The 105,113-nt window shown below is 45.6% G+C and carries 88 protein-coding genes, 1 tRNA gene and 1 rRNA gene; 76 read left to right on the forward strand and 14 right to left on the reverse strand.

Annotated elements, in window-relative coordinates:
- Positions 1–84: 84 nt before the first annotated feature.
- Positions 85–630 (reverse strand): helix-turn-helix domain-containing protein, encoded by a 546-nt coding sequence (locus KQI39_RS07245; RefSeq protein WP_216417512.1) that lies wholly within the window; start codon positions 628–630, stop codon positions 85–87.
- A 613-nt stretch (positions 631–1,243) separates the two neighbouring features.
- Between KQI39_RS07245 and KQI39_RS07250 the strand changes: the two genes are divergently transcribed.
- The 15 genes from KQI39_RS07250 to KQI39_RS07320 all read left to right on the forward strand — a co-directional run bounded on the left by KQI39_RS07250 (position 1,244) and on the right by KQI39_RS07320 (position 19,256).
- On the forward strand, positions 1,244–1,438 hold the full coding sequence (locus tag KQI39_RS07250) for a hypothetical protein (RefSeq protein WP_216392336.1): 195 nt from the start codon (positions 1,244–1,246) through the stop codon (positions 1,436–1,438).
- A 233-nt stretch (positions 1,439–1,671) separates the two neighbouring features.
- The gene (locus KQI39_RS07255) at positions 1,672–2,895 is read left to right on the forward strand and encodes a site-specific integrase (protein WP_216417514.1); all 1,224 of its coding nucleotides are present in this window, start codon (positions 1,672–1,674) and stop codon (positions 2,893–2,895) included.
- Positions 2,896–3,182: 287 nt separating this feature from the next.
- A complete protein-coding gene (clpB, locus tag KQI39_RS07260) occupies positions 3,183–5,765 on the forward strand; it encodes an ATP-dependent chaperone ClpB (RefSeq protein ID WP_216417516.1) in 2,583 nt (860 codons plus the stop codon).
- 341 nt (positions 5,766–6,106) lie between these two features.
- The gene (locus KQI39_RS07265; protein WP_216417518.1) at positions 6,107–6,874 is read left to right on the forward strand and encodes an ABC transporter permease; all 768 of its coding nucleotides are present in this window, start codon (positions 6,107–6,109) and stop codon (positions 6,872–6,874) included.
- A gap of 19 nt (positions 6,875–6,893) precedes the next feature.
- Complete coding sequence (locus KQI39_RS07270; RefSeq protein ID WP_216417520.1) at positions 6,894–7,913, forward strand: taurine ABC transporter substrate-binding protein; 1,020 nt, start codon at positions 6,894–6,896, stop codon at positions 7,911–7,913.
- 2 nt (positions 7,914–7,915) lie between these two features.
- A complete protein-coding gene (locus KQI39_RS07275) occupies positions 7,916–8,743 on the forward strand; it encodes an ABC transporter ATP-binding protein (protein WP_216417522.1) in 828 nt (275 codons plus the stop codon).
- A gap of 15 nt (positions 8,744–8,758) precedes the next feature.
- Entirely contained in the window at positions 8,759–10,792 is a 2,034-nt protein-coding gene (locus KQI39_RS07280; protein WP_216417524.1) for an alkaline phosphatase family protein, read from the forward strand.
- 151 nt (positions 10,793–10,943) lie between these two features.
- Positions 10,944–11,117: a DUF4250 domain-containing protein gene (locus tag KQI39_RS07285; protein WP_148444842.1), complete on the forward strand. Its 174-nt coding sequence runs from the start codon at positions 10,944–10,946 to the stop codon at positions 11,115–11,117.
- 26 nt (positions 11,118–11,143) lie between these two features.
- Positions 11,144–11,425: a nucleotidyltransferase family protein gene (locus KQI39_RS07290; RefSeq protein ID WP_173762549.1), complete on the forward strand. Its 282-nt coding sequence runs from the start codon at positions 11,144–11,146 to the stop codon at positions 11,423–11,425.
- Positions 11,397–11,804, forward strand: coding sequence for an HI0074 family nucleotidyltransferase substrate-binding subunit (locus KQI39_RS07295; RefSeq protein ID WP_148444840.1), 408 nt, complete (start codon positions 11,397–11,399; stop codon positions 11,802–11,804). The genes KQI39_RS07290 and KQI39_RS07295 overlap by 29 nt, the downstream gene beginning before the upstream one ends.
- Positions 11,805–12,075: 271 nt before the next feature.
- The gene (locus KQI39_RS07300; RefSeq protein WP_253293105.1) at positions 12,076–12,615 is read left to right on the forward strand and encodes a MarR family winged helix-turn-helix transcriptional regulator; all 540 of its coding nucleotides are present in this window, start codon (positions 12,076–12,078) and stop codon (positions 12,613–12,615) included.
- A complete protein-coding gene (locus KQI39_RS07305) occupies positions 12,608–14,770 on the forward strand; it encodes an ABC transporter ATP-binding protein (protein ID WP_216417526.1) in 2,163 nt (720 codons plus the stop codon). The genes KQI39_RS07300 and KQI39_RS07305 overlap by 8 nt, the downstream gene beginning before the upstream one ends.
- Complete coding sequence (locus tag KQI39_RS07310) at positions 14,767–16,605, forward strand: ABC transporter ATP-binding protein (RefSeq protein ID WP_216417528.1); 1,839 nt, start codon at positions 14,767–14,769, stop codon at positions 16,603–16,605. The genes KQI39_RS07305 and KQI39_RS07310 overlap by 4 nt, the downstream gene beginning before the upstream one ends.
- Positions 16,606–16,794: 189 nt before the next feature.
- Positions 16,795–17,115 carry a putative heavy metal-binding protein gene (locus tag KQI39_RS07315; protein ID WP_216417530.1) on the forward strand — a complete coding sequence of 107 codons (321 nt, stop codon included), beginning with the start codon at positions 16,795–16,797 and terminating at the stop codon, positions 17,113–17,115.
- A gap of 5 nt (positions 17,116–17,120) precedes the next feature.
- Positions 17,121–19,256, forward strand: a complete 2,136-nt coding sequence (locus KQI39_RS07320; RefSeq protein WP_216417532.1) for a HelD family protein — start codon at positions 17,121–17,123, stop codon at positions 19,254–19,256.
- A 107-nt stretch (positions 19,257–19,363) separates the two neighbouring features.
- On the opposite strand, the gene KQI39_RS07325 is transcribed toward KQI39_RS07320, so the two are convergent.
- Both KQI39_RS07325 and KQI39_RS07330 read right to left on the reverse strand, forming a co-directional pair.
- Complete coding sequence (locus KQI39_RS07325) at positions 19,364–20,494, reverse strand: pyridoxal-phosphate-dependent aminotransferase family protein (RefSeq protein ID WP_216417533.1); 1,131 nt, start codon at positions 20,492–20,494, stop codon at positions 19,364–19,366.
- 28 nt (positions 20,495–20,522) lie between these two features.
- Positions 20,523–21,080: an ECF transporter S component gene (locus KQI39_RS07330; RefSeq protein ID WP_216417534.1), complete on the reverse strand. Its 558-nt coding sequence runs from the start codon at positions 21,078–21,080 to the stop codon at positions 20,523–20,525.
- Positions 21,081–21,481: 401 nt separating this feature from the next.
- On the opposite strand from KQI39_RS07330, the gene KQI39_RS07335 reads away from it, so the two are divergent.
- From KQI39_RS07335 to KQI39_RS07350, 4 genes are all read left to right on the forward strand, one after another.
- Entirely contained in the window at positions 21,482–22,621 is a 1,140-nt protein-coding gene (locus KQI39_RS07335) for a hypothetical protein (protein WP_216417536.1), read from the forward strand.
- A 180-nt stretch (positions 22,622–22,801) separates the two neighbouring features.
- Positions 22,802–23,575: a class I SAM-dependent DNA methyltransferase gene (locus tag KQI39_RS07340; RefSeq protein WP_148444834.1), complete on the forward strand. Its 774-nt coding sequence runs from the start codon at positions 22,802–22,804 to the stop codon at positions 23,573–23,575.
- An 18-nt stretch (positions 23,576–23,593) separates the two neighbouring features.
- On the forward strand, positions 23,594–24,475 hold the full coding sequence (hslO, locus tag KQI39_RS07345) for an Hsp33 family molecular chaperone HslO (protein WP_148444833.1): 882 nt from the start codon (positions 23,594–23,596) through the stop codon (positions 24,473–24,475).
- Positions 24,476–24,494: 19 nt separating this feature from the next.
- Positions 24,495–26,444 (forward strand): NAD(+) synthase, encoded by a 1,950-nt coding sequence (locus tag KQI39_RS07350; protein ID WP_216417538.1) that lies wholly within the window; start codon positions 24,495–24,497, stop codon positions 26,442–26,444.
- A gap of 23 nt (positions 26,445–26,467) precedes the next feature.
- Here the strand turns inward: KQI39_RS07350 and KQI39_RS07355 are convergent, their stop codons facing one another.
- Positions 26,468–26,905 (reverse strand): FMN-binding protein, encoded by a 438-nt coding sequence (locus KQI39_RS07355; protein WP_216417540.1) that lies wholly within the window; start codon positions 26,903–26,905, stop codon positions 26,468–26,470.
- Between the two features lie 129 nt (positions 26,906–27,034).
- Here KQI39_RS07355 and KQI39_RS07360 point away from each other — a divergent pair, with 129 nt between their 5' ends.
- Together KQI39_RS07360 and addA are read left to right on the forward strand one after the other, a co-directional pair.
- Positions 27,035–30,364, forward strand: coding sequence for a PD-(D/E)XK nuclease family protein (locus KQI39_RS07360; protein ID WP_216417542.1), 3,330 nt, complete (start codon positions 27,035–27,037; stop codon positions 30,362–30,364).
- Positions 30,365–34,087: a helicase-exonuclease AddAB subunit AddA gene (gene addA / locus KQI39_RS07365; RefSeq protein WP_216417544.1), complete on the forward strand. Its 3,723-nt coding sequence runs from the start codon at positions 30,365–30,367 to the stop codon at positions 34,085–34,087.
- 120 nt (positions 34,088–34,207) lie between these two features.
- On the opposite strand, the gene KQI39_RS07370 is transcribed toward addA, so the two are convergent.
- Complete coding sequence (locus KQI39_RS07370; RefSeq protein WP_216417546.1) at positions 34,208–35,668, reverse strand: RsmF rRNA methyltransferase first C-terminal domain-containing protein; 1,461 nt, start codon at positions 35,666–35,668, stop codon at positions 34,208–34,210.
- 223 nt (positions 35,669–35,891) lie between these two features.
- On the opposite strand from KQI39_RS07370, the gene KQI39_RS07375 reads away from it, so the two are divergent.
- The 10 genes from KQI39_RS07375 to KQI39_RS07420 all read left to right on the forward strand — a co-directional run bounded on the left by KQI39_RS07375 (position 35,892) and on the right by KQI39_RS07420 (position 44,291).
- Positions 35,892–36,209: a PadR family transcriptional regulator gene (locus tag KQI39_RS07375; protein WP_015527209.1), complete on the forward strand. Its 318-nt coding sequence runs from the start codon at positions 35,892–35,894 to the stop codon at positions 36,207–36,209.
- Positions 36,210–36,211: 2 nt separating this feature from the next.
- The gene (locus tag KQI39_RS07380; RefSeq protein WP_118062757.1) at positions 36,212–36,979 is read left to right on the forward strand and encodes a DUF1700 domain-containing protein; all 768 of its coding nucleotides are present in this window, start codon (positions 36,212–36,214) and stop codon (positions 36,977–36,979) included.
- Positions 36,976–37,887 carry a DUF4097 family beta strand repeat-containing protein gene (locus KQI39_RS07385; RefSeq protein ID WP_216417548.1) on the forward strand — a complete coding sequence of 304 codons (912 nt, stop codon included), beginning with the start codon at positions 36,976–36,978 and terminating at the stop codon, positions 37,885–37,887. The genes KQI39_RS07380 and KQI39_RS07385 overlap by 4 nt, the downstream gene beginning before the upstream one ends.
- Positions 37,888–37,900: 13 nt before the next feature.
- Positions 37,901–38,083, forward strand: a complete 183-nt coding sequence (locus KQI39_RS07390; protein ID WP_216417550.1) for a PspC domain-containing protein — start codon at positions 37,901–37,903, stop codon at positions 38,081–38,083.
- Between the two features lie 97 nt (positions 38,084–38,180).
- On the forward strand, positions 38,181–38,372 hold the full coding sequence (locus KQI39_RS07395; RefSeq protein WP_015527205.1) for a small, acid-soluble spore protein, alpha/beta type: 192 nt from the start codon (positions 38,181–38,183) through the stop codon (positions 38,370–38,372).
- A 163-nt stretch (positions 38,373–38,535) separates the two neighbouring features.
- The gene (locus KQI39_RS07400) at positions 38,536–39,591 is read left to right on the forward strand and encodes a DUF308 domain-containing protein (RefSeq protein ID WP_216417552.1); all 1,056 of its coding nucleotides are present in this window, start codon (positions 38,536–38,538) and stop codon (positions 39,589–39,591) included.
- Positions 39,592–39,634: 43 nt separating this feature from the next.
- Positions 39,635–40,462: an arginase family protein gene (locus KQI39_RS07405; RefSeq protein ID WP_216417554.1), complete on the forward strand. Its 828-nt coding sequence runs from the start codon at positions 39,635–39,637 to the stop codon at positions 40,460–40,462.
- A complete protein-coding gene (locus KQI39_RS07410) occupies positions 40,459–41,223 on the forward strand; it encodes a prolipoprotein diacylglyceryl transferase (protein WP_174095841.1) in 765 nt (254 codons plus the stop codon). Before KQI39_RS07405 ends, KQI39_RS07410 begins: the two co-directional genes overlap by 4 nt.
- 67 nt (positions 41,224–41,290) lie before the next feature.
- A complete protein-coding gene (locus tag KQI39_RS07415) occupies positions 41,291–43,039 on the forward strand; it encodes a S8 family peptidase (protein ID WP_216417556.1) in 1,749 nt (582 codons plus the stop codon).
- Positions 43,040–43,202: 163 nt separating this feature from the next.
- Positions 43,203–44,291, forward strand: a complete 1,089-nt coding sequence (locus KQI39_RS07420) for a class II aldolase/adducin family protein (RefSeq protein WP_022426599.1) — start codon at positions 43,203–43,205, stop codon at positions 44,289–44,291.
- A gap of 150 nt (positions 44,292–44,441) precedes the next feature.
- Here the strand turns inward: KQI39_RS07420 and KQI39_RS07425 are convergent, their stop codons facing one another.
- Positions 44,442–45,668 carry a 6-phosphofructokinase gene (locus KQI39_RS07425; RefSeq protein ID WP_216417558.1) on the reverse strand — a complete coding sequence of 409 codons (1,227 nt, stop codon included), beginning with the start codon at positions 45,666–45,668 and terminating at the stop codon, positions 44,442–44,444.
- Positions 45,669–45,823: 155 nt separating this feature from the next.
- Between KQI39_RS07425 and KQI39_RS07430 the strand changes: the two genes are divergently transcribed.
- From KQI39_RS07430 to KQI39_RS07510, 17 genes are all read left to right on the forward strand, one after another.
- On the forward strand, positions 45,824–46,054 hold the full coding sequence (locus KQI39_RS07430; protein WP_110103223.1) for an HPr family phosphocarrier protein: 231 nt from the start codon (positions 45,824–45,826) through the stop codon (positions 46,052–46,054).
- A gap of 210 nt (positions 46,055–46,264) precedes the next feature.
- Positions 46,265–46,543, forward strand: a complete 279-nt coding sequence (locus KQI39_RS07435; RefSeq protein WP_015527197.1) for an autorepressor SdpR family transcription factor — start codon at positions 46,265–46,267, stop codon at positions 46,541–46,543.
- A complete protein-coding gene (locus KQI39_RS07440) occupies positions 46,530–47,189 on the forward strand; it encodes an SdpI family protein (protein WP_330653987.1) in 660 nt (219 codons plus the stop codon). Before KQI39_RS07435 ends, KQI39_RS07440 begins: the two co-directional genes overlap by 14 nt.
- A gap of 155 nt (positions 47,190–47,344) precedes the next feature.
- Positions 47,345–47,776 (forward strand): hypothetical protein, encoded by a 432-nt coding sequence (locus tag KQI39_RS07445; protein WP_216417560.1) that lies wholly within the window; start codon positions 47,345–47,347, stop codon positions 47,774–47,776.
- Positions 47,777–47,810: 34 nt separating this feature from the next.
- Positions 47,811–49,097: a vWA domain-containing protein gene (locus KQI39_RS07450; RefSeq protein WP_330653989.1), complete on the forward strand. Its 1,287-nt coding sequence runs from the start codon at positions 47,811–47,813 to the stop codon at positions 49,095–49,097.
- Complete coding sequence (locus tag KQI39_RS07455; protein WP_216417565.1) at positions 49,094–50,614, forward strand: ATP-binding protein; 1,521 nt, start codon at positions 49,094–49,096, stop codon at positions 50,612–50,614. Before KQI39_RS07450 ends, KQI39_RS07455 begins: the two co-directional genes overlap by 4 nt.
- 124 nt (positions 50,615–50,738) lie before the next feature.
- Positions 50,739–51,611 (forward strand): phosphoribosylaminoimidazolesuccinocarboxamide synthase, encoded by an 873-nt coding sequence (locus KQI39_RS07460; protein ID WP_021977093.1) that lies wholly within the window; start codon positions 50,739–50,741, stop codon positions 51,609–51,611.
- A 177-nt stretch (positions 51,612–51,788) separates the two neighbouring features.
- Positions 51,789–52,607 (forward strand): class B sortase, encoded by an 819-nt coding sequence (gene srtB, locus KQI39_RS07465; protein WP_216417566.1) that lies wholly within the window; start codon positions 51,789–51,791, stop codon positions 52,605–52,607.
- Between the two features lie 42 nt (positions 52,608–52,649).
- Positions 52,650–53,372 (forward strand): NAD-dependent protein deacylase, encoded by a 723-nt coding sequence (locus KQI39_RS07470; protein ID WP_216417568.1) that lies wholly within the window; start codon positions 52,650–52,652, stop codon positions 53,370–53,372.
- 103 nt (positions 53,373–53,475) lie between these two features.
- Entirely contained in the window at positions 53,476–53,670 is a 195-nt protein-coding gene (locus tag KQI39_RS07475; protein ID WP_021977096.1) for a DUF951 domain-containing protein, read from the forward strand.
- Positions 53,671–53,785: 115 nt separating this feature from the next.
- Entirely contained in the window at positions 53,786–54,073 is a 288-nt protein-coding gene (gene rpsF, locus KQI39_RS07480) for a 30S ribosomal protein S6 (RefSeq protein WP_021977097.1), read from the forward strand.
- Positions 54,074–54,153: 80 nt separating this feature from the next.
- Positions 54,154–54,612, forward strand: a complete 459-nt coding sequence (locus tag KQI39_RS07485) for a single-stranded DNA-binding protein (protein WP_216417570.1) — start codon at positions 54,154–54,156, stop codon at positions 54,610–54,612.
- 48 nt (positions 54,613–54,660) lie between these two features.
- A complete protein-coding gene (rpsR, locus tag KQI39_RS07490) occupies positions 54,661–54,924 on the forward strand; it encodes a 30S ribosomal protein S18 (protein ID WP_021651398.1) in 264 nt (87 codons plus the stop codon).
- A gap of 246 nt (positions 54,925–55,170) precedes the next feature.
- A complete protein-coding gene (locus tag KQI39_RS07495; protein ID WP_216417572.1) occupies positions 55,171–57,219 on the forward strand; it encodes a DHH family phosphoesterase in 2,049 nt (682 codons plus the stop codon).
- A 2-nt stretch (positions 57,220–57,221) separates the two neighbouring features.
- Positions 57,222–57,668 (forward strand): 50S ribosomal protein L9, encoded by a 447-nt coding sequence (gene rplI / locus KQI39_RS07500; protein WP_216417574.1) that lies wholly within the window; start codon positions 57,222–57,224, stop codon positions 57,666–57,668.
- A gap of 3 nt (positions 57,669–57,671) precedes the next feature.
- Positions 57,672–59,000, forward strand: coding sequence for a replicative DNA helicase (gene dnaB / locus KQI39_RS07505; protein ID WP_015527183.1), 1,329 nt, complete (start codon positions 57,672–57,674; stop codon positions 58,998–59,000).
- A 273-nt stretch (positions 59,001–59,273) separates the two neighbouring features.
- Positions 59,274–59,852, forward strand: a complete 579-nt coding sequence (locus KQI39_RS07510; RefSeq protein WP_148444818.1) for a MerR family transcriptional regulator — start codon at positions 59,274–59,276, stop codon at positions 59,850–59,852.
- A gap of 46 nt (positions 59,853–59,898) precedes the next feature.
- Here KQI39_RS07510 and KQI39_RS07515 read toward each other — a convergent pair whose 3' ends face one another.
- On the reverse strand, positions 59,899–60,069 hold the full coding sequence (locus KQI39_RS07515; RefSeq protein WP_148444817.1) for a DUF362 domain-containing protein: 171 nt from the start codon (positions 60,067–60,069) through the stop codon (positions 59,899–59,901).
- A 250-nt stretch (positions 60,070–60,319) separates the two neighbouring features.
- Here KQI39_RS07515 and KQI39_RS07520 point away from each other — a divergent pair, with 250 nt between their 5' ends.
- Positions 60,320–60,520: a DUF1858 domain-containing protein gene (locus tag KQI39_RS07520; protein ID WP_015527179.1), complete on the forward strand. Its 201-nt coding sequence runs from the start codon at positions 60,320–60,322 to the stop codon at positions 60,518–60,520.
- A 100-nt stretch (positions 60,521–60,620) separates the two neighbouring features.
- On the opposite strand, the gene KQI39_RS07525 is transcribed toward KQI39_RS07520, so the two are convergent.
- Positions 60,621–61,382, reverse strand: coding sequence for an adaptor protein MecA (locus KQI39_RS07525; RefSeq protein ID WP_174095835.1), 762 nt, complete (start codon positions 61,380–61,382; stop codon positions 60,621–60,623).
- 368 nt (positions 61,383–61,750) lie between these two features.
- On the opposite strand from KQI39_RS07525, the gene KQI39_RS07530 reads away from it, so the two are divergent.
- The 10 genes from KQI39_RS07530 (at position 61,751) to KQI39_RS07575 (ending at position 72,437) form a co-directional block, all read left to right on the forward strand.
- Positions 61,751–62,020, forward strand: a complete 270-nt coding sequence (locus KQI39_RS07530; RefSeq protein ID WP_180215135.1) for a hypothetical protein — start codon at positions 61,751–61,753, stop codon at positions 62,018–62,020.
- A 191-nt stretch (positions 62,021–62,211) separates the two neighbouring features.
- Positions 62,212–63,861 (forward strand): glycosyl hydrolase family 18 protein, encoded by a 1,650-nt coding sequence (locus KQI39_RS07535; RefSeq protein ID WP_216417576.1) that lies wholly within the window; start codon positions 62,212–62,214, stop codon positions 63,859–63,861.
- 83 nt (positions 63,862–63,944) lie between these two features.
- Positions 63,945–64,664, forward strand: a complete 720-nt coding sequence (locus KQI39_RS07540; protein ID WP_244092676.1) for an N-acetylmuramoyl-L-alanine amidase — start codon at positions 63,945–63,947, stop codon at positions 64,662–64,664.
- A 69-nt stretch (positions 64,665–64,733) separates the two neighbouring features.
- Complete coding sequence (locus KQI39_RS07545; RefSeq protein ID WP_216417577.1) at positions 64,734–66,728, forward strand: hypothetical protein; 1,995 nt, start codon at positions 64,734–64,736, stop codon at positions 66,726–66,728.
- Positions 66,718–67,428 (forward strand): glycosyltransferase family 2 protein, encoded by a 711-nt coding sequence (locus tag KQI39_RS07550; protein ID WP_216417579.1) that lies wholly within the window; start codon positions 66,718–66,720, stop codon positions 67,426–67,428. The genes KQI39_RS07545 and KQI39_RS07550 overlap by 11 nt, the downstream gene beginning before the upstream one ends.
- 18 nt (positions 67,429–67,446) lie before the next feature.
- Positions 67,447–69,705 carry a DUF2298 domain-containing protein gene (locus KQI39_RS07555; protein WP_216417581.1) on the forward strand — a complete coding sequence of 753 codons (2,259 nt, stop codon included), beginning with the start codon at positions 67,447–67,449 and terminating at the stop codon, positions 69,703–69,705.
- 150 nt (positions 69,706–69,855) lie between these two features.
- A complete protein-coding gene (locus KQI39_RS07560) occupies positions 69,856–70,437 on the forward strand; it encodes an HD domain-containing protein (RefSeq protein ID WP_173762518.1) in 582 nt (193 codons plus the stop codon).
- Positions 70,438–70,448: 11 nt separating this feature from the next.
- The gene (locus KQI39_RS07565) at positions 70,449–71,513 is read left to right on the forward strand and encodes an L-threonylcarbamoyladenylate synthase (protein WP_173771756.1); all 1,065 of its coding nucleotides are present in this window, start codon (positions 70,449–70,451) and stop codon (positions 71,511–71,513) included.
- Positions 71,510–71,938, forward strand: a complete 429-nt coding sequence (gene rpiB, locus KQI39_RS07570; RefSeq protein WP_216417583.1) for a ribose 5-phosphate isomerase B — start codon at positions 71,510–71,512, stop codon at positions 71,936–71,938. The genes KQI39_RS07565 and rpiB overlap by 4 nt, the downstream gene beginning before the upstream one ends.
- A 4-nt stretch (positions 71,939–71,942) precedes the next feature.
- The gene (locus KQI39_RS07575; protein ID WP_173771760.1) at positions 71,943–72,437 is read left to right on the forward strand and encodes a deoxycytidylate deaminase; all 495 of its coding nucleotides are present in this window, start codon (positions 71,943–71,945) and stop codon (positions 72,435–72,437) included.
- An 84-nt stretch (positions 72,438–72,521) separates the two neighbouring features.
- Here the strand turns inward: KQI39_RS07575 and KQI39_RS07580 are convergent, their stop codons facing one another.
- Both KQI39_RS07580 and KQI39_RS07585 read right to left on the reverse strand, forming a co-directional pair.
- A complete protein-coding gene (locus KQI39_RS07580; protein WP_216417586.1) occupies positions 72,522–75,194 on the reverse strand; it encodes a sensor histidine kinase in 2,673 nt (890 codons plus the stop codon).
- Between the two features lie 43 nt (positions 75,195–75,237).
- Positions 75,238–75,939 (reverse strand): response regulator transcription factor, encoded by a 702-nt coding sequence (locus KQI39_RS07585; RefSeq protein ID WP_195567034.1) that lies wholly within the window; start codon positions 75,937–75,939, stop codon positions 75,238–75,240.
- 245 nt (positions 75,940–76,184) lie between these two features.
- Between KQI39_RS07585 and KQI39_RS07590 the strand changes: the two genes are divergently transcribed.
- The gene (locus KQI39_RS07590) at positions 76,185–77,087 is read left to right on the forward strand and encodes a radical SAM protein (protein WP_334300792.1); all 903 of its coding nucleotides are present in this window, start codon (positions 76,185–76,187) and stop codon (positions 77,085–77,087) included.
- A gap of 261 nt (positions 77,088–77,348) precedes the next feature.
- Here KQI39_RS07590 and KQI39_RS07595 read toward each other — a convergent pair whose 3' ends face one another.
- Entirely contained in the window at positions 77,349–78,788 is a 1,440-nt protein-coding gene (locus KQI39_RS07595) for a TrkH family potassium uptake protein (protein ID WP_216417588.1), read from the reverse strand.
- 12 nt (positions 78,789–78,800) lie between these two features.
- A complete protein-coding gene (trkA, locus tag KQI39_RS07600; RefSeq protein ID WP_216417590.1) occupies positions 78,801–80,159 on the reverse strand; it encodes a Trk system potassium transporter TrkA in 1,359 nt (452 codons plus the stop codon).
- A gap of 244 nt (positions 80,160–80,403) precedes the next feature.
- Between trkA and KQI39_RS17330 the strand changes: the two genes are divergently transcribed.
- Genes KQI39_RS17330 through KQI39_RS07615 form a run of 3 tightly spaced genes read left to right on the forward strand, consistent with a single transcriptional unit; the run spans position 80,404 to position 81,679 of the window.
- The gene (locus KQI39_RS17330; protein ID WP_253293106.1) at positions 80,404–80,775 is read left to right on the forward strand and encodes a spore coat associated protein CotJA; all 372 of its coding nucleotides are present in this window, start codon (positions 80,404–80,406) and stop codon (positions 80,773–80,775) included.
- Entirely contained in the window at positions 80,775–81,053 is a 279-nt protein-coding gene (locus tag KQI39_RS07610) for a spore coat protein CotJB (RefSeq protein ID WP_173763201.1), read from the forward strand. The genes KQI39_RS17330 and KQI39_RS07610 overlap by 1 nt, the downstream gene beginning before the upstream one ends.
- Positions 81,054–81,055: 2 nt before the next feature.
- Positions 81,056–81,679, forward strand: a complete 624-nt coding sequence (locus KQI39_RS07615; RefSeq protein ID WP_216417592.1) for a manganese catalase family protein — start codon at positions 81,056–81,058, stop codon at positions 81,677–81,679.
- A 134-nt stretch (positions 81,680–81,813) separates the two neighbouring features.
- Here the strand turns inward: KQI39_RS07615 and KQI39_RS07620 are convergent, their stop codons facing one another.
- Positions 81,814–86,055 carry a 2-hydroxyacyl-CoA dehydratase gene (locus KQI39_RS07620; protein ID WP_216417594.1) on the reverse strand — a complete coding sequence of 1,414 codons (4,242 nt, stop codon included), beginning with the start codon at positions 86,053–86,055 and terminating at the stop codon, positions 81,814–81,816.
- 300 nt (positions 86,056–86,355) lie between these two features.
- Between KQI39_RS07620 and tgt the strand changes: the two genes are divergently transcribed.
- The 10 genes from tgt to KQI39_RS07670 all read left to right on the forward strand — a co-directional run bounded on the left by tgt (position 86,356) and on the right by KQI39_RS07670 (position 99,054).
- A complete protein-coding gene (tgt, locus tag KQI39_RS07625; protein WP_173771771.1) occupies positions 86,356–87,507 on the forward strand; it encodes a tRNA guanosine(34) transglycosylase Tgt in 1,152 nt (383 codons plus the stop codon).
- A 178-nt stretch (positions 87,508–87,685) separates the two neighbouring features.
- Positions 87,686–88,000, forward strand: coding sequence for a preprotein translocase subunit YajC (gene yajC, locus KQI39_RS07630; protein ID WP_015527154.1), 315 nt, complete (start codon positions 87,686–87,688; stop codon positions 87,998–88,000).
- Between the two features lie 587 nt (positions 88,001–88,587).
- Entirely contained in the window at positions 88,588–89,946 is a 1,359-nt protein-coding gene (locus KQI39_RS07635) for an SPFH domain-containing protein (RefSeq protein ID WP_178004312.1), read from the forward strand.
- A gap of 84 nt (positions 89,947–90,030) precedes the next feature.
- A complete protein-coding gene (locus tag KQI39_RS07640; protein WP_178004314.1) occupies positions 90,031–91,116 on the forward strand; it encodes a hypothetical protein in 1,086 nt (361 codons plus the stop codon).
- A 13-nt stretch (positions 91,117–91,129) separates the two neighbouring features.
- Positions 91,130–91,930, forward strand: a complete 801-nt coding sequence (locus tag KQI39_RS07645) for a TPM domain-containing protein (protein WP_178004316.1) — start codon at positions 91,130–91,132, stop codon at positions 91,928–91,930.
- Between the two features lie 266 nt (positions 91,931–92,196).
- Positions 92,197–93,282 carry a 3-isopropylmalate dehydrogenase gene (leuB, locus tag KQI39_RS07650; RefSeq protein WP_216417596.1) on the forward strand — a complete coding sequence of 362 codons (1,086 nt, stop codon included), beginning with the start codon at positions 92,197–92,199 and terminating at the stop codon, positions 93,280–93,282.
- Between the two features lie 162 nt (positions 93,283–93,444).
- Positions 93,445–95,118 carry a dihydroxy-acid dehydratase gene (gene ilvD, locus KQI39_RS07655; RefSeq protein ID WP_216417598.1) on the forward strand — a complete coding sequence of 558 codons (1,674 nt, stop codon included), beginning with the start codon at positions 93,445–93,447 and terminating at the stop codon, positions 95,116–95,118.
- 15 nt (positions 95,119–95,133) lie between these two features.
- Positions 95,134–96,816, forward strand: coding sequence for a biosynthetic-type acetolactate synthase large subunit (gene ilvB, locus KQI39_RS07660; protein WP_195567042.1), 1,683 nt, complete (start codon positions 95,134–95,136; stop codon positions 96,814–96,816).
- Positions 96,809–97,891, forward strand: a complete 1,083-nt coding sequence (gene serC / locus KQI39_RS07665) for a 3-phosphoserine/phosphohydroxythreonine transaminase (protein WP_148444797.1) — start codon at positions 96,809–96,811, stop codon at positions 97,889–97,891. The genes ilvB and serC overlap by 8 nt, the downstream gene beginning before the upstream one ends.
- Positions 97,891–99,054: a phosphoglycerate dehydrogenase gene (locus KQI39_RS07670; RefSeq protein ID WP_173763117.1), complete on the forward strand. Its 1,164-nt coding sequence runs from the start codon at positions 97,891–97,893 to the stop codon at positions 99,052–99,054. The genes serC and KQI39_RS07670 overlap by 1 nt, the downstream gene beginning before the upstream one ends.
- A 750-nt stretch (positions 99,055–99,804) precedes the next feature.
- Here the strand turns inward: KQI39_RS07670 and KQI39_RS07675 are convergent.
- Entirely contained in the window at positions 99,805–100,776 is a 972-nt protein-coding gene (locus KQI39_RS07675) for a carbohydrate kinase family protein (RefSeq protein ID WP_216417600.1), read from the reverse strand.
- Positions 100,777–100,991: 215 nt separating this feature from the next.
- On the opposite strand from KQI39_RS07675, the gene glgB reads away from it, so the two are divergent.
- The 3 genes from glgB to KQI39_RS07690 all read left to right on the forward strand — a co-directional run.
- Positions 100,992–103,250, forward strand: coding sequence for a 1,4-alpha-glucan branching enzyme (glgB, locus tag KQI39_RS07680; RefSeq protein WP_216417602.1), 2,259 nt, complete (start codon positions 100,992–100,994; stop codon positions 103,248–103,250).
- A 112-nt stretch (positions 103,251–103,362) separates the two neighbouring features.
- Positions 103,363–103,435: transfer RNA gene (locus KQI39_RS07685), tRNA-Thr, on the forward strand.
- Between the two features lie 1,296 nt (positions 103,436–104,731).
- Positions 104,732–105,113, forward strand: a 16S ribosomal RNA gene (locus KQI39_RS07690); the annotation flags it as partial.

Raw genomic sequence — 105,113 nt, forward strand, 5'->3', positions numbered from 1 at the left:
TATTGGTTTACAGTGCTTTTTCTTTTGCAGAAGAGGAAAAATGCGGTGAATTTAAGTTTTGCTAAGTTTCACTCAGTTCTGCTTTTACGAACGCCATTTTTTCTTAGGTTCATATTTCCCACATCCATCACAGGTTTGAGGCCAGTTGATTTTCCATTCAAAATATTCATCTCTGGTAATCACACCGGATTTTAGTTCATCCATTCGAACCACCCATTCTTTCAGAAAATCATTCAGAACCCCATAATCAAACCACATACAGACAGGAGCATGAGCAGGCCAGCTATCGTTGTTATGGTAGTAAACGGAAGTGTCTGCTACTTCATTGCATTTTTCACCAGGAAATTTCCGAGGGAGAAACAGATGCAATGCAGACGGATTAAATTCATCCAGCCAGAAAAGCAGTTCCATCATTTCAGGAGCATCCCGTCCAGCAGTGTCGTAGAGAGTATACGGGTTGACATCAAGTGCCTTTGCCATCTTATCGACCAGATCTTTTTTCGGGACACGAACGCCTTTTTCATATTGTACAATTCTATGCTGATCGGTCAGGCCGATCTTCTCTGATAGTTCTTTTTGTGTCATTTTCCGGAATGTCCGGATTTTTTTCAATTTCAGATTAAAATTCATAAAGCCACCTCTGCATTAGTCCTGATAAAATCCATTGAATATAGGAAAATCAAGAAATGAATAACTATTTGTCCATATTATAACATAAATTAACAGAAAATCAATAAAAAAGAGTACAAAAAAGCACTTAAAATGTGCGAAGTGGTATTGACATTGACAGTAATGGGGAATATAATGGCATTAAATCAAATAGGCACAAAAATGTATACCTACAAAAAGCGCAACTTTTGATTACTGAACCTTGAAAATTAAATGAGCTGTATAGGTGCCTTTCGGGGCTTAAAGGATAACACAGGTTTCCACCGCTGTACCAGAGAGTAGTATGTGGAAACCGAAGATACTCCGGCAACGGCTGGTAGGCTTGAGAAGAAGCTGCCAGCATTCAGAAAGATTTCTGATAGAGGTCAACTTCCCTTAGGATGCCGATAAATGTGCAGTGGCACATTTTCGGTAGTAACGTTGACACCGCCTATACGAATGGAAGCCAACACGCCGAACAGAATGGAAAATCATTGTAAGTAGTCCAATTCAAAATAAAATGTACTGACAACGGGCATAACCGCTGTCTGGGAGGTGATGTAGAAGAATACGGAGGAAAGGAGGTATGTGCATCATGAGGAAAACAACAGAATATAATGCGGAGAATCGTCTGACTGTAGACATTGAAGGCTTAATGGCAATGTTATCCTGCGGAGAAGTAACTGCAAAAAAAATTGCAGACTACGCAGAAGCAAAAGTGATTGTTGGAAGACGTGTTCTCTATAACGTGGATAAGATAAAAAAATATCTTGATGCAATGGCAGTGTAATGAAAGATAAAAGGATAAAATACAACAACTTTCCTTCGGAATGAAAATGAAAAAGGGGCAAAATATTCCTGTAAAAACAGCAAATAAAAAATTAGCATTTTGCAGGAATTTACCCTTGGAAATCTTAAAATATTATGTTAATCTGTGAGCAGATATCAGACAGAAAATGACTGATACGACAGGACAAAAATCATTCCGAATAACAAAGAAATGAAGTGAAAGGAATGATTGATATGGCAAGAAAAGATAATAAAGGCAGAAACTTAAAGACAGGTGAATACCAGCGTCCGGATGGACGTTATGAGTACCGCTACAAGGATGAGATTACCGGAAAACGTAATTCTGTTTATGCGGCAGATCTGGCAAGTCTGCGAGAGATGGAAAAGAAAATCAATAAGGATATGGACGATCAGCTTATCACAGACGCATCTGTTAAGAAGCTGACAGTAAATACTTTGTTTGAACGATACATGGCAACGAAAAATATCCGGGAAAGAACGAAAAAGAATTATACCAATATGTGGGATTACCGGGTACGCAATACGCTGGGAAATATTCGTGTCGTGGATTTTAAGACATCCCATGTAAGGACTTTCTTTTCCAAACTGTCAGATGAGGGACTGGCACACAGCACAATCAAAGGATTTTATGGTCTGCTGAATCCCAGTTTTGAGATGGCAGTGGAAGATGGAATTATACGTAAGAATCCGGTAACAGGAACACTTGGAGATTATGGGGCTCCGGCAAAGGAGAAAGAAGCTCTGACGCTTGCACAGCAGGAAAAACTTCTGAAGTTCGTAGAGCAAAGCAAAGTGTACAAGCCACATCTTCCAATGATGCAGGTCATGTTTGGAGCCTGCTTGCGAGTGAGCGAGACAATTGGTTTAACCTGGTCCGATGTGGATATGAAGAACAGGGAAATCCATGTAGGTGGTCAGCTTGTATATTATGAAGGCGATGAAGGATATTGTTTCCATGATTCAGAAACCAAAACGGATGCAGGTATCAGAGATATTCCTATGACACAGATGGTATATGATGCGTTCCGTAAGCAGAAAGAATTGAATCTGATGCTTGGGTTACAAAGTAAAGTGGAGATTGGTGGACGCAGTGGATTTATATTCAATACTAAACATGGACGTCCGATCATGCCAGCGGGAGTGAATAGTTTTCTCAAAAACATTGTCAATGCCTATAATAAGAAAGAAACTATATTGGCAGAAAAAGAGAACAGAGAACCAGAGCTAATGCCTCATATTTCTTCTCATATTCTCCGGCATACAGGATGTACCAGATTGGGTGAGAACAATGTCAATCCAAAGGTTATGCAGTATGTGATGGGCCATTCAGATGCACAGATCACCATGAATGTCTATAATCATATTGCAGAGAAGTCTCATGTGGAGAACGAGATGTCCAAAATGAACCTGCCAGAAACCGTACCTGCTGTGGTATAAACCATAGTCGTTGTCGTAAAATGTGGTAAGAAAATCAGGCGAATATATTTTTCCAAAGATTTGTCGTAAAAATGTGGTCAAATCAAGAAAATTGAGTGCGAAAGCAAGTGAAAAACCTCTGTGGAGCCTATAAAATCAAGGCTTCACAAATTCTTCACAAAAAATTAGCACTCACCTCTTGACAGTGCTAACAAATAGTGTTATATTTCTCCTAGAACAAGAAAAAACCACAGCATTTCCGATATGAGAGTATTGGAAGTGCTTTTCATAGAATAGGAGGAAAGCCTATGAATATCAGTAAATTTACACAGAAATCCATGCAGGCTGTCCAGGATCTTGAGAAGGTTGCTTATGAATATGGCAATCAGGAGATCGAGGAGGAACACCTTCTGTATGCTTTGCTGACACAGGAGGACAGCCTGATTCTCAAACTGATCGAGAAGATGGAGATCCAGAAGGAATATTTTATTGACACAGTGAAGAAAGCATTGGATGCTAAGGTTAAAGTTTCCGGTGGACAGCTTCACTTTGGTCAGTATCTGAACAAAGCGCTGGTCAGTGCTGAGGATGAAGCGAAGGCTATGGGAGATGAGTATGTCTCTGTTGAGCATCTGTTTCTTTCCATGCTGAGTAATCCAAGCCCGAGCATGAAGAAGATATTCAATGAGTTTGGAATCACCAGAGAGCGTTTTCTCCAGGCATTGTCTACAGTCAGAGGAAACCAGAGAGTTGTCAGTGACAACCCGGAGGCAACTTATGATACGCTGAATAAATACGGCGAGGATCTTGTGGAGAAAGCTAAGAATCAGAAGCTGGACCCGGTGATCGGCCGTGATGCGGAGATCCGGAATATTATCCGTATCCTTTCCCGTAAGACCAAGAACAATCCGGTTCTCATCGGTGAGCCTGGTGTTGGTAAGACGGCAGCCATTGAGGGACTGGCACAGCGTATTGTAGCCGGAGATGTACCGGAAGGCCTGAAGAACAAGAAGATTTTTGCTCTGGATATGGGCGCACTGGTTGCAGGTGCCAAGTACCGTGGTGAGTTTGAGGAACGTCTGAAAGCAGTTCTTGAGGAAGTGAAGAAGAGTGAGGGTGAGATCATCCTGTTTATCGATGAACTTCATCTGATCGTCGGTGCCGGTAAGACAGACGGTGCCATGGATGCTGGAAACATGCTGAAACCTATGCTTGCCAGAGGTGAGCTTCATTGTATCGGTGCTACAACTCTGGATGAGTACCGTCAGTATATTGAAAAAGATGCGGCACTTGCCCGTCGTTTCCAGCCGGTTATGGTAGATGAGCCGACCGTAGAAGATACCATTTCTATCCTTCGTGGATTGAAAGAGAGATATGAAGTATTCCACGGCGTTAAAATCACAGACAGCGCCCTGGTTGCAGCTGCCACACTTTCACACAGATACATTACAGACCGTTTTCTTCCGGATAAAGCCATCGACCTTGTTGATGAGGCATGTGCGCTGATCAAGACAGAACTGGATTCCATGCCGACAGAGCTGGATGAGCAGAGACGTAAGATCATGCAGCTGGAGATTGAGGAATCTGCCCTGAAAAAAGAGACAGATAACTTAAGCAAAGAGCGTCTGGCAGAACTGCAGAAGGAACTGGCAGAAATGAGAGATGCTTTTAATACCCAGAAAGCACAGTGGGACAATGAAAAACATTCCGTAGAGAAGCTTCAGAAATTACGTGAGCAGATCGAGGATATCAATAAACAGATCCAGAAGGCGAAACAGAACTACGATCTGGAGAAAGCAGCAGAGCTGCAGTACGGCGAGCTGCCGAAGCTTCAGCAGCAGCTGGAGATTGAGGAGAAACAGGTTAAAGAGAGTGACAGAAGCCTGGTACATGAGGCTGTTACAGATGATGAGATCGCCCGTATCATTTCCAGATGGACCGGTATTCCGGTAACCAAGCTGACGGAAGGTGAGAGAACCAAACTTCTCGGTCTTGAAGATGAGCTTCATAAACGTGTAGTAGGACAGGATGAAGGTGTACGACTTGTAACAGATGCGATCCTCCGTTCCAAAGCAGGAATCAAAGATCCGACCAAGCCCATCGGTTCCTTCCTGTTCCTTGGACCAACCGGTGTTGGTAAAACAGAGCTTGCCAAAACTCTGGCTGCCACACTGTTTGATGATGAGCAGAATATGGTCCGTATCGATATGAGTGAGTACATGGAGAAATATTCCGTGTCCCGTCTGATCGGAGCGCCTCCAGGATATGTCGGATATGAGGAAGGCGGTCAGCTGACAGAGGCTGTTCGAAGAAAACCGTACAGTGTTGTTCTTTTCGATGAGATCGAGAAGGCTCACCCGGATGTATTCAATGTGCTTCTGCAGGTACTGGATGATGGACGTATCACAGATTCTCAGGGACGTACTGTTGACTTCAAGAATACCATTCTGATCATGACTTCCAACATTGGTTCTCCGTATCTTCTTGACGGTATCGACGAGAAAGGAGATATCAAACCGGAAGCACAGGAGCAGGTTATGGGAGATCTCCGTGGACATTTCCGTCCGGAGTTTCTGAACCGTCTGGATGAGATCATCATGTTCAAGCCACTGACCAAGAATAACATTGGCAAGATCGTTGATCTGATGGTAAAGGAACTCAGTGACCGTCTGGCTGACCAGGAACTTTCCCTGGAGCTTACAGATGCTGCCAAACAGATGGTAGTGGACAACGGTTATGATCCGGTTTACGGTGCGCGTCCGCTGAAACGTTATCTCCAGAATTACGTGGAGACACTGACAGCTAAGAAGATCCTTTCCGGTGATGTACATGCCGGAGATACCATTGTGCTGGATGTGAAAGACGGAGAGTTTACTGTCAGCACAAAATAAAAATAACTCCATAAAATTAAGATAGATTGACCGTGAAAAGAACTGTCGGTTCTGATGAAAAATCCGTTTCAGGATGAAGATCAGGATCGGGCAGTTCTTTTTTTATGTAAAAATGGATAGTAATGGATGTAAAATGCCTGAAAATTAGGATGTAGTCTGAATGAGTACGATTTCACAAAATCCTGAAAAACTCTGAAAAAGAGGCAGATTTTACATGAAAAATCCTGGAAAACAGTTCCGAACAGTCTGAAAACTGATAACGATTTCTGAATCCTTTATTGAGGAAAAATATATGGGAAACTATAATCGGAGACAGATCAGAGAAAAGGATGTGAAAAGCAATGAAGAAGAATTACATGAAAGTTTCAGTGTTTTCCGTAGCAGCAGTACTGGGAGTGTGGATTGTGGGAAGTGCGCTGAACTGTTTTAATCCTACTTTTATTCCATCGGTAAAAGATGTGCTGGATGCTTTCCGAAATCTGTGGGAAAACGGCTATAAAGGCTATCCCCTTATGTACCATATAGCTGCAAGCATGAGACGACTTGGAATTGCGATGCTGCTGGTGTTTATCGTAGGAACAGCTCTTGGGATCACATGTGGAATGAACCGTAAGATCCTTGCAGCAGTAGATCCTTTTATCCAGTTTTATCGGGCACTGCCGCCGTTGGCTTATAATACGCTGATCGTACTTTGGATGGGAATCGGCGATGGCTCCAAGATCATGCTTCTGTTTCTCAGCGGATTTGCTCCATTATTTATTCAGATCGTGTTTGGAGTTCAGAAGGTGCCGCAGGACCGGATCAATGGAGCAAGATCCCTGGGAGCAGGAAATTTCGTGATCTTCCGGGATGTGATCCTTCCATCCGTTCTGCCGGATATCCTTACCGGACTTCGTACAGCGGTAGGTGTTTCCTATGCAACACTGGTGGCTGCGGAGATGATCGCTTCTGCATCAGGACTTGCGTGGATGGTTCTGGATGCCAGCAAATATATTCAGTATGCAACGGTCTATGCGGGGATTTTTATTATGGGAGGAATCGCACTGCTGATTGACGGTGGGCTTAAACTTCTGATACGAAAAGCAATGCCGTGGCAGGAAACAGTATAAAAACAGAGGAGAAAAAATTATGAAAGCAAAAAGAATTTTGACAGCAGCTGCAACTGTGGCACTGGTTATAACATCTGTATTTGCAGGAGGAAATCTTACAGAAGTACAGGCAAAAGATAACGATACACCGAAAAAGATCACCCTGGGATACTGGGAGTCTCCAAACGGAGAGCTGCTTACAAAAGAAAAAGGAAGCCTGGAGGCTGCTTTTCCGGATACGGATGTTAAATGGGTGGAATTTCAGTCAGGTACAGATATCCTGACGGCGATGCAGTCCGGTTCCATTGATTTTGCTACGATCGGAACCCCGCCGGCGGCACTGGGACTTGCAAAGGATTATCCGTTTAAGATTTTTTATCTTCACGATATTATCGGCGAAAGTGAAGGGCTGGTAGTAAAGAAAGACAGTGGGATCAGTTCTGTGAAAGACCTGAAAGGAAAGAAAATCGCGACAACGTTTGCAAGTACCTCACATTTTTCACTGCTGAGTGCACTGGAGGCAGAGGGAGTAAGTGAAACAGATGTAACTTTATATGATATGTCAGCACCGGATATGTATGCATCCTGGCAGAGGGGAGAAATCGACGGAGTATATGTGTGGGAACCGGTGAAATCCCAGCTCATTGATGACGGAGGTGTTGAGATCGTTTCCTCGGAGGAGATGGCGGAAAAAGGTGCATTGACTGCGGAGGTGGGAATTGTAAGCAATTCTTTTTATGAAAAATATCCGGATGTGGTGAAAAAGTATATCGATATTCTGGATGAATCCGTAAAGAGTTACCGGGATGACGGAAAAGGTGCTGCAAAGCTTATGGCCGGCGGATTAAATCTGTCAGAAGAAGAAACCCGGACGACCATGGATGAGATCATTGTAAAAGATAAAAGCGAACAGGAAGCGTATCTTGGAAAAAATGGAGAACTGGCCGGAGTACTGAAAAAAACAGCGGATTTTCTGTATGATCAGAAAAGTCTGGATAAGAAAGCAGATGCGAAGGTTTTTGAACAGGGAATTTTATCAGAATTATACGAGGAAAAATAGATATGACAGTAGAACCGTTTGGAAGAAAAAAAGTAAAAATGACTCTGGAACATGTAGGACTTGATTTTAAACAGAATAAATGCTTGTTTCATGCACTGGATGATGTAAATCTGAAAGTGTATGATCGGGATTTCATATGCCTCCTGGGACCTTCCGGATGTGGAAAAAGTTCTCTGCTTAATGTAATGGCAGGCTATCGGCAGCCGAGTGAAGGCAAGGTGCTGCTTGGGGGAGAATCATTCCTGAAACCTTCGGCAAAAGTTGGCGTTGTATTTCAGCATGCAAATCTGTTTCCATGGCTTTCCGTATATAAAAATGTAGAGTTTGGCCTGAAACAGAAAGGTATGGACCGAAGACAGAGAAAAGATCAGGTGGAACATTATCAGGAGATTGTAGGTCTTGCCGAGGCAAAAGATAAATTGCCCCATCAGCTCTCAGGTGGTATGCAGCAGAGAGCTGCCATTGCAAGAACGCTGGCAACAGAGCCGGAGTTTGTTTTGCTGGATGAGCCGTTCAGTGCCCTTGATGCGCTGACAAGGGAAAAAATGCAGGAGCATATACGGAAAATATGGGAGGAAACAGGAAGCACGTTTCTGTTTATCACCCATGATGTGGATGAGGCATTGCTGCTCGGAAAGCGCCTGGTCGTAATGCAGGGAAATCCGGGACGGATCGTTTCAGATTATAAAAATCCTTTGAACAAATATGAAAATATAGATTATGAGCAGTTGAGACAGACAAAGGAATACTGGAAGATTCGCCAGAATCTGATCGGACAGATCCAGAATGACGAAGAGAAAAAAGCAGAAAAACTGATTCAATTCGGCTAGAAAGAAGGCATAAAAATGAGCAGGGATAAAAAGGTACTGGTGCTTGGAATCGACGGAATGGATTCCAGGATCACAAAGAAATTTCTGGATGAGGGAAAACTTCCAAATATAAAAAAATACCTTGAGAGGGGAGCTGCAAGAACAAGACTGGATATGCTGGGAGCAATCCCGACGATCACTCCGCCCTGCTGGACAACACTGGCAACCGGAGCTTATCCGGGAACCCACGGAATCACCTGTTACTGGAGACAGTCTCCGGATTCTCTGGATGCTGTAGTCTATAATATGGACTCCAGATTCTGCAAGGCAGAGCAACTGTGGAATGTAACTGCGAAAGAAGGAAAAAAGACACTGGTATGGCACTGGCCGGGTTCTTCATGGCCGCCGTTCCTGAAAAGTGAAAATCTCCATGTGGTAGATGGAACCCAGCCAGGTTCCGTAAATATGGGAATTGCCCAGATGGACTGGGAGAAGGTGGTGATCGCATCTACAAGAATAAAAAAAGCGGAGTATCTTCCAAAGGTGGAGCGAAAACAGGGCGTTGGATGTGTGATCGATGATCTTTCCGCACTGCAGGCCGGTGATGAAGACGATGAGATGATGGAACTGTGGTGGGGCGATGAAGCACGGGAAGGAAAAGAAATCCGTACATATGTCCATGACCTGGATGATACGGAGATGATGATCGGGGCAAAGGTTGCCTATGATATGGTATCTTCGCCTGTTGTACCGGCAGAAGGGTGGAAGCAGGCACCTGAGAATGCGTTGGAATTTACAGTTCTTCTCTGCAAGGGAGAAATAAAAAGACCGGCGCTGATCCTGAAAGGAGAAGCCGGAATATATGACAGAGTGCAGATCTACGAGAGCAAAGCAGCAGAAAGATTTCTTGTGGAACTGAAGGTCGGAGAAATGAAGAGTGGGATCGTGGACGATGCGGTAAAGAATGGAAGAATAAAAAAAGCCTGCCGTTCCTGGAAACTTCTTACACTTACTCCGGATGGAGCCAGGGTAAAACTGTGGGTCAGCAATGCACTGGATGTGGAAAATGATACGTTATGGCAACCCAAAAGTCTGTACAAAAATGTGACAGAGAATGTTGGACCGGTACCGCCGGTCAGCCTGATCGGTGGCGAGGATGAAGAACTGGCGGAAGAAATCTTTCTGCCCTCCTGGGAAATTTATAATAAGTGGCAGGCAGACAGCTTAAAGTATCTGATCGACAGGGAGGATTATAAGATTATTTTTTCCCATCTTCATAATGTGGATTGTGCTGGACATCAGTTCTGGCATCTGGCAAAAACTCTGGAACCATGGAAACATACTGATGAAAAGTTCTATCAGAAACTGATCGAGAAAGTTTATGAACAGACAGATGAGTATCTGGGGGAATTTTATGAATATCTGGACAATGGCTGGGATATTTTTATTGTGTCGGATCATGGACTTCTGGTGGGCGAGAATGTTCCACCGATCCTGGGCGAATATGGAGGACTGAATCTGGGGGTAATGGAAGAGCTTGGATATACTGTGAGAAAGAAGGATGCGGACGGAAATCCGGTGGATGAGATCGACTGGGAGAAGACCAGAGCGATTCAGATACGAAGCAATTATATTTATATCAATCTGAAAGGAAGAGATAAATACGGAATTGTAGAGGAGAAGGACAAGTATGATCTGGAGGAACAGATCATTTCGGATCTCTATTCTTACAGGGATCAGGCAACTGGAAAGCGTGTGGTGGGAATTGCCATGCGAAATAAGGACAGTGTTGTGCTGGGACTTGGCGGTGCAGAGTGCGGCGATATTGTTTTTACGATCAATGAAGGTTTTAACCGGCTTCATGGAGATGGATTATCGACTGCCGAAGGATATGCACAGACGTCAGTTACTCCTGTTTTTCTGGCAGCAGGGGAGGATATTAAAGAAGGAACGATCACGGACAGAGTGATCCGGCAGGTGGATGTGGCGCCTACCATTGCGGAAATCCTCGGAGTGCGAAAGCCCGAACAGTGCGAGGGCGCGCCAGTTTATCAAATATTAAAGAAATAAAAGATCCTGAAGAGATTTTTCGTCCTGGCTCTTGACAAAAGGAAAATTTGGTAAGATAGTAAATCTGATGCTTCATAAGTGGCGGCTTTCAGGCTGTCAGAAAATAATAAAATGATTTATAAATATCAGATAAAAAGGATGGAAACAGATTATGATACCAAAGGACCCGGTAATGCTTTTAAGTTACGTAAATACACAGCTGAGGGATTTTTACAGATCCCTGGACGCTTTCTGCGAGGACAGAGGGCTTGACAGAAAAGAACTGGAAGATAAGCTCGATATGATCGATTATGCTTATGATCCGGCTGTGAATCAGTTTGTATAAAAAATCAGGAACAGGAAAAGGTGACGATGATATTAGAAGAAGTTTTTCAGAAGATAACAGAGATATGCAGGAGAAATGGAGCTTCAAGGGTAATTCTTTTCGGTTCCAGAGCTAAGGGGACTGCGAGGGATAGAAGTGATATAGATATTGCTGTATGCGGGGTTTCTGATATGGAAAAACTTCAGGAAGAGATCGAGGATATCCCGACTTTATATACGATAGATCTGGTAGATCTGGACACCTGTGAAAATCAGTTGCTGTTGGAGGATATAGAGCAGTATGGACGAAAAATTTACGAAGAGGTATGAATCTTTTAAAAATTCTCTTGCTTCATTAACTGAGGCGAGACAACGTGATATGGAAGATTCCTTTGTATTAAGTGGTACAAGTGCGAAATTCAGCATTACCTTTGATCTTGCCTGGAAAGTAATGAAAGATATTCTGGTTCAGTATTATGCGATCACCGGTTTTGTTGCAGGATCACCAAGAGAAGTTTTGAGAGAGTCGTTTAAGGCAGAGCTGATCCAGGGCGATGAATGGATGGATATGCTGAAAGTCCGTAATCAGCTGGCACATGATTATGACGGAGTTATTGTGAAAAAATACTGTCATATCATAGTTGACGAATACATTGGAAAATTTGAAGAATTTCAGAGAAAAGTGGATTCATTGTTTTACAATATATAGAGAACAGAAAGAAGCACCCGTTTCGGATAGTACAATTCCGAAGCGGGTATTTTTATGCGAAAAATAGGAAAAACAGAAGAAAATAAATTAGCTTGGCAAATCAATTGACAGATTTTAATTGGTGATAAAAGAAACTATAAATCTTAAAAAAGTGTAAAATTCACAAAAACCAGTTGCATTTTTTGTGCATATGTATATCATATATAGTTAGCCGACTAATCAAAAAAGATACTTCTGCCTGAAAGATAAGAAATAAAAAGCAGAAGTTCTGATGGAGGAAGGGAGTGACAGCGTGTTTTGTGAGGAGGACGATGAGAAAGAGAAGCAGAGCAGTTTTTTATCTCTGTTTATGAAGGTGGACCGTCACTTTATGACGAAATGTTTTGGACAGATGCAGGAACTTGGCATTTATCCGGGACAGATCCCGGTTCTGGGACTTGTTGCCAAGAAGGATGGCTTAAGTCAGAGGGAGCTGGCAAAGATCCTGCATATCAAGCCGCCTACGGTAAATGTATCGATACAGAGACTGGAGAAAGCAGGTTTTCTTTATAAGAAACCGGATGAAAAGGACCAGCGTGTGACCAGGATCTACATGACAGAAAAGGGAAAGGAAATCAAGGCAAAAGCACTGGAACGGATCCATAAAAATGAGGCTGTGATGATGGAAGGCTTCAGTGAGGCGGAACAGTGCCTGCTTCGGAGATTTCTGGAGCAGATCCTTGTAAATATCGAAAAGATCCAGCCGGAGGAAGCCATAGAAAAGCTTCAGCCGGAGGACATGACAGAAAGGAAGGAACAGAAACGTGATTAAACTGATGAAATATCTGAAACGATCTGCAGGTTATATCGTACTCATCATTGCGCTTCTTTTTCTTCAGGCATACTGTGATCTGTCTCTGCCGAATTACACATCAAATATCATTAATGTGGGAATTCAGCAGAATGGTATTGAAGACAGTGTTCCTGAGAAGATCAGAAAGACGTCCATGGACAGTCTGAAGCTGTTTATGGAAGAGGATGATGCGAAAACTGTGGATGGATTTTATGAGGAAGAGGGAGATGATCTGGTATTAAAGGATAAAATCTCCAAAGAAGACAGAGAAGAACTCAACGATATCTTCGGCAAACCGATGGTGATTGTTTCTACTCTGACGTCCGACAGTGAGGAATCAAAGGCAGCTCTTGCAAAAATGGGAATCCCGGAAGGGACTGATCCACTGGCGGCTCTTTCTCAGATGCCTGCAGAGGCTCTGGCTGCTGTGAAGGAGCAGGTCGGAGAAAAGATCGACAAGATGCAGGAATCCATCATCACACAGGCAGGTGTTTCCTATGTTCGTGCAGAATATGAAGCTATGGGTGAAGATGTGGATGCCATACAGATGGATTACATGAAAGCAACAGGTATCCGCATGGTGCTGATGGCACTGGTCACTATGATGGCTGCAGTATGTGTGGTATTTCTTTCGTCCAGAGTTGCTGCATCTATGGGACATGATCTCCGTGGACTGGTTTATAACAAAGTCATAGGTTTTTCCAGCAGAGAGTATCATAAGTTTTCAACAGCATCCCTGATCACACGATGCACGAACGATATCCAGCAGATCCAGCAGGTAATGGCTATGATGTTCCGTATCGTGCTTTACGCGCCGATCCTTGGAATCGGTGGTGTGATCCGCGTGCTTCAGAGAGATTCCTCCATGACATGGATCCTTGGGGTGGCCATTGTACTGATCATGGCATTTATGGCAATGCTGTTCAGGATCGCAATGCCAAAATTTACAGCCCTGCAGACCATGGTAGATAAGCTCAACCTGGTAACAAGAGAAATCCTTACCGGTATTCCGGTTATCCGTGCATTCAGCCGTGAAAAACATGAGGAGGAGCGTTTTGAGGATGCAAATATCACTCTGACGAAGACAAACCTCTTTGTAAACCGTTGTATGACATTTATGATGCCGGTGATGATGCTGATCATGAACGCAGTTTCCGTACTAACCATCTACAGCGGTTCTTATGCGGTAGACAGCGGAAGCATGCAGGTTGGTGATGTTATGGCATTTATCCAGTATGCAATGCAGATCATCATGTCATTTTTGATGATCACAGCAATGTCTATCATGCTGCCGAGAGCAAATGTATCTGCACGCCGTATCAACGAGGTACTTGAGACAGAAGTCAGTGTCCAGGATCCGGAGGATCCGGTACAGCCTTCCCAGGATGTGAAGGGGACTGTAGAATTTGATCATGTAAGCTTCGCATATCCGGAGGCAGGAGAGAATGTTATCACAGACATTTCCTTCAAGGCAGAAAAAGGTGAGACAGTAGCGATCATCGGAAGTACAGGAAGCGGTAAGAGTACACTGATCAATCTGATTCCACGTTTCTATGATGCAACAGAAGGATCTGTGAAAGTGGATGGTGTGGATGTCCGGGAAATGACACAGAAGGATGTCCGTGACAGGATCGGTTACGTTCCGCAGAAGGGTATACTTTTCTCAGGAACCATTGATTCCAATATCCGCTACGGTAAGACAGAAATCTCAGAAGACGCGGTGAAAAAAGCAGCAGAGGTTGCACAGGCTACGGAGTTTATCGACACAAAACCGGAGGGCTATGGATCTCCGATCGCACAGGGCGGAAGCAATGTTTCCGGTGGTCAGAAGCAGAGACTTTCCATTGCCAGAGCAATCGCAAAAGATCCGGAGATTTTTATCTTTGATGACAGTTTTTCCGCACTGGATTTCAAAACAGACAGTACACTTCGAAAAGCACTGAAAGAACATACAAAAGAAGCAACAACCATTATCGTGGCACAGCGTATCAGTACGATCCTTAATGCAGATAAGATCATTGTACTGGACGATGGACATATGGCAGGAATCGGAAGCCATAAGGAGCTGATGAAGTCCTGTGAGGTATATCGCCAGATTGCCATGAGTCAGTTATCAGAGGAGGAATTGGCATGAGTCAGCAGAGAAGAAGAGGCCCTATGGGCGGACGCGGAATGCAGCCAACAGAGAAGGCCAAGGACTTCAAAGGTTCCATGAAAAAGCTCTTTGGCTATATGGGCAGATATAAATTCCGTTTTATCCTGATGTTTATCTTTGCAGTGGCAGGTACAGCGTTTAATATTGCAGGCCCGAAGATACTTGGAAAAGCTACCACAGAGCTGTTCAATGGTCTGGTTGCCAAGGTAAACGGTACAGGCGGTATTGATTTCAGTAAGATCGGAATGATCCTTCTGTGGACTTTGGGACTGTATGTGGCAAGTGCATGCTTTTCCCTGATCCAGGGTTTTGTCATGACGGGGATTTCTAATGATGTCACTTATAATCTCCGAAAAGATATCTCAAAGAAGATCAACCGTCTGCCAATGAATTATTTCGAGAGCCGGACAAACGGTGAGATCCTTTCCAGGGTGACAAACGATGTGGATACCCTGCAGATGAGTATCAACCAGAGTATGACCCAGCTGATCACATCCGTAACCACATTGATCGGTGTATTTATCATGATGCTTTCCATCAATGTGTGGATGACTCTGGCAGCACTTCTGATCCTGCCGATTTCCATGTTTATCATCAACAAGGTGATGAAACATTCACAGAAATATTTCCAGGCACAGCAGGAGTATCTTGGAAAAGTAAACGGCCAGGTAGAGGAGAACTTCGGTGGTCATGATGTAGTAAGAGTGTTCAATAAAGAACAGGACGTGCTCAAAGAATTTGAGCGTGATAATCAGAAGCTTTATGAGTCTGCATGGAAATCCCAGTTCTTTTCCGGAATGATGATGCCGATCATGCAGTTTGTAGGAAACCTTGGCTATGTGATGGTGGCACTTCTTGGAGGCGTTTTTGCCATCAGGGGAACCATTGAGGTTGGAGATATTCAGTCCTTTTTCCAGTACATCCGTAACTTTACACAGCCGATCCAGCAGATCGCACAGGTTACAAACCTTCTGCAGTCTTCCGCGGCAGCTTCTGAGCGGGTATTTGAATTTCTTGAGGAGTCGGAGGAAGAACTTCAGCCGGAGAATCCGGATTCTATTGAGGGACTGGAAGGAAATGTACAGTTTGAGCATGTAAAATTCGGCTACAACCCGGATAAGATCATTGTAAATGATTTTTCCGCGGATGTGCATGACGGTCAGAAGATCGCTATCGTAGGACCGACCGGTGCCGGAAAGACAACCATGGTCAAACTTCTGATGCGTTTCTATGATGTAAACGGCGGAAGTATCAAGGTTGACGGTCATGATGTCCGTAATTTCAACCGCAGTAATCTCCGTGAGATGTTTGGAATGGTACTGCAGGATACCTGGCTGTTCTCCGGAACCATTATGGAAAATATCCGGTACGGAAGACTGGATGCAACCGATGAAGAGGTGATCGCAGCTGCAAAAGCGGCTCACATCCATAACTTTATCATGCAGCAGCCTGGCGGCTATCAGATGGTTCTGGATGAGGAAACCAGCAACGTTTCCCAGGGCCAGAAACAGCTGCTTACCATTGCAAGGGCAATCCTGGCGGACAATAAGATCCTGATCCTGGATGAGGCCACATCTTCCGTAGATACCAGAACCGAGATGCAGATCCAGAAGGCCATGGATAACCTGATGAAAGGCAGAACCAGTTTTGTCATTGCCCACAGGCTTTCCACCATTAAGGATGCTGATCTGATCCTGGTTATGAAAGACGGAGATATCATTGAGCAGGGCAATCATGAAGAACTGCTGGCACGAAAAGGATTCTATGCGGATCTTTATAACAGTCAGTTCGAGAAAAAAGAGGCACAGGCGTAAAGCCAACAGTAAGATAAATTGTTATTATAGAAAAAGAGCGAAGCGGATCTGGAATGTCCGCTTCGCTTTTTTACTCTATACATCCGTTCCGCTTTCAGGTATAATTCTGTAATAAGAACTCCGGAGCATGTTTTTCAAAAAGACTTCCGGAGTATCCATAAAAAATGAAAGAAACGGGAGGATTTTACCATGATTATAACAACAACACCATCGGTAGAGGGAAGAGCAATCCGTGAATATAAAGGAATCGCATTCGGAGAAGTGATCTCCGGAGTAAATTTTATTAAGGATCTTGGCGCAGGTCTTCGGAATTTTTTTGGCGGAAGAAGTGCCGGATATGAGGAAGAACTTCAGAAAGCCAGGGAAGAGGCGCTGAAAGAGCTGGAGCAGCGTGCAGCAGCAATGGGTGCCAATGCAGTGATTGGCGTAGATATTGATTATGAGGTGCTTGGCGCAGATAATGGCATGCTGATGGTTACAGCAAGCGGAACAGCGGTAGTGGTGGATTAAGGCGTATGGCAGCAGTAAAAAACGGACGGGAATATCTTACACATGTGACAGAAACTCTGCGTCACCGGATCACTCAGCTGGATGATTCCATAGAAGCAGGCCAGAAAGAAATCGAGGGAATGCACGAGTACTACTGGGAAAACTATACAGAGATGGACCAGTACGGATATGAAAACTTTGATAACCAGCAGGCGCTTCTCCATGAGATCAATGCAAGCAATGAGAAGATCGAGCTGCGCCGCAGATTCCGGAAAATGATGGATTCTCCATTCTTTGGAAGAGTAGATTTCTGTTATGAGGGCGACGATGAGCCGGAGATCTTTTATATCGGAATTGCAAACCTTGCGGAGGAAAACGGTGGTCTTCCGCTGATCTATGACTGGAGGGCACCGGTGTCCGGACTGTTCTATGATTTTGACAAAGGACCGGCGTCCTATCAGGCACCTCTTGGGGAAATCCATGGAGACATTGCAGCTAAGTGGCAGTACAAGATCCGTGGTGGAAAAATGATCTATGAGTTTGAAAGTGATGTGAAGATCGATGATGAGATCCTGAAGGCAGAGCTTGGAAGCAACGGAGATGTACAGCTGAAAAACATTATCCGCACCATTCAGAAAGAGCAGAATGCCATTATCCGAAACACTTCGGATCGGATCATGGTGATCCAGGGAGCAGCAGGAAGCGGCAAGACATCCATTGCCCTGCACAGGATCGCCTATCTTCTTTATCATGACCGGAAGAATCTGAAATCGTCTTCTGTGCTGGTACTTTCACCCAATGGAGTCTTCTCGGATTATATTTCTCATATTCTGCCGGAACTTGGGGAAGAGAATATCCGGGAGATGAGCTTTGATCTTTTTGCCTATAAGAGACTGAAAAATACAGTGTCAGACTGTGAAGACCGTTACGATCTGATCGAGCGTCAGATCGCAGGATTGTGCGATGAGAAACTTCTGAAAGAAAAACAGTCCCGGGATTTCCTGGACCGCATGGAAGGCTATCTGGTAGAACTGGAAGACAGCCTTATGAATTTCCGGGATGTGGAACATCGTGGTGTAGTCAAAAAAGAACAGGAGATCATCGAGCTTTTTTACTTTAAATTTATGGATATCCCGCTGCTTTCCAGAATGGATGCAGTGGCGGAGTATTTCATTGACGAGGTGGAAACGCTGAAGGGATTTGACCTTCCGGAGGAAGAACGGGATGCTGTGAAGAGCCGTTTTTACCGGATGTATGAGACGAGAGACCTTTATGTTCTGTACAATCGTTTTCTGAGACAGGAAGGATTTCCGGCGCTTCCTCAGGTACAGTACGAAAAAAGAAAGCTTCGCTATGAGGATGTGTATCCGGTCCTGTATCTGAAGTACCGGTTGGAAACACAACAGGAGGACAGCGGTGTCCGCCATCTGATCGTGGATGAGATGCAGGATTATTCCAGGATCCAGTATCTGATCATCCAGAAACTTTTCAAATGCAAGATGACGATTCTCGGAGACAGGGAACAGACCATGGACGGAGATCAGCAGGATGTACTCACATTTCTTCCGAAGATTTTTGGAAAAGATATCCGCAGGATTGTGATGAACAAGAGCTACCGAAATACCATTGAGATCGCTTCTTATGCAAATCAGCTTGCCGGGATCACGGAAGTGGAGCTTTTTGAGCGTCATGGAAAACCGGTGGAGGAAAAAGAATTTCCGGGACTTATCGAGGCATTGGAGTGCGTGGTGAAGGAACTGAAATTGGAGAAGCAGGCAGTGACGGAAGTGGATGCAGACAGAATGGACATGGTAGATGCGGAGACAGACGGAGAGGAAGGCCAGGAAGAACTTTATTATGAGACAGTAGCGGTGATAACAAGAACTGCAGATGAGGCAAGAGAGGCGTATTATATCCTTCAGAAAAAACTGGAAGCTGAAGGGTTTGATACAAAGGAGCGACTGTCGCTGCTTCACAGAGATAGTACAAACTTCAAAAAAGGCCTTACGGTTACCACGTTTTATATGGCAAAAGGACTGGAATTTGACCAGGTATTTTCGGTATTTCCGGGGGCAGACCGAAGTCCCATCGTGCAGAGAGCAAGGTATATTGCGGCAACCAGAGCGCTTCATGAATTGTATATGTATGAAATAACAGAATAGAAAGTAACAGAAAACGCTGTAAAGGGAAATCGTGGTGCAAGAGTCCTTTTACAGCGTTTTTTTGATGATTTTTTTGATAAAGAATCAAAAGATATAATAGAGCTGTTTTATTTCATGTTTTCACAGAAGATCTCTTCCATAGATCCGGTAAGTGCAACACCCAGTTTTCGTAAGGTTCCGTCCAGAGCATGGAAAACTTCACGTACATTGTAGAAAGTTGCATTGTTTCCCATGTGGCCGATGCGGATAACTTTGCCTGCGAGAACGTCGAAGGAACCTGCAAGCATGATGTTGTAGTCTTTTTTGACTCCGTCCAGGATCGCAGCGGCGGTGGTGCCTTCCGGAACTTCAAAAACAGTTACCGTGCTGGAATAGCCACTGTGGAGGTAAAGATTCAGGCCGGCTCCGGTAATCGCTTTTCGGGAAGCCTGGGCGATTTTTGCATGGCGCGTAAGGATTCCAGGGTCATCGGCAATGTTGTCAATGGCAGCGCGAAGTCCGTAGATGTCACTGATCGGCATGGTATATGGGAACCATTTTTCTTCATAATAATGTGCGAAGGTTGTGAGATTTGCGTAGAAAGAAGCGATCGGAGTTTTTCGTTGGCGCATTGCTTTCTTGGCATCATCGCTGACTACAACAAAAGTCAGTCCAGGAGGTGCGGATACCACTTTCTGTGATCCGCCGCACATGATATCAATCTGACATGCATCAATGTTCAGTGGTTCGCCGAAAGAAGCAGAGACAGAATCTACAACGGTAAGGATTCCATATTTTTTAAGAAGGGGACAGATGGCAGCGACATCGTTGAGCATACCACTTGGAGTATCGCCGTGGACTACGGTTGCATATTTGTAGTTATGGTTATCTGCAAGAAAATTTTCCAGTTCCTTCACATCGAGGGTATTCCGGTAATCTCGGGTATAAAGTTCCGGTTTGCCTCCATACATGGAAACAAAATCAGCAAAGCCTTTTCCATAGATACCATTGTCGAGAACGAGAACCTTATCTCCAGGCTCAGTCATGGAAGCGATGGCAGCCTCCAGACCAAGAATACCCTCACCACTTAAGATGAGGGTTTCATTGGAGGTGTGGAGAAGAGAACTGATCTTCTCGCAGGTTTCTTTATAAAATTCGACAAAATCTTCGTCCAGATCCGGGTTGGTGCATTCCAGGCTTCTTGCCAGACGGACGTTTTCTGCGACCTGTGTAGGTCCCGGTGTCATGATCTTATACATAAACTCACCTCTTGTTTTCTTTGGTTATTTATTTTTTTAATCCGGTTTTTTTTGCTGCAAGGTTTAATGGTGTGATCACTACGAGAACGATAACTGCTGCAACTCCGATCTGTACCAGGTTTCCAGGAATAGAAGATACCGGTGCCAGCGGGTTTCCATAGATGATAACTTCTGCGATGTAGTAGCCGACAACCTTGATCACGCAGGCTGCGGCGATGGCGATCACATACCATTTCATGTTCTGATGTTTGTGGTCTTCTGTGATCTTACCTACGGTGAATCCCATAATGCCTACAATGATAAGAGTAAATGGTGCCCAAAGTGTCCAACCGGAGAGAAGGTCGAACAAGCCCATTCCGATTCCGCCTGCGATGGCTCCGGTTTTCTTTCCAAATAAAATGGCACCGATGAAGAGCGGTACATTTCCAAGGTGAATCAGTCCGCCGTTGGCTGCAATTGGAAGCTTGACATTAATAAATGCTGTGAAGATATAAGTCAGTGCAACAAATACGGCTGTGATGGTGAGAAACTGAACAGATGAAAGCTCCTGATCAGTTCCCTGAGATGTCTGAACTGCTTTTTCCATAGTTATGAATCCTTTCCCGAAAACATCTTTATATAGATGTCCTCTTTTCATATGTTTTTGGTTGGATATACTTTACAACATGAGTGTATACGAATAAAGATACAATTATCGAAAAAAAAAGAGGGACAGATTAAAAGAAAACAGAAATTCCGTATCGGAGACGTAAAACCGGAAATACAGAATCTGATATGGAATGGAATAAGATAGGCACATCTGGGGAGATTATAATATAGGAAAAAGTCTGTACGGAGCAGGATATTTGTTTACAGGATATTCATAAAGTACAGGGAGAAATCAATTGACAAAGTTGTAATAAAATCGTAAAATGTAGCAAAGAGTGTGTTCAGGAGTGAATATTCCGGACACACTTTGTGACTGATGATGATTATGAGGAGGATACTATGAAGAATAAAAAATTTATCGCACTTTTAGCTATGACTGTTGCTCTCTCTGGTGTCATGACTGCATGTAGTTTCGGAGGTGGAAAAGAGGACAGCGTGGTTGTGGAGTCTACTCCTACTCCTACACCTGCGAAGAAAGCGACAGCTACACCAACTGTTGCGGCAGATGCACAGAACACAACCTACACATCCAAGGATAAATCCGTAGCGATTAAGCTTCCGGATGCAACCTGGGCTAATAAATCCGATGAGACAGATATGTTAAGCTTTGAGTCTCCGGATCAGGGTAAGATTCTGATCCTTCACGGTTCTGGTGCAGATCTGGAGTCTGCGGTAATCCCGAATTCACAGGATATGGCCGTTTCCATGACACAGGCAGAGAACATGGTCAATGGAACTGATTTTGAGATCCAGGATTATAAGTCAGACCAGAAAGATGGAATCAATATCTATTCCTACACCGTAAAATACAAAGATACAACCAAGAGTGATGGTTATGTATATGCCATCAATAAATATTTTGTAAATGACAGCGAGTACTACAGCATTGTGGCTTCTGTTAAAACAGAGGATGCTCTGAAGAAGGTACAGGAGTCTGTGGACAGCTTTGCAATCCTCGGAGATTCCACGCTGAAGAGTGCGGCAAGTGGTTCCGCAGCCAAGACTGCAGGTACAGGCGATGCAGCAGCTTCTTCTGACGGAAGTGCATCTTCTGATGGTACTGCAGCAGATGGAACTTCTTCTGACGGAACAGCAGCTTCCGATGCAAGCACCTCTTCTGATGGAAGTGCAGCAGCGGACGGATCATCCACAGATGGAAGCAGCACAGCAGATGGAATAACGTCTGACGGTTCTTCTGACGGAAGTACATCTTCCGATGGAAGTTCTTCAGGGGCTATCGTAAATGGTGGATTTACAGATGAGCAGCTTGGCAACACAGATGAGACAAGAACTATTTACAGAAACTCCGATGGTAAACCACGTGTTATCGTTCCGGACGGAAACGGTGCATGGATGGATAACGAAGGAAACCGTTTCACCTTCTCTTCTCAGTATGACTGTGATGTATATGAAGAGGATGGAACAAGTTTCTACTGGCATGGAGAGGCAGCAGATGTATACTATATGCCTGTACAGTAAAGCCTGAATCAGTCCCAATAGTATTCGGTTAAATAAGAGTTCCGGGATCACAGCTTATGTGGCTGCGGTCCCGGATTTTTTGTACCATATTATGTCAGAGGCGTATACTTATGCAGGAAGACATGATATAATGTGAACGCTGCGGGCGATGAAACGCCCGGAAAATATTTGGAGGTTTTTATGGAAGCATACAGCGATTTTGCCAGAGTTTATGATATCTTCATGGACAATGTGGAATATGAAAAATGGGCGGAATATCTGATCGGAAGTCTTAAGGAATACGGAATTGAAGAGGGGATCGTGCTGGAACTTGGCTGCGGGACCGGAGTGATGACGGAACTTCTGGCAGAGTCCGGTTATGATATGATCGGCGTGGATAATTCCGAGGAAATGCTGGGCGAGGCCATGGAAAAAAGGGCAGAGTCCGGCCATGAGATCCTTTACCTGGAGCAGGATATGCGGGAATTTGAACTTTATGGAACGGTACGTGCTATCGTTAGCGTCTGTGACTGTATGAATTATATTACAGAGGAAGAAGATCTGCTTACCGTATTTAAGCTGGTGAATAATTATCTTGATCCGGATGGAATTTTTATATTTGATATGAACACCCCGTATAAATACCGGGAAATGCTTGGAAATACTACCATTGCGGAGAACCGGGAAGAGGGAAGCTTTATCTGGGAAAATGAATTTGACGAGGAGACAGGGATCAACGTTTATGACCTGACTCTGTTTCTTCCAAGAGAAGACGGTCTTTATGAGAGAGACGAGGAAATCCATTACCAGAAGGCCTACGAGCCGGAAAAAATCCGGGAACTGCTTGAAAAGGCGGGATTGATTCCGCTGGCAGTTTATGATGCATATACCAAGGATGCACCGAAGCCAGACAGTGGAAGACTGACTTTTGTGGCAAGAGAACATGGCAAAGGAATTTCGGCAGAAGAGAAATAAAGGAGGAAATTTTTTTATATGAGTGATTATATTGTAAGAGCAACAGCGGCAAACAGCCAGATCCGTGCGTTTGCGGCTGTGACAACAGATATGGTGGAGACAGCGAGACAGAATCATAATACCAGCCCGGTGGCAACAGCGGCACTGGGACGTCTCCTTACCGGTGGTGCCATGATGGGAGCGATGATGAAAGGGGAAAAAGATCTTCTTACACTTCGTATCCACGCAGGCGGACCGCTGCAGGGGATTACGGTAACTGCGGATTCTCACGGAAATGTAAAAGGTTATGTAGGAAATCCGGATGTATGTATCCCGGCAAACAGCAAAGGCAAACTGGATGTTGCGGGAGCTGTCGGTGTAGGGTTTATGGATGTGATCAAGGATATGGGCTTGAAAGAGCCATATGTGGGTCAGGTTGCACTTCAGACCAGTGAGATTGCAGAAGACCTTACCTATTATTTTGCCACCAGTGAGCAGGTTCCGTCTGCAGTAGGACTGGGTGTGCTGATGAATAAGGATAATACGGTCCGTCAGGCCGGCGGCTTTATTGTGCAGCTGATGCCGTTTGCAGAGGAAGAAGTGATCGCAAAGCTTGAGGAAAACGTATCAAAGATCGATTCTGTTACCAGCCTTCTGGAGCAGGGCCATACACCGGAAAGTCTTCTTGAGAAAGTACTGGAAGGTTTTGACATCGAGATCAATGATACACTGCCCACACAGTTCCACTGCAACTGTTGCAGAGAACGTGTGGAAAAGGCGCTGATCAGCATTGGAAGAAAAGAGCTCAACGAGATGATCCAGGAAGGCAAGGACATTGAGATGAACTGTCATTTCTGCAATAAAAATTATAATTTTACAGTGGAAGATCTTAAGAGAATCATAAGAGAGTGCAAGCGATAAGCCGCAGGAGGAAGAAAAAATGAAGCATGGTTTTATCAAGGTGGCAGCAGCAACGCCGAGAGTTACCGTTGCAGACTGCAAGGCAAACGGGGAGGAGATCCTGAAAGCCATTCACGAAATGGAAAAAGAGCATGTCAAGCTGATGGTATTTCCGGAATTCTGTATCACAGGATATACCTGCCACGATCTTTTTCTCCAGAGATGTCTTCTGGACAGCGCGTGGGATGAACTTCTGCATATTGCAGACGAGACAAAAGAGACGGATGCCCTGATCTTTGTGGGACTTCCGCTGCGTCACAGAGGCAAGCTTTATAATGTGGCAGCTGCCCTGAATCATGGCCGTATCGTGGGCTTTGTGCCGAAGACCCATATTCCTAATTATAACGAGTTTTATGAGCAGAGACAGTTTGCCGGTGCAGAGGAAGAAGATGTGGAATTTGTGGACTTCCTGAAGGGCGTGAAAAATGAGGAAGATGAATTCTGGGATGAGATTCCTTTTGGAACAGACCTGATCTTTGAGTGTGAGAAATTTCCGGAATTCACTGTTGCGGCAGAGCTTTGTGAGGATCTCTGGGTTCCGGCACCGCCAAGTATCCGTCATGCCATCAACGGCGCCCATATTATCGTCAATCTTTCTGCCAGCGATGAGATGGTAGGGAAAGATTCTTACCGGAGAACTCTGGTAAGCGGGCAGTCTGCACGGCTGATCTGCGGATATATTTATGCAAGCGCAGGAGAGGGCGAGTCCACCCAGGATCTTGTGTTTGGCGGACAGAATATGATCGCGGAAAATGGCTCCATGCTTGCGGAAAGCAGACGTTTTGAAAATGGTATCATCTACAGTGAGATCGATGTACAGAGACTGGCCGATGAGAGAAGAAGAATGTCCACGTATCCGGCGGTTTTCACCTGCAGCCATACAAGAGTTGGTTTTTCCGTAGAAGAGGAAGAAACCGAACTTACCAGAACGTATCCCCAGTATCCATTCGTTCCGTCTGTGAAGGAAGAACGTGATGAGCGTTGCGAGGAAATCCTGAATATTCAGGCCATGGGACTTAAGAAACGTATGGAACATATCCACAGCAAGAGTGCGGTGGTAGGGCTTTCCGGCGGACTGGATTCTACCCTGGCGCTTCTTGTAATGGCCCGTGCTTTTGACCGGATGGGAATGCCGAGAGAGCAGATCCACTGTGTGACCATGCCATGCTTTGGAACAACAGACAGAACCTATCAGAATGCATGTAAGTTAAGTCGCTGCCTTGGCGCAAAACTTACTGAGGTGAATATCAAAGAGGCGGTAAATATCCACTTCAGGGATATCGGACATGATCCCCAGATCCACGATGTGACTTATGAGAACAGCCAGGCACGTGAGCGCACCCAGATCCTGATGGATACGGCAAACAAGGAAGGTGGCGTTCTTGTGGGAACGGGAGATCTTTCCGAGCTGGCTCTTGGGTGGGCAACCTACAATGGTGATCACATGTCCATGTATGGTGTGAATGCTTCTGTCCCGAAAACACTGGTACGTCATCTGGTACGTTATTATGCGGATACCTGCGGGGATGAGGAACTGAAAGAGGTTCTTCTGGATATCCTGGATACTCCGGTCAGCCCGGAGCTTCTGCCACCAAAAGATGGTAAAATCGCTCAGAAGACCGAGGATCTGGTAGGACCTTATGAGCTTCATGATTTTTATCTGTATTATATGCTGCGTGCAGGATTTACACCGGATAAAATTTATCGGCTTGCCTGCCTGACTTTTGAGGGAATTTATGATAAAGAGACGATACTGAAATGGCTGAAAACCTTCTACCGGAGATTTTTTGCCCAGCAGTTTAAGCGTTCCTGCCTGCCGGATGGTCCGAAGGTAGGTAGTGTGGCGCTTTCTCCAAGAGGAGACTTAAGAATGCCAAGTGATGCTAGTGCAAGAATCTGGCAGGATGTGTTGGAGAAGATTGAAATCTGAAAGTAAAAAGAAAAGCGGAGAGCTTAGGTGTTCTCCGCTTTTTTTACTGCGTCTGTGATGGCTGAAAGGAGTACCTGGGAGGTGTATTTCCGGTCTCCTGCATACTGAATGTCCTCCAGGGACTGGCTGGAATAGATCTGGCTTGCCAGAGAATCCAGAACCGGCTCCATGAGAGGGTAAGAAGCTTTTGTGGTTTCGCTTAAGTTTACCAGACGGATGGATTTGATCTTGTCGGCGTTTACGGTGACTTCCACATCGAAGGTATTGTCATTAAGGGTGATGGAAGAGGTATATACGCCCGGTTTGTAGCGGGATTTTTCGCTGGCTGTATCACTGGCAGTTTTTCCGGGACCGAACATGAAGAAAAGGATAACAGCCAGAACAACAGCCAGAGCCAGAAAGACGGCTGTGTAGATGATCTCTTTCATATGTAGGACGATGATCCTGGTTTTGGAACTCATGGCGCACGCCTCCCGAAGCTTTTTATATAGTTTATTAAAGAGATGGAGAAATTATGCCAGAGCTCCCGTTCTATAGGAACAGGATTTGTGGTATGATAGGGGTACTTTAGACGGAGCAGGAGGAAACAGATGTCTTTACAGTTTATTATAGGAAGTTCCGGAAGCGGAAAATCCTGTTATGCATATCAGAATATCATAGAACAGGCCGGACTGCATCCGGAGAAGCTTTTCTTTGTGATCGTGCCGGAGCAGTTTACCATGCAGACCCAGAAGACGCTGGTGGAGATGAGCCCGGGAAAGGGAATCCTGAATATTGATATCTTAAGCTTTGAACGTCTGGCATACCGTATGCTGGAGGAAGTTGGCGGAGACAGCCGTACACTTCTGGAAGAAACAGGTAAGAGTATGGTGCTCCAGAAGATGGTCCAGCAGCATGGAAAGGAGCTTTCCTATCTGGGAGGACAGATGCGTAAGGCGGGATATCTGGATGAGGTGAAGTCCATTTTGTCGGAGTTTATGCAGTACGATATCCGGGACAGTGAGATCCAGGAGATGATCGAGGATTCCAGTGACAGAGCATTGCTTCAGATGAAACTGAAAGATGTATCTGTTCTTTATCAGGCTTTTATCGGGTATCTGAAAGATCATTATATGACAGGTGAAGAAGTGATGGACGCTCTGGAAAAAGCCCTTCCTTTTTCAAAAAAGATGAAAAACAGTGTTCTTCTTTTGGATGGATACACCGGTTTTACGCCCATTCAGATGCGGGTGGTGGGAGAGCTGCTTGCTGTCTGTGAAAAAGTGATGGTGACGGTGACTATGGATGCAAACGAGAATTTAAGCACCAGAGGGAAGCCCTATCAGCTTTTTTATATGAGCCGTCAGATGATCCACGGACTTTCGGAACTGACCAGAGATATTGAGGAGCCGGTTCTTTTGAAAGATGTGAGAAAATCCAGGTTTTCCCAGGCCCCGGCTCTTCATTTCCTGGAAAAAAATATCTTCCGTTACCGGAAAAACGTATATAAAAAGAAGCAGGATGAGATCTGTATGTTTTCCGCAACGAGTCCTCTGAAAGAGATGGAAGAAACTGCCCGGCGGATTGCCAGACTTGTCCGTGAAAAAGACTGCCGTTACGGTGAGATCGCGGTGATCACCGGTAACCTGGAGGAGTACGGAAATCTTGCGAAGCAGGTGTTTACAGCAGCCGGTATCCCGTATTTCATTGATGAGAAACATACGGTTCTGATGAATCCTTTTGTGGAATATTTCCGTGCGGCACTTGAGATGGCAGTGCAGGATTTTTCCTATGAGAGTGTATTCCGTTATCTCCGGTGCGGGATGTCCTGCGTGACCAGGGAGGAAGCAGATCTTCTGGAGAATTATGTGCTGGCTCTTGGCATCCGTGGATTTAAGAAATGGGATGAAGTATGGGTGCGTATTTACCGGGGGATGCCGCCGGAGAGCATTCAGAGGCTTAATGAGATCCGGGAGCGGTTTGCGGATGAGACCAGGGAGCTGGCGTTAAGTTTTAAAGGCGGGAAGAAGACGGTACGGGAATACTGTACCATTCTCTATGAGTTTGCCCTGAAGAGCCAGGTGCAGCAGAAACTGAAACATCAGGAACTGAAATTTAAGGAACAGGGCGACAAGGCCATGGAGAAGGAGTATGCTCAGATATACGGGATCGTTATGGAACTTCTGGACAACATGGTGGAGATCCTGGGTGAGGAGACAGTGAGCCGCCAGGATTTCCGGCAGCTTCTGGAGACCGGTCTTAATCAGGCCAAAGTAGCATTGATTCCTCCAAGTATGGATCAGGTACTTGTGGGAGATATGGAGAGAACCAGGCTGAAAGATATCCGTGCACTGTTTTTTGTTGGAGTCAATGAGGGGAATATCCCCAAGAATACTTCCGGTGGGGGAATTTTGACTGAGCTTGACCGGGAATTTTTTCAGGATCAGGGGATACAGCTGGCACCTGGTCCGAAAGAGCTGATGAATACGCAGAGATTTTATCTCTATCTGAATATGACCAAGCCGAGAGAACTTCTCTGCCTTTCTTTCTGTCAGTCGGACAGTCAGGGAAAGGCTTTAAGCCCGGCATTTCTGATTAATAATATCCGGGAAATGTTTCCGGAAATGGAGATCCGGCAGTGTGAGGAAGCGCAGGACTCCATGGAGCTTCTGGAACTTCCGGGAATCAGTCTGGATTATCTGCTGAAAGGTCTTGCGGGAGAATCGTATCGGGATGATGCAGTGTTCCAGGAACTGTACAGCTGGTACCTTCAGAGTCCGGAATATAGGACACTTGTGAAACGGCTGACAGAAGTATCTTTTTCGGAACGTCCGTCGGATATGATCGGAAAAACGGTGGCAGGAATTCTTTACGGGGAAGTTTCTCCGTACAGTGCTACCAGGCTGGAGCGGTTTGCGGCCTGTGCCTTTGCACATTTCCTGCAGTATGGCTTGAAAGTGACAGAACGGGCGGAATATGAATTCCGTGCTATGGATATGGGAAATGTGATGCACATGGCACTGGAAAAATTTGCGGCGGAAGTCCGAAAAGAGGGACTGGACTGGGCGGATCTTACAGAGGAAGAGAGAAACCGTATCATAGATGACTGTCTGGATCAGGTTTCCGCAGATTACGGAAATACAGTTCTCAAAAGCAGTGCAAGGAATGAATATATGATCGAGCGGACCAGACGGATCTTAAGGCGTACGGTGTGGGCACTGCAGGAACAGCTGAAACATGGAGAATTCCGGCCGGAAGGTTTTGAGGTGAAATTTGAAGGTGGCCGGATCGATCGTGTGGATATTATGGAAGAACCGGAGAACAACCGGGTCTATGTAAAAGTTATTGATTACAAGACCGGAAATACTTCCTTTGATATGCTGGCGCTGTATCATGGCTTGCAGCTGCAGCTGATGATCTATCTGGATGGTGCACTGAAGGTGGAACAGAGAAAGTATCCGGACCGGGAAATTGTTCCTGCGGGAATTTTTTATTATAATGTGAAGGATCCCATGATCCAGGAGAAGATCCATGCGGACGTAGAGAGGGTCCAGGATCAGATGCTGAAAAAACTGAAAATGAACGGTCTGGTCCAGGCGGATGATGATGTAAGCATAAAGATTGATGAAACTCTCGCATCCATACCGGTGTCCAGAAATAAGGACGGAAGTTTCAGCAGGCGGTCTTCGGTGGCATCCAGGCAGCAGTTTGATGCGCTGGGAGAATATGTGCGCCGTAAGATCTGCGATATCCGGGAATCGATCCTGGACGGAAATGCGGCAGTGGCACCTTATGAGCTTGGAAAAAAGAATGCCTGCACTTACTGTCCGTACAGTACGGTCTGCGGATTTGACAGAAAGATACCGGGATATGAGTTTCACAGATTGCCGTCGTTCACAGAAAGTGACCTGTGGAAAAAAATCATGAAGGAGGACGAATAAATGGCTGTGAAATGGACGGAAGAACAGGAAAAAGTCATTACGCTCCGGGACAGGAATATTCTGGTCAGTGCGGCGGCCGGTTCCGGTAAAACCGCAGTGCTGGTACAGAGGATCTTAAGTAAGATCATGGATCCTGTGAAACCGGTGGATATTGACCGCCTTCTGATCATGACTTTTACAAGAGCGGCAGCAGGAGAGATGAGAGAACGTATTGAACGTGCCCTGGATCAGGCACTGGCCGAAGATCCGGATAATGAGCATCTACAGAGACAGATGACACTGATCCATACTGCACAGATCACGACCATTGACGGATTCTGCTCCTATGTGATCCGGAATTATTTTCATCTGATCGGACTGGACCCGGGTTACAGGACAGCAGATGAAGGAGAACTGAAGCTTTTGCAGGAAGACGTGCTCAAGGAGCTTTTTGAAGATTATTATGCAGAGGGCGATGAGGATTTTACCACTTTTGTGGAATGCTATGCGGCAGGGAAATCCGATGAAAGCCTGAAAGAGCATGTTCTGGATCTGTATGATGCGTCCATGAGTAATCCCTGGCCCGAAGAGTGGCTGGATGGCTGTGTGGAGAATTACTGCCTGGATCCGGAAAAAGGAATTGCAGAAACAAAGTGGTATCAATCTCTGTGGGAAATTGTGGACAGTGCGCTGAAGGAAGCAGAAGAACTGAACCGGAGTGCCATGGAGATCTGTGGAGAAAGTGAGGGACCGGAACTGTATCTGGATGCCCTGCAGAAAGATCTTGTGCTGATCCGGCAGTTGCAGGAACTGTCCGATAAACAGGACTATGATCAGATGGTACAGACTCTGCAGAATCTTTCATTTGCAAGGCTTTCCACAAAAAAGATGGAAGGGGTATCCGGCCAGCTGAAAAGTCTGGTAAAAGATATCCGGGAAGATGCAAAGGATATCCTGAAAGATCTGGGAAGCCGGTATTTTCAGTGCAGTCTTGAGGAACTGACGGAGCTGACGCTGGCATCTGCAGGACCATTAAAGATGCTGGTAAAACTCACCAAAGATTTTGCACAGCGTTTCAGTGACAAGAAGAGGGAAAAAAATGTCCTGGATTTCTCAGACATGGAACATTTTGCCCTGGAGATCCTTCTGAAAAAAGAAGAAGATATCTGTACGCCAAGCCAGGCAGCAAGGGAACTTTCCGAGAAATACGATGAGGTTCTTCTGGATGAATATCAGGACAGCAACCTGGTTCAGGAAATCCTGATGCAGAATGTTTCCGGCTGGGTGAATGACCGTAAAAATATCTTTATGGTAGGAGATGTGAAGCAAAGTATTTACCGGTTCCGACTGGCTCGTCCGGAGCTGTTTATGGAGAAGTACAAAAGCTATTCTCTGACAGACAGCCTGGAGCAGAGGATCGATCTTCACAAAAATTTCCGAAGCAGACAGGAAGTTCTGGAAAGTGTCAACTTTATTTTCCGACAGATCATGGGAGCGGATCTGGGTGGAATTGATTATGATGAGGCGGCTGCTCTGTATCCGGGAGCCTCTTTTCCGGAGGGACAGGATAGCGAATTCGTAAAGACTGAGGTTCTTCTTGTGGAAAAAGACGGGGAGATCCTGGAGGATTCCGATGTGGACGCACCGGAAAATGAACGGGAGCTGGAGGCTCTGGCCATTGCAGGAAAAATCCGTTCCATGGTGGGACATGACCTTGTGCTTGACAAGGAAACCGGGGAGTACCGTCCTGTACGGTATGGAGATATTGTGATCCTGCTCCGCTCTGCCACCGGATGGGCAGAGACTTTTGGGGAAGTGCTGGCTGCAAGAGGGATTCCGTCCTATACGGCGTCCCGAACCGGATATTTTTCCACAACAGAGGTTGTTACACTTCTGAATTATCTCCGGGTGCTGGATAATCCTCTTCAGGATATTCCTCTGACCGGTGTGCTTCGTTCTCCCATTGTGGGATGCACCACAGAGGAGCTGGCAGAGCTTCGGATCGCATATCCGGAGGGAATGATCTGTGAATGTGTGCGGGCATTTGTGGAGGATTATCGGGAACACCGGATTTTTGAGGAGAAGAAAAAAACTCTGGGAGAGAAACTGTCCCGTTTTTGGGACACAATGAACGGACTCCGGGATATGGCTGCATATACGCCGGTCCACCAGCTGATCCTGGAAGTGTTGGAACGTACCGGATATGGAAACCATGCAAAGGCTATGCCAGATGGCGCACAGAGAAGTGCAAACCTGAACATGCTGGTGGAAAAAGCCATGGAATACGAGAAGACAAGCTACCGTGGACTGTTTAATTTTGTACGGTATATCCAGAAACTGCAGCAGTATCAGGTGGATTACGGAGAGGTGAATCTTTCCGGGGCAGGAGAAAGTGCTGTACAGATCATGACCATTCATAAGAGCAAGGGTCTGGAGTTTCCTGTTGTGTTTGCGGCAGGAATGGGGAAAAGGTTTAATTTCCGGGATATGAATGCAAGTATTCTGATCCATCCGGATCTTGGCATCGGTGCGGACGCCATACTGCCGGAAAAGAGGATCATCGCATCATCCCTGTGCAAACAGATCATCCGCCGGGAACTTCTTAAAGAAAGTCTGGGGGAGGAACTCCGTGTGCTGTATGTAGCACTTACCAGAGCAAAAGAAAAACTGATTCTCTGTGGAACAGTGGGAGATCTGGAACAAAAATTGACGTCACTGTCCGTATTAAGGGACAGTAAAGAAGAGCTGCTTTCTCTGGGACTGCGTATGCGTGGAAAAACTTACTGGGATTGTGTACTTCCATCTCTTGCAAGGCACAGGTGTATGTCGTCACTTTTCCATGAATATGGAATATTTATGAACCGGATGAATCCACTGTATGGGGATCCTTCGGAATTTGTGGTGACGAAGATCACAGCACAGGATCTTACAGAAAATGAGATTGTGGAACAGGCAGAGCGGGAAATGAAGAAAGAAACTCTGGAAAACTGGAATCCGGGCAGAGTTTTTGACAGTGAGATCCGGGAAGAGATCGAGAGACGGTTTTCTTTCATATATCCATATCAATATCTGGAAGATCTTCCTGTGAAAGTCAGTGTATCAGAACTGAAAAAGAGAAGTTACCACAGTGAACAGGATCTTGAAGAGACGGTGGATTATGAGACGGAAGAAGAAATTCAGCCGATAGTTCCTCGGTTTATCGAGGAGAAAAAAGAGGAAGGTTATACAGGAGCACTTCGCGGAACGGCTTATCATCGGGTGATGGAGTGCCTGGATTACGGACATGCCGGAAGCCAGGAGGAAATCCGCAGTCAGCTGAGAGAATGGGTTGATAATAAGAAGATGGAAAGAAAAGAGGCTGAGTCTGTCCGGGTAAGAGACATCTGGAACTTTGTGGAATCATCTCTCGGCCAGAGGATGAAAGCGGCTTCAGAGAAGAAGCTGCTGTTTAGGGAGCAGCCCTTTGTGATCGCAAGAAAAGCTTCGGAGCTGGAACCGCAGTGGCAGTGTGAGGAAGATGTTCTGGTGCAGGGAATCATTGACGGATATTTTATTGAGGACGAAGAGATCGTTCTGGTGGACTATAAAACGGACTTTGTGAGACGTGGAGAAGAACAGAAACTGATCGACCGTTATCGTGTTCAGCTGGAAGATTATGCCCAGGCGCTGGAGCGGATGACAGGCCGGAAAGTGAAGGAACGGTATATTTATTCGTTTACGCTGGGAAAAGAAATTCTGTTGTGAGAAATATTGTTGTGAAAAATAAAAGTCAGAGACCGAATACTTACTTTGCAGAAAGGTTCGGTCTCTGACTGGCAAATGCGATATTATATTGATGTGGGGAAATATCCTGCGGCGGAGCGCTTATACTCTCCAGCCCGCAGGATATTTGTTTTTCAGGATTCCGTTTACAAGTTTTCCGAATCCGAGAGGATAACCGTCCACGCAGAGAAGATGCCAGCCTTTTTTGTGAGCGGCCTCTTCCGGCTCGATCATAAGAGTTTCGCCTTTCGGATAACGGGTAAGCCGCTCATCAGAAACTGGCAGAGAGATAACGGCTTCCACATCTCCTTTATGAAGAGCCAGCGCCAGTGGCTGAGACGGCTCAAATCGGTTTTTCTTCAGATCACCGAGATAGAGACCGTTTCGAAGGAAGGAGATCCCCCGGAGATCCAGCGGGAAAGGCAGCTGATAGTACACTTTATCTTTGCGGACTTCCACACGATTCCAGTCAAATTCCTGGCCGCCAATGGTTTTCAGGCCGATTTCAGAGAAAAATTCCTCCAGCCATTTCCGGGTGTTTTTGTCCGGCCCTTTTGCGGAGAAATGGAAAACAGGTGGAAGAGAATCGCCTTTTTTGTGGAACAGGGCGAGAAAATGACCTTCGCCATCCATTTTGTGTGGAAAGATTCGGACGCATTTTTGAAGTTCTTCCGGATCAAATGTATTTAAGTTTAATGCGATTTCGGAATCGGAAGTGTCTGCTGTACTGGCATATTCCGGGCGACCCTGAGAGAATCCTTCGTATCCTGACATTTCCATAAGTTCCATATCCGGACGCTCACGGAGAAGATAGGCTACAACTTCTTCATCTTCGCAGGGAGAGAAGGTACAGGTGGAGTAAAGCATCATTCCACCTGGACGGAGCATATCGGCAGCTTTTAAGATCAGGTCTTTTTGGATATCGGAAAGTTCTGCGGATTTTTCCGGGGTCCAGTCACGGGCAAGTGCTTCCTCTTTTCGGAACATGCCTTCCCCGGAGCATGGGGCGTCCAGAAGGATCTTATTAAAGAAAGCCGGGAAACGCTGGGCAAGTTTTGCCGGTTTTTCGTCTGTGACGAGCATATTTTTCATGCCAAAAAGTTCCAGATTCCGAAGAAGGGCTCTGGCTCTGGAAGTGCTGATATCATTGGCAAGAAGAAAGCCGGTATCATTTAAGGCAGCCCCAAGGGCAGTTGCTTTTCCACCGGGAGCCGCACAGAGATCCAGGACAAAATCTCCCGGTTCGATGGCAAGTCTGGAAGCCGGTGTCATGGCACTTGGTTCCTGAAGATAATAAAGTCCTGCCTGGTAGTAAGGGCATCGGGCGGGGCGGCTTTCCTCATCGTAGAAGTATCCGGTATTGATCCACGGGATCGGACGGATTGGGAAAGGGGAAAGTTCCTGAAAGTCCTGGCAGGAGAGCTTTGCGGTGTTTACACGGAGACCGTAGGTGCGGGGATTTTCGTAGCTTTCAAGGAAAGCGTCATAATCATCTCCAAGCATTTCTTTCATACGCTCCAGAAAAGGAAGCGGTAATGTCTGTATTTTATCTGAATCTGTCATAATTTCCTCCATAATATCAATCTCAAACTGCTGAAAATATTATAAAGGATGAAAGGATTTTTCTAAATACTATTGACAAAACTATATTATACGATATATAGTATTATTCACAGAACAATATTACATGGCTTATCATGTGAATGAAAAACGCCATCGCGTTTCATGAGCATGTAGTAAGGTGGAAGTTGAATGTCCATTTTACAGGTCATAGAGAGGTGAGCAGATGGTATTTAATACAGGAGCAGCCCTCCTGGATGCGATTGTCCTGGCTGTTATTTCCAGAGAGAAGGACGGTACCTACGGGTATAAGATCACCCAGGATGTGCGAAGTGTTCTGGAAGTTTCAGAATCCACGCTGTATCCGGTTCTTCGAAGGCTTCAGAAGGATGAATGCCTGGAAGCCTACAATATGGAATATGCAGGCAGAAACCGGAAATATTACAAGCTGACAGATAAGGGCGCAGCGCAGCTGAATCTTTACAGAAGTGAATGGGAGATCTATTCATCCAAGATTACCAGGATGTTTGAGGAGGGAGTATAATTATGAACAGAAAGCAGTTTATGGAACAGCTTGAACGGCTGCTTTCCGATATTTCAGAGGCGGAGAGACAGGAGGCACTGGAATATTATGAAGGATATTTTGATGATGCAGGTCCGGAGAATGAAGGAGAAGTGATCCGGGAACTGGGAAATCCGGGGAAGGTTGCCGCGATCATCAAGGCAGATCTTCAGGAGAACAGTGAAGATTACGGGGAATACACAGAGAACGGATATCAGGACACCCGTGTGAAAGAGAACGGGGAGATGCCAGATCAGTACACAGAAATAACAGTACGCGGAGATGGACAGGAAGAAGAGCCTCATGATACAGGAAGTGCCGAAAACCGCAGGAAAAGTCGGGCCCAGCGTGGCTATCATGCAGAGAAGAAGCAGAATAAGGCAGGGATCATCCTTGCGCTGATCGTTCTTGTTTTTGCGGCTCCTTTGATTAAAGGATTGTTTGGCGGAGCACTGGGGATTCTGGTGACACTGGCGTTACTGCCCTTCCTGCTGACATTTTTTGCGGGAGCGGGATCGATCATTCTTGTAATCGGTGCAGTTGCGTGTATTGCTGTTGGAATTGCCATGGTGGTATCTCTTCCGTCGGCCGGGATCCTGACTATCGGTATCGGATTTCTGATGATGGCACTTGGACTTTTGTTACTGGCACTGACGGTGTGGTTCACAGGTAAGATACTACCGGCGATCCTGCGGAAATTTACAGGATTCTGCAGTAATCTCCTGAATGGAAGAAAGGCGGAAAAAGTATGAAACGTTTTCTGAAAGTAATCCTGATCCTTGCGGCAGTATTCGGTGCGGCGGGTTTGGGACTTACTGCAGGCGGAGCTGCCATGGGAGCGACCATGGGAGACATAGGCGTGCTGGATCAAGGGGTGAAGCAGTTACTTAATGTTTTAGATGGCAGAGAAAGCGTAATTGCTCCAGAAGAAGATATGGCTGAGCTTGAGGATGATTTTCAGGCAGATGCAGAGAACGCGGTAAATGAGAAAGGCGTCCTGACAGACAATGCGGACAGTTCCGCATATACGAAAGTATATGAAGCTTCTGCTGTTTCAGACCTTTCCTGTGATCTGAGATACGAAGAACTGGTCCTGAAGACCTGGAATGAGGATAAAGTGCAGGTGAAAGTTACAGGGAAGGATCACAATCGTGTTAAGATCAACAATGACAACGGCAGTTTGACAATCGCCAGTAGCCAGAAGGTAAGAAACCGTTCCATAGAAATTTTTTGCCCGAAAAACTTAAACTTTCAGAAGATAAAACTTCAGATGGGAGCCGGAACCATCCAACTAGATGGCGATTTTAAAGCAGATCAGATGGAAGTGAATGTGGGGGCAGGAACCCTTGAGAATTCCGGCAGTCTGGATGTAAAGGAAGCAGATTTTACAGTTGGTGTGGGAACTGCCGACATCAGTGAACTTCAGGTGGAGAAATTAAATGGAAGCTGTGGCATGGGAAATATGGATCTTACACTTGCTGGAAAAGCTGCGGATTATAATTATGAGCTGAAATGTGGCCTTGGAAATCTGGAGGTGGATGATTCTCAGGAAACATCCATCACTTCCGGAAATAAACAGATCACAAATGAAGGTGCCACGAAAAATATAAAACTGGATTGTGGAATGGGAAACGTTCAGGTGGACTTTGACGAAGATTAAAGGAGGAAGCATTATGAGCAACAAAAAACTTTACAAATCATCAGTAAACCGTATGTTATGTGGTCTCTGCGGCGGAATCGCGGAATACTTTGATATTGACCCGACTCTTGTACGGCTGGTATGGGTGATCATCACGCTGATGGGCGGAGCCGGAATCCTGGCGTATATCATTGCGGCCATCATTATCCCGGATTAAAGTTGACAGCATCCGTAAAGGACGGACATATTTTTCAGAATGCATAATTTCTCCGGAAAACGTCCATACTCCATAAAAAAGATGAGGAGTGTGGAAGATGAACAGGGAGAAAGAAGTAAAGGCATACCTGGAGGGGAAACTTTCCCAGGCAGAAAAACTGAAATACGAGATTGCCGATGAGATGGGAGTCCTGGATAAAGTGATCAAAGACGGGTGGAAAAGCCTCTCTGCAAAAGAAACCGGACGGATCGGTGGTCTTATGACAAAAAAGAAGAAACATAAAAAGTAAAATTCAGCCTGAAGGAACGCGGTGAAATGCCGCCGGAAAAATCCTTCAGGCTGTATTGAATTATAAGAAAATTTTTTGAAAAAAGAATTTTTTTTTGACGGTTCAGGGTGGACTGACCAGTGGAAAAGAGCTATACTGTTGGAATAACAGAGGAGGTATAAAAATGGGTGAAAAAATCAATAACATTCTGAAGGGTGAGATCATCTCTTCCGTATTTTATATACTGCTGGGACTTTGCCTGATCCTGATCCCCACACAGACGGTGGATGTGATCTGTAAAGTGGTATTCGGGCTGATCCTCATCGGAGTTGGCATTTATCATATCTATATTTACATACGTGGAAAAGCAACTGCTACGATCATGGATCTTTTAAGCGGTGTAGTTGTTTTCGTGCTGGGCGTGTTCCTTTTTATGACACCTTCCATCGTGATCAAGCTGCTTCCATGGATGCTCAGTGCATTTGTACTGGTTGACAGTCTGTGGAAATTTAAAGGTGCTTTTCTTCTGAAAAAAGGTGGACGCGGTGCATGGAGTGTGCTTCTGATCGGCAGTCTTGTTTTTATTGCACTTGGAATTGTGATGTTGTTTGGAAGATTTCCAAAGATCATGACGCTGTTGATCTTTTCCGGTTGGGTGCTGGTGTGTGACGGAGCTGTGGATATCGTATTTTTTATTATTATGAAGCTGGGACTTCGAAAAATCGCGAAAAAAGCGGAGGCAGAGAAGGAAGAGGCTGGTTCAGATGCTGTAAATGAAACAGCAGATATGGATATGCCAGATGATACAAAACCGCAGGATGAAAATGAGCCAAATGAGTTGCAGAGTGGGAGTGGAGCAGAATATCCAACAGACAATGTGGCAGAGAGTACACCGGTTGAAGCAATGGAAACGGAACCGGAGAAAAAGTCCAGACGTGGAATCTTCCGAAAAAAAGAGAAGGATCAGGAGGAAGAGAGTAAACCTGTAACAGAAACTACAGAAGAAACTACAACGGCTATGACGGCACAGGATACAGACGGATATTCTACGGACAGAAAAGAGACAGAAGAGTCCGCAAAACCGGAAGAAGAACAGAAGCAGGAGAATTCCCGCTGGGAAAAAGAACCGGAGAATGTAGAAATGAAACTCTGGGATGTGGGCAAAGACCAGGCGGAGACCGGCAGCCTGAAGGATCTTCTGGACGGTTCCGATGAAGACCTGGAAGAGTGGAAGGACTGACACCTCTCTTGCATCATCTGCCATTCCGTGGTAAGATGTGCACATGAAAAATACAGATAAAAATATTAAGATACTGATGATGGATTTTTCCGGAATATATGAGGATCAGCAGTTCTGGAGGGGAAAAGAAGCAGCCCGGGTGGAGGCCAGGGACATTCCCGGAACTAACTGCTACTGCGATGAGGATGCGATGAATGCCATTCGCAGCCGCATTGCCCCTTATTCTTCCGGAGAGATCCATTTTATTGATTCCGGAAACTATCACTATATGACAAGGATTTGGCTGGAAAAGATCCCGGAGCCTTTTGAACTTCTTGTATTTGACAATCATACAGATATGCAGCCACCTGCATTCGGAGGCCTGCTTTCCTGCGGAGGATGGATTTATGATTCCATTATGGAACTTCCTCTGCTTAAAAAGGTGATCCTGATCGGCCCGGATGAGGAGGCTTTTTCCAGAGTGGAACCGGAGCTTAGGGAAAAGGTGGAGTTTTTGAGCAGGGAGAAACTTCTGGAAATGGAAGAGACAGAAGTGTGTGCATTTGTAAAAGAACAGGTGGGAGAATATCCGTTATATATTTCCATAGACAAAGATGTTCTCTGCGAGACGGATGCAGATACAAACTGGAGTCAGGGGGATATGCGGTTAAGTACCATGCTGAAATGTCTGGGTGCTGTCAGAGAGAAATGTGTTGAGGGGATTTTCAGGATCCTTGGTGTGGATATCTGTGGGGAATGTGATGTGGCAGAACCTGGAAATAGTGCGTTGAATGACAGAGCCAATGCAGCGCTGCTGGAATTTTTTACATCTACAGATGTGGGTGAGGATATTGAGGAAAACAAAAACGGGACATCAGGAGGAAACCGATGAAAAATGAACTTCTTACCATCGGGCCATTTACGGTATACGGGTATGGCCTGATGATCGCCATTGGAATTGTGGCAGGTTGTCTGACTGCAGAGTACAGAGCCAGAAAACAGGGACTTGACAGTGAACAGATCTTTCCGATGGTCCTGTGGTGCCTGGTGGGTGGATTTCTTTGTGCAAAACTTCTCTTCTGGATTACAGAGTGGAAATCAATCATTCAGGATCCGGGATTTATGATGGAAACGTTAAGTTCCGGTTTTGTGGTGTTTGGAGGAATCATCGGCGGGATACTGACAGGATTTTTGTACTGCAGGATCAGAAAACTTGTATTTTTTAAATATGCGGATGTGATCCTGCCATCTGTGGCGCTGGCCCAGGGATTTGGACGGATCGGATGTTTTCTGGCGGGCTGTTGTTATGGAAAAGAGACAGAGAGTGTTTTTTCTGTGATATTTCAGAATTCAGAATATGCGCCCAATCACGTGGCACTGATCCCGACGCAGCTGTATTCCAGCGGACTGGATTTTCTGCATTTTCTTTTGCTGTTGCTGATCGCGCGGAATAAAAAAGCAGATGGCCAGGTGACTGCCTGCTATCTGATCTTTTACAGCATTGGACGCTTTGTGATCGAGTTTTTCCGTGGGGATATTATCCGGGGAAGTGTGGGGATTTTGTCAACTTCCCAGTTTATCAGTATTTTTACCGGGATTGCTGGGATTGTGCTGTTGATACTGGTGATGAAAAGAAAGAATCAGACAGCGTAGGACAGTAGTGTCATAAGGACAGGTTTTCTTTGCATACATCTATGAAAAAGACGAAAGCAGGCCTGCCATGCTCAGAAAAGAAGATTTTGAACCAAATATGAAAACAGAGGATAAGATCCCCGGAGCGCAGTCGGAAAATCCGGCACAGAGTCAGCGCTTCGGGGATTTTATCGTGAAATATATGCAGAATGTAAAGGACACCATGGAACTTTTTCCGGGGACATCTTTTCAGGCAATCAATGAGATTTTCGGGGTTCTCTATGTTCCGCTGGAAAGTATGGGAGAACTTGAGGTCACGGGAACATCCTATAATTCGATCCCGAAATGTTACACGTATATGGACATGGAGGCAGCAGGGGCATCGGGGATCACCAGGCTGCATGACCATCCGTATCTCAAACTTCGGGGAAAGGGGACGGCGGTGGCAGTGATCGACTCGGGGATTGATTATCAGAATGCCGTGTTTCGAAATGCAGGCGGTTCCAGGATCGCTTATTTATGGGATCAGTCGCTGGAAGATGGGACTGATATAGCAGGTACAGAAGTTCCCTATGGCAGGTTATTCCGTAAAAATGATATCGACCAGGCACTGGCTTTTGAGGATCCGTTTTCTGTTGTGCCATCCCGTGATACCAATGGACATGGCACGGCACTTGCCGGCATTGCGGCAGGAAATATGGTCCCGGGAGAAAATTTTACCGGAGCGGCGCCGGAAGCGACATTGATCATCATCAAGGTAAAACCGGCAAAACAATACCTCCGGAATTTTTATCTCTACCCTCCGGATGCAGAAGTCTTTCAGGAAAATGACGTGATGATGGCCATCGCTTATGCGATTTCCTGGGCGAAAAAACTGGAGATGCCACTTTCTATCTGCCTGGGGATCGGAAGCAGCCAGGGTGCTCATCTGGGAACCAATGCGTTAAGCCAGTATGTGGACTATGTGGCAAATTTTTCCCAGGTATCCGTATCTGTGGCAGCAGGAAACGAAGGAAATACAAGAAACCACAGTACGGGGATTTTTTCTCAGGAAAGGGAGCAGATCGTGACAGAGCTCCGTGTGGCAGAAAGGGAGCAGGGATTTACCATGGAATTCTGGGGAGAGCCACCGGAGATCTACGGGCTTTCCATCCAGTCACCCACCGGTGAGATACTGGAAGTCAGCAGTTCCATCGGTTCCAGAACCCAGGAGCTTTCTTTTGTCTTTGTGGAAACAAAGGTGTATGTGAATTATATCCTGATTGAGCGGCAGACCGGATATTCGCTGGTGTATATCCGATTTTTCCATCCGGCGTCCGGCATCTGGAAAATTTTCACCAAGGCAAGAAACAGGCAGAACGTACAGTTCCACATGTGGCTTCCTGTGGAAGGGCTGATCTCCCAGGATACCTATTTTCTGGAACCCTCTCCCTACACCACGGTGACAGCGCCGGGAGATGCCAGGAACAGCATCACGGCAACCGCCTACCAGCACCGTGACGGAAGCATCTATATTGCAGCAGGCAGAGGCTATACACCAGATGGTATGATAACCCCACATCTGGCAGCACCTGGTGTTAACGTAAAAGTACCACTGGTACGAGGAGATTTTGGAACCCGCTCCGGAACCAGCATCTCCGCCGCACAGACCGCCGGCATCGCGGCACTTCTGTTTGAATGGGCGATCATACGGGATAACCAGCCGTTTTTTACAGGAAGCAGCGTGAAATATTATCTGCAGAGAGGCGCAAGAAGAGAAGAAAACATGCAGTATCCCAATCCGGAGTGGGGGTATGGGAAGGTGGATCTGTATCATACCTTTGAGCTGCTGACGTGAATAATGCTCTGCTCAAAGGTTGGTATCATATTGGTAAGACCATAAAAGGATACGAAAGTACTAATTTTGGAAAAAATATTCATATAGATAATTCACCCTGCATCGTGTACTATAAACATATAGAAAAAATTATATAATGACACAACAGGGAGGAATTTTACTTATGGAGCTTTCAACTTTGGTAAAAATGTCAAACACTTACGGAAGTAATCCGGCTTATGTTCTGGCAGGAGGCGGTAATACTTCTGTAAAAGACGATACAACATTGTATGTAAAGGGATCTGGTACACAGCTTGCTACCATTAAGGCAGAGGAATTTGTCAAAATGGACAGAGCCCGTCTGAATGAGATCATGAAAACGGAATATCCGGCAGATGATGTGAAGCGTGAATCTGCATATCTTGCAGATGTAATGGCGGCAGTGACCGATGAGGATAAAACCAAACGTCCCAGCGTGGAAGCGCTGCTCCACAATCTGTTTGCCTATACGTATGTCCTGCATGTTCATCCGACACTTATCAATGGACTGACCTGCGGAAAGGGCGCAAAGGCTCTCTGCAAAGAGCTTCTTGGAAAAGACGTACTCTGGATCGATATCTGCAAACCGGGATACACACTTGCCCGTATCTGCTTCGAGAAAATGAATGCCTATAAAGAAGAAACAGGAAAAGACGTGCAGGTCCTTCTGCTTCAGAATCACGGAATTTTTGTTGCGGCTGATACTGTAGAGGAAATCGGCGTTTTATTTGATGGTGTGATCGGAAAGCTGGAAAAGCAGGTAAAGAGAACTGCGGATGTAAGTGATGCAGTTACACCTGAAAAAGAGCAGGCAGCACAGAAGCTTTCCAGTCTGCTCGGACATGCGGTTGAGGTCGTACCGGCTGCGGAGGCTGATGATTTTGTAAAAGATAAAACTGCTGCGGCACCTCTTCTGAAGCCGTTTACTCCGGATCATATCGTATACTGCGGACCTTATCCGTTATTTGTGGAAAATATTGATGAGGCGAAAAATGCGCTGGATGCATTTATGACAGAGCATGATAAAGAGCCAAGACTGATCCTGGTACAGGGCGTTGGCGCATTTATCATGGAAGATGACAAAGGAAAGGCTGCAAAGGCACAGCTTCTGGTAAAGGATGCGATCAAGCTTGCGGTGTATGCGGAGAGCTTTGGCGGCCCGCTGCAGATGACCGATGAGATCACATATTTTATTACACACTGGGAAGCAGAAGCATACCGCAGTAAGAAATAAAAAAGAAAAATATATAGAGAAATAAAGAAAATGCATCGGGAACTATCAGGAAATTCCCGGTGCATTTTTTTGTCAAATGACGGATAAATAGTTACTCAGGACAGAGTTACGCAGCAAATGTGGATATTTTTATCCGCATTACTACAAATCTTATTTCCGATACACGAATGCCGGCAGTCCGTCCTCGCCAACCGGAACATTTACAGTTCCCTGGATCAGCGGGCGGGCATAGCGGATAAAGTCTTCGGTGACATCGGAGCCGTCTTCTGTGATCCATTCCACAGGGACAGTCTTTTCTTCGTTGCAGATAGCGTTAACATCCTCCAGTGTGCATTTCATGGAGTACGGAGAATCACTCTGACGTTTAAATGCGATCATCTTTCCGGTTTCGCCGTTCAGGGCAGCCTGTACACCAAATTCACCGGCGAGGATGCCTTCCTGCTGGTCTGTTCCGGCGAGCATGGCTGCGGAGCAGCGTTGGCTTACATTGAGCTCTACCGAGCGGGCTTTGACACCAAGACGGCTGCGTACAAGATTCTCAAGATATTTACCGCAGCCAGCCAGCATTTTGTGACCGAAGGCGTCGGTTCCGGCAGCACTGTCGTATTCGCAGATGAAGGTGCCGTCTTTATCATGGATTCCCTCCGATACACAGACTACGACGTTGCAGTTTTTCTCAAAGGCAGCATTAACTTTCCGGAGAAATTCTTCTACATCGAAATCAGTTTCCGGAAGATAAATGAGAAGCGGATTGTCTCCAACGTATTTCCGGGCAAGGGCAGCAGCTCCGGTGAGCCAGCCAGCGTGACGTCCCATGATCTCGATGATGGTGACGGATCTTTTCTCATAGACACAGGCGTCCAGGGTGATCTCACGGACGGTGGAGGCTACGTAGCGGGCAGCACTTCCGAATCCGGGAGTATGGTCGGTGTTTACAAGGTCGTTATCAATGGTCTTCGGCTCACCGAGGATACGGATGTCGCTGCCGATCTTTTCTGCATAGCGGGAAAGCTTGCTGACGGTATCCATAGAATCATTGCCGCCGATATAAAAGAACCAGCCGATATTCATCTCCTCGAATTTCTGAAAAAGCTTCGGATAAACCGGATCCTCCAGGGATTCCGGAAGCTTGTAACGGCAGGAGCCAAGGTAAGCGCCGGGGGTCCAGGTAAGAGCGAGAAGCTGCTCTCCCGGAAGTGCTTCCTGGAAATCAAGGACTGTTCCGTTTAAAAATCCTTCAATGCCGTTGACCATACCATAAACATGGTCGATCTTTTCTGTATGTTTAAGTGCTTCGGATACCACACCGTAAAGACTGCTGTTGATAGCTGCGGTCGGTCCGCCGGACTGTCCTGCGATAAGGTTCTTTTTTGACATTCTGATACCTCCTGGGTGTTGTTTTTTATATTGTAACAGAAATAGGAGAAGATAACATCTAAAAAAATCACCTTTTTTATAAAAAAATTACTCTATGCAAATGGTTATATCATAGTAATATAATAGTATATACAGAGAAAAGAGGTGAAAAAACGATGACAGTAAGAAAAGTACAGTTTGAGAGCATGGATGAAGTGAACCGTTTTCTTGATGTGACAGAGCATTTTCCGTTTGCAGTGGATCTGAAAAGGGGAAGCAGAACAGTAAATGGCAAATCCATTCTTGGAGTTGCATCCATTGGCCTTGGCAGAGAGATGGACTTTTGTGCACATGTGCCGGAGCTTGCGCCGGAGATCACATCCAGTCTTGGTTTTTGCATGAGGTAGGTTTAAGAGGGGAAAAAATAAATAATGGTTGATCGATGGTGAATGAGGATATCGTAAGGTCGCAGAGGCGATGGTCGGTATCCTCATTTTTTTATAGATGACAAATGTAAGTATTTAGAAAAAAATCTAAATACTTATTGACTGGGAAATCCGAAAATGCTATATTCTATTTAGAAATATTTCTAAATACTATCCGAAAGGAGGTACACGATGGCGTTTGCGGAAACCTTCAAGGCACTTTCGGATCCTGTGCGGAGAGAAATCCTGCAGCTTCTGAAAAACGGGAAAATGTCAGCCGGTGAGATCGGAGGACATTTTGATATGACAGGCGCAACCATATCCTATCATCTGAAAATTTTGAAGAAAGCAGATCTTGTGTGGGAGACGAAGGTGAAGAATTTCGTGTATTACGAACTGAATACCACAGTTGTAGAGGAACTGCTTCTGTGGCTCAGTGATCTGAAAGGGGGAAAGAATGATGAAAGGTGAAGAAAGAAAAGAATTTCTGAAGGAATATAAAATGTCTCTGATCTCCGGGAGTATCCTTACGATCTCGCCGTCACTGGCAGGGATCCTGCTGTGGAACCGTCTGCCGGAGAAAATCGCAACACATTTTGATCAGCACAATCTGGCCAACGGCTGGAGCAGCAAGCCGATGGCAGTTTTCGGAATTCCGTTTCTGCTTTTGCTGATCCATCTGTTTTGCTTGTTTTTTACAGCCAATGATCCAAAGCGAAAAAATATCAACAGGCGTATTTTTACCATGATCCTGTGGCTGGTTCCGGTGGTGTCTGTGATCACCTGCATGTCGATCTATGGTCTTGCTCTGGGTATGGACATTGATATAGGTGTGATCGTAAATATCATGGTGGGGATCATGTTTATCATTCTCGGAAATTATGTTCATAAGGTAAAACAGAACTACACAGTGGGAATGAAGCTTCCCTGGACTTTGAACAGCGAGGAGAACTGGAACCGTACCAACCGTATGACAGGCTGGATACTGATCCTGTCGGGGCTGCTTTTTCTTATGAATTCGCTGCTCCTGAAAACGGAAATTGTTTTGGCGGTAATTTTGCTGGTCATCCTTGTGCCAATGATCTATTCATTTATTCTTTATAAAAAGGGAATCTGAGAAAAATCTTCAGACCGTCATTGTCGTAAAAAGGCAATGGCGGTTTCTTTTTTAACAAAAAATAATGTTCAAACAAAGCGGTACGTGATATGATAATGTCATACAAAAGTATTTCCTCGAACACTATAAACAGACAGCAGACAGGAGGGATTATTATGACAGAATTAAGCCGTTTTCAAAAAGATGTGGAAGTTGCTGCCACTGCCCTTGAAATGCGGGCGGAGAACGAGGATGCTAAAGAAGAGGCTATTCATCTTTACCGGAAATTCGGAAGTACCAAGCAGGAGCCGCTGCGGTTGGCAGTTGCCCTGCGGGGATATTTTCTGGAGGAAGGTGTGGAGGAAGAGGAACGCGCGCATTATGGAGCATATCTTAAGAAAAGGATCCGTCCGGCTGTGGAACGCCTGATCCTGGAAGATGACTGGGAAAAGATCGAGAAGCTTTATGAGAACGAATGGTTTGGGGAACAGGAACTGGAAGTATTTCTGAAACTGGCCGAAGAGTGGAGGAGACCTGCAGCGCTGGTGGGACTTCTCCATTTAAAAAAAGAAAATTATGGATTTAAAGAGAAGAAATTTGAACTGTGATTTTTCCAGGAAACCAGGAAGGGAGGCGGATTCGGTGGACCGGAGGCAGGAAGAGCTCGGAATACATATCCTGGAAAATATAAGGAACGAGCTGTACTACTATTTTCCATATCTGGACGGTGCTTTTGCCTGCATTTCCGGGACGGGCTCAGAGCAGACCAGAACCATTGGAACAGATGGAGCGTTCTTCCTTTTTTCCCCGGAATATCTGCTGGAGCTTTATGTGAAAAAGCCGGAGGATGTACGAAGGGGTTATCTGCATATGCTGCTGCACTGTCTGTATCTGCACCTTTTTCGGGAAGATCAGGAGGACAGACGCTTATGGAACCTGGCCTGTGATATTGCGGTGGAACAGATCATTTCCAGAGAAAAGATCCCGGTTCTGGAGACAGGCGGAAATACAAAAAAAATCCGGGAAAAAGTTTTCCGTATGCTTGGAAACGGCGCGGATTCCGCAGAAAAGATCTGCCGGAAACTGAAAGAACAGGGATTTCCATTTCAATTGGAAGAGTTGGAAGAAGCGTTCCATTTTGATGATCACTCACTATGGGATGCCTGCACAGGAGAAAAGGGAAAAAAGACAAAAGAAAAATGGAACAGGCTTCTTTCTTATACCGCCGCAAACCGTCAGGATCACCGGAAACGGCGGGGAAGCCAGAAAGGAGACCAGAAGGAAGAAGCTGGTCCCGTAAGATCCGGCAGATACGATTACAAAAAATTTCTCCGCCAGTTTTCCGTACTGAGGGAAGAAGTGGAACTAGATACGGAGAGCTTTGATTATATTTTTTATAATTATGGAATGGAGCATTATGGAAATCTTCCGCTGATCGAGCCACTGGAATATAAGGAAGTGAACCGCCTGGAGGAGCTGGTGATCGCCATTGATACCTCCGGTTCCTGCGATGGAGAGACTGTGCGGAGATTCCTGGGAGAAACCTATTCCATCCTTAGCGAAAAAGAGAATTTTTTCCATAAGATGAAAGTCTACCTGATCCAGTGTGACTGCTGCATCCAGGATGTTAAGGTGATCCATTCCGAGGAAGAATGGAAGGAATACAGCAAAAATATCACCATACAGGGACGGGGCGGAACGGATTTCCGGCCGGTGTTCCGGTATGTGAAGGAGCAGCAGGAGAAAAAAGAAATCCGCAGTCTTAAGGCTCTGATCTATTTTACGGACGGGGACGGGATATATCCCGGAAGCAAACCGGATCATGAGACGGCCTTTGTATTTTTGCATAAAACAGAAAAAATGGAGCTTGTTCCGCCCTGGGCGATCCGGCTTGTGGCAGAGCAGGAGGGAGTGCGCCGTAAACGATGAATATAAAAGAAGCAAAAGAAGAGATCAAACATACATTACTTGCATACAACAAAAAAGATTCCCGCGGACATTACACGTTTCCAAAACTGAGACAGCGTCCCATTCTTCTCATGGGGCCTCCTGGAATCGGAAAAACAGCAATTATGGAACAGGTGGCAGAGGAATGTGAGGTGGGTCTTGTAGCTTATACGATCACACACCATACAAGGCAGAGCGCAGTAGGCCTTCCAAGGATCGTGACCCGCTGCTACAACGGAAAAGAAGTGAGTATTACAGAATATACCTTAAGCGAGATCATTGCATCTGTATATGACTGTATGGAGCAGACAGGAAAAAAAGAGGGGATTCTGTTTATTGACGAGATCAACTGTGTTTCCGAGACGCTGGCTCCTACAATGCTGCAGTTCCTCCAGAACAAAACGTTTGGAAGCCACAGCGTGCCGGAAGGATGGCTGATCGCGGCAGCGGGAAATCCTCCGGAATATAATAAGTCGGTCCGGGAGTTTGATATCGTAACCCTGGACCGTGTGCGGAGGATGGATATCGAGGCAGATCTTGATGTGTGGATGGAGTATGCCTGGAAAAAGGAGATTCACGGATCGATCCTGGCTTATCTTGGTATGAAAAAAGATCATTTTTATTCTGTGGAGAATACGGTGGACGGGAAGTTTTTTGTGACAGCAAGAGGATGGGAGGATCTGTCTGAGATCCTGAAAGCCTACGAGGAACTGGGCGTGGAGATCACGGAGAATCTGATCGGAGAGTATCTCTGCCGGGATGAGATTGCAAGGAGCTTTTTTGCCAGTTATCAGCTGTACCGGAAGTACGGAGAGGACTATGACCTTAAACGCCTGCTTTCCGGAGAGATGACGGAGGAAGAACAGCGGAAAAAGGTAAAAATGGCGGAGGCAGCTTCTTTTGAGGAACGTTTTCTTGTGACGGGGCTTCTGCTTGATGGACTGAATGGAAGCTTTCTGTTTTATGAGAAGATAGATGGAGAGACGGATGCTGTTTATCAGGAACTCCTGCATCTGAAAGCTTTCCTTCATGATAAAAAGGATATGACAGCGCTGGATGAATTTACAGATGTGAAGAAAAAAAGTCTGGCAATCCGTCTGGAAGCAGAGCTTCTTAACCTGGAGCAGCAGATGACAGAAGAGTTTGTGATCCATACGCTGGAGGCGTTCAGCCTTACTATCCGAAAGGAGCATATCACAGAGACAGATGCTGGTTTTGAGCGGATCCGGCAGCTGTTTGCGGAGATGGTGGAGAAGAGAAAAAACTGCGCCGAAAAGATCATCAGGGAGCTGGAACGGGCATTTGCCTTTATGAAAGCATGCTTCGGGGACGGACAGGAAACGGTGCTTTTTGTCACAGGACTCACCCGGAACAGCCATGCAGCAGCCTTTATCCGGGAGTATGGATGTGACCCTTATTTTGCCTGCAGCGAGAAGCTTCTTTACCGGAAACAGGAGAAGAAACTTCAGGAAGAATGTGAGTCGCTATTAAAAATATGAATGATCCCTTAACGAATACTTATGACTGAAAAGGGCCTGGCGTCTTGACAGGAGGGCTTCAGTGGTGATACGGTAACGGTGTCGAAAACAAAAACCAAATAACCGAATGATGAGGTGTGAGAACATGCAGGAATTAAAACCAATCAAAGAAGGTAAAGTACGTGAGATCTATGACAATGGCGACAGTCTGATCATGGTTGCAACAGACCGTATCAGCTGCTTTGACGTAATTCTGAATAACGAAGTTACAAAGAAAGGTGCTGTACTGACCCAGATGTCCAAATTCTGGTTTGACATGACTGAGGACATTCTTCCAAACCACATGATTTCTGTAGATACCAAGGATATGCCGGAGTTTTTCCAGCAGGAGAAATTCGAAGGAAAATCCATGATGTGCCGTAAACTGAACATGCTGCCGATCGAGTGTATCGTACGTGGATACATCACAGGAAGCGGCTGGGCAAGCTACAAGGAGAACGGTACTGTATGCGGCATCAAGCTTCCGGAAGGCCTGAAGGAATCCGACAAGCTGCCTGAGCCGATCTACACACCATCTACCAAGGCTGAGATCGGTGACCACGATGAGAATATTTCTTTTGAGCAGAGTATTGATCATCTTGAGAAATACTTCCCTGGAAAAGGTCGTGAGTACGCTGAGAAACTTCGTGACAACACCATCGCTCTTTACAAAAAATGTGCAGAGTACGCGCTCAGCAAGGGAATCATCATTGCAGATACAAAATTCGAGTTTGGTCTTGATGAGGACGGCAACATGGTCATCGGTGATGAGATGCTGACACCGGACAGCTCCCGTTTCTGGCCGGCAGAAGGCTATGAACCAGGACATGGCCAGCCATCTTTTGATAAACAGTTTGCACGTGACTGGCTGAAAGCCAATCCGGATAACGACTGGACACTTCCGCAGGAGATCGTGGACAAGACCATCGAGAAATATCTCCAGGCATACAAAATGCTCACAGGCAAAGAACTGGACTGAAAATAACAGCAGCTCTGAAATAGAACATACCTTACAAACCGCTTCGGACGCCCATTCCGAGGCGGTTTTCTTTCTATATAAAATTATGATAAAAACAAAACGGTTGCAAGAAAACAGAGGGGTATTTATAATAAATACAGAAACCAGGCAATCCTGACAGATCGAAGGAGAGTGATTATGAGCAGGAAAGACAAGGAAAAAAAGAAAAAAACAACAGGAGATTATATCCTCACTTTTGTACTGATTGCAGCGATCTGCGTATTCTGCTATGCAGCTTTTAATTTGTATCATATCTATACAGAATATAAAAAGGGTACAGATGAGTATAACAGTATTTCGGAAATGGCAGTAACAGAGCGTGATCCGGATAATACAGAAGATCTGGGACAGCCGGAGAATCAGCCGACAGCTCCCATAAGTATTGATTTTGCGTCACTTAAGAGTATTAATGATGATGTAATTGGCTGGATTTACATGGAAGCACTGCCGCAGATCAGTTATCCGGTGGTACAGGGCGAAGATAACAATACGTATCTGCATCAGACATATGAGAAAAATTATAATTTTGCAGGAACCATCTTTATTGATTATGAAAATAAAAGAGATTTCAGTGACTGCAATACGCTGGTGTATGGCCATAATATGAAAAATGGTTCCATGTTTGGAATGCTGAAGAAATACAGAGCTGATGAGACGCTTTACAATACCAGTAAATATTTCTGGATTCTCACTCCGGAGAAGAATTACCGATATGAGATTATTGCGGCATATACCACTTCTGTAAACAGTGAGACGTATACGTTGTTTAAAGGGCCTGGCAGCGAATTTCTGGAATATGAAAAAAAGATGCTTCAGAATTCCGAGATCCAAACAGATGCCAGTGCAGAAGATGCAGATGTGAAGGACAAAATTGTTACATTGTCCACCTGTACCGGAAACCAGGCAACCCGTTTTGTAGTACAGGGGAAACGGGTGAACGCAGTGGATCCGCAGTAGATTTTTTTCTGCACAACAAAAATAAACGGGAGGAAGAACGATATGGGAAATGAAATCGAAACATTACAGAAAATCATTGATGAGAGTGATAATATCGTGTTTTTTGGTGGAGCGGGAGTTTCCACAGAAAGCGGGATCCCGGATTTTCGAAGCCAGGACGGGCTGTATAACCAGAAATATGATTACCCGCCGGAGACGATCTTAAGCCATACGTTTTTTATGCACAGACCTGAAGAATTTTTTAAATTTTACAGAGATAAGATGCTTTGCGATACGGCAAAGCCCAATGCGGCACATCTGAAACTGGCAGAGCTGGAGCAGGCAGGAAAGCTGAAGGCTGTAATTACCCAGAATATTGACAATCTTCATCAGATGGCCGGGAGCAAAAAAGTCCTGGAGCTTCACGGCAGTGTTTACCGCAATCACTGTGTGAAATGCGGGAAATCCTATGATTTCAAGTATATGAAGGAGTCGGAGGGAGTTCCGAAGTGTACCTGTGGTGGGATCATCAAACCGGATGTGGTTCTCTATGAGGAAGGGTTGGATGACTACACGATCCAGGAGTCCGTAAGAGTGATTTCGGAGGCGGATGTGCTGATCATCGGAGGAACATCCCTGGCGGTGTATCCGGCAGCAGGACTGATCGATTATTTCAGGGGAAATCATCTGGTGGTGATCAACAAGGCACCGACACCGAGAGACAAATATGCGGATCTTCTTATTAAAGAACCGATTGGCAAGGTGTTCTCTCAGATCCGGGTCTGACAAATTTCATAGCAGTTATCCGGTGCAGAGCTGCGTAGCGAATGCGGATGTTTTTATCCGTTTGGATAAAATATCCGGAAAAAATAAAAACGAGGAGTACCAAATGGGATTAAATTATGAAGTAGGAGATATTGTCACACTGAAGAAGGCACACCCCTGTGGCAGCAAAGAATGGGAAATCCTCCGTGTAGGAGCGGATTTCCGTCTGAAATGCATGGGCTGCGGACATCAGATCATGGTGGCACGCAAGCTTGTGGAGAAAAATACACGAGATTTGAAAAAATTCGAAAAAAATTAAATTTATGCTTTACATCACGGGAAAGATATGCTAGAATCAACAATCGTGATATATTTCATATCCTTGCTCTTTGACAGGCAAAGGGCCAAAAGACCATAAGGAGGTTAAGACAAGCATGAACAAGTACGAGTTAGCATTAGTTGTGAGCGCTAAGCTTGAGGACGAAGCACGTGACGCTGTAGTTGAGAAAGCAAAAAGCTACATTACACGTTACAACGGCGTGATCACAGAAGTTGAAGAATGGGGTAAGAAGAAATTAGCTTACGAGATTCAGAAAATGCATGAAGGCTTCTACTATTTTATTCAGTTTGAAGCAGATTCTCAGTGCCCAGCGGAGATCGAGAGACATGTCCGCATCATGGACAATGTATTAAGATACCTGGTTGTCAAGAAAGAGGCATAATTTTTGCAGCGGATTTTCGAAAACACCATTAAGAACCTGTTCAGTTAAGTGAAATCTGAAATTATAAGAGAGGTAGAACGATGAACAAAGTAATATTAATGGGACGCTTGACAAGAGATCCTGAGGTAAGATATTCCGCAGGAGAAAATGCCCTGGCAATCGCCAGATATACACTGGCAGTTGACCGCAGATTCCGTCGTGACGGAGAGGCAAGTGCAGATTTTATCAACTGTGTTTCTTTCGGACGTACAGCAGAGTTTGCGGAAAAGTATTTCAGACAGGGACTGAAAATTGCAGTTACGGGACGTATCCAGACAGGAAGTTATACGAACCGCGAAGGACAGAAGGTTTATACGACAGATGTTGTTGTTGAGGATCAGGAGTTTGCTGAGAGCAAAGCATCAAGCGACAGCTATGCAGCATCTCATCCGAGAACAGAAGCAGCACCTGCACCGTCTATGCCGAGTCCGAGCGCAGCAAGCGCCGACGGCTTCATGAATATTCCGGATGGAATTGATGAGGAGCTGCCGTTCAACTAGAACATCTGATCAAGACAGATGAGACGAATAAGATAGGAGGAAACAATCATGGCTTACAATAGAGGCGAGAGACCAGATTCTCCGATGAAGAGAAGAGGCGGACGCAGAAGAAAAAAAGTTTGTGTATTCTGCGGTAAAGAGAATAACGAGATCGATTACAAGGATGTAGCAAAGTTAAGAAAGTATGTTTCCGAGAGAGGTAAAATTCTCCCGAGAAGAATTACAGGTAACTGCGCGAAACACCAGAGAGCACTGACAGTTGCTGTTAAGAGAGCACGTCATATGTCCCTGATGCCATACGTTCAGGACTAATTCCGATCATCCACAGGGTCGTTGTCAGACAGATGAGCAGTCATCTGAATGACAGCGGCCCTGTTTTTTGTTTTCGGTGATAATAAAAAATTATAAAAAAAGAAGCTGTTGCTGGCTGCAGGAGGAGTAATGATGGTGGATCGTCAGATATAACAGATTTTATCATAACTATGGAATTATAATAAGAAATCTGGTATAATAATAGATAACTTGTGGTTTTTATTACGTTGAGAACAGGAAAAAGCAATGAACAACAAAGTCAAATTTAAAGGGGCTATGAAACACTTCATGCGCTGGCCACTGTATCTTTCGGTTCTGGTGGTGCTGCTGGATCTGCTGGTGTTTATTGTAAGTGTGAAGGCCGGAATTCTGGTGTCTGTAGGTACTGTTATTTATATTTTTATCGCAGTACAGCTTTTCCGATATCACAAACCGCTGATCATCAATGACATGATCGCATTTGCCAATCAATATGATGTGGTGGAAAAGAGGATGCTGGAAGAACTGGCGCTTCCCTATGCCATTATGGACATGGAAGGCCGAATGATCTGGTCCAACCGTATTTTTTCGGAGATCACGGGCAGAGATCAGTTCTATAAAAAAAATATCAGCACAGTTTTTCCGGACATTACTCCGGACAAGCTCCCGGTGGCCGATGAGCTGGAAATTTCCGAGATGAGTACACATTTCGGGGACCGGATCTACCGGGTATCCATGCAGAGGGTGACTATGGGAGAAGTGGTGAGTCATGCAGATATTCTGGAGGATATGTCCCAGAATGTCAGTCTGATTGCCATGTATCTTTATGATGAGACAGAGCTTAAGGAATACATTCAGAAGAATGAAGACAATAAGCTTGTGGTGGCGCTGGCTTATCTGGATAATTATGAGGAAGCTCTTGAGAGCGTGGAGGATGTGCGGAGATCTCTTCTGATTGCATTGATCGATCGTAAGATCACGAAGTATTTTTCCAACTTTGACGGCCTTGTGAAAAAGCTTGAGAAAGATAAATATCTTCTGATCATGCGCCAGAGTTCGCTGGAAACTTTGAAGGAACAGAGATTCCATATTCTGGATGAGGTGAAGACTGTTAACATCGGAAATGAGATGGCAGTAACCTTAAGTATTGGAATAGGTCTGAATGCTTCCACTTATATTCAGAATTATGAGTATGCCAGAATTGCTATTGAGATGGCACTGGGACGTGGCGGCGATCAGGTAGTAATCAAAAATGGCAATAATATCACCTACATTGGCGGCAAGGCTCAGCAGATGGAGAAGTCCACCCGTGTGAAGGCCCGTGTGAAAGCTCAGGCACTGAAGGAATTTATGAGCACCAAGGACCGTGTGGTCGTTATGGGCCATAAGATCACCGATGTGGATGCGCTGGGAGCAGGAATTGGTATTTATCGTGCAGGTAAGACTCTTGGCAAGCCGGTGCATATTGTAATTAACGATCCGACAACATCCATCCGTCCACTGATGAGTGGCTTTATGGAGAATCCGGACTATGAGCCGTCCATGTTTGTGGACAGCAACCAGGCCAAGGAGTTGGTCGATAACAATACGGTAGTAATCGTGGTGGACACCAACAAACCAAGTTATACGGAGTGCCAGGATCTTCTCTATATGACAAAGACCATCGTGGTACTGGATCATCACCGCCGTGGCAGTGAGGTGATCCAGAACGCAGTTCTTTCCTATGTGGAGCCATATGCATCTTCAAGCTGCGAAATGATCGCGGAGATCCTGCAGTATTTTGCGGATGGGCTGAAGCTTCGCAGCATTGAGGCGGACTGTATTTATGCGGGTATCATGATAGATACCAACAACTTTACAACAAGGGCAGGTGTACGTACCTTTGAGGCAGCGGCATTCCTGCGAAGATGCGGGGCGGATGTGACACGTGTACGTAAGATGCTCCGTGACAATATTGATTCCTATAAGGCAAGAGCGGAGGCTGTCCGTACTGCTGAGATCTACCGGGATTATTTTGCCATTGCAAGATGCCCAAGTGAAGGTCTGGAAAGCCCTACTGTTGTAGGTGCACAGGCGGCCAATGAGCTTCTTAACATTGCCGGAGTCAAGGCATCTTTTGTTCTTACCAGCTATAATAACGAGGTTTACATCAGTGCCAGAGCCATTGACGAAGTCAATGTCCAGGTTATGATGGAACGAATGGGCGGCGGCGGACATCTGAATATTGCCGGCGCACAGGTGAAAGACACCATGGATGAGACCGAGAGAATGCTGAAAGAAATTATAGACCAGTTATATCAGGAAGGGGACAAATAGAAATGAAAGTAATTCTTCTGGAAGATGTAAAATCCCTGGGAAAAAAGGGACAGATCGTAAATGTAAGTGACGGATATGCAAGAAACATGATCCTGCCGAAAAAACTTGGTGTTGAGGCTACCTCCAAGAACCTCAATGATCTGAAACTCCGTAAGGCAAATGAGGAAAAGGTTGCACAGGAGAACCTGGACGCTGCCAGGGCATTTGCAGAGGAGCTTTCCACAAAAGAGATCATCCTGACCCTGAAAGTGGGCGAGGGTGGAAGAACATTTGGTTCTGTATCCTCCAAGGAAATCTCAGAGGCAGCCAAGAAACAGCTGAATCTGGATATTGATAAGAAAAAACTTCAGCTGGAGAATCCGATCCGTAATCTGGGGGTTACCAACGTTCCGGTACGTCTCCATCCAAAGGTAACCGGAAGTCTCAAGGTCTGGGTAAAAGAGGCGTAATCAATGGAAGAGGCACTGATCAAGAGGATTCTTCCTCACAGTATTGAGGCAGAGCAGTCAGTGATCGGTTCCATGATTCTGGACCGTGATGCGATTCTTGTGGCTTCTGAGATTCTGACCAGTGATGATTTCTATCAGAAACAGTATGGTATTATCTTTGATGCCATGGTAGAACTCTGTAATGAAGGACAGCCGGTAGATCTGATCACGTTGCAGAACCGTCTCAAGGAGAAAGAACTCCCGCCGGACATCAGCAGTATGGAATATGTCCGTGATCTGATTGCTGCAGTTCCTACCTCTGCCAATGTAAAATATTATGCCAATATTGTCAGTGAAAAGGCAGTTCTCCGCCGGCTGATCCGGACTACGGAAGAAGTCGCCAATGCCTGCTATCTGGAAAAAGACAGCACGGAGACCATTCTTGAGGAATCCGAAAAAAAGCTGTTCAACATCCTGCAGAGAACAAACGGCAGTGATTATGTACCGATCCAGCAGGTTGTATTAAATGCAGTCAGCAACATTGAGAAGGCTTCCAAGCTGAAAGGTTCGGTAACCGGAATTCCAACCGGATTTGTAGATCTGGATTATAAGACCTCCGGTATGCATGCGTCCGATCTTGTACTGATTGCGGCGCGACCTTCCATGGGAAAAACGGCATTTGTACTGAATATTGCTCAGTATATGGCGTTTCGTAAAGATGTGACTGTGGCGATCTTCAGTCTGGAGATGTCCAAGGAGCAGCTGGTGAACCGTCTTCTTGCCATGGAGTCTCATGTGGATTCCCAGAATCTTCGTACCGGAAATCTGAAAGATGAAGACTGGACGAAACTGGTGGAAGGCGCAGATATTATCGGTGGTTCCAATCTTATTATCGACGATACCCCTGGAATTTCCATAGCGGAGCTTCGGTCCAAATGCAGGAAATATAAGCTGGAGCACAATCTTGGAATCATTATGATCGATTACCTGCAGCTGATGAGCGGAAGCGGAAAATCCGACTCCAGGCAGCAGGAGATCTCCGATATTTCAAGATCTTTGAAAGCACTGGCAAGAGAGATCGATGTGCCGGTGATTGCGTTATCCCAGCTGAGCCGAGCAGTAGAACAGAGACCGGATCACAGGCCAATGCTCTCCGACCTTCGAGAGTCCGGAGCTATTGAGCAGGATGCGGATGTGGTCATGTTCATCTACCGAGACGATTATTACCACAAAGATACCGAGAAGAAAGATATTGCGGAGATCATCATAGCCAAGCAAAGAAACGGCCCCATCGGAACCGTAGAACTGGTATGGCTGCCAAGATACACCCAGTTTGTAAACATGAAAAAGTAGAGCCGCGCAGACGGAAAAATGAAATGCTGTCAGGATGAACACTTGTATTTAGCCTGACAGCATTTTGTTTTTCCGGCTATAGGGCGAAGCCCCACATCGAGCGGCCTTCGGACGCGAGATGTGCAGCACGGCGGAGTTCCGTATGTCAAGCAATCTCTGCTGATAAGTCACATCCGGTAAAATTATGTCAACCGATTCTTCTTGCCATTTCCAGACCCCATGGGTTATACTGTAGACAGCAACAGTGAATCTCTACACAAGGGGGCGTTCACGATGGAGAAAAGATACACGGTGAGACAGGCTGTAACAATGACAGGCGTGAAATCTTATGTTCTGCGGTACTGGGAGGAAGAACTGGATCTTCGGATCGGGCGCAATGAACTGGGACACCGCTATTATACACCGTTTGATATCCAGCTTTTTCTTAAAATAAACGAGTTGAAAAATAGAGGCCTTCAGCTGAAAGCAATCCGCACACTGATTCCTCAGGAAGCGAGAAATACGCATACATCAGATCTTGCGGAAGCCGGTACCGAAATTCTGGACGGAGAAGCAGTTGAGATTGAAGATATTCCGATAAGAGCTCCGGAAGAGGCCGAAGAAATGTTTGAGGAGAAACAGGAGACGGAAACGGCAAAAGTAAAAGAGAACGGCGAGGATAATAAAAAGATCCTGGAATTTCAGGAAATTCTGGAACGTCTGATCCATGAGGAAATGCAGAGGAAAAAAGAAGGAGAATACCGGTGTCGTTCACTGGATGAGGCTATCCGAAAGAAGCAGCAGGCAAGAAGAGAAGCGGCAGCTTCCTGTGAGGGAAAAAAGAATAAAAGAAACAGAAAAGGCTGCCGGTAAACCGGCAGCCTCATTCATTACGGTAGCTTGTTAAGCTAATGGTGCATTACTCAGCAGAGATAGCACCAACTGGACAGGCCTCAGCGCATGTTCCACAGTCAACGCAAGCGTCTGCATCGATCATGTAATGCTCATCTCCCTGAGAAATAGCCTCGTTCGGGCACTCACCCTCGCATGTTCCACAGCTAACGCACTCGTCAGAAATTACATATGCCATAATTGATATCCTCCTTTAAAATGGTGTATTGTATGTATCCCCTACCAGGGATTCTATTCCCATTCTAATATATCTGTTTAAAGAATACAAGTACAAATTTATATACAAAATAAAAATAAGGAAACCAAGGTAATACGATAAGGAAAGGGATGAGGAAAGCGTTGATTCCGGCCAGGTTTCGTATTATAATAACAGAACGGAATGGAAACATCAGAAACATTTCGATAAATCAGTAAAGGAGAATACAATCATGGCAAAGGTTACAAAGAGCATGCTGATCGGAGAACTTCTCACAGTAGATCCGAATATTGCACCAATCCTGATGAGAGCAGGAATGCATTGCCTTGGATGCCCGTCTTCTCAGATGGAGTCTCTGGAAGAGGCAGCTATGGTTCATGGACTGGACGCTGACGTTCTCGTAGCACAGATCAATGATTTTCTTGGTGAGTAAGCAGCATCTGCTGTTTTACTGAAAAAAAAGACCGCTGTTGGAAATATGGATCAATCTAAGCAAGGATGATCGTATTTCTGACAGCGGTTTATTTTTTTATTTAAAGTTCGAGAAGTTTCTGAAGTGCATTCTCCGCAATCAGGGTGCCATGTTCCCGAAGGTAGGCTTCCCCGGCAGGAGTAAATGCACGGCCAACTCCATACTCAGAAAGAATGTTGCATACTTTGTTGAATTCTTCCGGTGTGCAGTCAGACTGGTGAAGAACCAGCTGATATCCTCCGTCTTCCCCTTCACGGTAAAGAGTATTGTTTCCGGTAAAGAAACCGTTCATTCCATGAGAAGCGGCGATGACATCGTCAAGTCCTGGGAAGGAATACAGACGGATCAGCCGTATAGAATTCTCGGAAGTCTGTGAAGCGTCCGGGTTTTCCGGATTCTGTGCTGCTGGTTCAGATTTCTTTTCTTCCGGTTTCTGTGGGAGATTTTTGAGTTTGGATTCGCAGAGCTTCTGGAAAATATCAATGATATTATCGGCTCCATCGATCTCAACAGTATCTGCTGGTTTATTTCCTTTAAAAGGAGCAAATTTGGAAAAACGGGTATCCAGTTCTTCCGGATCTTCCACCTTGGTGATGATGAGGATGACGCTTTCTGCGCTTACGGGGATCGCTTCGATCATCAGCGGAATGTTATCAGCTTCAAAACCAAACTGTATCTGAGCCTGCTGCATCATGTCACGGAAGAGCCGTTTGGCTTTCTCGGTACCGTAAGCAAGTTCACTGATACGGATCTGATGGCTGTCCAGATCTTCCTTCGTCAGTGTGCAGCGGATCTGATTGTCGTTGATCTTTTCTATTTTCATATAATCACATCCTATGGTCAATAAATTTAATCTTTTACATACTGTATTATATAACAGCTATACACAAGATGTAAAGATGCATATCAATGGGAAAAAAGAAAATTCCGGGATAAAAATAAAAAAAATTTTATAATTGAACAAAAGGCTTGCATCTGAAAAGAAAAAAGGTATAATAAAAACAGAAAAGCTGCAAGATCTGTAAAAGCAGTAAGAGAACAAAGATAACTTAAAGTCATACTTTTTCTGAAGATAAATTTCTGTGTAAAACTCATCGGCGATTCTGCCATAACACAGAATAAGAAATTTCCCCCTTTTAATTTTTTATATATTACAACGGGATCTGTGCAGCTTTTCATGAACCATTGCTGGTGTTTTCTGAAAATCAAACCAGGAAAGGAGGTCGGGATACGGAAAATATATCACGGGTAAAAAAGAATCCTGCAAAGGCACTCCGTAAAGAACTTGAGATTTACCGGGAAAAAGGTGTTTCTCTTTATCTGAACGGAGAACCAAGCACTCCGAAAAAAATTGCAAAAGCCTGTCAGATTGCGGAAGATGGAGTCTATATGCGGGATTATACAGAAGATGAAGAAGGGCATATCGCCTGTGTAAGCTTTGATTTTATCCGAAAATGTTAAGGATCGATACGAAAGAGAAAGCGGTTCCCCGGAAAGAAAAAGTTCCCCTGAACTCATACATACCATGTGGGGAACCGAAATTATAAATAAAGTGTAAAAAAATATTAAATGTCGATTTTTGTAACGAAATCCAGAGGAAATATGTTATAATAAAAAAAATTGTGACATTCTATACCGAAAGGAAAAAAATAATGATAAAAAAACATATGCCGGTTTTTGTGGTATGTCTGTTGATTGTTCTGGTTTCTCTTATCGGAGGGGCTGTATACGGAATTAACAAGTTGATACCAACCAGCAAACAGATGGATCTGACGGAATATTATGGTCAGAATGCAGATGGAGAAGCTGCATTGATACTTGGAACACAGAAACTGGAGCAGAAAGCTTTGTTTTCGGGAAACGATGTATATCTTCCACTGGATGTAGTAAGCGGATATCTGAATCAGAGATATTACTGGGACAGCGAAAATAAGAAGATTCTGTATGCAACGCCAACCAGTCTTACAGAGGAAGCGGCATCAGAGCAGGCAGACGGAAATGTATGGCTGAAAGATGACACGGTTTATCTGAAACTGGATTATGTAAAAAAGTATACAGATATTGATTCCTATATATATGAAGATCCTGCAAGGGTAGCGATACAGTATAAATTCAGCAATATACAGACAGTAACTGTAAAGAAAGATACAGCAATCCGGTATCGCGGCGGGATTAAGTCAGAAATTCTTACAAAAATCCCTAAAGATACGGTCCTTAGGCTTCTGGATGAAGGAGAGGACTGGGATCAGGTAGCGACTGATGACGGTTATATCGGCTATATTCAGAAAAAAAAGGTAAGCAGTGCGGATACCACAAATTATGAGAGAGATTTTAAGGCGGAAGCATATTCTTATCTTACCATGGATGAACCGGTAAATATGGTATGGCATCAGGTTACCAGTACAGACGCCAACAGCTATTTTGCAGATGCCGTGCAGAATATGACGGGAGTGAATGTGATTTCACCGACCTGGTTTTCTGTCTCTGATAATGACGGAAATGTATCAAGCCTTGCGTCCGGAGAATACGTTATGCAGGCGCATGAAAAAGGCCTGAAAGTCTGGGGATTGGTAGATAACTTCAGTGAAAATATGAGTACAACGACGGTACTTTCCAAAACCAGTTCCAGACAGAATCTGGAGAATCATTTGGTCACATATGCACTGAAATCCGGCCTGGATGGAATTAATATTGATTTTGAGTCCTTAAGTGAAGATGTGGGAATTCATTTCCTTCAGTTTCTGAGAGAACTTTCCATTCAGTGTCATGAGAACAATCTGGTACTTTCTGTGGACAATCCGGTACCTGAGGATTTCACAAGCCATTATGATAGAACCGAACAGGGTAAAGTTGTGGACTATGTGATTATTATGGGATATGACGAACACTATGTTGGTTCGGATGCCGGTTCCGTGGCATCACTTCCATGGGTGGAGCAGGGAGTTAAAGATACCCTTGCAGAAGTTCCGGCCAAGAGAACCATCCTTGCTATTCCATTCTATACAAGGCTCTGGAAAACGACAGATGGTGGTGCTCTTACCAGTGAGGCGATCGGAATGGATCAGGCACAGCAGGTAATCAGTGAGAATGGAGCAGAGACTTACTGGGACAAGACTACAAGTCAGAATTATGGAACCTACGAAGGTGATGGGGCTACATACCAGATCTGGCTGGAAGATGCACAGTCTGTTGCAGAAAAAGTAAAACTGATCAGCAAATATGAACTTGCTGGTGTGGCAGAATGGAAACTCGGATTTGAAAACAGTGGAATCTGGAGTGTAATAACAGAAAACCTGTCATAAACAGAAAAAAATATTATACGACACAATGATAAAAACATCCCCGGCAACATATATTAAAATAAATATGCCGGGGGTGCTTTGCGTTGAAAAAGCATTATGTAGAGCTTGGTATGGCAGTGCTCATGCTGGTCTGTTTTTATATTTTGTCCAGGGAGGCAGCAGAAACAGCAGGAAAACTTGCGGATGTATCCGGAAATATAAAAAACAGCCAGGTGATTCTGATTGATGCCGGGCACGGAGGTGTGGACTCCGGGATGGTTGGTGTCAATGATCTGAAAGAAAAGGGCATTAATCTGGAAATCTCCATGAAATTAAAAGCGATTCTGGAGAAAAAAGGATTTGCAGTAGTGATGACAAGAGAAGAAGACAGGGGCCTTTATGAAGAGAATACAAAGAATATGAAGGCACAGGATCTGCAAAATCGCATTGCAATGATTCAGAAATATTCTCCGGTACTTTCGGTAAGCATTCATCAGAACAGTTACAGCGATCCACAGGTAAAAGGTCCGCAGGTATTTTATTATGAAGATTCAAAAAAGGGGAAGGAACTTGCACTTTCCATTCAGGAGCAGATGAATGATCAGCTTTCTGTTGCACGGCCAAGAGCTGCCAAGGGAAACCGGACGTATTATCTGCTTAAAAGAAGCAGCGGGGTAATTAATATTGTAGAATGTGGTTTCCTTACCAATCCGGATGAAGCGGCACTTCTGCAAAGTGAAGAATATCAGGAAAAAGTTGCAAATGCAGTTGCAGATGGAATTGGTACATATTTAGAGGAGCAGGAGGTGCCTGAAAAAAATTGAAAAAAATGTGAATAGTCTTTTCATAAGAAGGCGATTCTGATATACTTTACGTGAATTGAGGAGAATCCTATGTTTGGAATTATCTATCTTATATTATGTATATTAACAGGAATGGAAATGGTGGGATGTCTGTTTCCGCACCAGACAACTGAAAAAGGAAATCGGATATGGGTGATCCTTCCGGCTGCTTTTGGAACAGGTACGCTGATGCTGACATGGGCAGTGTATATTGTTTCCTGGATATTCAGTGTATGTGTGGGAACAGAACATCCTCTTTTTTATGGGAATTTATTGGTGATGCCGGCAACGGCACTGATTTTTCTGATGAATTTTTACCGGAAACGTAAGAAAGGAAAAACAGTATTTTCAGCAGGAAATATGGTTACCAGAAGATGGATCCTGAAAAAAGAAATATGTCTGTTTGTGATACTGGCGTTTTTTGTAACCTGGATTATGTTTTATGTCTTTCATATGAAAGACGGAGTGCTGTATTCCGGTTTTTCTGTATATGGTGATTATGCACCTCATACTGCAATGATGCGCTCTTTTTCAAGAGGAAATAATTTTCCTACACAGTATCCTCATTACGGAGGACAGGATGTGAAGTACCATTTTATGTTTCAGTTTCTGGTAGGAAATCTGGAATATCTGGGACTTCGGCTGGATCTGGGATACAATCTGGTAAGTATTCTGTCGCTGGTAGGATTTCTTATGGTGCTTTATGCAATCAGTTACCGGATGTTTTTCAGTTTCTGGGCAGGTGCATTTTCTCTGCTGTTCTTTTTTTTTCGGAGCGGAACTGCGTTCTGGAGATATTTGTGGGAGAATATCAGAACTGGAAATCTTATACAGGCGCTGACAGAAAATACGGTATTTATTGGATATACAACCAATGAAAACTGGGGACTCTGGAATTTTAATGTATATCTGAATCAGAGGCATCTTGCTTTTGGTCTTCTGATAGTGGCTGTGGCCATATGGATTTTTATGGACTGGGTAGAAGCAGGAAGTGGCCGTAAAGAGAAAGGAATTCTGTGGATTCGAAATTGCTTTTTTACCAGAGAAGCATGGATTTGCAGAAATGTGGATACAGCAATTCTGATGGGCTTGTTTTTGGGGCTTACTGCTTTCTGGAATGGGGCCGCACTTATTGGAGGACTTTTGATTCTGGCCGGTTTTGCGGTATTTTCCGATGGAAAGCTGGATTATGCTATCTGTGCGGCGCTGGCTGTTTTTTTCTCGGAACTCCAGTCAAAGATTTTTGTATCCGGAAGTGTTATGAGCCCTTCTCTTTACTGGGGATTTCTGGCAGATCATGCCACGGTAACCGGTGTACTTTGGTATCTGGCTCAGATCAGTGGATTTTTCTTTATTGGATTGGTTGTTGTTGCTGTCTTTCTGAAGAGAAGTGAAAGGGTAATTCTTGGAGGTTTTCTTCTTCCGATGCTGTTTGCTTTTCTGATATCACTGACTCCGGATATCAATGTGAACCATAAATATGTGATGATATCTTATGCGTTTGTTACGGTGTTCTGGGGATGGGTAGTAAGGAATATTTTTCTGTCAGGGAAAACGAAATGGAAGAAGTGGAGCTGTAAAGTGGCCTGTGTAATCTTATGTATCTGCCTGATAGGAACGGGTGTTTATGATTTTGTGGTAATTTTGCTGGATAATGATTCCGCACATCGCATGACCGTAGATATGGAAAGCAGCCTTACAGACTGGCTTTCTTCAAACCTCAAGAAAAACGATCTTCTTCTGACACCGGAATATACCATGAATGAAGTTACCATGTCAGGTGTGATGCTTTACTGTGGATGGCCTTATTATGCCTGGTCAGCAGGATACGATACAAATTACAGAGCCGGGCAGGCGGTAATGATTTACACAACAGACGATCCGCAGGTTTTGAAAACAACAGTGAAAAAGGAAAAAATCACGTACATTCTGTTTGAGGAAGATATGGAATTTGAGCAGCAGGAATGTCGTGAAGATATTATAAAGAAGACGTATCCGTTGGTTTATACGTCGGAGGATGGGAGAATAAGAGTTTATGAAACATGACAGTTTGTACATTATTATGCCTGCATATAATGAAGAAAAAAATATCGGAGCTGTGATTGAACAGTGGTATCCGGTTGTGGAAAAAATTGGAGGAGACAGCCGTCTGGTAGTTCTCAACGATGGAAGTAAGGACGGAACATATGAGAAGATCCGGAAATATCAGGAGAAATATGACCGTCTTATCGGAATTGACAAGCCCAATGAAGGTCATGGAGGAACCATTCTTAAAGGATATCATTATGCGGTTGACGCCGGAGCAGATTATGTTTTTCAGACAGATACTGACGGACAGACGCTTCCGGAGGAATTCTGGCAGTTCTGGGAAAAACGAAAAGAATGTGGTCTTCTTATCGGATACCGGAAAAAACGAGAAGATGGAATTTCAAGGCTTTTTGTGACAAGAGTTCTCCGCCTTGTGCTGTTTCTCATATTTAAAACTTGGGTAAAAGACGCGAATACTCCTTACCGGCTGATGAACGGAAAGCAGCTTAAAAAAGTACTGAAACGGATTCCGGACGGATTTTTCCTGTCCAATGTACTGATGACAGTGATCTATGAGAAACATCATCTGCATGTGGAATATATTCCTATCACCTTCCGTCCACGTCAGGCTGGAAAAAATTCTATTAATATGAAGCGAATTATAACAATAGGCAAACAGGCATTTCATGATTTCATGCGCCTGCGTCACAGAATCTGATACAGGAGGAACAGAAAGATGAAAGTAAAAATCAGGGAAATACTTCCGGAGTCAGTTGCGGCGGTGGTTCTGATCGCTCTTTCTGCCTATCTTCTTGGCGGAGATGTATGGACTTTCTGGACCTGGTGGCTTCTGGCCCTTTTTATGGGAATGATTGCAATGCCGCTGACCGGAAGACTTTTTGATGGATTTGAAGATAAAGGATGGCTTTTTTCGAAAGTTTTGGCAATTGCCATAACAGGATTTCTTACCTGGTTTCTTGTGGCGGTGGAAATTCTTCCATTTACTTTTGCATCCTGTGCGGGAGTGTCCGTATTTTGTGGGGTAATCTGTGTTATTTTGTTTCATGTACAGCAGAAACATGGAATTGAATGTATTCCAACGGGGAAAATGCACCTGATTTTCAGAGAGGAGCTTCTGTTTTTCGGTAGTTTTCTTCTCTGGACATATCTGGCAGGATTTCGTCCTCAGGCATATGGAACAGAGAAATTTATGGATTACGGATTTATGGAAGCCATGATGCGGAGCAAAACACTGCCGGCAAGGGATCTCTGGTACTCTCAGGGAACCATTAATTATTATTACGGTGGTCAGTATTTTGCAGTCTTTCTTACGAAGCTTACAGGCAGCAGAGTGGAAGTAACCTATAATCTGATGCGTACGTTTGTGGCTGCTTTTGCGTTTGTGTATCCATTTTCTCTGGTACGCCAGATGACCAAGGACAGGCTCTACGGGCGTATGAGCGGAAAGAAAAAATATCTGCCGTCTCTTGCGGGAGTGACTGCAGGCATTTCCGTTTCCATTGCGGGAAATGTACATTATATTGTCTATCGCTGTGTTCTGCCACTGATCCATAAAATACAGGGAGTGGAAGAAAGTGCCAGTTACTGGTTTCCGGATGCCACCCGTTATATAGGCTATAATCCGCTGAATGAAAGCGACAAAACCATTCATGAGTTCCCGAGCTATTCTTTTGTTCTGGGAGATCTTCACGCCCATGTGGTGAATGTGATGTTTGTGACATTTCTGGTGGGGCTTCTTTATGCGTGGTTTAAAAAAGTTCGAAACAGAGGACCGGAACCGGAAAAACAGGACCTGAGAGATTTCTGGCTCAGACAGCTTTTGATGCCGCATATTCTTCTGGCTGCAGTGCTTCTTGGAATGTTCCAGTGGACAAACTATTGGGATTTTGTAATTTATTTTGTGGTAACCGGCGGTGTTGTCCTGATTGCGAATATTATCCGTTTTGGCGGAAAAATCACCAGAATTCTTTCTGTGACTGTTTTGCAGGCTGCAGAGATTATTGTGATTTCCTATCTGGTTATTCTGCCGTTTACTCTGAAATTTGAAACGATGGTACAGGGAGTTGCACTGGCACAGCATCACTCTCTCTGGTATCAGCTTCTGATTCTCTGGGGCCTTCCGGTAGTACTGACTGTTCTGCTGATTGTTTCCATTCTTGTGGAAAAACTGAGAGGCATGAAGCATAAAAGCCTGTACAGACTTCTGGAAGCGGTTACAGTTCCGGATCTTTTTGCGGTAATTATGGGGCTTTGTGCCATCGGACTGATTATCATTCCGGAACTTGTGTATGTAAGAGATATCTATGAAAACGGAAATGCCAGAGCGAACACCATGTTCAAACTTACGTATCAGGCATATATTTTGTTTGGAATGACTATGGGCTATGGAATCTACAGAATGCTGGTAGTTTCAAGACAGAAGATCGTCAAAGTCCTTTCAGGCATAGGGCTTTTTGTGCTGATCTGGACAGTGGGATACTTTGGAAATGCAGTACATTCCTGGTTTGGGGAAGTATGGAATCCGTCAAAATATCAGGGACTGAATGCAACTACATTTCTGGAAACCGATTTTCCGCAGGATGCGGCAGCAATTCGCTGGCTGAAACAGAATATTGAGGGATCTCCGGTTGTGCTGGAAGCCAATGGTGACAGTTACAGCGGATATGAAAGAGTCTCTGCGTCGACAGGCCTTCCTACGGTACTTGGCTGGTATGTTCACGAGTGGCTGTGGAGAAACGACGTGCCGGATCTTAATCAGAAAAGTGCAGATATTCAGACTATTTATACATCCGGCGATGTGGAAACCGTGAAATCTCTTGTAAAGAAATATGACATTTCCTATATTTTTGTAGGTGGACAGGAAAAAGAAAAGTATGGTACCGATCTCAATGACAGCCTGCTTCAGAGCCTTGGAAGTATTGCCTATGTGGATGTGACATCAGGAACCTATATTGTAAAAGTAAGTGGACAGTAAAGGGATAAACAGAAATCTTCGGATGATTCGCAGGAAAGCCTGCAAAAGATTGACAATTTTTCTGTGATAACGCTATAATAGACATATTACAGGTAAATTTATGAGGAAGAATGTTGCTTCTGCGGCATTATAGCGGGAGGAGGAAGATTTATGAACAGAATTGACAGGCTTTATATGGAAATGATCCGCTATTACCAGGGTGATCCCAAACATATTCAGCATTTTGTGAAGGTACACAGTTTTTCCAGGCTGATTGGCCAGGGAGAGGGGCTGGATGAAAGCACAATGTATACATTGGAAGCTGCGGCGCTTGTCCATGATATTGGAATTAAGATCGGAATGGAAAAATATGGCCGTTCGGATGGAAAGACGCAGGAAGCAGAAGGTCCGGCAGCTGCAAGGGAAATGCTGGGGAGACTTGGCTTTCAGGAAAAGGTAATCCGAAGAGTAGAATATCTGGTAGGGCATCATCACACCTACAAGAATATTGATGGAATGGATTACCAGATTCTTGTGGAAGCAGATTTTCTTGTAAACTATTTTGAGGACGGACTTGACAGAGAACATATAAAAACAAGTGCGGAAAAGATATTTAAGACAGAAACCGGTAAAAAAATTGTAAAAGAAATGTTTTTCCCGGAAGCTTTTCAGAAGTCGGAAACCTGGGCGCAGGATGCACTGCAGGATCTGGAAGATTTTATTGAAGAGCAGGGAATTTATATCAGACAGTAATGGAGCGTAAAATGAAAGCAGAAATAGCAGTTATGACAGCGGAACATATCGATATGGATGCAATTGCCAGAGGCGGGGAAATCCTGAAAAACGGAGGCCTTGTAGCATTTCCTACAGAGACGGTATATGGTCTCGGAGGAAATGCACTGGACCCAAAAGCATCTATGAAAATATATGCGGCCAAGGGAAGGCCATCAGATAATCCGTTGATCATACATATTGCAGATATCCGTGATCTGGATAAGATTGTCACGGAGGTTCCGGAGAAAGCAAGGATTCTGGCAGAAAAATACTGGCCGGGACCGTTGACCATGATTCTTCCGAAGGCAGATATTGTACCAAAGGAAACAACCGGCGGGTTGGACAGCGTGGCAGTACGTTTTCCAAGTGACCGGATTGCACAGGAGTTGATTCTTGCGGCCGGGGGATATGTTGCAGCGCCAAGTGCCAATACTTCCGGAAGACCGAGCCCTACCACAGCAGGACATGTAGCGGAAGATCTGGGGGATGCCATTGATATGATTATTGATGGCGGACAGGTGAATATCGGACTGGAATCTACCATTGTGGATTTTACGGAAGAGGTACCGGTCGTACTACGGCCAGGATATATTTCCCTGGAAATGCTTCAGGAAACGCTGGGTGAGGTACGGATGGATAAAGGACTGATCAAACCGGACAGCAAGGTACATCCGAAGGCACCGGGAATGAAATACCGCCACTATGCTCCGAAAGCGGATCTTGCAATTGTGGAAGGCCCAACGGAACGGGTTATTGCAGAAATTGAAAAGAGAGCACTGGCTGCACAGGAGAATGGACAGACAGTAGGAATTATTGCAACGGATGAAACAAAAAGCAGATATTCACATGGTATTATAAAGAGTATTGGAAGCAGAGAGCAGGAAGAAACCATTGCACATCATCTTTATGAAGTGCTTCGTGAATTTGACAGCTGTAATGTAAGTGCCATTTATTCAGAGGCATTTTTTACACCAAGAATGGGACAGGCGATCATGAACCGCTTACTGAAAGCGGCTGGTCATAAAATTATCAACGTTGAGGAGGAAGAAAAATGATAGCACTGGGATGTGACCACGGCGGATATGAGCTGATGCAGGAGGTCAAAAAACATCTGGAAGAGAGAGGACTGGAGTATAAGGATTTTGGATGTAATGGAACAGAATCTGTAGATTATCCGGTTTATGGAAAAAAAGTTGCCGAGGCTATTGTGAGTGGCGAATGTGAGAAGGGAATTCTCATCTGCGGAACAGGAATCGGGATTTCCATCACAGCAAATAAATTCAAAGGAATCCGTGCCGCACTTTGTACGGACTGCTTTACTGCAGAAGCGACAAGACTTCATAACGATGCCAATATTCTGGCTATGGGCGGTCGTGTAGTAGGTCCGGGACTTGCTCTGAAGATTGTGGACACATTCCTGGATACACCGTTTTCCGGTGATGAGCGTCATATCAGAAGGATCAACATGATCGAGGATTAAGCTTATGGATAAAAAAGGACAGAAACGTAAGGATTATCTTTCCTGGGATGAGTATTTTATGGGAGTGGCCATGCTTTCCGGCATGCGTTCCAAGGACCCGCATTCACAGGTAGGTGCCTGTATTGTAAGTGAAGATAACAAGATCCTGTCAATGGGATATAATGGATTTCCAAAAGGCTGTTCCGACGATGTGTTTCCGTGGGGAAGAGAAGGGGAACCTCTGGATACCAAATATCTTTATGTGACGCACAGTGAGCTGAATGCCATTCTGAATTACAGAGGCGGAAGTTTGGAAGGAGCCAAGCTTTATGTGTCACTTTTTCCATGTAACGAATGTGCCAAGGCAATTATTCAGGCAGGAATCAAAACGGTAGTATATGACTGCGATAAATATGCAGATACCCCTTCCGTGATTGCATCCAAAAAGATGCTGGATGCAGCCGGGGTACGGTATTATAAATATAACCGGACAGACCGGGAGATTACGATCAGGGTATAAAAAACAACAGAAATAAGAGAAAACAGCAGCTTCGGCCTGATGCATCATCAGGATCCAAACTGCTGTTTCTTTTTTTATAAATGTTCAGGAGTGGGTTTCATCCGGTCCGGATAAAGCTGCGGGAGATATCTTCTGGGGAAAACTTAAGCATACTTTAAAAAGATCGCCATCCAGATAGAGATTAAAAGTTCCACCCTGAAGCTGCGTCAGGCTCTGTGCAATGGATAATCCAAGACCACTGCCCTCCGTGTTCCGGGCAACATCACCACGGATAAAACGTTCGGTCAGTTCTTCTGCAGGAATGTTTAAAGGCTGTGCGGAAATATTTTTTAAAGTAAAGATGACCCGATTATTTTTCAGAAGGACTTCCGCATAGACTCTTGTATTTTCCATGGCATATTTCAGAACATTTCCGAAAAGATTTTCAAGGATACGCCACATCCGTCTGCCATCGGCAAAAATCATGGCAGGAGTATCCGGAAAATGTGTCATCAGTGTCAGATGCCGGTCTTCCAGGCGTTCTTCAAATTCTCCCATTACCTGATAAAGCATTTCTACAAAGTTCAGGTCTGCCATTTCCAGAGACAGGTTTCCGGTACTTGCTTTGGATGCTTCCACAACATCTTCCGTCAGGCTTTTCAGACGGTGGGACTTGGAATCCAGAATGTCCAGATACTTCAGAACTTCCTGGTCCGTGAAATTTTTTCTTTTCAGAAGATCTACATAGTTGATGATGGAAGTCAGAGGCGTTTTCAGATCATGGGAAACGTTGGTGATGAGTTCCGTTTTCAAACGTTCGTCTTTCAGACTTTTTTCTACAGCAGCATCAAGGCCGTCGCCAATTCGGTTGATGTACTGCGCCATTTCTTTCTGGTCCCCACGAAGCTTTTCTTCCGGGATCTTGTAAGTGAGTTCCCCGTCTGTGATCCGTTTCAGGCCATCAAGGAGAAGTTCCCGTCCAAGAGCAATTTTGTAGACAAAGAAAAGAGCGCCCAGATCCAGAAGAAAAAGCAGTAAAAACATCAAAAACCAGCCACCGGATGCAGGAATCAGGACACTGAAGAAAAACTCAAGGAACAGAAATACGCCAAGTTCTATTACCATGCGGATTCTGCTGATGGTGTTTCTGGAGAAAAACTCGATCAGTTTCCCGGCTTTGTGCAGGCACAGACGGAGGAATTTCAGGCATCTGCGAAGGAAGCTGTTTTTCCACAGAGTGTGCGCTTTGATCCTGCGGACCAGGCTTAAATAACCAATCCAGAACATACAGGAGATCAGGAAAATCGTGATCCCGATGATGATCATGGAAGCGATATGATTATTGGTAGCATATTGCAGATTCAGCCCTGTAGTTAATATACCAAGTGTCGGGATACATACAAGCCCTGCCGCTATTTCAGTATCAATCCGGTCAAAAAAGTTCAGCTCCGGCTGTATATTGCCAGTACTGCCCTTATCAGAATTCCTTTTTCCTGTATGGACTGTAAGCCAGATAAAATCCATGAGAAAGAGCAGAAAACTGATCACAGCGACTACTGCAGCCGGAATAAATAAAGTACGGTAAGTCTGGAAATACTGTCTGGCAGTTTTTACGGAATCCGCTACAGGAAGGCTGGTGTCATCAATCCAGGCCAGAAAACTGCAGTTTTCATCGTATGTGGAGTTTCGAAGAAGATTGATCCAGCTTTCAATGGAAGAACTCGGCTCAGAGGAAAGATTCAGGTTGGTAAGACCACTCTGAGCATCTTTCTCGGTTTTTGCAGTGTCATTAACATCCAGGAGCACATAAGGCTTTTTGTTCGAAAAACCGGAAATGTGAGTCAGATCGGAAGTGTAGCCGGCATCTGTGTTTGTGAAGATATCTTTTGTGCTGTTATCTGTATAGGCGTAGCGGATATTGGAGCTGCCGCTGTTGTATTCATTCAGTGCCTGGGCAGCAGCTGTCCAGTTGGAAAAAAGCTCTCGGGCATTATCCAGCTGTTCAAAAGCATCGGTCAGGGTTCCCTTGAAATTCCTGGTTTGGGATGAGGTGGAATTCATATAGTCCAGGAGGCTGTCGTAGCCTTCCGGTGTACAGGGAATTTTGAAGACCGGAGTAAGCATATCTGCCACATCTGTGTAAACGATATTTCCATTTTTGCCGGTAATGCTTTCAAGAGGCTCCATTTCCCGGATGCCGCTGGCTGCATATTCTGCTTTTAAAGAAGAAAGAACCCGATCTGTCCAGTCATTCTGGGAAATTCCTTCGGATTTCAGAGCGCCTTGCAATGCATTCAGCTGCAGGGTGCCATCTTCCAGGGCTTTGGAAAAATCGGAATAATACATATATTGGGTTTTGCCTTCCGGGGTGGTGAGGCCTAAGACGATCCAGTCATCATCGGAATTTATGCTCTGCAGGCTCCATTCCTTAAGATCGTTGAAGGAGTAGGCAAGACCGGAGGTGTTTTTGAAGGAAAGAGAATCTCCGTTGTAAAGTTCTCCAAGATCAATGTACGTGTTTTCATCTTCCTGATCCAGAATTTCTCTGGCCGAGATTCCGTTCAGGATAGTAGAAACTTTGGCGTAAAAATCATTGGAAAAGGCAGAAGTCTGGAAATAATCCTTTGTTCTGAGATCATTGACGGAATCCATCTGAACCCCTGCCTGGATCACCAGTGCCGCTGAAAATACCATGACCAGCGGCAGGATAAGACCAAGGACAAGAGCGGGGATCCTCATAAGAGACCGGTTTGTTCCTTCATGTTTGTTTGTACGCATAATACCCCTTTCTGAAGTACGAAGACTTCAAGTGCCGGATGGATTACCGGCTAAGCTTTTCAATTTTGTAACCCAGGCCCCAGACGACTTTCAGATAGCGCGGTTCTCTGGGATTGATTTCGATCTTTTCACGGATGTGACGGATATGTACAGCCACGGTGTTATCTGCTGCCAGGGCATCTTCATTCCAGATACTTTCATAGATCTGCGTGGTGGAAAAAACATGTCCCTGATTTTTCATGAGAAGAAAGAGAATGTTGTATTCGATGGGTGTCATTCGTACCGGTTCCCCATCTACCAGAACTTCTTTTTTGTCGTCATTTACTGTAAGGCCGCCGGTGGTATAGATATGCTCCGATGCCACCGGTGAGGCGGAACCAAGCTGTGTATAGCGGCGCAGCTGAGATTTCACTCTGGCAATCAGTTCCAGAGGATTAAAAGGTTTGGTGATGTAATCATCGGCACCGATATTAAGTCCGAGAATTTTGTCTGTGTCCTCGGATTTTGCGGACAGAATGATGATGGGAAGAGGATTGTTTTCCCGGATTTTGATGGTTGCCCGAATCCCGTCAAGATGGGGCATCATGATGTCCATGATCAGAAGATCTACTGGTTCTCTGGTAAGAATATCCAGAGCTTCCTGTCCGTCGTAAGCTTTCAGGATGTGATAGCCTTCCTGTGTAAGATAGATTTCAATTGCTTCTACGATCGCTTTATCGTCATCGCAGACAAGTATGTTAGCCACTTTTTTGTACCTCCCTGATGTTAATTAGAATAGCAGCCGGAAATTAAGACGAAAGGGGTAAATTCTTAAGATTCCATGAAATTCATTGTACTATATTAAGCGTAGCGTGTAAACTGAGAAGGGCTTGTTGACAGCTACAAGGATGTGCTAAACTATGTAAAAGGAAATGTCTTAATAACAGAAAAAGATCAGGAGAAAGTGAAGTGGAGAACGAGAAAAGCATAGATAACATAGCCGGAAAAATGATGTCCGCCTGTACACTCTGCCCAAGAGAATGCCATGTGGACCGTAGTTCCGGAAAAAAAGGTTTCTGCGGGATGGATGGGACCATTTATCTGGCAAGAGCAGCACTGCATATGTGGGAGGAACCTTGTATTTCCGGAACAAAAGGTTCCGGAGCGGTATTCTTTTCCGGATGCGGGCTGCGCTGCTGTTTCTGTCAGAATCATGATATTGCCATTGGGAGCAGAGGATTGGCGGTAAGTGTGGAAAGGCTTGGAGAAATTTTTCTGGAACTGAAAGAAAAAGGTGCTGCCAATATCAATCTGGTGACAGGTGCACATTACGTACCGCAGATTATAGAGGCACTGAAACTTGCCAGAATGCAGGGAATGGATCTGCCGGTAGTGTATAATTCCAGTGGTTATGAAAAACTGGAAACATTGAAATTGCTGGAAGGATATGTGGATATTTACCTTCCGGATTTCAAATATATGGAACCGAATCTGGCACAGAAATTTTCTCATGCACCGGACTATGTGGAAAGGGCAAAAGCCGCGATTAAAGAGATGGTACGTCAGAGTGGAAGCTGTCAGTTTGGAGAAGATGGATATATCAGGAGAGGAACCATTGTCCGCCATCTGATACTGCCAGGACATACGAAAAATTCCAGGAAAGTTCTGCGCTATCTTCATGAAACCTACGGGGAAGAGATTTACATCAGTATTATGAATCAGTATACACCGGTGAGGGAATTTGGAGAATTTAAGGAATTAAACAGAAAAGTAACAAAACGGGAATATGAAAAAGTTCTGGATGCTGCTGTAGAGATGGGAATTCAGAATGGATTTATACAGGAAGGGGAAACTGCTTCAGAAAGCTTCATTCCGGAATTCGATTACGAAGGGGTGGAAAAAAATACCCCATAAATGGAAGGAGGCCGGTACTTTCGTACCGGCGCGTATGAAAAAGAAAAATATTATAGAAAGCTCATCACCTTCTATGGCTAATAATATACAGGAAAAATGTGAAGAAAGTGTGTCTAACATTTGAAATAAATGTGAAAAAATGCGATTTATGACGCAAACATGACAAAATATGCTTGAAATATAACGATTATGCCTGTATGCAGAAAATAAAAACCGGAGAGACGGATAAAAAAGAAGTCCGTTTCTCCGGTTTTATTTTTGTCAGAATTTTTTCCAGGTTTCCCGGAGGAAAAGAATCAGAATCGGGAACAACTCCAGTCGTCCGGCAAGCATGTCAAAAGAGAGAACCAGCTTGGACAGGGGAGAAAAGATTCCGAAGTTTCCGGTAGGGCCGATCAGGGAAAGACCGGGACCTACATTGTTTAAAGTGGTGACTACGGCTGTGAAATTTGTTACAAGATCAAATTCATCAAAACTGATGATGAAGATAGATGCAGCCATAAACATCAGATAAACGATCATATAAATATTGGTGGCACGCATAACTTCGTGAGACACCGCTTTTCCGTCCATTTTGATCTTTTTTACTGCGTTGGGGTGCAGATAAAGATGCAGTTCCTTGCGGACAGATTTTGCAAGAAGCAGAAGACGGGAAATCTTGATTCCGCCGCCTGTACTGCCGGCACAGGCACCACAGAAGGTAAGCAGTACCAGAATCGTCCTGGATACCGCAGGCCACTGGTTAAAATCTGTAGTGGCATAACCGGTGGTGGTGATAATGGAACCAACCTGGAAAAATGCCTGCTGAAGTGCTTCCCACACATTGTCAAACAGATGCCGGACGTTGAAAGTGATCATCAAGGCAGAAGCGATGATCACAAAGAAGTAGCAGCGAACCTCTTCAGATTTCAGTGCCTGAGAAAACTTCCTGGTGAGAAGAAGAAAATAGACATTGAAGTTAACGCCAAACAGGATCATAAAGATGGTGATGACGATCTGAATATATAAGCTGTAGCTTCCCATACTGTCAGCTTTGATTCCGAAGCCTCCGGTTCCTGCAGTTCCAAATGCCGCACAGAGACTGTCGTAAAGAGGCATCCCGCCAAGAAGCAGAAGGATGATCAGTGCAACAGTGAGTGCAATGTAGATCTTGTATAGGATCTTGGCAGTTGACTGGACTTTTGGAAGAAGCTTTCCTACGGAAGGACCAGGGCTTTCTGCCTTCATAAGGTTCATATGATAGCCACCTGCCAGGGGCAGCAGTGTCAGGATAAATACCAGAACCCCCATACCGCCGATCCAGTGGGAAAAGCATCTCCAGATGTTGATGCAGTAAGGCATCTGTGTCGGATCAGAAAGGATACTGGAACCGGTTGTGGTAAAACCGGAAACGATCTCAAAAAAAGCATCGATCGGATCGGGGATAGCTCCGCTGAGTACAAAAGGTACAGCGCCGACAATACTGAAAACGATCCAGCTTAAGGCAGTGGTAACAAGACCTTCACGGGCGTAGAATGCCTTTTTGGAGGGCTTGCGGCTGACCAGAGGAACACCGATGGCCAGACATGCCAGGATTGTGATCAGGAAGGCAATACCGGATTTTTCGCGGTAGATAAGGGCAGTGACGCCGGGAACCAGCATGCAGACAGCCTCCACGTTCATGATCCATCCCAGGATATAAATAATAATCGAATAATTCATTTGTCAGTACCTCTATTTTTCAAGTATATCTGTGATGTCGCGAAGCCCCTTGTGAGTGGTTACGATGATCACGGTATCTCCCACCTGGATCATATCCTGACCACGGGGAATACGGATGCGGCCGTTGCGGTTCAGGCATCCCACCAGAAGATTTTTGCGGAGATTCAGCTCTGCAAGAGGGATATAAGTTACGGCAGATTCCTCACGGATCGCAAATTCCAGTGCTTCTGCATTGCCATCCAGAATATGATAAAGAGTTTCTACATTGCTGCCGATGCTGTTCTGAGTGGCGCGGACATACTGCAGGATATAATCAGCAGTGATATTTTTCGGGTAGATGACACTTCCGATATCCAGGGAGTCGATGACATCATCAAATTCCAGACGGTTGACCTTGGCAACCAGCTTGGCATCGGAGATGCTTTTTGCAAAAAGTGCCAGGAAAACATTCTCCTCATCCAGATTCGTCAGAGTGACAAAGGATTCGGACTCGGAAAGTCCTTCTTCGAGAAGAAGAGAACGGTTCGTTCCGTCACCATTGATGATAGTCGCATCCGGAAGCAGTTCGCTTAAGTGCTCGCAGCGATCTTTGTTCTGCTCGATGATCTTGACACCGATCTTCATATCCAGAAGTGCATGGGCAAGATAGTAGGAAATAGTTCCTCCTCCTACAATGATGCAGTTTTTGACCTGATTGGTCTTGAGACCGATCTTACGGAAAAATGCCGCTGCATTAAGCGGAGAGGCTAGGATAGAAACCATATCTCCGTCGTGTATAATGTGATCACCACCAGGAATGGATACATTGTCACGGCTCTCGATCGCGCAGACCAGGATATCACTTCGGAAAGCATCCGAGATCTGGGAAACGCTCATTCCGTCCAGCTTGAATTCCGGGAGAACTTTAAACTTGAGAAGTTCTACACGGCCACGTGCAAAGGTGTCGATCTTGATCGCAGATGGAAAACGGAGAAGCCGTGAAATTTCCTGAGCAGCGGCAAGCTCCGGGTTAATGATCATGGTAACGCCAAGACGTTCCTTGATAAATCCGATTTCTTTTTCATAAATGGGGTTGCGGACGCGGGCGATGGTCTGACAGTGGTTGGCCTTCTGCGCGATCAGACAGCAGAGAAGGTTCAGTTCGTCAGAAGCGGTAACTGCGATCAGGATATCTGCAGTATCAACGCCTGCCTCCATTAAAGTATTGATGCTGGCACCATTACCGACGATTCCCATAGCGTCGATATTTTCGCAGAGATCATTGATCTTGTCGGCAATAACGTCGACGAGAGTGATATCAATATCCTCTGCCTGAAGCTGCTCTGCAAGATTTCTACCGACTTTTCCGCAGCCTACAATAATTACCTGCATAATTTCCTCCTTCAATAGCCGGTCAGGGCTACAAATCATAAGTAAAAGCGCCCATCCGTGTAAAGATAGGCAAGGATATTATAGCACTGTATATCTGATTTTTAAACAGTAATATTTTCCTGTATATATAGAAAAAAATGGCAGAAAGATAGATATATGTGAAGGAAAGTGAACATTCCTGTTTTCACAAGTTTAAAAAACTGTCATAAAATATAGCGTGATCATGAATGAAAGGATTTCGCTTATGGATAGATTTCAGATGAATCGTTCGGGATGCCGGCCATATCAGTATACCTGCGGGATGAATGGCGGGATGGCAGCCCGGAACGATCGTTCATCTTCAGATATGGCAAATCACGGCAGCCAGAACGGGAATCATTGCAACAGCATGAAGCAGAACATGCCGAAGGAAACCTGTAGCTGTAACATGCCGGGAACCGGAAACCGTGCTGACCAGGAGATGTATTCGCATCTTAAACATCTGGTTCCTGCAATGGCTTATGTGCCATGCCAGGAATTTGCACCTACGTTTGAACTGAAAAAGGCGCTTCAGGTTGGAACAATCTTTCCTGAGCTTTGCAAGCCGTTCTGTGGCAGGAGAGGAGGCCGTAGATGATGTCCGGAAACTGTACTTCAAAAAAAGAACTGTTACAGTCCATTGACCAGGTAAGCTTTGCCATTGATGACCTTCTTCTTTTCCTGGATACACATCCAAGGGAAAAAAGAGCTCTTGAGTATTACAGCGAACTGAGCACCAGAAGAAATGAACTTCTGAAAAAATATGCGAAACTTTATGGTCCGCTGACCATCGATACCGGAAACGACAGCAATCTTAGCTCCTGGCAGTGGATGGAGCAGCCGTTTCCGTGGGAACAGGAAGGAGGGTGCAGATAGTTATGTGGAATTATGAAAAAAGACTCCAGTATCCTGTAAATATCAAGACGCCCAATGCAAAACTGGCACAGTTCATCGCCAGTCAGTACGGCGGGCCCGATGGCGAGATTGGCGCTTCCATGCGGTATCTTTCTCAGAGATTTACCGCGCCGAACCGGATGGTCGCGGCGGTGCTGAATGATGTGGGAACGGAAGAATTAGCTCATTTGGAAATTGTATCCACCATTGTCCATCAGCTGACAAAGGATCTTTCTATGGAAGAGATCGAGAACAGCGGACTTGGCCCGTATTATATCGACCATACGGTGGGAATCTGGCCGCAGTCTGCAGGCGGAGTGCCCTTTAATGCCTGCGAATTCCAGAGTAAGGGTGATCCGATCACGGATCTGTTTGAAGATCTGGCAGCAGAACAGAAGGCACGTTCCACCTACGATAATATCCTCCGGGTGGTGAAAAATATCCCGGAGGTTGCAGATCCCATCCGTTTCCTTCGGGCAAGAGAGGTAGTCCATTTCCAGCGTTTCGGTGAAGCACTGAGATCCGTGCAGGAGCAGCTGGATGCCAAAAATTTCTATGCCTTTAACCCGAGCTTTGATGCTTCGTGCAAAGCCTCCTGTGAAGAGTGATGGATCAGAGAAAAAATCTGTCTGACAGGAATCATATCTGAAATAAAAAGAGCTGCACAGCCGGCAGGGATCCTGCGGCTGTGCAGCTTTGAATTTGTTTTTGGGAAAAAGATGTTTGTAACCTGCATTTCTTGTTATGCGTCTTTTTTATCGTCTTTATGAAGATTCTTCTGTGCTGTGGAAAGCATCAGTTTGATTCGGTTCAGCTGGTTTACTTCGCTGGCACCTGGATCGTAGTCAATGGCAACAATGTTGGCTTCCGGATGTTCACGGCGAACTTCCTTGATGACACCTTTTCCTACGATGTGGTTCGGCAGGCAGCCAAACGGCTGGATGCAGACAATGTTCGGAACACCGCCGTGGATCAGCTCCATCATCTCTCCGGTCAGGAACCATCCTTCACCGGTCTGGTTTCCGGCGGAAACGATCGGTGCGGCCATTTTTGCAAGATCATGGATATCTGCGGCCGGTGTGAAGTGGCGGCTCTGTTCCAGTGCTTCATTGGCGGTTTTTCTAAGCCAGTCAATGGCTTTCAGGCCAAGGTTTGCAATGGTTGCCTTGGACTTTTTGAAGCCAAGTTTCTCAACCTTGAAGTTCTGGTTGTAGAAGCAGTAGCAGATAAAGTCAATAAGGTCCGGAACAACCGGTTCTGCGCCTTCTGCTTCCAGAAGATCTGCCAGATGGTTGTTGGCAGCAGGCAGGAACTTGACAAGGATCTCACCTACGATACCAACGCGAGGTTTTTTCTCATCGGAGATCGGGATGGTATCAAAATCGTGAACCATTTCACGGCACATTTTTTTGAAGGTACCATGGCTGACGCTGCTGCCTGTTACAAAGGCAATGGCGCGCTGCTCCCAGATCTTGTGCTTGCGGTTTACGATACCTTTTTCCAGCTCGTAAGGACGCATGCGGTATACACATTTCATCAGGATATCGCCGAATACAGCACCGTAAACGATACGTTTGATCAGCGGCAAAGTCAGCTTGAATCCCGGGTTGCTCTCCAGACCACTTAAGTTGATGGAGATAACCGGTACCTGTTCCATGCCGGCTTTTTTCAGGGCGCGGCGGATAAAGGCGATATAGTTGGATGCACGGCAGCCGCCGCCTGTCTGGGACATGATGACAGCAGTTTTGTTCAGGTCATATTTGCCGGAAAGAAGGGCATCCATGATCTGTCCGACAACCATCAGGGACGGATAGCAGGCATCGTTGTTTACATATTTCAGGCCCACATCAACGGCATGTTTGTTGTCGTTTGGAAGGACTTCCAGGTTATAACCTGATGCGTTAAAAGCGGCCTCGAGGATTCCGAAGTGGAACGGAGACATCTGCGGGCAGAGGATGGTGTATTCCTTACGCATCTGCTTGGTAAAGGATACTTTCTCGATGGAAGCCGGCTTAATGTTACGCTTCTTGTTCTGGGCCTGTTTTGCACGGATGGCAGCGATCAGGGAACGGATACGGATCCTTGCTGCACCCAGGTTGTTGACCTCATCGATCTTCAGACAGGTGTAGATCTTGTCACTTCCGTCCAGGATCTCATAAACTTCATCGGTGGTAACCGCGTCAAGTCCGCAGCCAAAAGAGTTCAGCTGGATCAGATCCAGGTCTTCTCTTGTCTTTACAAAGTTAGCGGCGGAGTAGAGACGGGAGTGGTACATCCACTGGTCATTGACACGGATCGGGCGTTCCAGATGACCAAGATGTGCAACGGAATCTTCGGTAAATACGGCGATTCCGTAACTGTTGATCATATCCGGGATACCATGGTGGATCTCCGGGTCAATATGGTACGGACGGCCGGCAAGGACGATTCCGCGGCGTCCGGTTTCTTTCAGGTACTGCAGAGTTTCCTCGCCTTTTTTCTGGATGTCTGTATGGACAGCTGCAAGTTCTTCCCAGGCTTTATGTGCAGCAGCTTTGACTTCAGCAGCAGGAATGTCCGGGAATTCTTCCACAAGACGGTTAGTCAGAATCTCCTCGGAAGTAAATGCCAGGAACGGATTGCGGAAGGTGATGGACGGATCGTTAAGTTCGTCCACATTGTTCTTGATGTTTTCCGCATAGGAAGTAACGATCGGGCAGTTGTAGTGATTGACTGCATCCGGGAACTCGTTGCGCTCGTAAGGGATGCACGGATAGAAGATAAACTTCACACCGTTACGGATCAGCCATGTGACATGTCCGTGAGCAAGTTTTGCAGGATAGCATTCGGACTCACTTGGGATGGATTCGATACCCAGCTCATAGATCTTACGTGTGGAAGTCGGAGAAAGCACCACCTGATATTTCAGTTCTGTAAAGAAAGTATACCAGAACGGATAATTCTCAAACATGTTCAGAACACGAGGGATACCGACCTGTCCACGGGATGCCTTGTCTGCGGAAAGTGGCTCATAGGAAAAAATTCTCTTATATTTATAGTCGAAAAGGTTCGGGATATGATCCTTGTTCTTTTCTTTTCCAAGTCCACGCTCACAGCGGTTTCCACTGATATATTTACGGCCGCCGGAGAATTTGTTGATGGTCAGACGGCAGTTGTTGGTACATCCGCGGCAGTTCGCCATGGAGGTGGTGTACTGCAGGCTGTTGATCTGATCAATGGAAAGCATGGAAGTTTTTTCGCCCTCCTGATAGCGTTCCCTTGCGATCAGAGCGGCACCGAAGGCACCCATGATTCCAGCGATATCCGGGCGGATAGCCTGACAGTTGGCAATTTTCTCAAAACTGCGGAGAACCGCATCATTGTAGAAGGTACCACCCTGTACAACGATGTGTTTGCCAAGCTCGGAAGCATCGGAAACTTTGATAACTTTGTAGAGGGCGTTTTTGATAACGGAGTAGGCAAGACCAGCGGAGATATCGGAAACTTCGGCACCTTCTTTCTGTGCCTGCTTAACCTTGGAGTTCATAAATACAGTACAGCGTGTTCCAAGATCAATAGGATGTTTTGCAAAAAGAGCTGCTTTTGCAAAGTCCTGTACGGTGTAGTTCAGGGATTTTGCGAAAGTCTCGATAAAGGAACCGCAGCCGGAGGAACATGCCTCGTTAAGCTGTACACTGTCTACCGTCTGGTTACGGATCTTGATACATTTCATATCCTGACCGCCGATATCCAGGATGCAGTCTACTTCCGGATCAAAGAAAGCAGCTGCATAGTAATGGGAAACAGTCTCAACCTCACCTTCATCAAGAAGAAGAGCCGCTTTGATCAGTGCCTCGCCGTAACCGGTGGAGCAGGAAAAAGCAATCTCGGCGTCTTCCGGAAGAAGTTCATAGATCTCCTTGATGGAACTGATGGTGGTTTTCAGCGGATTTCCGTTATTGTTGCTGTAGAATGAGTACAGAAGTGTTCCGTCTTCGCCTACCAGTGCAGTTTTGGTAGTGGTGGAACCGGCGTCGATTCCCAGGAAACATTTTCCCTTATATGTAGAAAGGTCGCCGGTTTTTACCTTGTAGGCACTCTGGCGGTCGTGGAAAGCCTGATAGTCGTCCTCTGTGGCAAAAAGCGGCTCCATACGTTCTACCTCAAAGTCCAGTTTGATGGTGGTACGCATGCGTTCTTTCAGTTCAATAAGAGATACGGTTACGTCCTGCTTCGCGTTCAGGGCGGAACCGATAGCTGCGAACAGATGGGAATTGTCCGGCGCGATAATGTGCTCGTCATCCAGTTTCAGGGTGCGGATAAAAGCGGTCTTCAGTTCGGAAAGGAAGTGAAGAGGGCCGCCCAGGAATGCAACGTGTCCGCGGATCGGTTTACCGCAGGCAAGACCGGAGATGGTCTGGTTGACAACTGCCTGGAAAATGGAAGCGGAAAGGTCTTCCTTGGTTGCTCCGTCGTTGATCAGCGGCTGGATATCTGTCTTTGCGAAAACACCGCAGCGTGCCGCAATGGGATAAAGTGCCTTGTAATGTTTGGCATATTCATTGAGGCCCGGTGCATCGGTCTGGAGAAGAGATGCCATCTGGTCAATGAAGGAACCGGTACCGCCGGCACAGATACCATTCATACGCTGCTCGACGTTTCCGTTTTCAAAGTAGATGATCTTGGCATCCTCGCCGCCAAGCTCGATGGCAACGTCTGTCTTCGGCGCCAGTTTCTGCAGGGAAGTGGATACGGCGATAACTTCCTGGACAAAAGGTACTTCCAGGTGATTGGCAAGTGTCAGTCCGCCGGAACCTGTGATAACCGGGCAGAGTGTAAGTTCACCGAGCTGATCCTCTGCTTTCTGAAGAAGATCCGCAAGTGTTTCCTGAATATTTGCAAAATGTCTCTCATAATCGGAGAAGACAAGGGTATCGTTTTCGTCTAAGATCGCGATCTTGACAGTGGTGGAACCAATGTCAATTCCAAGTGTGTGTTTCTTCATAAAAAATTGATTTCCTCCTTGCTGTATCTATACAGGGGTTGCCCGACTCTGGCATTACTGTCAGGCGGGAGTGATTTCTTCTTATTAAAAGGATTTTTAAGCGAATACTCTATATTATACGATATCGTTTAAAAAATGGCAATGTAAAAGTTTAACAATCAGTAGCAGGAAAGAAAAAAATGTGTTATGATATTGACTAAAAGTTCCGGATAGTGACTGTGCCAGGAGGCAGTTTGGGCTGCTTTTTAGGAAGAGAACCGGAACCAGATGACCCAAAATGTTTTTTAGAAGGGGAATGAAATGGCAGAATATAAACTGATTACAACAGAAGGAAGAGCGAAAAGAGGAGAGTTTAAGACGGTTCACGGAACGATCCAGACTCCTGTTTTCATGAATGTAGGAACAATTGCAGCAATTAAGGGTGCGGTTTCCACTGTGGATCTTCATGAGATCGGTACGCAGGTACAGTTATCCAATACCTATCATCTTCATGTGCGTCCTGGTGACAAGGTGGTAAAACAGCTTGGAGGTCTTCATGAATTTATGAACTGGGACAGACCGATTCTTACCGATTCCGGCGGATTTCAGGTGTTTTCCCTGGCAAAGCTGCGTAAGATCAAGGAAGAGGGTGTGTATTTTAACTCTCATATTGATGGCCACAAGATCTTTATGGGACCGGAAGAGAGTATGCAGATCCAGTCCAATCTGGCATCTACCATTGCCATGGCCTTTGATGAGTGCCCGAGCAGTGTGGCGGAGAGGGATTATGTGCAGCGGTCTGTAGCGCGTACAACCCGCTGGCTTCAGAGATGTAAAGATGAGATGGTCCGTCTGAACAGCCTGCCGGATACCATCAACAAGGATCAGCTTCTTTTTGGTATCAACCAGGGTGCGGTTTATGAAGATATCCGTATTGAACATGCACAGGCGATTGCAGAGATGGATCTGGACGGTTATGCGGTTGGTGGTCTTGCAGTTGGAGAGAGTCATGAGGAGATGTACCGGATTCTGGATGAGGTGGTTCCGCATCTTCCGCAGAACAAGCCGACGTATCTGATGGGCGTTGGTACTCCGGCCAATATCCTGGAGGGTGTTGAGCGAGGTATTGACTTTTTTGACTGTGTATATCCGAGCCGTAACGGTCGTCATGGTCACGTATATACAAACCATGGCAAGATGAATCTTTTTAATGCGAAGTATGAACTGGATTCCAAACCGATCGATGAGGAGTGCCAGTGCCCGACCTGCCGTCATTACAGCAGGGCGTATATCCGTCATCTTCTGAAGGCGAAAGAGATGCTTGGTATGAGGCTTTGTGTACTGCATAATCTTTATTTCTACAATCATATGATGGAAGAGATCCGGGATGCTCTGGATGCCGGAAATTTTGCGGCTTATAAGAAGATGCGTCTGGAAGGGTTTGAGGAAGGTAAGATTAACGGGAACCGGTAGTTTTTATTTATAAAATTTGCGTAAATTACTTTGATTTTATAAGAAAACGCTTGAAGGTTTCTTGGTTTTTGTGTATGATAGTACGAAGTGACATTTTTTATAGTGGCGGGAGCTGCTATAGGTCAGAAACGGCGGGTGACCGCATAAGAAGAATTGATTTTAGCAGGAGGAATTTGGAATGATCGCATCATCTACAGCAGCAGCTGGCGGACTTAGCGCGGGTCTTGGTATTGTCTGGATCGTAGTTCTGTTTGGAATTATGTATTTTATGATGATCCGTCCGCAGAAGAAGGAGCAGAAGAGAACTCAGACTATGTTGAACAGCATGGAGGTTGGTGACAGTGTTGTTACTACCAGTGGTTTTTATGGTGTTGTTATTGATATGACTGAGGAAGATGTTATTGTTGAGTTTGGTAATAATAAGAATTGCCGTATTCCTATGAGGAAGCAGGCGATTGCTGAGGTTGAGAAGGCTGATCAGGCTTCTGCTTGATGCTATTGGCAATAACGTGAATATGGGAAGGCACTGCGTTTTTTTGACGCGGTGTCTTTTTTTGTGCGGAAGGGATGGTTGAAGGGACGCCGGGGAAGGGGATGCTGTCTGGTCTGCGGCTTCGTCGGGGGCTGGTTCTAGGGCGCCGGGATTCTGCTAAAACCGTTTTCCAAAAGTCCGAACTCGCGGCTTGCTGCCGCTCAGACAGCGAACTTTTGAAAAACAACGCAGAATCCCGCCGCCCAAGTACCAGCTCCCCTCCTGCAGAAGCAGAGCCAGACAGCATCCCCTTCCCCGGCTGGTTCTTCCGGTGAGAAAGGAGTGTCGTTTGACGGCAGGTTGTGGGTCGTCAGCGCTGCGCTGGACGACTGCAAGGGCTGAGTTTGCGTTTGCTTGGTGGGACGGCTGAGGCGCCGCGCTGTCAGCCTGAGATTACAATATGACAATTGTAATATTGTATAGAAATAAGTGGATTTTTGATAAAATTCGTGTAATAATGATGTTACTATCAGAAATGAGAGTGACGATAGCTTTAGAATATCGTAAAATTGTAAATAAGAATGAATTTTCAGAAAGGGGTTGGATTTATGGGTCTTATCAGAGCGGCTGTGGGTGCAGCGGGTGGTACGTTGGCGGATCAGTGGAAGGAGTTTTTTTACTGTGAGGCTATGGATAAAGAAGTGATGGTTGTGAAGGGGACGAAGAGGTCTTCTTCCAGGTCTTCCAATAAGCATGGGAGTGATAATATTATTTCCAGCGGCAGCGGGATCGCTGTGGCGGATGGGCAGTGTATGATGATCGTGGAACAGGGGAAGGTTGTTGAGGTTTGTGCGGATCCGGGAGAGTATACGTATGATGCTTCTACGGAGCCGAGTATTTTTTCTGGTAGTCTGGGTGACGGTATCAGGAAGACCTTTGATACGATCGGGAAGCGGTTTGCTTTTGGCGGTGATACGGGTAAGGATCAGAGGGTGTATTATTTTAATACCAAGGAGCTTGTGGATAACAAGTTTGGTACTGCTAATCCGATCCCGTTCCGGGTTGTAGATTCCAGGATCGGGTTGGATGTGGATGTGGCTGTGAGGTGTCATGGTGTTTATTCCTACAGGATCGCGGATCCCCTTCTTTTTTATACGAATGTGTGTGGAAATGTGGAGCGTGAGTATACCAGGGAGGAGCTGGACGGACAGCTGAAGGCTGAGTTTATCAGTGCGCTGCAGCCTGCTTTCGGAAGGCTTTCGGAGCTGGAGATGCGTCCGAATCAGATCGTGACTCATAATACAGAGCTGGAGAATGCCATGAATGAGGTGCTTTCTGCCAAGTGGGAGGAGCTTCGTGGACTTAAGGTGGTCAGTGTGGCTCTTGGTTCTGTCACGTTGCCGGATGAGGATGCTGAGATGATCAAGCAGGCCCAGCGTACGGCTATGATGCGTGATCCTGCTATGGCTGCGGCTACTTTGACCGGGGCCCAGGCGGATGCTATGAAGGCTGCGGCTTCCAATTCTGCAGGGGCTATGACTGGCTTTATGGGCATGGGTATGGCTGCTAATGCAGGTGGTCTGAATGCTCAGCAGTTGTTTGAGATGGGACAGAAGCAGCAGGCAGCGCAGCAGCAGAGTGTACAGCAGCAGACAGCGCAGCCGGTTTCGCCGGCAGGGAACGGAGCAGGGACTGCGGCTGGTTCCTGGACCTGCAGCTGTGGAGCTGTTTCTTCGGGAAAATTCTGTCCGGAGTGTGGCGCATCGCGTCCGGTGGAGGACAGCTGGACCTGTTCCTGCGGTACGGTGAATAAAGGAAAGTTCTGCATGAACTGCGGAGCGAAGAAGCCGGAGAAGAAGATGCAGTATCGCTGCAGCAGGTGCGGATGGGAACCGGCAGATCCGGAGAATCCGCCGAAATTCTGCCCAGAGTGTGGGGATCCGTTCGGACCGGAGGATGCGGTATAGATCAGAAAGAGAGATGGTCAGGAGCAAAATACAGGATAACTCCTGCCGGTTGTTGGATACAGAATGATGAATTGAGGTGAATATATGGCGAAGATGCAGGAGTTTAAGTGCCCGTGCTGTGGTGGCTCCATAGAGTTTGACAGTTCTGTGCAGAAGATGAAGTGTCCGTTTTGTGATACGGAGTTTGATGTCGGGACATTATCGGAATATGCCCAGACTGTGGAGGAAGAGCAGTCTGAGGATATGAGCTGGTCGGATGAGGCCGGCAGTGAGTGGCAGGACGGAGAGAGTGAGAGTCTGCGTACCTATGTGTGCAAGTCCTGTGGCGGTGAGATCGTGGGAGATGCCAATACGGCAGCAACGGCCTGCCCGTTTTGTGGAAGTCCGGTAGTGATGACCGGGCAGCTGTCCGGTGCGCTGAAGCCGGATTATGTGATCCCGTTTAAGCTGGACAAGAAAGCGGCGAAGGAGAGACTGAAAAAGCATCTTACCGGTAAGCGCCTTCTCCCGAAAGCGTTTAAGTCGGAGAATCATATCAGTGAGGTTAAGGGTATCTACGTTCCGTTCTGGCTGTATGACACAGACGCAGATGCAGATATCCGTTACCGTGCAACAAAGACCCGGTTCTGGAGCGATAGCGATTATGATTATACGGAGACCAGCTATTATGCGGTACACAGAAGTGGTTCGCTTGGTTTTGATCATGTACCGGTGGATGGCTCTGCCAGCATGGAAAATGATCTGATGGAGTCTATAGAGCCTTTTGATTTCAAAGAAGCGGTGGATTTTCAGACTGCATATCTGGCTGGATATTTTGCAGATAAATATGATGTGACAGCCAGCGAGTGTGAGGAACGTGCCAATGAGCGTATCCGCCGCAGCACAGAGGCTGCATTCCGGGATACGGTGAGAGGATACGCCAGTGTGGTACCGGAAAATACTAGTATCCGGCTTCATAACGGAATCACGAAATATGCGTTATATCCCGTATGGATCCTGCAGACGAAGTGGAAGGGTGATAATTACATATTTGCCATGAATGGTCAGACAGGGAAATTTGTGGGAAATCTGCCTACAGACAAGAACGCTTTTGCACGATGGTTCCTGGGAACAACGGGGGTCGTGGGTGTGATCACGTATATTATCCTGTATCTGATCTGGGCTTTGTAGGGAGGTGGATGCCATGAAAAAAAGAATATCCGCATTTTTGATATCGATCCTTTTGTGCCTGGCATGTGCTTTTCCGGTATGGGCAGGCACCGTAAGCCGTCTGGATGACCAGGCGGGACTTCTGGATGCAGAGCAGCAGGAGAGCCTGAGCAGTACTCTGGATGAGATCAGTGAGCGGGATCAGGTAGATGTTGTGGTCGTTACCGTTAACAGTCTTGAGGGAAAAACAGCCCAGGCGTATGCAGAGGATTATTTTATTGACCATGGATATGGACAGGGGGAAAATGGTGACGGTATTTTATTCCTGTTGGATATGGGAGACCGTAACTGGGCCATTGCAACACACGGATATGCGATAGAAGTGTTTACGGATGCCGGACAGTCCTATATCATGGATCAGGTGAAGCCTTATTTAAGTGACGGAGATTATAACGAAGCGTTTCAGAAGTTTGCCACGGAATGCGATGATTTTATCACGCAGGCAGATGAGGCAGAGCCATATGATGTGGAAAACCTTCCGGATGAGCCTTTTGATGTGGGAACAAATCTGCTGATCGCTCTTGCTGTGGGGCTTGTGGCAGGCTTACTGGTGACCGGAAATATGAGAAGAAAGCTGAAAACTGTGCGAAAACAGGATCAGGCTGCTTCTTATGTGCGGCAGGGCAGTATGGAGGTGACCAGAAGTAATGATTTTTACCTCTACAGTACAGTGTCAAAATCCGCAAAACCGAAAAATGAGGATAGTAACGGTGGTTCCAGCACTCATACATCATCTTCCGGTGATACCTTCGGCGGCTCCAGCGGAAAATTCTGAGAAGATCATCAGTAAAAACAGAATATAATAGAAAAAGAAAGACTGCTGTACCGGAAATGGTAGGGCAGTTTTTCTTTTTTCTGTTGTGAAAGTAGGTCTCTGTGGCGGCAGAAACAGGGAATTACCGTTTATTTTTTGCATTCCGGAAATAACTTTATCTATTTAATAGGTTGAAATCCGTCGAAAAGTGCGTTATGATAATAACAATTATCCACACCAGTGCGTTAAAATTTTACAGCACAGGGGAAATCGGAGGAGTGAATAAAATGGAGTACAAAATTGCCCTGATTCCGGGAGACGGAATCGGCCCGGAGATTGTTGCCGAGGCCAAAAAAGTTTTAGACAGAGTATGCGAGAAATACAGTCATAAATTTTCATACACAGAAGTTCTTTTAGGAGGTGCATCCATTGATGCTCACGGAGTACCTCTTACAGACGAGGCCATTGCCCAGGCAAAAGCTTCGGATGCCGTACTGATGGGGTCCATCGGCGGCGATGCCAAGACATCCCCGTGGTACAAACTCGAGCCGTCTAAACGTCCGGAGGCAGGACTTCTTGCAATCCGTAAAGCGCTGAACCTTTTTGCAAACCTTCGTCCTGCATATCTTTACAATGAGCTTCGTGATGCATGCCCGCTTCGTGATGAGATCATAGGAGATGGTTTTGACATGATTATCGTAAGAGAGCTGACAGGAGGTCTTTACTTCGGAGCCAGAAAGACTACCGAGGAGAACGGAGTCCGCACAGCCGTAGATACTCTTTCCTATAATGAGAATGAGATCCGCCGTATTGCCATCAAGGCATTTGAGATCGCACGTAAGAGAAGAAATAAAGTTACAAGTGTAGATAAGGCAAACGTTCTGGATTCTTCCAGACTCTGGAGAAGCGTTGTGGAAGATGTTGCAAAAGACTATCCGGATGTAACACTGGAGCATATGCTGGTTGATAACTGTGCAATGCAGCTGGTACGTGATCCGAAACAGTTTGATGTCATCCTTACAGAGAATATGTTCGGAGATATCCTCTCTGATGAGGCAAGTATGGTAACCGGTTCCATCGGAATGCTTTCTTCCGCAAGCTTAAATGAGACAAAACTTGGCCTCTATGAGCCGAGCCACGGTTCCGCACCGGATATCGCAGGTCAGAACAAGGCAAACCCGATCGCAACTATCCTTTCTGCAGCCATGATGCTGAGATATTCTCTGGATCTTGACAAAGAGGCAGATGCTGTGGAAGCAGCGGTACAGAAAGTTCTGACAGCTGGTTACAGAACCGGAGATATCATGTCTGAGGGCTGCAAACTTGTGGGAACTAAAGAGATGGGCGACCTGATCGCAGATGCAATCGCATAAATAGACTGGAACATAGAATATAAAGCGGAATGCCAATGACTGCTTTACTGTAAAAGAACTGACGTCTGGCAAAAAACACGAGGATTTTTGCCAGATGTGCAGGAACAGATAAGAGATACAGAAATGTATCGTCGTAAAGAATAAAAAGGAGAACCTTAAAAAATGAGAAGTGATACCGTAAGAAAAGGCACACAGCAGGCACCACACCGTTCCCTGTTCAATGCCCTTGGAATGACAAAAGAAGAAATGGACAAACCACTGGTAGGAATCGTAAGCTCTTACAACGAGATCGTACCTGGTCATATGAACCTTGATAAGATTGTAAACGCTGTAAAACTTGGCGTTGCAATGGCTGGCGGTACACCGGTTGTATTCCCGGCGATTGCAGTATGTGACGGAATCGCAATGGGACACGTTGGAATGAAATATTCCCTGGTAACCCGTGACCTGATCGCAGATTCCACAGAGGCTATGGCACTGGCTCATCAGTTTGATGCCCTGGTTATGGTTCCGAACTGTGACAAAAACGTACCTGGACTTCTGATGGCAGCAGCAAGAATCAATGTTCCGACTGTATTCGTAAGCGGCGGTCCGATGCTTGCCGGCCACGTAAAAGGACATAAAACAAGCCTTTCCAGCATGTTTGAGGCAGTAGGTTCCTATGCAGCAGGAACGATCACAGCAGATGACCTGGCAGAGTTCGAAAACAAAACCTGTCCGACCTGTGGATCATGTTCCGGTATGTACACTGCAAACAGCATGAACTGCCTGACAGAGGTTCTCGGTATGGGACTGAAAGGAAACGGTACCATCCCGGCCGTATACTCCGAGCGTATCCGTCTTGCAAAACATGCAGGAATGCAGGTAATGGAAATGTACAGAAGGAACATCCGCCCAAGAGACATCATGACAAAAGAGGCAGTTTTAAATGCTCTTACCGTAGATATGGCACTTGGATGCTCCACAAACAGTATGCTTCATCTTCCGGCTATTGCACATGAGATCGGAATGGACTTTGACATCAGCTTTGCAAATGAGATCAGTGAGAAGACTCCGAACCTCTGCCACCTTGCACCGGCAGGCCCGACTTACATGGAAGACCTCAATGAGGCCGGCGGTGTCTATGCGGTTATGAACGAGCTGAACAAGCGTGGACTTCTCCATACAGAGTGCATGACAGTAACCGGAAAAACAGTCGGCGAGAATATCAAAAACTGTGTAAACCTGAATCCGGAAGTTATCCGCCCGATCGACAATCCGTATACAAAGACAGGCGGACTTGCCGTACTGAAAGGAAACCTTGCACCGGACGGCGGCGTTGTAAAACGTTCCGCAGTTGTACCGGAGATGCTGGTACATGAGGGTCCTGCACGTGTATTTGACAGCGAGGATGACGCAATCGTGGCAATCAAGAGCGGCAAGATCGTAGAGGGTGATGTAGTTGTTATCCGTTACGAGGGACCAAAAGGTGGTCCTGGAATGAGAGAGATGCTGAACCCGACATCCGCAATCGTGGGAATGGGACTTGGTTCTTCCGTAGCCCTGATCACAGACGGACGTTTCAGCGGCGCATCCAGAGGAGCTGCTATCGGACACGTATCACCGGAGGCAGCCGTAGGCGGCCCGATCGCACTGGTTGAGGAAGGCGATATCATCAGCATCAATATTCCGGAACTGAAACTGGAGATCAAAGTTTCTGACGAAGAGATGCAGGCAAGAAGAGAAAAATGGCAGCCAAGAGAGCCGAAGGTAACAACCGGATATCTGGCAAGATATGCTTCCATGGTAACATCCGGAAACCGTGGTGCGATCCTGGAAGTACCGAAAGCAAAATAAGGAGGAACGAAAGACATGCAGCTTACAGGTGCAGAGATCATCGTAGAATGTCTGAAGGAACAGGGCGTTGACACCGTATTTGGATATCCGGGCGGCGCGATCCTGAATGTTTACGATGCCTTATATGAATACAAAGATGAGATCACACATGTACTGACCTCCCACGAGCAGGGTGCATCCCATGCTGCTGATGGTTATGCGAGAGCTACCGGAAAAGTGGGTGTCTGCCTGGCAACATCCGGTCCTGGAGCCACCAACCTGGTAACAGGAATCGCGACTGCATACATGGATTCCGTACCGATGGTAGCCATTACTGCAAACGTAGGAAGACCACTCCTGGGAAGAGATTCTTTCCAGGAGGTTGATATCGCAGGTATCGTAATGCCTGTAACAAAATACAGCTTCATCGTAAAGAATATTGAAGATCTTGCAGATACGTTAAGAAGAGCATTTTATATTGCAAAAAGCGGAAGACCTGGCCCGGTTCTTGTGGATGTCCCGAAGGATATCACAGGAATGAAATATGAGTACGAGCCATGCCATCCGGCTACCGTTAACCGCGAGATCAAAAATATCCGTAAAGAAGATATGGATCAGGCACTGGAAATGATCAGAGAGGCAAAGAAACCGTTTATTTTTGTAGGCGGTGGATGTGTGATCTCCGGTGCTGACCAGGAAGTACGGGAACTGGCTCACAGGATCCAGGCTCCGGTCTGCGATACTCTGATGGGTAAAGGTACTTTCCCTGGAGAAGATCCTCTCTATACAGGTATGGTAGGTATGCACGGAACCAAGACTTCCGATCTTGGTGTTACGGAATGTGATCTTCTCATTGTTCTTGGAGCACGTTTCAGTGACCGTGTAACAGGAAATACGAAAACTTTTGCACATAATGCAAAAATCCTTCAGATCGATGTAGACGCTGCGGAGATCAACAAAAATATCAAAGTGGATGCAAGCGTGATCGGAGATGTGAAAGAAGTGCTGAAACGCCTTCTTGAGGAAGTTCCGGAGAAAGAACATCCGGAGTGGATCGCACATATCCAGGAACTGAAAGAAAAATATCCGCTGAATTATGATCACACACAGCTTACAGGTCCGTATATTATAGAGAAACTTTATGAGCTGACGAACGGTGATGCCATCATCTCTACAGATGTTGGACAGCACCAGATGTGGGCGGCACAGTATTATAAATACAAAGAGCCGAGAACTCTTCTTACTTCCGGTGGCCTTGGAACCATGGGCTATGGCCTTGGCGCTGCAATTGGCGCAAAGATGGGCAGGCCGGAAAAAACAGTTGTAAATATAGCAGGTGACGGATGTTTCCGTATGAATATGAATGAACTGGCAACTGCAGCGCGCTGTGGTAGACAGCTGATCCAGATTGTTATGAACAATCATGTACTTGGAATGGTGCGTCAGTGGCAGACGCTTTTCTATGGAAAGAGATACTCTTCCACAGTACTGGATGACGCCGTTGATTTTGTGAAATTATCGGAGGCGTTGGGTGCAAAAGCCATTCGTGTGACAAAGATGGAAGATGTGGAACCTGCACTTAAGATGGCACTGGCAGCAGAGGGACCTGTCGTTCTGGATTGCTGGATCGATCAGGATCTGAGTGTGTTCCCGATGGTACCGGCTGGTGCGAATCTTGATGATGTATTTGACGAGGAGGATATGAAGAAACATGAGTAGAGTGTACAATTTTTCTGCCGGACCGGCAGTGCTTCCAGAGGAAGTACTCAAAGAAGTAGCTGATGAGATGATGGACTATAACGGCACAGGAATGTCCGTTATGGAAATGAGTCACAGAAGTGCAGCTTTTCAGGAAATCATTGATACTGCAGAGAAAGATCTCCGCGAGCTTATGAACATCCCGGATAACTACAAGGTACTTTTCCTTCAGGGAGGAGCATCCCAGCAGTTTGCCATGATCCCGATGAACCTTATGAAAAACAGGGTTGCTGATTACATCGTAACAGGTCAGTGGGCAAAGAAAGCTTATCAGGAAGCTCAGAAATATGGAAAGGCAAACAAGATCGCATCTTCTGAGGACAAAACTTTCAGCTATATCCCGGACTGCAGTGATCTGCCGATCAGCCCGGATGCAGACTATGTATACATCTGTGAGAATAACACCATTTACGGCACAAAATTCAAAAAACTTCCAAACACAAAAGGCAAGACTCTGGTAGCAGATGTATCCTCCTGCTTCCTGTCTGAGCCAGTGGATGTAAGCAAATATGGTATTATCTATGGCGGTGTTCAGAAGAACATCGGACCGGCAGGTATGGTTATCGCGATCGTTCGTGAAGATCTGATCACAGAGGATGTTCTTCCGGGAACACCAACCATGCTTACCTATAAGACACATGCAGACGCAGGTTCTCTTTACAACACACCGAATGCTTACTGCATCTATGTATGCGGAAAAGTATTTAAATGGCTGAAGAAAATGGGTGGTCTGGAAGTGATGAAACAGCGCAATGAGGAAAAAGCAAAAATCCTTTATGATTATCTGGATTCCAGCAAACTCTTCAAAGGAACTGTAGTTCCAGAAGACAGATCCCTGATGAACGTACCGTTCGTAACCGGTGACAAGGAAATGGATGCCAAGTTTGTCAAAGAGGCAACTGAGGCAGGCCTTGTAAACCTGAAAGGACACCGTACTGTTGGCGGAATGCGTGCCAGCATCTACAATGCCATGCCAAAAGCTGGCGTAGAGGCCCTGGTTGCATTCATGAAAAAATTCGAGGAGGAGAATGCATAATGTTCCAGTATCATTGCCTGAATCCTATCGCTGAAAAAGGCTTGAGACTTTTTGGCGACAATTATAAAAAAACAGAGACTGTAGATCAGTGTGACGCGATCCTCGTAAGAAGTGCGAAGATGCATGACATGGAACTTCCGAAGAGCGTTTGCGCGGTTGCACGTGCTGGTGCAGGTGTCAATAACATTCCGGTTAAAGAGTACGCAGAGAAAGGTGTTGTTGTATTCAACACACCTGGAGCGAACGCAAACGGTGTAAAAGAGCTTGTACTTGCAGGTATGCTCCTTGCATCCAGAGATATCGTTGGCGGTATCGAGTGGGTTGCACAGGAGAAAGATAAAGAGCACATTGGTAAACTTGCCGAGAAGCAGAAAAAACAGTTCGCAGGATGCGAGATCAGCGGCAAAAAACTTGGTATCATCGGTCTTGGTGCCATCGGAGCTATGGTTGCAAACGCAGCATGCGGTCTTGGAATGGAAGTGTATGGTTATGACCCATATCTTTCCATCGATGCAGCATGGAACCTTTCCAGAACTATCAAACACAGCAAGAGCCTGGATGAGATCTACAGCCAGTGCGATTACATCACCATTCATGTGCCGCTTCTTGACAGCACAAAGAAGATGATCAACAAAGAAGCTTTTGATAAGATGAAAGACGGCGTAGTCCTTCTGAACTTTGCAAGAGATCTTCTTGTTGATGAGGAGGCGCTGATCGAGGCTGTTGAAAGTGGTAAGGTTAAGAAATATGTAACGGACTTTGCCAACGAGACAGTTGCAGGACGCGAGGGTATTCTGGTAACACCACATCTTGGAGCTTCCACAGAGGAATCTGAGGAGAACTGTGCGGAGATGGCTGTAAAAGAGATCCGTGATTACCTTGAGAATGGTAATATCAAGAATTCTGTGAATTATCCGAATTGTGATATGGGTACCTGTGTGGCTGTTGGAAGAATTTCTCTTGCACATAGTAATACACCGAATATGATCAGTCAGGTTACCAAGATCCTTGGATCTGAGGGACTGAACATTGCGGATATGACCAATAAGAGTAAAGGAGAGTTTGCTTATACTCTTATTGATCTTGAGAGTGCAGCTTCTGCTAAGGCACTGGATGAACTCAAGGAGATTGAGGGCATGTACAGAGTGCGTGTTGTTAAGTAAAGTAACAAGATCTTAGAAATACTTTTTTTGAAATACTGTGTGTCGTTTGCTTTTTTTTGGCGAACGGGGCACAGTATTTTTTTGAGAAAAGGAAAACCGCAAAGGGGCCGCAAAGCCGCGGCCCCTCTGCACACCCCTCGGGCTTTTTTGGGGAGGAGTGCTTGGTTGTGGAAGGTGGGAGCTTTGTTGACTTGTGTCTGTATGCTGCGGTATTGGATGGTGGAGGCTGAGCCGATGGAGGAGAACGGCCTGACGGGGTGTTGAGGGTGGAAAGTTGTGAGGCCGTTATAGGTATGGGGCGGTGTTGGATGCGGAAGGTTGAGCCGAGAGTGAGGGCGGGAGGGTGTTGGTGGGTCTCGATGTGCGGGGCACATCTGCGGATTTTTTTTGAGTGATATAAAAGTGGATTGGAGTGGTAAAGATTGCATTTGATATACCAGTTATTTCAGTGCTATATGATTTAAATAATGGGATAGATGACTCTGGGAAGGCAGCAAGAACATTCACTATAAACTATACAATAAGACTACTGATAAAAATATAGATATAACAAAGAAAAGAAAATACGTAGAACACACAACGGTTTGCGGACAGGCGCGAAGCGCCGCCTCCGCGGTACGTGCCCGGAAAGAGGGGGTGCAGGGGGAGAAAAGCGGGCTTCGTAACTCCGAGTGCTTTCTCCCCCTGCGGTTTCCTCAGCTTCTCAAAGCCAATAAAGTAAAAATCAAATTAATAAAAGAATAACATACACTACTTACGAGACGCGATAAAGTCAAGAACTTCATCCCTTGCAGGCATCACGCGAAGGGCACCCTTCTTCGTAGTGATAAGAGAAGCCGCCGCATTGGCAAAAGTAAGCAACTCTTTCAGGTTCTCATCTGTGAGATCCCCAAGCCCATGCTCCAGGACATAATTCAAAGTACTTGCACAGAATGTATCTCCTGCGCCAGTAGTTTCAATAGTATTTTCCTGAAGGAAAGGAGCAGCCTCCACTTTTCGTCCGCGGTAATAAGCGCGGCTTCCATCCTTACCAAGTGTGATCAGCACAAGGGGGATATGATATTTTTCCTCGATAAGGGCAGCACCCTTGTCATAATCGGTAGTATCAAAAAGAAATTCTACTTCATTATCAGAAATCTTCAGTACATCGCAGCGCTCCATACCGTATTCGATTTCTTTACGGGCATCGTTCAGATCTTTCCAGAGTGGAGGGCGTAAATTCGGGTCAAAGGTAATGATACATCCGGCTTCTTTTGCCACATCAAGGGCGTAGCGGGTTGCTTCACGGACGCCTTCATGAGTAGAAGAAAGTGTGCCAAAATGGAAGATCCTGGAATTACGGATCAGATCGGCGTCTACATCATCTTTTGCCAGCATCATATCTGCACCTGGATTACGGTAGAAAGAAAAATCACGGTCTCCGTCCGGGTAAGTATGTACGAAAGCAAGGGTAGTATGAACTTCATCGTCCATGACAAGATTTCTGGTATCGATACCACATTCTTCTACGGCAGCTTTCAGCTGTTTGCCGAACATATCATTTCCGACTTTTCCGATAAATGCAGTTTTTTTGCCAAGGCGGTTCAGCATGGCAAGAACGTTACATGGAGCTCCGCCAGGGTTTGCCTCAAAAGTAGGATTGCCCTGGGAACTGTCACCGTTTTCTGTGAAGTCGATCAGAAGCTCGCCGAGAGCTGTTACATCATACAGTTTGTTTTCCATTGATGATTCCTCCTGATAGGGTATTTGTTTCATATTCTGTCTCATATTATAATCGTTGAACCTGATTTTGGGAAGAACCAAATTGAATTATTTTCTGTTCTGTTACCGGTTACTTGCATTACTTTTTGCGAAGATTAGAACCGTTATCTTTATTTTTCAGTAAAAAAGTGATAAACTGAGTCTATAAAACAACAAATTTGACGGAGGAGAGGATTATGGCTGATAAAGCGTATGAATATATGGACTGGCCCCGGATCGAGGCGATTGTTTATGGTGAGGAGGCGTCACCCCGTGATGTGATGCAGCCGATGGTAACAGCGGATGGTGTTCTGATTCAGGGATTTTTTTCGGGAACGGATGCTGCAGAAGTAGTTGTAGGGAAAACGAGTTATCCTATGATCCTGGAAGATGAGGCCGGTTATTATGCGGCAATGCTTCCACTGAAAAGGATTCCGGAATATCGCTTCCGTGTGACCAGGGGAAGCATGAAAGAAACTTTCTATGATGCTTATGAATGTCCATGCCAGATCACAGAAGAGGAGGAAAAAGCTTTCTGTGCCGGTGTCTATTACAAGGCATACGAGAAGCTTGGAGCTCATCCAGGTGTCTGTGGCGGTGTGAAAGGAACCTATTTTGCTGTTTGGGCACCCAATGCGATCCGTGTCAGTGTAGTCGGTGATTTTGACCGGTGGGATGGAAGACGCCTTCCGATGCACCGTATGCCAATGTCCGGAATTTTTGAACTTTTTGTCCCAGGTGTGCAGGCAGGCGCTTCCTATCAATATGAGATTAAGATAAAAGGTGGCAATGTACAGCGAAAATCAGATCCTTATGGAAATGGAACACAGGGAGCTCCGTCAGTGATTTCGGTAGTGACAGATCTGGGGGATTTTTCCTGGCAGGACGAAGTGTGGATGAAGGAACGTGAAAAATTTGCCAGCCGTGAAGTTCCGGTTTCTATTTATGAGACAGATGTAACAGAGTGGAAAAACAGTGGTGAACTGGTGGAGTTTCTGAAAGAAACCGGTTATACCCATGTGGAATTTCACCCGGTGATGGAGTATCTTGACCAGAGTTCAGGCGGATATTCTACGTCTTCGTATTATGCTGTGACGACCCGTTTTGGAACAGCGTCAGATTTTCGTGCGCTGGTGGAGGATCTTCACCAGGCTGGGATTGGAGTGATTCTGGACTGGGCACCGGCACAGTTCCCACGGTTTGATGCCGGACTTGAGAAATTTGACGGAACCCCTCTTTATGAAGTGCAGGACCCGGCTATGGCGGTTCATCCAATGTGGGGAACTATGCTTTATAATTATGGAAGTCCTATGGTCAAGGATTTCCTTATTTCCAATGCCTTTTTCTGGCTGGATGAGTTCCATGTGGACGGATTCCGTATGGATGATGTAGATGCGATGCTGTATCTGGATTTCGGACGAGAGGCAGGACAGTGGACCCCGAATCTTTATGGTTCCAATGAGAATCTTCAGGCACTGGAGTTTCTGAAACATCTGAATTCGATTGTAAAAAAGCAGGATCCGGGCATTCTCCTGATCGCACAGGAGGATGGATTATGGCCGCAGCTTACAGATAGTGTGGAAAATGATCATCTGGGATTTGACTATAAATGGAGTGGGGGCTGGACAAAAGATCTTCTTTCTTATCTGGAAGCGGAGCCCCTGGAAAGACGGAATTATTATGATCAGCTGACGCTTTCAATGATGTATGCGTATAGTGAACATTATGTACTGACTCTTGGAAAAAGAGATGTGGGTACGCTGAGGGAGTTTCTGGAAAAGCTTCCGGGATCTTCCAGGCAGAAAAATGCTCAGCTGCGTGCAGCATATGGTTATCTGATGCTGCATCCTGGTGTGAAGATGACTGCGCCGGATGGAGATATCATGCCGGAGCTGAAAGTGTATATTCATGATCTGAATGAACTTTATATGTCTTGTCCTGCTTTGTATGCGATGGATGGGAATTCAGATGGTTTTGAATGGATACAGTTTACCAGCTATGATGAGAATGTGGTTGCATTTCTTCGTAAAACGGAGAAACCAGAGGAAACGATTCTTGCGGTATGTAATTTTTCACCGGTGTCTTATGACAGTTACCAGGTTGGTGTGCCTTTTGCGGGAAAATATAAGGAAGTTTTTAACAGTGACAGTGGAAAGTATGGCGGACAGGGCGTTGTGAATGCCCGGGCGAAAGCGGCTGTCCATGTGGAGTGTGATAACAGGGAGTTTTCGCTGAAATTGAAACTTCCGGCTTATGGCGTGGCGGTATTTAGCTGCATGCCGGAGAAGAAGAGTGTGAAGAAAGAAACTGTGAGAAAGACTACGGAGAAAAGTAAGGGGAAACGTATTGATAAGGCGAAAATGACGGTGGTGGAAAAATCTTCTGCTGTGAAGGATGCAGTGAAGGTTGTGAAGAAGGTGACTTCTCGTAGGAAAAGTTCTGCAGGGAAGAAATGATGGGGTGTGAACAGAGGGGGGAAGTTGTAGTAGGAATAATTTGAGTGGATTGTTGGAAAAGTGCTTGCATTTTTTGCAAAATACGGTATAATATCAGTTGTGTTTATCACAAGCTGGAATAGCTCAGTCGGTAGAGCACTTCACTCGTAATGAAGGGGTCGTGAGTTCGAGTCTCATTTCCAGCTTATAACTGATTGGAGTCCGGTATCTTTGGGGTGACTGAAGATGCCGGATTTTTTGTGTGTGAAGACGGAGAGCAAAGCGGACGTTAGAGGGAGAGGATATCGGTTCGGGCAAGGACTCCGTCGGGGATACAACTAGGGTTCCGTGAGGGTGGAGAGAAAGAGGTACGCCAGAGGGAGAGGATATCGGCTCGGGCAAGGACTCCGTCGGGGGATACAACTAAGATTCCGTGAGATGGCTAAAACCATTGCAGCAGGGCCAGAACTCGCCGTTGGCTCAAACAGCTGACCCTGCCGCAATAACGCCCTCTCCCGGAACCTAAGTTGTATCACCCCTCCTCCGCAACAGCCCGAACCGATATCCTCTCCCTCTGGCTGACATTTCCAACCGACAGGAAAAAAGATAAGACCCTTGCAGGGGACGGAAGCGGACGCGGGGCGTCCTGTCCTGGAATTGTTGAAGTGTAGCTGTATCAGTACAGCGTTCCACTATAAATACAGAAGAATCTAGGGATCAGATCGGCACAGCGTCTCACTATAAATACAGAAGAATCCAGGAACCAGATCGGCACAGCGTTCCACTCTGAATACCGCAGCATACAGACAAAAGTCAATACCGCACCACATACAATAACGAAGAATTCTTTCCGTGCCCAACGGGGTGGGAGCGCGAGGGAGGGCGTTCGGGCTTCGGAACTCTGAGATCGCCTTCCCTCGCACTTACCGCATTGAAAATGCGACCGCCGTAGCGCACCCAGCGAATGGGGGAAGAAAAATTGCATCTTTAAGATAAACTTCCAAAAAATCCAAAAAAATTTGAATTTTATGGTTGACAAGCATAACTCCCAGTGGTATTATAACTGAGCTGTCGCAAATAATTGTTTTTGAAAAACAAACAATTGAAAAGAATTTCAGAAAAATGAAATTCACTGTTGACAAAAGACAGAAGATATGATAAAGTATCCAAGTCGTCAACGAAACGGCAACAAAATCTTAACTCAAAAATGTTTGAAAAAAACTTAAAAAAGTGCTTGACAAACAAAAAGAGATGAGATAAAATAAACGAGCTGTCTGAGGGACAGACAAAACAAACCTTGATAACTAAACAGTGAAACACATACGATTCTCGAAAATTTCTTTACATTTAAAGAACGGTTTTGACAAACCAAAAGCAGTAAAAACGAGAGATAGCCAAACGGTTGTCTTGAGTAAATGAATCAAACACTTCTTAAGCCTTTGGCTTAATCAGTGTGAGTCGCAATTAAGTTGATGCGAGCATCGCTGAATTGCTAACACATTTTATCAGAGAGTTTGATCCTGGCTCAGGATGAACGCTGGCGGCGTGCTTAACACATGCAAGTCGAACGGGAATTACTTTATTGAAACTTCGGTCGATTTAATTTAATTCTAGTGGCGGACGGGTGAGTAACGCGTGGGTAACCTGCCTTGTACAGGGGGATAACAGTCAGAAATGACTGCTAATACCGCATAAGCGCACAGGACCGCATGGTCCGGTGTGAAAAACTCCGGTGGTATAAGATGGACCCGCGTTGGATTAGCTAGTTGGTGGGGTAACGGCCCACCAAGGCGACGATCCATAGCCGGCCTGAGAGGGTGAACGGCCACATTGGGACTGAGACACGGCCCAGACTCCTACGGGAGGCAGCAGTGGGGAATATTG

The organism is Blautia sp. MSJ-36 (genome assembly GCF_018917985.1).
GTDB lineage: Bacteria > Bacillota > Clostridia > Lachnospirales > Lachnospiraceae > Blautia_A.

Coding starts and splice junctions, on each gene's coding strand:
- KQI39_RS07245 (WP_216417512.1), bottom strand. CDS start 630: ATGAATTTTAATCTGAAATTGAAAAAAATCCGGACATTCCGGAAAATG.
- KQI39_RS07250 (WP_216392336.1), top strand. CDS start 1,244: ATGAGGAAAACAACAGAATATAATGCGGAGAATCGTCTGACTGTAGAC.
- KQI39_RS07255 (WP_216417514.1), top strand. CDS start 1,672: ATGGCAAGAAAAGATAATAAAGGCAGAAACTTAAAGACAGGTGAATAC.
- clpB (WP_216417516.1), top strand. CDS start 3,183: ATGAATATCAGTAAATTTACACAGAAATCCATGCAGGCTGTCCAGGAT.
- KQI39_RS07265 (WP_216417518.1), top strand. CDS start 6,107: ATGAAGAAGAATTACATGAAAGTTTCAGTGTTTTCCGTAGCAGCAGTA.
- KQI39_RS07270 (WP_216417520.1), top strand. CDS start 6,894: ATGAAAGCAAAAAGAATTTTGACAGCAGCTGCAACTGTGGCACTGGTT.
- KQI39_RS07275 (WP_216417522.1), top strand. CDS start 7,916: ATGACAGTAGAACCGTTTGGAAGAAAAAAAGTAAAAATGACTCTGGAA.
- KQI39_RS07280 (WP_216417524.1), top strand. CDS start 8,759: ATGAGCAGGGATAAAAAGGTACTGGTGCTTGGAATCGACGGAATGGAT.
- KQI39_RS07285 (WP_148444842.1), top strand. CDS start 10,944: ATGATACCAAAGGACCCGGTAATGCTTTTAAGTTACGTAAATACACAG.
- KQI39_RS07290 (WP_173762549.1), top strand. CDS start 11,144: ATGATATTAGAAGAAGTTTTTCAGAAGATAACAGAGATATGCAGGAGA.
- KQI39_RS07295 (WP_148444840.1), top strand. CDS start 11,397: ATGGACGAAAAATTTACGAAGAGGTATGAATCTTTTAAAAATTCTCTT.
- KQI39_RS07300 (WP_253293105.1), top strand. CDS start 12,076: ATGGAGGAAGGGAGTGACAGCGTGTTTTGTGAGGAGGACGATGAGAAA.
- KQI39_RS07310 (WP_216417528.1), top strand. CDS start 14,767: ATGAGTCAGCAGAGAAGAAGAGGCCCTATGGGCGGACGCGGAATGCAG.
- KQI39_RS07315 (WP_216417530.1), top strand. CDS start 16,795: ATGATTATAACAACAACACCATCGGTAGAGGGAAGAGCAATCCGTGAA.
- KQI39_RS07320 (WP_216417532.1), top strand. CDS start 17,121: ATGGCAGCAGTAAAAAACGGACGGGAATATCTTACACATGTGACAGAA.
- KQI39_RS07325 (WP_216417533.1), bottom strand. CDS start 20,494: ATGTATAAGATCATGACACCGGGACCTACACAGGTCGCAGAAAACGTC.
- KQI39_RS07330 (WP_216417534.1), bottom strand. CDS start 21,080: ATGGAAAAAGCAGTTCAGACATCTCAGGGAACTGATCAGGAGCTTTCA.
- KQI39_RS07335 (WP_216417536.1), top strand. CDS start 21,482: ATGAAGAATAAAAAATTTATCGCACTTTTAGCTATGACTGTTGCTCTC.
- KQI39_RS07340 (WP_148444834.1), top strand. CDS start 22,802: ATGGAAGCATACAGCGATTTTGCCAGAGTTTATGATATCTTCATGGAC.
- hslO (WP_148444833.1), top strand. CDS start 23,594: ATGAGTGATTATATTGTAAGAGCAACAGCGGCAAACAGCCAGATCCGT.
- KQI39_RS07350 (WP_216417538.1), top strand. CDS start 24,495: ATGAAGCATGGTTTTATCAAGGTGGCAGCAGCAACGCCGAGAGTTACC.
- KQI39_RS07355 (WP_216417540.1), bottom strand. CDS start 26,905: ATGAGTTCCAAAACCAGGATCATCGTCCTACATATGAAAGAGATCATC.
- KQI39_RS07360 (WP_216417542.1), top strand. CDS start 27,035: ATGTCTTTACAGTTTATTATAGGAAGTTCCGGAAGCGGAAAATCCTGT.
- addA (WP_216417544.1), top strand. CDS start 30,365: ATGGCTGTGAAATGGACGGAAGAACAGGAAAAAGTCATTACGCTCCGG.
- KQI39_RS07370 (WP_216417546.1), bottom strand. CDS start 35,668: ATGACAGATTCAGATAAAATACAGACATTACCGCTTCCTTTTCTGGAG.
- KQI39_RS07375 (WP_015527209.1), top strand. CDS start 35,892: ATGGTATTTAATACAGGAGCAGCCCTCCTGGATGCGATTGTCCTGGCT.
- KQI39_RS07380 (WP_118062757.1), top strand. CDS start 36,212: ATGAACAGAAAGCAGTTTATGGAACAGCTTGAACGGCTGCTTTCCGAT.
- KQI39_RS07385 (WP_216417548.1), top strand. CDS start 36,976: ATGAAACGTTTTCTGAAAGTAATCCTGATCCTTGCGGCAGTATTCGGT.
- KQI39_RS07390 (WP_216417550.1), top strand. CDS start 37,901: ATGAGCAACAAAAAACTTTACAAATCATCAGTAAACCGTATGTTATGT.
- KQI39_RS07395 (WP_015527205.1), top strand. CDS start 38,181: ATGAACAGGGAGAAAGAAGTAAAGGCATACCTGGAGGGGAAACTTTCC.
- KQI39_RS07400 (WP_216417552.1), top strand. CDS start 38,536: ATGGGTGAAAAAATCAATAACATTCTGAAGGGTGAGATCATCTCTTCC.
- KQI39_RS07405 (WP_216417554.1), top strand. CDS start 39,635: ATGAAAAATACAGATAAAAATATTAAGATACTGATGATGGATTTTTCC.
- KQI39_RS07410 (WP_174095841.1), top strand. CDS start 40,459: ATGAAAAATGAACTTCTTACCATCGGGCCATTTACGGTATACGGGTAT.
- KQI39_RS07415 (WP_216417556.1), top strand. CDS start 41,291: ATGCTCAGAAAAGAAGATTTTGAACCAAATATGAAAACAGAGGATAAG.
- KQI39_RS07420 (WP_022426599.1), top strand. CDS start 43,203: ATGGAGCTTTCAACTTTGGTAAAAATGTCAAACACTTACGGAAGTAAT.
- KQI39_RS07425 (WP_216417558.1), bottom strand. CDS start 45,668: ATGTCAAAAAAGAACCTTATCGCAGGACAGTCCGGCGGACCGACCGCA.
- KQI39_RS07430 (WP_110103223.1), top strand. CDS start 45,824: ATGACAGTAAGAAAAGTACAGTTTGAGAGCATGGATGAAGTGAACCGT.
- KQI39_RS07435 (WP_015527197.1), top strand. CDS start 46,265: ATGGCGTTTGCGGAAACCTTCAAGGCACTTTCGGATCCTGTGCGGAGA.
- KQI39_RS07440 (WP_330653987.1), top strand. CDS start 46,530: ATGATGAAAGGTGAAGAAAGAAAAGAATTTCTGAAGGAATATAAAATG.
- KQI39_RS07445 (WP_216417560.1), top strand. CDS start 47,345: ATGACAGAATTAAGCCGTTTTCAAAAAGATGTGGAAGTTGCTGCCACT.
- KQI39_RS07455 (WP_216417565.1), top strand. CDS start 49,094: ATGAATATAAAAGAAGCAAAAGAAGAGATCAAACATACATTACTTGCA.
- KQI39_RS07460 (WP_021977093.1), top strand. CDS start 50,739: ATGCAGGAATTAAAACCAATCAAAGAAGGTAAAGTACGTGAGATCTAT.
- srtB (WP_216417566.1), top strand. CDS start 51,789: ATGAGCAGGAAAGACAAGGAAAAAAAGAAAAAAACAACAGGAGATTAT.
- KQI39_RS07470 (WP_216417568.1), top strand. CDS start 52,650: ATGGGAAATGAAATCGAAACATTACAGAAAATCATTGATGAGAGTGAT.
- KQI39_RS07475 (WP_021977096.1), top strand. CDS start 53,476: ATGGGATTAAATTATGAAGTAGGAGATATTGTCACACTGAAGAAGGCA.
- rpsF (WP_021977097.1), top strand. CDS start 53,786: ATGAACAAGTACGAGTTAGCATTAGTTGTGAGCGCTAAGCTTGAGGAC.
- KQI39_RS07485 (WP_216417570.1), top strand. CDS start 54,154: ATGAACAAAGTAATATTAATGGGACGCTTGACAAGAGATCCTGAGGTA.
- rpsR (WP_021651398.1), top strand. CDS start 54,661: ATGGCTTACAATAGAGGCGAGAGACCAGATTCTCCGATGAAGAGAAGA.
- KQI39_RS07495 (WP_216417572.1), top strand. CDS start 55,171: ATGAACAACAAAGTCAAATTTAAAGGGGCTATGAAACACTTCATGCGC.
- rplI (WP_216417574.1), top strand. CDS start 57,222: ATGAAAGTAATTCTTCTGGAAGATGTAAAATCCCTGGGAAAAAAGGGA.
- dnaB (WP_015527183.1), top strand. CDS start 57,672: ATGGAAGAGGCACTGATCAAGAGGATTCTTCCTCACAGTATTGAGGCA.
- KQI39_RS07510 (WP_148444818.1), top strand. CDS start 59,274: ATGGAGAAAAGATACACGGTGAGACAGGCTGTAACAATGACAGGCGTG.
- KQI39_RS07515 (WP_148444817.1), bottom strand. CDS start 60,069: ATGGCATATGTAATTTCTGACGAGTGCGTTAGCTGTGGAACATGCGAG.
- KQI39_RS07520 (WP_015527179.1), top strand. CDS start 60,320: ATGGCAAAGGTTACAAAGAGCATGCTGATCGGAGAACTTCTCACAGTA.
- KQI39_RS07525 (WP_174095835.1), bottom strand. CDS start 61,382: ATGAAAATAGAAAAGATCAACGACAATCAGATCCGCTGCACACTGACG.
- KQI39_RS07535 (WP_216417576.1), top strand. CDS start 62,212: ATGATAAAAAAACATATGCCGGTTTTTGTGGTATGTCTGTTGATTGTT.
- KQI39_RS07545 (WP_216417577.1), top strand. CDS start 64,734: ATGTTTGGAATTATCTATCTTATATTATGTATATTAACAGGAATGGAA.
- KQI39_RS07550 (WP_216417579.1), top strand. CDS start 66,718: ATGAAACATGACAGTTTGTACATTATTATGCCTGCATATAATGAAGAA.
- KQI39_RS07555 (WP_216417581.1), top strand. CDS start 67,447: ATGAAAGTAAAAATCAGGGAAATACTTCCGGAGTCAGTTGCGGCGGTG.
- KQI39_RS07560 (WP_173762518.1), top strand. CDS start 69,856: ATGAACAGAATTGACAGGCTTTATATGGAAATGATCCGCTATTACCAG.
- KQI39_RS07565 (WP_173771756.1), top strand. CDS start 70,449: ATGAAAGCAGAAATAGCAGTTATGACAGCGGAACATATCGATATGGAT.
- rpiB (WP_216417583.1), top strand. CDS start 71,510: ATGATAGCACTGGGATGTGACCACGGCGGATATGAGCTGATGCAGGAG.
- KQI39_RS07575 (WP_173771760.1), top strand. CDS start 71,943: ATGGATAAAAAAGGACAGAAACGTAAGGATTATCTTTCCTGGGATGAG.
- KQI39_RS07580 (WP_216417586.1), bottom strand. CDS start 75,194: ATGCGTACAAACAAACATGAAGGAACAAACCGGTCTCTTATGAGGATC.
- KQI39_RS07590 (WP_334300792.1), top strand. CDS start 76,185: ATGTCCGCCTGTACACTCTGCCCAAGAGAATGCCATGTGGACCGTAGT.
- KQI39_RS07595 (WP_216417588.1), bottom strand. CDS start 78,788: ATGAATTATTCGATTATTATTTATATCCTGGGATGGATCATGAACGTG.
- trkA (WP_216417590.1), bottom strand. CDS start 80,159: ATGCAGGTAATTATTGTAGGCTGCGGAAAAGTCGGTAGAAATCTTGCA.
- KQI39_RS17330 (WP_253293106.1), top strand. CDS start 80,404: ATGGATAGATTTCAGATGAATCGTTCGGGATGCCGGCCATATCAGTAT.
- KQI39_RS07610 (WP_173763201.1), top strand. CDS start 80,775: ATGTCCGGAAACTGTACTTCAAAAAAAGAACTGTTACAGTCCATTGAC.
- KQI39_RS07615 (WP_216417592.1), top strand. CDS start 81,056: ATGTGGAATTATGAAAAAAGACTCCAGTATCCTGTAAATATCAAGACG.
- KQI39_RS07620 (WP_216417594.1), bottom strand. CDS start 86,055: ATGAAGAAACACACACTTGGAATTGACATTGGTTCCACCACTGTCAAG.
- tgt (WP_173771771.1), top strand. CDS start 86,356: ATGGCAGAATATAAACTGATTACAACAGAAGGAAGAGCGAAAAGAGGA.
- yajC (WP_015527154.1), top strand. CDS start 87,686: ATGATCGCATCATCTACAGCAGCAGCTGGCGGACTTAGCGCGGGTCTT.
- KQI39_RS07635 (WP_178004312.1), top strand. CDS start 88,588: ATGGGTCTTATCAGAGCGGCTGTGGGTGCAGCGGGTGGTACGTTGGCG.
- KQI39_RS07640 (WP_178004314.1), top strand. CDS start 90,031: ATGGCGAAGATGCAGGAGTTTAAGTGCCCGTGCTGTGGTGGCTCCATA.
- KQI39_RS07645 (WP_178004316.1), top strand. CDS start 91,130: ATGAAAAAAAGAATATCCGCATTTTTGATATCGATCCTTTTGTGCCTG.
- leuB (WP_216417596.1), top strand. CDS start 92,197: ATGGAGTACAAAATTGCCCTGATTCCGGGAGACGGAATCGGCCCGGAG.
- ilvD (WP_216417598.1), top strand. CDS start 93,445: ATGAGAAGTGATACCGTAAGAAAAGGCACACAGCAGGCACCACACCGT.
- ilvB (WP_195567042.1), top strand. CDS start 95,134: ATGCAGCTTACAGGTGCAGAGATCATCGTAGAATGTCTGAAGGAACAG.
- serC (WP_148444797.1), top strand. CDS start 96,809: ATGAGTAGAGTGTACAATTTTTCTGCCGGACCGGCAGTGCTTCCAGAG.
- KQI39_RS07670 (WP_173763117.1), top strand. CDS start 97,891: ATGTTCCAGTATCATTGCCTGAATCCTATCGCTGAAAAAGGCTTGAGA.
- KQI39_RS07675 (WP_216417600.1), bottom strand. CDS start 100,776: ATGGAAAACAAACTGTATGATGTAACAGCTCTCGGCGAGCTTCTGATC.
- glgB (WP_216417602.1), top strand. CDS start 100,992: ATGGCTGATAAAGCGTATGAATATATGGACTGGCCCCGGATCGAGGCG.